A 93,718-nucleotide genomic window follows, 5' to 3' on the forward strand; every position below is an offset into this window, starting at 1 on the left:
TGTTCGGACCCGAGGACCTCGAACACGTCGCCCAGGAACTCAACGGAACTCAACGGCCGTCCACGCAAAACGCTCGACTGGGATACCCCAGCCGAGCGTCTGCGTGATCTACTTACCGCCTAAAACCAGGCAGTGTTGCGACGACCCCTTGAAACCGCCAAGCCATCGCTCGGGTACCGGGGGCCTTCCGTCATCGCACCGTCAGTGGCCCTCCACGACGGCGGCAGCACTTTCCGGTCCCTCTGGCGACGGCGCCTGCGTGCGGTGGCCCAGGTCGACGAGCACGACGCCGACGATGATCAGCGCGATCCCCGCGATTGCCGTGAGGGACAGCGATTCCCGGAACACGAGAACGCCGAGCAGGGCGACGACCGTCGTTCCGACGGCCGACCAGATCGCGTAGCCGACACCGACGTCCAGGCCGCGCTGGAGGGCGAACCCCAGGAGCGCGAACGCCATCGCATAGCCGATCACGACGATCACGGACGGTGCGAGCCGGCTGAAGCCGTCGGCGGCCTTGAGCGAGAGCGTCGCGACGACCTCGCATGCGATCGCGCCGGCGAGCAGTCCGTAAGCGCTCACGACTGCACCTGTTCGGGGACGGAACGCCGATCCTGCACGTTGCGTCGGTACAGCCACAGCGCGACCGCCACTGCCAGCACGCCGAACGCCACCGACAGCTCCTTGAAGCCGCCGTACCCCGTGACCTCGAATCCCGTGGCTCCTACGACGAGAATGACAGCAAGGAGTGCCGAGAGCACCAGCGACAGCGGAACGAAGACTGCTGGCAGGCGAATCGGACGGGTCAGGTCGGGGCGGTCCTTGCGCAGCAGGAAGAAACCCGACAGCGCGAAGATGTGAGTCAGGATGTAGCCCAGGTTGCCCGTGACGATGATCGCGAGCGGCGTCTTGAGCACGGTCAGGACCAGCACGTTGACCACCAGCGCCACGGTGAGCGCCCGGACGGGAACACCGCGCTTGTTCAGCACGCCGAGCTGCCGGAGGCTCGTTCCCTCCTTGCCCATGTTGTAGAGAACGCGCGAGCCGTCGGCGAGACCGGTCACCATGATCAGCAGCAGCGAGCAGATCAGGAACAGAACCATGATGTCAGCCGCGCCGCCGACCAGGTTCTGGAAGGCCTCGACGTAGAACGTGGTGGGCGCGTCCGCAATCGCGCCCTCGCCGACGTACCCGGTCAGGATAAGCGGCAGCAGCACGAAGACGCCGAGCGAGAACAGGACTCCCGCCTTGAGGGCCTTGGCCGTGTCGGAGACGGTGTTCCGGTACTCCGGCGCGAACGTCGCGCAGACCTCGACGCCGAACGACGTCCATGCCATGACGTAGAGCCAGACGAGAGCCGTGCGCAGGCCTTCGACGCCGTGCAGGTTCCAGGTCAGACCGGAGACGTCGAAGCCGTTGGCCAGCAGTGGTCCGACGATGAACACCGCGAGCGGGATGAGCAGGATGCCGCCCGTGATGTACACGAACGTCATGGTGATGCGAACGCCGACGACGTTGAGCAGGTAGAGGATTCCGATCACACTCAGGCCGACCACGATCGGGAAGTTCAGCTCGATCGGCCCCAGCTCCCACGACCAGTCCTGATCCGGGAACCACTGTGATTGGACGAGGGCGCCGATGATGCCGGCGTAGACGGATAACGATGTGGTCCACGGGAACCAGTACCCGATGGCGGCGAGCGGTCCGACGATCGGCGCACGCTTCTTCCACGCCTCGGCGGCGTACGCCGCGATACCTCCCGACGACTCCGGGAACATCGCGGCGAGTTCGGTGTAGATCCAGTTCGCCCCGGTTGCGAGGAGCATCGAGACGCTCCACAGGAGCACTGCACCCCATCCGCCGAGGCCGACGATCGAGGCGCCGAGCGAGGCGATCAACGCGGCAGGCATCGTCAGCGACATCGCGAAGCCGTCGTACCAGCGCATCGTCTTGTGCAGTTCGGTGGAGGTCTGTTCGGTGGACGTTGTTTCGGCCATGGCATTCCTAAGTCCCGTTGGGGGGCGCCACAGGGGCACCCGGATATGACGGTGACTCGGACGGAACAGTGCGGAATCGACCCCCGCGGCAAGGGGATCGAACCCATCGACCCGGAGACCCGGAACCCGACGACGTCGATGCGGCGGACGAAGTATGGATCACGCCGCGAGCGATGACAAGCCCCGACAGCCTCACTCACGCCCGTAGGCGTTGGACAGAACCGCCTCGCAATCCTTGCCGATGCCGGAAGAATTCCGACATCGAACTTGCTCAATTGACAGTACGAACCCGCTGCTTTTGCTCATCGAAGTGACAGGCGCCTCCCGAGTCGCTATCGTGACCGCACTCGACGGAACGAGTGACTCAGCACACATTCATGGCGTCGGCAGCGCCACATCACACAGCACGCCGTCACAGGAGAACCCAGGTGAAACCAGTCAACGGTCCAGATATCCAACTGACGCGACGCCGACTGCTCGGATACGGCGGCGCCGTAGGCCTCTCCGCGGTCCTGTTCGCCCGCACCCCGCAGGCCCGAGCGCAGACCGGATCGCTCGGATCGCTCGCCTCGAACGACGCGGACGTCATCGTGCTCGGCGCCGGCGTATCCGGTCTGGGCGCGGCGCGAACGGTCGTGGACGCGGGCAGATCGGCAATCGTCCTCGAGGCCCGCGACCGCATCGGCGGGCGCCTGTGGACGGATCGAACGACCATGGGCATCCCTGTGGAACGGGGCGCCGAGCTCATCCACGGCGCCGACGTCTCCACGTGGGACATCGTCGGACCGGCGAACATCTCGACACATCGCTGGGGAACCGAGATGTCCCGATTCGATCCGAGCTCGCCGTGGGTGGACCAGAACACGTGGGAGTTCTACAACTTCCCGCAGGGAAAGCCGGATCTGCCATCACCGCCTCCTGCCCCGAATCCCGGCGAGACCGCCGAGAAGTACCTCGCACGGCTGGGGATCACCCGGTCGAACTACCCGCTCGCCTTCCTGGTCATCGAGGTGGACAGCGAGCAGTTCGACAAGCTCCCCGCCAGATACGTCGTCGAGGACCTCGAGACCGCGCTCACGGCACCGGACGGCGGCGAGATTCCCAGTGACGGCTACGGGGATTTCCGAGTCGTCGGCGGCTACGACCAGATCGTCCGGATTCTCGCCGAGGGAATCGACGTACGAATGAATCACGAGGTCACCCGGGTGGCCTACACCTCCCACGGCGTGGAGGTGCTCGCCGGAGGCACCCGGTTCACCGCCCGCAAGCTCGTGATCGCGCTGCCCGCGGGCGTGCTGCAGCGAGAGGCGATCGCATTCGACCCACCGTTGCCGTCGACCCAGCGTTCGGGGATCTCCGAGGTGGTCTATCTGCCGGTCTACAAGGGCCTGCTGGAGTTCTCCGCACCGGTCCTGCCGGACGGCTGGGACCTCGCGGAGGACTACCTGGTGAACCCGCCGACCCTGTGGAACGGGTCCGCCGCGGCACCCGGCTACTCGGGACAGGTCGTCGTCGCCTGGGCTACCGGAGACGAGGCCCGGGAACTGCTCGCCCTGCCGGAAGCCGAGCGCCTGGCCCAGTCGGTGGACGCGGTCAGGTCGATGGCCGGTGATGCCGGTCTGCAGACCGTGGCCGCGTCGACCTACGACTGGTCGCTCGACGAATACGCCCGGGGCGCCTACCCGGGGCCCACCTCGCGCCGCGACGGGCTGTACGAACCGATCGACCGGACCGTGTTCTGGGCCGGCATGGTCACCAGCACCGTCAGCTCGTCCCTCGACTCGGGTCGCGCTGCGGGGACCGCGGCGCTGGGCGCCCTGTAACTCGGCTCGACCACCGACGCCCCTGGCACCCGAAAGGACTTCGCGCCATGAAGAATCAGCGCCATCCGCAGGCAGAACGCCGTGCCGGTCGGTCCGAGGGCGGCCTGTCCTCGAACGATCTCGCGCGTGTGATCGAGGCACTGACCGGCGAACGACTGTCCCCTGGCGCATCGGACAGCTCATTCGACAGCACCGCACATTGAGCTGAAGATCAGCTTCAAATTTGCTCTTTGAACAACTTTTAGACGCATTATTTGCCCATCGGGGGTGACATCGACCCCGATTGCAGTTATCGTGACCACACTCGCACGGAACGAGTGATCCCCAGCACAGACTCCGAGGGCATCGGCAGCCCTACCCCACACCAAGAGGGTTTCTCATGACGACATCCATCCCGACCGCCCCGCGCCAGCAGCTCTACGTGGACGGCGCGTACACCGACGGCAGCACCGGCGAGTCCGTCGAGGTGATCAGCCCGGTCACCGGCGGCCACATCGGAACCATCCCGGTCCCCTCCACCTCGGATCTCGACAAGGCCGTGGACGCCGCCCATCGCGCCCAGGCCGAGTGGCGGAAGGTGGGCGTCTGGCAGCGCGCCGAGATCTGCCACCGCATCGGCGACGAGCTCGAGAAGCGTATCGACGTCCTGGCACGCCTGCAGACCCTCGAGCAGGGCAAGCCGCTCGCCGAGTCCATCGCAGACGTGACCGAGGCGGCACAGCTGTTCCACCTGCACGCCGAGGACGCCGTCCGCCTGCACGGCGAGACACTGCCGTCGAACGATCCGCAGAAGCGGATGTGGACCTTCTACCGGCCGGTCGGCGTCTGGGGCATCATCACGCCCTGGAACTTCCCGCTGCTGATGCTCACCGAGTTCGTCGCACCGGGCCTGGCCACCGGCAACGCTCACGTAGTCAAGCCGCCGACCCACACCTCGCTGACCGTGTTGGCTGCGATGGAGGCGTTCGAGGCCGCCGGTCTGCCGGCCGGTCTCGTGAACGTCCTTCCCGGAGAAGGCGACTYCGGCTCCGCCCTCGTCTCGCATCCGGGCATCGACGCCATCGGCTTCATCGGTTCGTCGCAGACCGGCGCGAAGATCCAGGCGACCGCCGGCCTGAAGCGGTCCATCATGGAGTGCTCCGGCAACGGCCCCCTCATCGTGCTCGCCGACGCCAACGTCGAGGCTGCCGCCAAGGCCGCCGCCGACGCCGCGTACTACTGCGCGGGCCAGGTCTGCTGCGCCACCGAGCGTGCCCTCGTGCATGCCGACGTGCACGACGCATTCGTCGAGGCGCTCGTCGCCTACTCCGACACGGTCCGCCTCGGCGACCCGTTCGACTCCGCGGTCAACCTCGGCCCACTCAACAACGAGGGCGTCGCCGCGAAGATGGATCGCCACCTGGCCGACGCCCGCGAGCGCGGGTTCGACATCCTCGTCGGCGGCGGTCGACGCGAAGGTTTCCCGACCGACCTGTACTACGACTTCACCGTCGTAGACGGCGTCACGCCGGACGGCCTCCTCAGCAAGGAGGAGTCGTTCGGCCCGGTCGTGCCGGTCATCACCGGCCGCGACGACGACGAACTGCTCCGCCTGGCCAACAGCGACGCGCTCGGCCTCCAGGCAGCGGTGTTCACCGAAAGCCTTTCCAAGGCTTACCGATTCGTCGAGGAGGTCGAGACCGGACAGGTGATCGTCAACGACAGCACCGGATTCTGGGACATCAACATGCCGTTCGGCGGCGCCGGCGGCAAGGGCACCGGCTGGGGCCGAATCGGCGGCAAGCACACGCTGATCGACATGTCCGACCTGCGCACCGGTGTCATGCACCTGAACCGTTGATTCGCGACGAACACGCTCTCCAATGAAAGGTCTCCGTATGCCCACCACCAGCCCGTCGACGATCGACGGGGTGCGCCGCTCCCCGTACTGGTTCGACGTGACGCCCGCCCCGACGCCTCTCCCGGCGCTCGCGACGACGCTGTCCGCCGATCTGCTGGTGGTGGGCGGAGGCTATACCGGCCTGTGGACCGCACTCATGGCCAAGGAATCGGACCCCGACCAGCGCGTGGTACTCCTCGAGGGCCACACCGTCGGGCACGCCGCGAGCGGGCGCAACGGCGGCTTCTGCTCCCCCAGCATCACGCACGGCCTCATGAACGGCGTGAACCGCTGGCCGTCCGAGGCCGCGTCCATGCACCGGATGGGGCTCGACAACCTCGCGGGGATCGAGCAGACCCTCGAGCGCTACGGCATCGACGCCGACTACCGGCGGCCGGGCAAGGTCAGCTTCGCCCGCACCACTTGGGAACTCGAAGGTCTGCGCGCCTACTCCGAGATGAGCGGCGGCTACGGCGAGCCGTCGCAGTTCATCCCGCCGTCCGAGGTGGGCGACTGGACCGCGTCGCCCGCGTACGTCGGCGGCCTGTACCTGCCCGACTACTCGCTGGTCGATCCGTACAAGCTCGTGCTCGGGCTCCGGCGGGCATGCCTCGACCTCGGTGTCGAGATCCACGAGAACACACCCGTCACGTCGATCGACAAGACGCCCGACGGGCGCATCGCCGCGACCACGCGGGGAGGACGGGTCGAAGCCCAGCGAGTTGCGCTGGCCACCAACGTATTCAAGCCCCTTCTGCGCCGGCTCACGAACACGACCATCCCGGTCTACGACTACTCGCTCGTCACCGAACCGCTGAGCGACGCCGATTTCGAGTCGATCAAGTGGACCGGGGACCTCGGTCTCACCGACGCCTCCAACCAGTTCCACTACTACCGCAAGACAGCGGACAATCGGATCCTGTGGGGTGGCTACGACGCGATCTACCACTACGGCTCCCGTCGCGACGAGGATCTCCTCGACCGACCGGAGACGTATGCGCGGCTCGCAACGAACTTCGCCACGACGTATCCCCAACTGGCCCACGTGCAGTTCACCCACGCGTGGGGCGGCATCATCGACTCGTCGACACGGTTCTGCCTCACCGCCGGAACGGCGTACGGCGGACGGGTCGCCTACGCGACGGGCTTCACCGGCCTGGGCGTCACCGCGACCCGCTTCGGTGCGCAGGTGATGCTCGACCGTCTGGCCGGACGCAAGACGGAACGGACGGAACTGGCGATGATCCGGCGCCCCGCCGTTCCGTTTCCCCCGGAACCGGTGCGTTACTTTGGTGTCCAGGCGACCAGATGGTCGCTGGCCAGGGAGGACGACCACGGTCGCCGCAACCTGTGGTTGCGACTCCTCGACAGCATAGGACTGGGATTCGATTCCTAGTCGTACCGAACCGGTTCGGAGGTCATCTTGAACACACCGAGCATCGACACGATCGACGCAAAGATCATCGAGCTCCTGCAGAAGGACGGTCGCCTCCCGTACCGGCAGATCGCGGAGGCGCTCGACATCCCCGCCTCGTCGGCGCGATACCGCGTGCAGCGACTCGAGGAGGCCGGGATCCTGCAGATCGTCGGGATCGCCAACCCGATGCGAATCGGCTTCGACCGTATGGCGATGGTCGGCATCCACACCCGCGCCGGCACCGCACGCTCGGTGTGCCAGGCGGTGGCGGCACTGCCCCAGACGAGCTACGTGATCGTCACGTCGGGGCGGTACGACGTCATCGTCGAGGTGATCTGCAAGGACACCGAGGACTTCACCCGCCTGATGCACGACCAGTTGCACGCCATCGACGGGGTGCTCTCCACCGAGTCGTTCTTCGTGCTCGAGGTGGGCAAGCTGGCGTACGGCTGGGGAGTCGGCAACCCGCCGATGCTCCACGACGTCGTCTCGGCGGACACCGCACCGGTCGGGCTCGACGAGTGACCGCGGCATGGGCGCACCCGTTCGGGGGCGCCCGTGCCAGGCCTCGCTCGGGTCCGACCCTCACTACTCGAAACACGACTCGACAGGCCCACCAATGACTTCCACGCATCCACAGCCCGCCCCGCACCAGGACAGCGTCGTCGTTCCCGACGTCACTCTGGACCACAAGGCCCTCCCGGACGAACTCGTCGTCGACGGATCGCCGACCACCGCCCACCAGGCCCTGTCGTCGCTGTCGGGGTTGACGATCGGGGTATGGGAGCACACCCAGGGAACCTCGCGCGACGTGGAGGCGGACGAGGTGTTCTTCGTCGTCGACGGCCAGGGCACCCTCGAGTTCGAGGACGATTCTCCCGCAGTCGATCTCCGCCCCGGCACCCTCGTCCGCCTGCACGCCGGACAGCGCACCGTGTGGACCGTGCGCGAGACGCTCCGCAAGATCTACATCTCCTGACCACCCGGCTCTAAGACTCCGACGACGAAAGCATGGACACGATGCACCAGTACATCGACGGGATCCGGTGCGAAGGGGCCTCCGGTTGCACCCAGGACGTGATCGACCCCTCGACCGGCGAGACGATCGTCACCGTCACCCTCGCGAGCAGCGACGACGTCGACCGCGCGGTCGCAACCGCGCGCCGCGCCTTCGGATCGTGGTCGCGGACCACCCCGGCCGAACGCTCGGCGCTCCTGCTCCGCGTCGCCGACATCCTGCGCGGCCGCTCGGACGAACTCGCGGCGCTCGAGAGCCGGCAGTGCGGTAAGCCGATCCGGCTGGCACGGGAGTTCGACGTCCCCGGCTCGATCGACAACATCGAATTCTTCGCGGGCGCCGCGCGCATCCTCGAGGGAAAGGCGACGGGCGAGTACTCGCCGACGCACACCTCGAGCATCCGCCGCGAGCCGCTCGGCGTCGTGGGGGCGATCGCGCCGTGGAACTACCCGCTGCAGATGGCGGTGTGGAAGATCTTCCCCGCGATCGCCGCCGGGAACACCGTCGTCCTCAAGCCCGCCGAGATCACACCCCTGACCGCGCTGCTGCTGGCCGAGGCGATCACCGAGGCCGGCGTCCCCGACGGCGTCGTCAACATCGTCGTCGGCAGCGGCCAGGAGTCCGGCGCGGCGCTGGCACGCCACGTCGGCGTCGACATGATCTCGTTCACCGGATCGACCGCGGTGGGGCGCTCGATCCTCGAGGCCGCCGCCACCAATGCCAAGCGCGTCCACCTCGAATTGGGCGGCAAGGCACCGTTCGTCGTGTTCGACGACGCCGATCTGGAAGCCGCCGTCCACGGGGCCGTGGYCGCGAGCCTGATCAACGGCGGACAGGACTGCACGGCCGCAACCCGCGCGATCGTGCACGAGTCGGTGATCGACGCGTTCGTCGCGGGCGTGGCCGAGCTGTACGAGTCGGTCACGCTGGGTCCGACCGGCGACGAGGCGACGGACATGGGCCCCCTGAGCTCGTACGCACACCGCGACCGCGTCGCTGCAATGGTCTCGCGCGCACGCGATTACGCAACGATCGTCACCGGCGGCAGCGCCGGTGACGGACCCCTCGCCACGGGCGCGTACTACCGTCCGACGCTGATCACCGGAGCCTCGGTCGACAGCGAGATCTACCGCGACGAGGTGTTCGGCCCGGTGCTGACGGTGACACCGTTCCGCGACGACGACGAGGCCATCGCCCTCGCCAACGACACCCCGTACGGGCTCGCCGCATCGGCGTGGACCACCGACCTGCACCGCGCGCTGCGCGCAACGCGCGAGATCGTCGCCGGCTGCGTCTGGGTCAACGACCACATCCCGATCATCAGCGAGATGCCGCACGGCGGGGTCAAGCAGTCCGGATTCGGCAAGGACATGTCGACCTACTCGTTCGAGGAATACACCACCGTCAAGCACGTGATGTTCGACCTCTCGCGCGACGCCCGGAAGGCGTGGCACAGGACCGTCTTCCGCACGGACTGAGTGGCTCGTGGCGTTCGCACTCCTAGGCGCCCAGCGCGAACGCCACGAGGAACCCGAGTGCGGTGGAGATCCCCACCCACCAACCGCCCTCGCGGTAGGCCTCCGGCATCAACGAATCCGCAAGCACCGCAATGGTTGCCCCGCCGGCGAAGGCCTGGATGACGGCAATTCGGCTGTCCGGGATGGTGTCGGAGACGGCGTTGGCCGCGACGACGACCAGCACCAGGACCGCGGCGGTGGCGGCCCACACCCCGAACGCCCGCCGCGAGTTGAAGCCGGGCTGCTCGCGCATCGACGCGGCGCCGGCGACGGCCTCGGGCACGTTGCCGACCGCGACCGCGACCAACAGCACCACTCCCCCGCCCTCCATGAGCGAGACGCCCAGGGCGGTGTTCTCGGGGATGCCGTCGAGCAGGGCCCCGAGCATCAGCGCCCACCCCAGCGCCGCGGGACCGAGCTTGTTCTCGATGAGGTGATCGGCCACCACGTACACGACGGCGCCGGCCAGCAGCGCCGTCCCGGCGACCCACACGCCCTCGATCGCGAACGCCGGCGCGAAGAGCTCGGACGACACCGCCGCCACCATCGTGCCGGCGCCGAAGGCCATGAGCGCGGCCAGCAGTGGCCGCGGCAGGCTGTAGCGCAGGCCCACCCACGCACCGAAGAGCAACGGTAGAGCCGTCCCGAGACCGTACAGCGCAGCTGTCAGCATCGATCGATCGTAGTAAGCACTGCGACCTCCTGCCGGGATCGAGGACAATCGACCCATGGCATGGCTCGAAGTCCTGCGCGCCGGCGCACGCACCACCGTCCAGGATCGGGGACGGCCCGGGTATGCGCGTCTCGGCGTCGGCGTCTCGGGGGCCGCCGACATCGTCGCGCACGACTGCGCGAACCGCCTCGTCGGCAACGATCCCCGCGCCGCGACGCTCGAGGTGACCCTCGGTGGTCTGCGGGTGCGGGCGGTCGGGCCGGCCACCCTCGCCGTCACCGGCGCGCGGGCACCGCTCACGGTGAACGGGGAACCCCGCCCGCACTACTCCACCCTGCACGTGCGCGACGGCGACGAGGTGGTGCTGGGGCTGGCCACGGCGGGACTACGCACCTACCTTGCGGTGCGCGGCGGCATCGACGTCACGCCGATCCTGGGCAGCCGCGCCACCGACACCCTCTCCGGCATCGGCCCCGAACCGATCCGGGACGGCGACCGCCTGCCGGTGGGAAGCCTCCACGGCGAGCTGCCGATCGAGGAACTGATCCCGCCACCCGCGCCGCCCGGAGATCCCGTCGAACTACGCGTTCGCACCGGTCCGCGCGACGACTGGTTCACCCCTGCCTCCCTGGCCGCCCTGGTGCACCGGACGTGGACGGTCAGCACCGACACCGACCGCGTGGGCGCACGCCTCGACGGGCCGGGACCGCTGCACCGCTCCCGTCACGGCGAACTGCCGAGCGAGGGCATGGTGACCGGCGCGCTACAGGTGCCGCCGAACGGCATGCCGGTGCTGTTCCTCGCCGACCATCCGGTCACGGGGGGCTATCCCGTGATCGCCGTGGTCGTGGAAGACGACATCCCGGCCGCAGCTCAGCTGCGACCGGGATGTCGGATCAAGTTCCGTCAGCTACGACGCTGACGCGCGATCTCGGACAGCACGACGCCCGCGGCGACGGACGCGTTGAGCGACTCCACCGGTCCGGCCATCGGGATGCTCAGGACGGCGTCGCACGTCTCGCGCACGAGCCGCGACAGTCCCTTGCCCTCCGAACCGACCACGATGACGACCGGGCCGGTGCCCTCGTAGGTGTCGAGGGTGGTGTCGCCGCCGGCGTCCAGGCCGACGACCTGGACACCCTTGGACTGCCAATCCTTCAGTGTGCGAGTGAGATTCGTGGCCCGCGCGACGGGGAGACGGGCCGCGGCACCGGCGCTGGTGCGCCAGGCGACAGCGGAGACGCTGGCGCTGCGACGCTGCGGGATCACCACACCGTGACCGCCGAACGCGGCAACCGAACGCACGACAGCGCCGAGGTTGCGCGGGTCGGTGATGTTGTCCAGGGCCACCAGCAGCGCGGGCTCCTGGTTGGTGCGGGCCGACGCCAGCAGATCGTCCGGGTGCGCGTACTTGTACGGCGGCACCTGCAGGCCGATGCCCTGGTGCAGTCCGTTGGCACTCATACGGTCCAGGTCGGTGCGCGGCACCTCGAGGATCGAGATCCCCATGTCGGCCGCACGCTGCACGGATTCCTTGAGGCGATCGTCACTCTCGGCGCCCACCGCGACGTACAGCGCCGTCGCGGGGACACCCGCGCGCAGGCACTCGACGACCGGGTTGCGGCCCAGCACCATCTCCGGACCGTCCTCGGCCTTGCGGCCGGCCGGCAGACGACCCGCGCCGGGGCGGCCACCGCCGGTGGGACGCTGCTGCGCCGCCTTCGCCGCGGCCCGGGCCCGCTTCGCGGCGGGATGCTTGGTGCGGGCCTCCGCCGGAGGCGTCGCGCCGCGGCCCTCGAGACCCCGGCGATGCTTGCCGCCGGACCCGCTGACCTGCCCCTTCTTGGTGCCGTCCTTGCGGATCGCGCCGCGCCTGCTCGAATTTCCAGCCATCACTGTCCCGATTCGTTAGAAGCTTGCTTGAGGGACCATTCGGCCCCGTTCGCGGTGTCCGTGACCTCGATACCGGCCTCGGCCAGCCGGTCCCGGACCTCGTCGGCCACTGCCCAGTTCTTGTCGGCCCGGGCCTGCTGACGCCGGTCGAGCTCGGCCCGAACCAGGACGTCGAGGGCATCGAGCGCCGTCGAGTTGTCCGTCGCGGACGCCCACTGCGGATCCAGCGGATCGACACCGAGGATGCCGAGCATCGCCCGCACCTGCGACGCCAGCGCGCGAGCACCGTCGAGATCACCGGACTCGAGCGCGATGTTGCCTTCGCGGACCCGGCCGTGGATCTCGGCCAGCGCCGACGGCACACCCAGGTCGTCGTCGAGTGCGGCGGCGAACTCCGCCGTCCACTTGCCCACCGGGACCTCACCGGCCCGCTCTACGACGCGCGTCACGAACGACTCGCAGCGACGGTAGGCGGCCGCACCCTCGTGCAGCGCGGTCTCGGAGTACTCGAGCATCGACCGGTAGTGGGCGCTGCCGAGGTAGTACCGCAGTTCCTGCGGGCGAACCTGCTTGAGCACGTTCGGCACCGACAGCACGTTCCCTAGCGACTTCGACATCTTCTCGCCACCCATGGTGACCCAGCCGTTGTGCAACCAGTACTGGGCGAAGTCGTCGCCCGCGCACTTCGCCTGCGCGATCTCGTTCTCGTGGTGCGGGAACACCAGATCCATTCCACCGCAATGGATGTCGAACGCCTTACCGAGGTAGAACTCGGCCATCGCCGAGCACTCGAGGTGCCAGCCCGGTCGTCCCGGGCCCCACGGCGTCGGCCACGACGGCTCGCCCGGCTTCGCGGCCTTCCACAGCGTGAAGTCCCGCGGATCGCGCTTGCCCTCGGCCACGCTCTCGCCCTGGTGGACGTCGTCGAGCTTGTGACCGGACAGCTTGCCGTAGTCGGGGTAGCTGACCACGTCGAAGTAGACGTCGCCGGCGGACGCGTACGCGTGGCCGTTGTCGATGAGGCGCTGCATCATCTCGACCATCTGCGTCATGTGCCCGGTCGCCCGCGGCTCCACAGACGGCGGCAGCACACCGAGCTGCTGGTACGCCCAGTCGAACGACCGCTCGTACGTCGCGGCCCACTCCCACCAGGGGCGGCCCGCCTCGGCGGCCTTGTTCAGGATCTTGTCGTCGATGTCAGTGACATTCCGCACGAACGCGACGTCGTAGTCGTGCGCGAGCAGCCAGCGGCGCAGCACGTCGAATGCGACGCCACTGCGAACGTGCCCGATGTGGGGGTCGCCCTGAACGGTGGCGCCACACAGGTACACCGAGGCATGTCCGGGGGTCAGCGGAACGAAGTCACGCGGAGCCCGTGTCACGGTGTCGTATAGGCGCAAGGTCACGACGTGCGATTCTACCGGTCGCGATCAGCGGGGATGATCAGCGCGGTCGCGACGGCAGCGATGCCCTCTCCGCGACCCGTGAGACCCAGTCCGTCGGTCGTCGTCGCCGACACCGACACCGGTGCGCCGAGCACGTCCCCGAGGACGCGCTGCGCCTCCTCCCGACGCGGACCGATCTTGGGCCGGTTGCCGATGACCTGCACCGACGCATTTCCGACGACGTATCCGGCGTCGGACAGCAGGCTCCGGACCTCGGTGAGCATCCGCACACCGCTCACGCCGTCCCACTCCGGACGACCGGTGCCGAACACCGAACCGAGATCGCCCAGGCCCGCGGCCGACAACAACGCGTCACACAGCGCGTGCGACGCGACGTCGCCGTCGGAATGCCCGGAGCATCCGTCGGCGTCCTCGAACAGCAACCCTGCCATCCAGCACGGACGGCCGGGCTCGATCGGATGGACGTCGGTGCCGATTCCGACTCGCAYGCGTAGGGCTCCCTGTGCTCGAAAAAGAAACTCAGACTTACTCAGACTTACTCGGACTCCGCCGGTCCCGCCTGCCCCAGCAGAATCCGGGCCAGAGCGAGATCCCACGGTGTGGTGATCTTGAATGCTTCGGGCTCACCGACGATGGTGCGCACCCGCTCGCCAAGTCGCTCGACGAGGCCGGCGTCATCCGTCGCGTCGCCGTCGACGTCCAGGTAGGCGCGGCGCAGTAGCGACGCCTCGAAGCCCTGCGGCGTCTGGACGGCGCGCAACTCCGAGCGTGGTGGTGTTCCGGTGACGGCACCGAGCACGTCGACCGTCTTGATGGTGTCGCTGACGGGCAGCACCGGAATGACCGCTTTGCGTCCCGCCTGAAGTTCCGCGACCACTCGAGCGATCAGCGACGGCGGCGTCAGAGCGCGCGCCGCGTCGTGCACCAGCACCAATTCGGCGCCCGTGGCTGCCGCGAGTCCGGCGCGGACCGAGTCGGTCCGCTCCTCGCCCCCGACAACCACGACGACGCCGCCAGGCAGATCCGCCCGCGCCTCGTCCACGAGCGCCTCGGGCACGATCACGACGACCATGTCCACGACGCCCGACTCGAGGAGTCCGTCGACGGCTCGGCGCAGCATGCTGCGCCCGCCCAACTCGACGAACGCCTTCGGGACGGACTCGCCCAGCCGGACTCCACGTCCGGCTGCAGGGACCAGCGCTACGACCGGTCCTCGGTTCTCACCCACTGTCAGGACGCGGCGGCGAGGACCTCGTCGAGAATGATCTCGGCCTTGGCGTCGTCGGTGCCTTCCGCCAGAGCGAGCTCACCCACGAGGATCTGCCGCGCCTTGGCCAGCATCCGCTTCTCACCCGCGGACAGGCCGCGGTCCTGCTCACGCCGCCACAAGTCACGAACGACCTCTGCGACCTTGTTCACATCACCCGAGGCCAGCTTCTCGAGGTTCGCCTTGTACCGGCGAGACCAGTTCGTCGGCTCCTCGGTGTGCGGCGCACGAAGCACCTGGAACACCTTGTCGAGACCCTCCTGGCCGACCACGTCACGCACGCCGACGTACTCGGCGTTCTCCGCGGGAACGCGGACGGTGAGATCGCCCTGCGCGACCTTCAGAACGAGGTATTCCTTCTGTTCACCCTTGATGGTGCGGGTTTCGATTGCCTCGATCAGCGCCGCTCCGTGATGGGGGTATACGACGGTGTCTCCGACCTTAAAAATCATCTGTCCCGTGCCCCTTTCGATCTTTCGAGTTTAACACGTGACCAATCGATCGTCCCATCAACGGCGCAGGTCAGGGGCGTCCTTACCTGATCTTAGGGCTTGACAGGCCGCACCAACCGTGCATTTCGGGCCGCGCGAACCGCCTGCGGAGCGACCCGTGGGGCGCCACCGAACCTGCACGCGGACAACCGTTGTGCGCCCGACACGACCTCGTAACGAGTACCCAGCGCACAGCCGCTCCGAGCCGACTACTACTCTGCCTAGTGGATTGTGAACCTGACCCATGGAGGACAACCCGTGACTGCTCTCAATGCGTCGCCGACTCGCCGAGTCATGGCCGCTGTCGCTCTCGCTGCCGGCGCGACGCTCGTGCTGTCCGCGTGCGGCGCAGGTCAGGTCTCGCAGACCGCCACCCAGGTTGCTGCGGTGAACGGCAACAAGGCGACCAGCGGCGACATCGCACTGCGCAACGTGCACGTCGTGTACCCGAACTCCGAGGAGTTCAGCATCGAACCGGGCGGCAACGCGCAGCTCGCGTTCACCGCGATCAACCTCAGCGAGCACGAGTCCGACCGCCTGAAGGGCATCAAGACCGACTTCGCCGGCGCCGTCACCATCGACGACAAGGAGGGCGGCCGCGACATCAAGCCGCAGGCCGCTCTCGGTGCGGGCAACCCCGACGTCTCGGTGCCCGAGCAGGCCCCCGAGCACGTCAGCCTGATCGACGTCACGCTCGAGGACATCCGCGAGGGCGTCCGGCCCGGCCTGACGTTCCCGGTCACCTTCTCCTTCGAGAACGCCGGCGACGTCGTCGTGCAGGTGCCGGTCGACGCCGGCCCGAAGACCGAGCGCCACGAGTCGGAGAAGTCCCCCGACGTGGCCGAGGGTCATCACTGATCCGTCGGATCGGACGTACTTCCGGAGGAGCCCGGGCGACACCGTCGCCCGGGCTCCTCTGTCGGTCGGGACCACTAGGCTGCGCGCGTGGCAAAAGCTAAATCGAGCTTCCGGTGTTCGTCGTGTCAGCACACTGTGGCCAAGTGGGTCGGCCGCTGCCCGGAGTGCGGCACGTGGGGCTCGATGGACGAGGCTCCGGTCCTCGCTGCGGTCGCGTCCCGCCCGGGCGCGTCACTGGCACGCGCCGGTGCCGCCGCGCTGCTGCCGACCACGCCGGCGTCCCCCATCACCCAGATCGACGGCACCGCCACTCGCGCCAAGCCGACGGGCGTCGACGAACTCGATCGGGTCCTCGGCGGTGGCGTCGTTCCCGGCTCGGTGGTGCTGCTGGCCGGCGAGCCCGGCGTCGGCAAGTCGACGCTGCTGCTCGAGGTCGTGCACCGGTGGGCGTGCCGCGGACCCGACGACCGCGCGCTGTACGTCACAGGCGAGGAATCCGCGGGTCAGGTCCGGCTGCGCGCAGATCGCACCGGGTCGGTGCACGAACGGGTGTATCTGGCCGCCGAGTCGGATCTCGCGACGGTACTGGGACACGTCGAGCAGGTCCGCCCGACGCTGCTGATCGTCGACTCCGTGCAGACGATGCTCGCCGCCGACGTCGACGGCGTCGTCGGCGGCGTCACGCAGGTGCGGGCCATCACCAGTGCGCTCACGTCGCTCGCGAAGGCCAGCGGGGTTCCGGTGCTGCTGATCGGCCACGTCACCAAGGACGGCGCGGTGGCCGGTCCCCGATCGCTCGAACACCTGGTGGACGTGGTCCTGCACTTCGAGGGCGACAAGCACTCGACGCTGCGGATGATCCGCGGCATCAAGAACCGGTTCGGCGCGGCCGACGAGGTGGGCTGCTTCGAACTGCGCGAGGACGGCATCGTCGGGGTGAGCGACCCGTCCGGGCTGTTCCTGCACCACCGGGCCGAGGAGGTGCCGGGCACCGCCGTCACGGTCACGATGGACGGCAAGCGTCCCCTGCTCGGCGAGGTCCAGGCACTGGTCGCGCCCACCAACAACCCGTCGCCGCGTCGCGCCGTGAGCGGACTCGACTCGGCGCGGGTGTCGATGGTGCTGGCCGTCCTGGAACGCCGCCACGGCATCAAACTGTCCGACCGCGAGGTCTACGCCGCGACGGTCGGCGGCATGCGGATGACCGACCCGTCGTGCGATCTGGCGCTCGCGGTCGCGGTCGCATCGGCCGGCAAGGACCGGTCGATCCCCGCCGGCACCGTGGTGCTCGGCGAGGTCGGCCTGGCTGGTGAGGTCCGACGCGTGGCGGGTGTGGGCCGCCGCGTCGCGGAAGCCGCCCGGCTGGGATTCACCCGCGCCGTCGTTCCGCTCGCCTCCGGCGAACTCCCGAAGGGCATCCGTCCCGTCGAAGTGGGAAACGTCGGAGATGCCCTGCGGGCCTTGAATCTTCGGTGAGGGTCAGACCGCCGACGTGCCGAACGGCGACATCGGTTCGCCGTCGACGAAGGCCGCCGTCGGAGCGAAGTGCTCGGGGTTGACGGTCAGGAACAGGCCGCGCGAGGTCGCGACGGGCGTCTCCGGGTCGACGCCGGGCCCCTCCACGATGAACGCCTCCGAGGTCGTGTACGCCTTGCGGCGGACCGTGCCCTCGATGCGGGCACGGAACTCGAGCACCGAACCCAGCGGGATCGGACGCGCGAAGTCGATCTCGAGGTGCGCAGTGACGACGGGGCCGCCGAGAACCATGCACGCCATGCCCTGCACCTCGTCGAACGCGGTGGAGAGGATGCCGCCGTGGATCACGCCGGGGCCACCCTGGTAACGCTTGGCAACCTCGAGGCGCCCGGTGACGGACAGGTTCTCTCCCGCGAGAAAGGTCATCGCCATACCGGCGGGCTGGTCGTCACCGCAGCCGAAGCACTTGGACCAGTGCTGGGGAAGCGGCTCTCCCGGCGCCGGGAAGAAATCCGGCAGCTCGGGAAGGACAAGGTCATCGGGCAAGGTCCAAGTACTGCTCACAACTAGGTAATGTAGAGGCGGCCCGACCGCGGCCGGAATGCGGCTCGGCCAGATGTGACGTCTAACGCACTCGGGATTCCGTCCGATCGGACCCGAGGCGCCGACCGGAAAGCGCCGACCGCACGAGGGGGGATTTCGCGATGAACGATGCCACGCCGTCCGCGGTGCTCCGCGAAACGATCGCGCGCCTGGCCCCCGGAACCGCGCTGCGCGACGGACTCGAGCGCATCCTGCGCGGGCGCACCGGCGCCCTGATCGTGCTCGGCTACGACGACCAGGTCGAGGAGCTGTGCGACGGCGGATTCGAGCTCGACGTCGAGTTCGCGCCCACCCGCCTGCGCGAGCTGTCGAAGATGGACGGTGCCGTCGTCCTCTCCACCGACGGCACCCGCATCGTCCGCGCCAACGTACAACTGGTGCCGAACCACAAGATCCCCACCGTGGAGTCCGGAACGCGCCACCGCGCGGCCGAGCGCACCGCGATCGAGACCGGCTACCCCGTCGTGTCGGTGAGCCAGTCGATGAGCATCGTGAGCGTGTACGTCGGCGGAATCCGACACGTCATCAACGGGTCGGCGACCATCCTGTCCCGCGCGAACCAGGCCGTCGCGACCCTCGAGCGGTACAAGGCCCGGCTCGACGGGGTCACCCGTCAGCTGTCGGTCGTCGAGATCGAGGACTTCGTCACGCTGCGCGACGCGCTGACCGTGGTGCAGCGCCTCGAGATGGTGCGCCGGGTGTCCGTCGAGATCGAACAGGACGTGCTCGAGCTGGGCACCGACGGCCGGCAGCTCGCGCTGCAGCTCGAGGAACTGGTCGGCGACAACGACACGGTCCGCCAGCTCATGGTGCGCGATTACCTGGCCGGATCCGAGCCCGCCTCGACGACGGCGGTGGAGAGCACGCTGTCCGCGCTCGACAAGCTCACCGACGTGGATCTGCTCGACCTCACCACCCTGGCCCGCGCCTTCGGTTACCCGGGCACCATCGAGGCGCTCGACGCACCGATGAGCCCGCGCGGTTACCGGGTGCTCACCCGGGTGCCCCGGCTGCAGTTCCTGCAGATCCACCGGCTGGTGAGCTCGTTCGGGACCCTGCAGGGGCTGCTCGCGGCCACGGCCGCGGACCTGCAGTCCGTCGACGGCATCGGTGGCCTGTGGGCCCGGCACATCCGCGAGGGCCTCTCACGGCTCGCGGAGGCCTCGATCAGCGGACCGTACGACTAGTTCGCCGCGTCAGGAGAAATTGAACGGCTCCGGGGAGCTACGCAGCTCGCCGAGTTGCGCGACCACCGTGTAGGCGCCCGGCGCGACCTGAACGCGCGGGGCCTTGCATCCCGGCTCCGAGGTGGTGCCCGACCACTTGACGGTGAATCGTGCCTGCCCACCCGGCTCGAGGACCTGCATCGCCGGATCCGCATCGGGGTAGCAGTCGACGTTGGACCACAGCCGGTTGCTGCCGTTCAGCGAGTACACGAGCGCCTGCTGCAGTCCCGAGCCCAGGTCCCGCTCGCACTTGCTGGTGCCGATGTTCGTGATCGCGATCGAGAAGCTCGGCTCGTCACCCGCTTTGTACTGGGGACGGTCGGGCGACACCTTCAACGCCAACGACTGGTCGGCACACGGGGCCACCTCGGGGCCGGCACTCGTGGAGGCCGCAGTCGTTCCGGACACGCTGGTGCCCGAGGCGTCGGCCGTCGAGGACCCCGACCCGTCCGAGGGCCCGGCCCCAGCGGTGGTACTCGGCTCGGTGAGCTCGGAGGTGGCCGCCGCGGCCGCCGACTCCGGGTCGTCTCCGCCACCACGGACCGACGCGATGATCCACACCAGCAGCGCGACGACCACGACGACACCACCGATGGCGAGCGCCCGTCGACGCCAGTAGATCTCAGGGGGCAACGGTCCGTTCGGTTCAAGCACGACTCAACCGTAATTCCATACGACCTGCCCTCGCTTCTTCGGTCCCGGCGTGTCGCGTCTGCGAAGACGGCCGGGGTGGCCGAGTGGACACGTTCGGCTCGGCCTCAGTCCACCGACTCGCCGATGTCACCCACCACACCCTGCAGCTTGATGTCGCCGTCGGAGAGCTTGTAGGTGACGCCGACGATTGCGCACGTGCCCTTCTCCACCCGGTCGGCGATGATGCGCGAACGCTGCATCAGCAGCGAACCGGTCTCGACCACGTGCCGGCCCTCGAGCTCGTCGACGGTTGTGAGGCCCTCCTGCCGACCCATCAGGATCGACGGAGCCACGCGTTCGACGACGTCGCGGATGAAGCCGTTGGGGATCCGGCCCTTGTCGAGGGCGTCGAGCGTGGCCTTGACCGCGCCGCAGCCGTCGTGGCCGAACACGACGATGAGCGGCACGTTGAGGATCTCGACGGCGTACTCGATGGACCCGAGCACCGAACTGTCGATGACGTGACCGGCCGTGCGGACGACGAACATGTCGCCGAGACCGACGTCGAAGATGATCTCGGCGGCGACGCGGGAGTCGCCGCAACCGAAGAGCACTGCCGTCGGGTGCTGGGCGTCGACCAGTTTCGCGCGGTCGGCAATACCCTGACTCGGATGCAGCGGGGTGCCACTGACGAAGCGCTCGTTACCCTGCTTGAGGGCTTTCCAAGCGGAGATCGGGTTGGAATTGGGCATGCGGCAATTGTGCACCTTCGCGTGGCCGCCGTCTCGGTTGGACCGATGGCGACGGCGCGACGAGCGCCCGGCAGTGTGCGGAGAAGGGTGAGAGTTTCGATGTCGGTGGACGGTTCAGCACTGCTGCGCTGGTACGACGAGCAGGCCCGGGACCTGCCGTGGCGTCGCGACGGCGTGACGGCCTGGCACATTCTGATGAGCGAGATCATGCTGCAGCAGACCCCCGTCGTCCGCGTCGCGCCGATCTGGGAGGAATGGGTGCGGCGCTGGCCGGTGCCGTCGCTGATGGCCGCGTCGAGCCAGGCGGACGTGCTGCGCGCGTGGGGAAAGCTCGGCTACCCGCGCCGGGCACTGCGCCTGCACGAGTGCGCGGGCGTGCTGGCCGACCGGCACGGCGACCAGGTGCCCACCGACGTCGACGTCCTGCTGGGCCTGCCGGGGATCGGCGACTACACCGCCCGTGCCGTGGCATGTTTCGCATACGGGCAGCGAGTTCCCGTAGTGGACACCAATGTTCGACGCGTCGTCGCGCGTGCCGTTCACGGCCGGGCGGATCAGGGCAATCCGTCCGCGAAGCGCGACATGGCGGACGTCGATGCGCTCCTGCCGCGCACCCGGGCCCGCGCCGCACGGTTCTCCGCCGCACTGATGGAGCTCGGCGCCACGGTGTGCACCGCCCGGACCCCCGACTGTGCGAGCTGCCCACTGGCGACCTGCGCATGGGTGGAGGCCGGGCGGCCCGCGCACGTCGGCGAGCCCCGCAAGGTGCAGAAGTTCGCGGGAACGGATCGCCAGGTCCGCGGGAAGCTGATGGACGTGCTGCGCGACAGCTCCCACCCGGTGGAGCGCGCGCGACTCGACCTCGTGTGGCTCAGCGACCCCGGGCAGCGCGACCGCGCACTCGATTCGCTCCTCGTCGACGGGTTGATCGAGCAGACCGAGGACGGACTGTTCGCCCTCGCCGGCGAGGGCAGTTGAGGATCAGTCCAACGTCTTCAGGAACTCTTCGACGGCGTCACGGTACCGCTGGGGCTGATCGTCGTGGACGAGGTGCCCGGCTTGAGCGACCCACACGTAGCGGGCGTCGTCGTGGCCGTCGAGCATGCGGCGCATCTGTCCCTCCGGGGTGATCGTGAACTCGCCCTCGATCAGCAGCGCGGGGGCCGTCACGGACTCCCACTGCGCCCAGAAGTCGCGGGTGCCCCACTCCTCGGAGATGTCGCGGAACGTCTCGACGTCACCGTGCAGGTACCAACCGTCGGCGCGGCGCTCGAACGAGTCGAGGAAGTAGCGGCCGGCCACCTCTCCGAAGTAGTCCAGGACGGACTCCTCGGTGGGGAACGGCTGCGGCCACGCGGAAACCATTGCCGCCCAATCGTTTGCCGTCCGACCACGGAAGTCCGGCGCCATGTCCTCGAGCACCAGCGCGCGAACCCGCCCGGGATGGGCGGCCGCGAAGCACCACGCGTGCAGCGCGCCCATGGAATGGCCGATGACGGTGATCGGCTCGTCGACGGCGGCGAGCGCGTCCGCGAGGTCGGCCACGAAGAGTTCGGTCGTGGGAGCCGACGCGATGGGGCGTCCGTGCCCGGCGGCGTCGAATGTGTAGACACGGCCGTGGTCCCGCAGCCAGGGCACGTGCCGCACCCACGTCCGCGAGCTGCCCATCAGCCCGTGGAGCAGCAGTATCGGCCGGCCCGTCCCACCCTCGTCGTGCAACACAAGACCGACGGTAACCCACCGACGTCCGGAGTACCCTCACGTCATGGCAGTCGTGAAGATCAACGCAATCGAGATCCCCGAGGGCGCCGGCCCCGAGCTGGAGAAGCGGTTCGCCGCTCGCGCCCACGCCGTCGAGAACTCCCCCGGGTTCCTCGGATTCCAGCTCCTGCGTCCGGTGAAGGGCGAGAACCGCTACTTCGTCGTCACGCAGTGGGAGTCCGACGAGGCGTTCCAGGCGTGGGCCAGCGGCCCGGCCCGCGAAGCCCATGCCGGCGAGCGCGCGAAGCCGGTCGCCAGCGGTGCGTCGCTGCTCGAGTTCGACGTGGTGCTCGACGTCGCAGCGGCGTCCGGTTCCTGACGAATCCCCCTCCACATCGGACAAATCGTCCGGTTCGGTCACGGTGCCCATCGCTCGATTGACACCGTGACCCCCTGGGTGCAAAAGTGCGCTCGACAGAGCGATGGATCGACGGAACCGGCAGCGATCGGAGCCATCACCGTCGCAGTAGTTCTCCACGCAATGCTGGCCCTCTACCTGGTCGGATTCGACCAGGGGGCAATCTCCCGCAGCGGCATGTACATGCACAAGCTCATGCATGACGGTCGGCACCTGCTGGGCCTGCCGTGCCACTGACCACGCTCACGGACAGTTTCAAGACCCTCCTCCGCGGGCTGCTGGCCGGCCTGATCGCGGGCTTGCTCGCCGGTGCCGTCGCGTTCACGCTCGGCGAGCCGCACGTGCAGGCCGCGATCAACATCGAGGAGTCGGCAGCAGCCGCCGAGGCGCCTGGAGCGGACCATCACGCGGGCGAGGCCACCACGGATCCCGGCGCCGCGGAAGAGTCCGCGGGACACTCCCACGGTGACGAAGAACCCCTCGTCAGCCGCACCGGCCAGCGCGCAGGCCTGTTCCTCGCAACCGCGTTGGCCGGGCTGGCGCTCGGTGCGATCTTCGCGGTCGTCGTGCACTACGCACGCCGTTTCACCGCCGTGAACGGGCCGCTACTGGCAATCGCCGTCGCCGGATGCGGTTGGCTCGCAATCGAAGCCGTGCCGTTCTTCAAGTACCCGGCGAATCCGCCGGCCGTCGGYGACCCGGACACCATCAACGAGCGCACCCTGCTGTGGCTCGCGTCGGTGATCCTGGGACTGGCCGCCGTGGCCGTGGCCGTGTACGTGGGGCGCGCACTGCGCAACCAGCAACTGGTGACGCTGCGCGTCATCGGCCAGGTGGCCGCGTTCCTCGTCGTGGCTGCAATCGGGTACATCGCGCTTCCCGGCATCAACGAGGTCGGCGAGGACTTCCCGGCCACGCTGCTGTGGGAGTTCCGGGTCTCTTCGCTCGCAACGCAGGCCATGCTGTGGCTCGCGCTGGGGCTGGCGTTCGCGTTCCTCACGGAACGCGCCCACCGCCGCGTGACCCGCTAGATCAGATCGCGCACGTATCGTCAGTGCAGCCCTCGGCATCACCGCCGGGGGCTGCACTGGTTTCGCCTGCCGTCTGGTCGTACGCCTGACGGAGCAGCTCCGCGAACACGTCCGCCGGCTGCGCGCCCGACACCGCGAGACGCCGATTCGCCACGAAGAACGGCACCCCCGACACCTGCAGCTGGCGGGCCGTCTCGATGTCGGCCCGCACCAGGTCGGCGCCGGCGTCGCCGTCGAGCGCCGCCGTGACCTCGTCGGCGTCCAGGCCGGCGCTCGCGGCGAGCTCGACGAGCACGGTCCGGTCGTCGATCACCTTGCCGTCCGTGAAGTATCCCCGGAACAACGCCTCGAGCAGCTCGTCCTGCCGATCGCCGGCCAGATGCAGCAGGCGATGGGCGTCGAACGTGTTGGACGCGGTCAGGGTGTCGAGATCCATCACCAAACCGTCGACTGCAGCCGTACGGGCGACGTGCTCGTACAACTCCCGCGCCTGCTCGACCGGCACGCCCCGACGCTCCGCGACGACCTCGAGCTGACTGCGCCGGGCACCCACCGGGGTGTCGGGAGCGAGCTGGTACGACCGCCACACCACCTCGACACGGTCGCGGTGCGGGAAGTCGGCGAGGGCCGCCGCGAAGCGGCGCTTACCGATGTAGCACCACGGGCAGGCGATGTCCGACCACACCTCGACCAAAACGGTCGGCTGATCGGATTCGGATACGGCATTGTTCTCGATGGTCACGAGCCATTCGAACACATGCCGCCCGCATCCTGTTCCGCGCCCACCGGGGGCGGTCAGCCGCGACTCAACTGCTCCCGTAACTCCCGCTTGAGGATCTTGCCGGACCGGTTGCGCGGCAGGGCTTTGGAGACGACCAGGCGCTGCGGCGCCTCGTCGGCGCCGACACCCCGGCTCTCGAGGTGCTCGACCAACTCGTCGAGATCGAGGATCGATCCGGGCCGACATCCCACGACCGCGACGACGCGTTCGCCCGTCCCGCCGTCGGGGCATCCGACGACCGCCACCTCCGCGACAGAGGGATGCTCCGCGATCAGCATCTCCAACTCGGCCGATCCGATCGGGACGCCGTCGCGCACGATGAGGTCGGCAGCCCGGTCGACGAACCTGAGGTACCCGTCGCCCGGACCGTCGATCACGAACAGGTCGCCGGTCCGGAGGAAGCCGTCCTCGTCGAACGGATCCCGGTCCCGCGCCGGGTTGAGGTACCCCGCGAACACCGTCGGCCCCTTGACCCGGAGTTCCCCGGGAACGCCCGGGACGACGATCTCGTCTCCGGTGCGGCCGTCCACCAGATCGACCTCGGCTCCCGTGGCGTCGCCTGCCCGCGGATACAGCAGAGTCCGCTGTCCCCGCGCCACGCCCGTCGGCGCCGAGCGCAGGCTCACGCCCTCGACGCTGCCGAAGAAGTTGATCAACTCGACCCCGTAACTCTCCTTCCACTTCCGCACCGTGTCGGGCGACATCGGTCCGGCGCCTACGCCGATCCGGGTGAGGGTCGACAGGTCGACCGTGGGCCCCTCACGCCGTTCGATCTCAGCGAGTACCGCCGGCCGCCCCGCGGTGTAGGTGACCTTCTCCTCCGCGATCTGACGCAGAAAGACATCGAGGTCGGGCGGCTGATGCTGCACCAGCACACATCCGACGGAGAGCCACGGCAGCAGCGTTCCGACGATCCCCGCGGCCGTCATCATCGGGAACGGGTTGAGGATCACGTCGTCGACGGTCAGCGACGCGTATCGGACGAGGGCCCGAGCCTGGGCGAGCGACTCGTAGTGGGCGTGCGGCACCCCCTTGGGTTCGCCCTCCGTTCCTGCCGTCCAGCAGATGGCGATGCAGTCGTTGGGGTCGACGACGTGCGTTGTCGCGTACTCGGCAACCCTTTCGATGTCGGCTGCCGTCGGCACCGTGTGCCCGATCCGCACGACGCCGTCGGGCACACCCACCCCGTAGCTGAGGACGACCCGAAGCGTGGGGATCTGCGACCGCACGGACATCACCCGACCGGCGACGGGACTCGATCCGATCCGACCCGCGGTGACGAAGGCACTGGCACACGACTCGTTGCACGTCTCGACGATCTCCGCATCGGTCGAATGCACCGGCAGCGGCGACACGACCGCACCGATCCGCCAGGATGCGAGGAAGACGACGACCTGTTCGACGGTGTTCGGCAACTGGACGGCGATCACCTCGCCGGCCCTGATCCCGGCCTCGAGCAGCACCGCCGCCAACCGGTCGACCTCGACATCGAGTTCGGCCCACGTGACCCGACGCGGCAGCGCGTCGACCTGCTCGGCCTTGTTCACGGGATCGACCACCGCAAGCTGGGATCCACGGTCCCGCACCCGATCGGCGAAGAGTTGTCGGACTGTCTCCGGAGTCCACGCGCCGGAAGCGGTGTACTCGGTGATCCGGATCTGAGGGTGAATCTTCAGGCTCCCCATATGCCTTCCCTTCCGTCGATCCGACGCCCCGACCGTCGTCACTTCAGTTAGAGGTGTGATCTAGGTCACTAGATTTACCACGGACTGTTATCCACGCGCGACCTGGGCGCCCGGACCGAGACTCGCAGTCACGTCGTCCAGCCCGGCCGGCTCCCGGCACCGCGCGCAAACCATCACCGGGGTGAACTCGGCCCCGCAGTCGACGTGCCGCACCCGCAACAGACCGGCCGGACCGTCCGGCGCCCACTCACGCTCCCACGACCACATCGCCGCCAGGATCGGCCACACCGCGCGGCCGCGATCGGTGAGCAGATACTCGGGCCGCGCCGAAGCGATCGGGAACACGACCTTGTCGAGCAGGCCCGCGTCGGTCAGCCAGGCGAGCCGTCCGGTCAGGACCGAGTTCGAGATCTTCCCCCTACCCGCCCAGTCGCTGTACCGTCGCGCCCCGCGCAGGGCATGGTCGAGGATCCACAGATTCCACTCGTCGCCGAGCAGACCGAATGCGATCGCGAGCACGTTGTCGCYACCCGGATCCACTACGTAGCCGCCCCCACGCATGACCAGCTCCCCGTCGTCAGTGGGCGGAGTATTGCACAGACCACGTCGGCGAATCGGCCGAAAGTCCGGTTTCCGGGGTCGTACCCGTTTGCCCGACATCCCGTCTCGTTCCGTCGCGTCCGACGATGCATTCGCAGTTGTGTGAAGTCCACAAGTCCGCGAGATCCACCGCATCGGCCGCGTAGCGTCAGTGACGCCTTCCGCCCGGCCGTCGGCCGCTCCCACAGTCGGCGGTCGCCCACGGCTTCGGCCGCCCAGCCGAATCGAGTTCTCCGGCCGCTTCGATCGCAGCGCATGACAAGCCAGCGGTGTTCGGACGCACCCCAGGAGGAACCATGACTCTCGCCCACAGCCCGAATCGGGCGATCGAATCACTCGGCATCGCGCTCGTCGCGGTGGGTGTGATTCTCCTCGCCCTGCTCACGCTCTATCTCGTCGGCTTCGACCAGGGCGCGATCTCCCGCACCGGGATGTACATGCACGAACTGATGCACGACGGCCGCCACCTCCTGGGGCTCCCGTGCCACTAGCAGGATCGTTGAAGAGCCTGCTGCTGCGAGGCCTTCTCGCCGGGCTGATCGCCGGACTCCTCACCGGCGCAGTCGCCTTCGCGCTCGGTGAACCGCACGTCACGACTGCCGTCACGATCGAGGAATCCGCGCCCGCAGTCGGCGATCCGGACACCATCAACGAGCGGACGCTGCTGTGGCTGGCCGCGCTCGTACTCGGGCTCGCGGCCGTGGGGGCCGCCGTCTACGTCGCCAAGGCGCTTGCGTCGCAACACTACTGGACGGTACGGACCGCCTCCGCGATCGTCACCTTCCTCGCGATCGTCACCGTCGGCTATCTCCTGCTGCCGACCGTGAACGAGGTGGGAGAGGACTTCCCCGCAACTCTGCTGTGGCAGTTCCGGGTGTCGTCGCTGGCGACGCAGGCCACGCTGTGGCTGAGCCTGGGACTGGTCTACGCCTACCTCACCGAACGGGCACAGCGCGGCCCGGCCTCCCCCACCACGGCCCCCGCATCCACGCCGGGGCAGGCGCCGACCGGCACCTCACGACCGTAGGAGGGGACCTGACGAGGATTCGGAGCACCACGAACCACCGGACCCACTTGGAAGGGAGACCTCCGTGAGCACCACCCAGGCACAATTCCAGACCCTCACCGACGGTCTGGCACAGATCACCCCCGCAGTCCACGACGTGCAGGACTCGCCGAACTCGATCACCAACGCGCAGTACGACATCCTGCGGCACGTCCTGCACGACGTCGGCGGGCAGCCGGCACTCCCGGTCGAGTACAAGGAGAAGCCGGAAGAGGACTGGGAGATGAACACGTACCTCACGTGCGAATGCCTCGCGTGGCGCGGTTCGTGGAACTCCGAGATGCGCCGTCGGGCCGAGGTCGACCTCGGTGAGACCCAGTACTTCGGGCTCCCGTACTACGCACGATGGATCACCGTCGCCGCGAAGGTGATGGTCGACAAGGGGCTGATTCCCCTCGACGAACTCTCCGACAAGATCGACGAGGTGCGGGCACGGCTGCAGGAGGCGAGGAAGTGATGCCGAAGTTCAAAGTCGGCGACCGCGTGGTCGTCAAGGACCAGACCAGCCTCTTCCACACGCGCACACAGGCTTACGTGCGCAACCAGACCGGCACCGTCGTCGCGCACCGACCCGAATGGGTGATTCCGGAGGACGAGGCCTTCGACAAGCTCGAGACCGGCCGCAAGGAACCGTTCTACGTCGTCTCGTTCAAGCAGACCGATCTGTGGCCCCGCTACACCGGGTACGACATCGACACGCTCGAGACCGAATGCGCGGAGGGCTGGCTCCGGGCTCCCGAGAAGGACCAGTAGGAGGAGAAGTGAGCGACTCACACAGCCATTCCGGCAAGGATGCACACGCGCCCATCCAGGCCTCCGAGGAGGTCAGCGAGTTCGAGGTCCTGGAACTCGCGCTGCGCGAACTCGCGATCGAGAAGGGTCTGTTCTCCGCCGAGGATCACCGCCGCTTCTCCGAGTGGGCCGAGTCGATCGGACCCTCCGGCGGGTCGAAACTCGTGGTCAAGGCTTGGACCGATCCCGAGTTCAAAAAGCGCCTGCTCGAGGACGGGACCGAGACCTGTAAGGAGGTGGGCATCGACTGGACCGACCCCACCGGCTCCGGAACACCGAGTGACTACACCTACTTCTACGTCCTCGAGAACACCCCGACGGTGCACAACGTGATCGTGTGCACGCTGTGCTCGTGCTACCCGCGCCCCGTGCTGGGAATGTCGCCGGACTGGTACCGGACGCCGAACTACCGTCGACGCATGGTGCGGCGCCCCCGCGAGGTTCTCGCCGAGTTCGGACTACACTTCCCGTCCGATGTGGAAGTGCGCGTGCATGATTCGAACCAGAAGTCGCGGTTCATGGTCATGCCGATGCGCCCCGGGGGCACCGAGGGCTGGACCGAGGAACAGCTCGAGAAGATCGTCACCCGCGACACGATGATCGGTGTGGCACTGCCGTCCGCCGACTGGGACGCATCCGAGGCGCCGTCCGCGCCGTCTTCGGGAGGTGGCAAGTGACCACGGCACAGGGATACGAGGTCATCCTCGGCACACTGAAAGAAGGCTCCGAGCGCGGCGGAGCCCTCCCCGACACCGACCGCAAGCCGGACCCGTGGGAGTCGGCAATGCAGGCCACGGTCGAATGCCTGTCGTGGCGCGGCGCGTGGGACAACCTCGAGCGCCGGCACACCGAGGACGAACTGGGCGAAACCATCTACAGCGAGTTCCCGGTCCACTCCCGGTCCGCGATCACCACCGCGCACACGCTGCTCGACCGCGGCATCGTCACGCAGGACGAACTGAAGGCGAAGATGGACCGGATCCGGGCGAGGCTCGAACGAGCCTGACCGCAAGGTCACCGGAAGCGATTCCGCCACAGTAACGTTCGAGCACCCGCCATACGGACTACTCGAGCGCGGCATCCAGCGTGACCGTGACGCCGGTGAGGGCCTTGCTCACAGGGCAGGACTCCTTGGCCGCCTGGGCCACACGGGCGAACCCCGCAGCGTCCAGGCCGTCCACCTCACCGCGGACAGTGAGCGTGATCCCGGTGAGCTTGAAGCCCGGATCGTCGGGGCCGAGCGATACGTCGGCGCGGATGTCGAGACTCTGCGGGACCCCACCCGCCTCGCCGATCAGGGCGGACAACTGCATCGCGTAGCAGGACGAGTGCGCGGCCGCGATCAGTTCCTCCGGACTGGTGGTGCCCCCGGCGTCCTCGGCGGCCCGCTTCGGGAACGACACCTCGAAGGTGCCCGCCCCCGAACTGGTGAGTTCGACCTGGCCCGAACCCTTTTCGAGCGTCCCTTTCCAGGCGGTGCGTGCGGTACGTGTGGGCATGGGAGTCCTTCCGTCGGAGTGTGCGGGTGACATCCACCAGTGTTCACCGACACCTCGTCCGGTACTCGCGATTTGCTCAGGATCACCGGTCGGCGCGCTCGGTCGCCTCGTCGGTCTCGTGATACTGCGCGAACAGTTCCCGTTCCCGATCGCGGTGCGGGTAGGCGAAGAAGACGAGCGCCGCACCGACCAGGACGATCACGATCGCCGCGCTGTACGCGCGGGTGTCACCGTCGAGGAAGGCCGCACGGGCGGCGGCGGTGATCGCGTCCGCGTACTGCGGGTACCGCTCCGCGACGTTCTCGGCACCGGCGAACGACTTCTCCAACGCGGCCTCGGTCTGATCACTGACGGCGCCGGAGTCCGGACTGGCGGCGATCGAGGCAGCGAACGAGGCCGCGTATCCGGCGGTGAGCAGCGCGCCGAGCACCGACTGCACGATGGCGCCACCCAGGTCGCGCTGCAGGTCCGCGGTGCCCGACGCCATTCCCGCCCGCCACACCGGCACCGACCCGGTCAGCGAATGCGAGGCGGGCGTGCCGGCGAGTCCGACGCCCGCGCCGAGGAACATGTAGCCGAGCGCGATCTTCCAGTACTGCGCGTCCTCCTTCCACAGCAGCAGGGCCACCAACAGTCCCAGCACGATCGCCGTGTATCCCAGCAAGAGGGTGAACCGCGCGCCGTGCGACTCGACCAGCTTGGCCGACTGCGGCGCCACCACCACCATGACGGCCGCCGCGGGCAGACCCGCGGAGCCCGCGGCCAGCGTGGAGTAGCCGAGCACGTTCTGCATGAACTGCTGACCGATGTACAACGTCCCCATCAGCGTGCCGAACACGACGATGCCCGCGACCGCCGCCACCCAGAAGATCCGCCTGCGGGCCACCCGCAGGTCGAACAGCGGGTACTTCGCCCGCAACTGCCGTATTCCGAACGCAATGCCCGCGGCGGCCGCGACCAGCAGCATCGACAACGCGGTCATGCGCATACCGTCGACGGGAGCGAAGTTGATCCCCAACACCAGTGCAGCCACCAGGACCACGGAAACGATCCCGCCCAGATGGTCCACCGGATCGGTCGACTCGTTGACGTGGCTCGGCACGAAGAACACGGCGAACCCCAGTGCGACCAGCGCGAGCGGCACCGTCACCAGGAACACCGAACCCCAGTCGAACGACTGCAACAGGGCACCGGACACGAGCGGGCCGAGCGAGGAGATGCCGCCCCCGATCGCGGACCACAGAGCGATCGCCTTGGTCCGGCCGGCCCCCGACCAGAGCGCGGTGATCAGCGCGAGGGTGGTCGGGAAGGCCATCCCGGCCGCGACACCCCCGAGCAGGCGCGCGAGGATCAGCACCTCGACGGTCGGTGCGAACGCGGCGATGATGCACGCGGGCAGCGACAGCACCATGCCGAGCACCAGCATCATCTTGCGGCCGAACCGGTCACCGAGGGCACCGAGGTAGAGCACCGAACCCGCGAGCCCGACGGAGTACCCGACGGCGATCAGGTTCAGCTGCGTCTGGCTCGCGTCGAAGGCCCGACCGATGTCGGGCAGCGCGACATTGGCCACCGCCAGGTTCAGGTTCGCCACGGCGGCGACGAGGATCAGGGCCGTCAGGACCAACGAGGCCCGGGCGGGGCGTGTCCCGACCGCAGCGGACGTCATGCGGCCAGTTCACACCATCGAGGTCCGTCCCGCTCACCGACAGGCCGACACGACCGGGACGAACCCCGCGGTGATCTGGTGGCAGGCCCCCGGCAGCCCCCCGGAGCCCACTCGACCGCCTCGGCGAATACCGACCGGGGCGACGATCGGCATAGCGTGCTGATCGTGACCACCGACGACGATCAGACCGGCCGGGCGCAGGCCGAGGGGGCAGCTCGGACCGCGGCTCTGGCCCGTGCCGCCCACCGACGGCGGCGTCGAGGACGCCGGCCGATCCTGGTAGGCATCGACGGTCCCGCGGGCGGCGGAAAATCGACCCTCGCCGATCGGGTCGCCGCGGCGCTGGGCGACGCGCCGATCGTCCGGATGGACGACCTCTACCCCGGCTGGGACGGTCTTGCGGCGTCCGTGCCGCTACTCGTCCGGTGGGTCCTCTCTCCCGCCGAGCACGGCCGGATCCCGCGCTACCGGCGCTACGACTGGTATCGCGGCGGATACGCGGAGTGGCGCGCGGTCCGCCGCCACCGCTACCTGATCGTCGAGGGTGCCGGATCGACCTGTGGCATCGCGCGCGGGTACTTCGCGGTCCGGGTGTTCGTCGACGCCTCCCCGGACGAGCGGATGCGTCGCGCCCTGCGGCGCGACGGCGACATATTCCGGCCGCACTGGGACCGCTGGGCCCGGCAGGAAGTGGCGTTGTTCGGGCCGGACCGGACGCGCCGCGCCGCGCACGTCGTGGTGATGACGGGGTCGACGGGCCCCTGCACCTGAGTGGGTCAGCCCGGTTCCGGCACCGGACGGGCGGCCCGGTGCCGATCGGCCATGCCCGACGCCCGGAGCCTGATCCCCTCGCGCAGACTCTCGGGCCCGAGAAGTTCCGCATCCTCGCCGAGCATCCACAACACTCCCCCGGCGTGAGCGGCGTCGCCGAACTCGACCTCGGCCGTGATCCAGCCGTCCGCGCGAGTCTCCGAGGCGGCGGAGAGCACCGAGCCGAGAAGGTCCTCCCGCCGCTCGGCCCGCACCCGAACGATGGCCGCCACGGACTCGTGCAGCGCACGGAACTCGGACCGCCGCCGGTCCCAGATCCCGGCCAGGTCGACGACGGGGTCGCGCCGCGCCGGCTCGTCGAGCTCCACGGCGTCCTGGATGCGGGACAGCCGGTACGTGCGCTCCGAACCGCGATGCGTTGCCACCAGGTACCACCTGCCGCCGGCATTGACCAGGCCGATCGGATCAACTGTGCGCCAGCGTGATTCGCTGCCGCGGGCGGCGTACCGGAGCCGAAGCCGGCGCCCCGCGAACACCACCTGCTGGATCAGGCCGAGATACGCCTCGTGGGACGGGTCGGTGAGCCAACCGCCCTGCCGCACGAGCACCCGTTCCGCAACTCGTGTGGCGGCCGAGCGATGCGTGTCGGGCATGGCGGCCGACACCTTCCGCATCGCGGACGCGAAGGCGGGCGCCATCCCCAGCGCCGCAGGGGTGGCCGCGGCGCCGGCCGCGAGCAGCGCCTTCGCCTCCTCCACCGTCAGCCCGGTGAGGTCGGTGGTGAACCCCGGCAGCAGGGCGAACCCGCCGTCCCGGCCGCGTTCCGCGTAGACGGGGATCCCTGCCGTCGACAGGGCCTCGACGTCACGCAGCACCGTGCGAGTGGACACCTCGAGCTCCCGGGCGAGGGCCGTGGCGGACATCCGTCCCCTGTTCCGCAGCAGCAATACCAGCGAGAGGAGGCGGTCGGCGCGCATTGCCCCATCCTCTCAGCAATACATGACAGGAGATGTCGTGATTAGAGACGAGAGTGGGCGCGGTCCGCACACGTGCACTCGATCGAAAGGCCCCACCATGACCGACATCACCGATCCCCGCCCCCTATACCGCGAGGCCCTGGCCTGGGTGACCGCCTTGATGGCCGAGGTGCGGCCGGACCAGCTGACGGATCCGACGCCGTGCGACGAGTTCGACGTCGCGACCCTGATGGGCCACCTGGTCGCCACCGTCGACCGGGCGCGTGTCATCGGGGAGGGCGGCGACCCGACCACCGTGCCGTTGGTCGCGATCGCCGTCGACGGCGATCGGTGCGCCGCGTACCGGATCGCCGGCGAGAGGATGTGGGCCGTCTGGAGCGACGACGCGCTGCTCGACGTCACCGTCACCGCGCCGTGGGGCCGCGTACCCGGCCGCGCCGCGATCTGGGGATACCTCAACGAGACGCTGGTCCACGGCTGGGATCTGGCCGCCGCGACCGGGCAACCCACCGAGACCGACTCCGCACTCGCCGAATCGGCACTCGCGGTGGCCCGCCGCGCGATCCCCGCCAGCCCCCGCGGTGGGCACGTGCCGTTCGGCGCGGTGGTCGAGCCGGCCGAGGGAGCGGGACCGACGGAACGCCTCGCCAACTGGTCCGGCCGGACCGGCATCGGCCGGCCCACGATCTCCGCCTGACACACGACGACGCCCCGCACGCTGCTGCGTGCGGGGCGTCGTCGTGCCTGTGAACCTACTCGGCGGAGCCACCCTCGGACGGGGCGTCGCCGGCACCGGCCAGCGCCTCGGCGGGCGAGTCCGGCACCTTGACCGGCTTCGGGTTGGGCGTGAACGTGAACTTCGCGTCCTCGCCCGCGCTCTCGCCGTCCCAACCCTCGACGTCGACGAGCACGATCTGACCGGGGCCGACCTCGTTGAAGAGGATCTTCTCCGACAGCTGGTCCTCGATCTCGCGCTGGATGGTGCGACGCAGCGGCCGCGCGCCGAGCACCGGATCGAACCCGCGCTTGGCGAGCAGCGACTTGGCCTGCTCGGTCAGCTCGATGTCCATGTCCTTGTTCTTCAGCTGCTTCTCGACGCGGCCGATCATCAGGTCCACCATCTGGATGATCTGATCCTTGGTCAGCTGGTGGAAGACGATGATGTCGTCGATGCGGTTGAGGAACTCGGGGCGGAAGTGCTTCTTGAGCTCGTCGTTGACCTTGAGCTTCATCCGCTCGTAGTTCGACTCGCTGCCCGTTCCGGCGGAGAAGCCCAGACCCACGGCCTTCGAGATGTCGGAGGTGCCCAGGTTCGAGGTGAAGATCAGCACGGTGTTCTTGAAGTCGACCGTACGACCCTGACCGTCGGTGAGACGGCCGTCCTCGAGCACCTGCAGGAGGGTGTTGTAGATCTCCTGGTGAGCCTTCTCGATCTCGTCGAACAGGACCACCGAGAACGGCTTGCGGCGCACCTTCTCGGTGAGCTGGCCGCCCTCTTCGTAGCCGACGTAGCCGGGAGGGGCACCGAACAGACGCGACGCGGTGAACCGGTCGTGGAACTCGCCCATGTCGATCTGGATGAGCGCGTCGTCGTCGCCGAACAGGAAGTTCGCGAGCGCCTTGGACAGCTCGGTCTTACCGACACCGGACGGGCCGGCGAAGATGAACGAACCGGACGGACGCTTCGGATCCTTCAGGCCGGCGCGGGTGCGGCGGATCGCCTTGGAGACGGCCTTGACGGCGTCCTCCTGGCCGATGATCCGCTTGTGCAGCTCCTCCTCCATGCGGAGCAGACGCGTGGTCTCCTCCTCGGTGAGCTTGAAGACCGGGATACCGGTCCAGTTGCCCAGCACCTCGGCGATCTGCTCGTCGTCGACCTCGGCGATGACGTCAAGGTCACCCGAACGCCACTGCTTCTCGCGCTCGGCACGCTGTGCGACGAGGGTCTTCTCCTTGTCGCGCAGGTTCGCGGCCTTCTCGAAGTCCTGCGCGTCGATCGCGGACTCCTTCTCGCGACGGGCGTCGGCGATCTTGTCGTCGAACTCGCGCAGGTCCGGCGGTGCGGTCATCCGACGGATGCGCATCCGGGCGCCCGCCTCGTCGATGAGGTCGATGGCCTTGTCCGGCAGGAAGCGGTCGTTGATGTAGCGGTCGGCCAGGGTGGCCGCCGCGACCAGCGCGCTGTCGGTGATCGAGACACGGTGGTGCGCCTCGTAGCGATCACGCAGACCCTTGAGGATCTCGATGGTGTGCTCGACCGTCGGCTCGCCGACCTGGACCGGCTGGAACCGGCGCTCGAGGGCGGCGTCCTTCTCGATGTACTTGCGGTACTCGTCGAGCGTGGTGGCACCGATGGTCTGCAGCTCGCCGCGGGCCAGCTTCGGCTTGAGGATCGAGGCCGCATCGATGGCGCCCTCGGCCGCGCCGGCACCGACGAGGGTGTGCAGCTCGTCGATGAACAGGATGATGTCGCCGCGGGTGTTGATCTCCTTGAGCACCTTCTTGAGGCGTTCCTCGAAGTCACCGCGATAACGGCTGCCGGCCACCAGGGAGCCCAGGTCCAGCGTGTAGAGCTGCTTGTCCTTGAGGGTCTCCGGGACCTCGCCGTTGACGATGGCCTGTGCGAGGCCCTCGACCACGGCGGTCTTACCGACGCCCGGCTCACCGATGAGGACAGGGTTGTTCTTGGTGCGGCGGCTCAGCACCTGCATGACGCGCTCGATTTCCTTCGAGCGGCCGATGACCGGGTCGAGTTTGCCTTCGAGGGCGGCCTGGGTGAGGTTGCGGCCGAACTGGTCGAGGACCAGCGACGTCGACGGGGTGCCCGCCTCGCCACGGCTGCCGCCGGCCTCGGCCGGCTCCTTGCCCTGGTAGCCCGAGAGCAGCTGGATGACCTGCTGACGGACACGGTTGAGGTCGGCGCCCAGCTTGACGAGCACCTGGGCCGCGACACCCTCGCCCTCGCGGATCAGGCCGAGCAGGATGTGCTCGGTGCCGATGTAGTTGTGGCCGAGCTGCAGCGCCTCGCGCAGGCTGAGCTCGAGGACCTTCTTGGCACGGGGGGTGAACGGAATGTGGCCGGACGGGGCCTGCTGGCCCTGGCCGATGATCTCCTCGACCTGGCTACGGACACCTTCGAGGGAGATACCCAACGACTCCAGCGACTTCGCCGCCACGCCCTCACCCTCGTGGATGAGACCGAGCAGGATGTGTTCCGTGCCGATGTAGTTGTGGTTGAGCATCCTGGCTTCTTCTTGCGCCAGGACAACAACGCGCCGCGCGCGATCGGTGAACCTCTCGAACATCGCTCTCCCTCACACTCTCCGGCGGTCCAGGTCCGAGGCCCCGCTTGTCACAGTGTCTCGTACCCGCCCGCCGCGTTTCGCTCCGGCACAACAGGCTGACGGCCTCCGGAACCGACGAAGGTTCCACGACCCCACCTCATACTCTAGTGGGCTGCCATTCGACCCGCCGCTCCTCCACCCGTCAAACGTGCGGAGTCAACCTGCTCGAAGTCTTCAACGCCGCAGGTGGCGGAATCGTTTCCCGCCGGCTGTACGCCTGAAGCGAACACTTCCGCAATGACCGCCGACACAGGGAATCGGCGAGGTTCGTAACGGTGATCCCGCTGGACGGCGCGTCGCGGCACCGTCAATCGACTCGACTGGGAGTAGCCCGGGTCGCCGCCGCGTCGACGTCGGGCACCGCCGAGTCCACGACGGATGCGCGCCGGGTGACGGTCATCGCCCGCCGCTCCGCCCGCGGGCCGGTGGGCAGCACGCGTTCCAGCGTCCGGTGCAACACCCACGCGATGGGGACGGAGAAGGCGACGGTGACGATGAAGACGCCCACGGTCGAGCCCTGGAAGGTGCGGTAGCCGAGCATCTCCATCACGAACTCCATCACCACGAGGTGCACCAGGAACAGTTCGTACGAGATCTCGCCCAGCCACACCATCGGTCCGGACGCGCACAGCTTGCCGAGGGGACCGGGCCAGTCGCCGATCACCAGTGGTGCCATCAGCGACATCGCGAACAGCAGGTAGAGCGTCGATTTGGTGACGGCCTCGGTGACGTCCATCGGGATGATCGTCGCCTCGCCCGCCAGCGGCGTGCATGCCAGCAGCAGGAAGTACAGCGCCAGCAGACCCATCGCGTACGGATTGCACCGCTTCACCGTCAGCGACGCCACCGCGAGCAGCATGCCGCCCGCGAACCACGCGATGAATCCCGGCAGCCACAGCCGTGCGGTGTACGTGAGGTCGGTGTTGTGCGTGATCAGCGTCCACAACGGCGTGATCGCGACGACCACGAGCAGCGCGATCGCGAGCCGGACCGGATGCCACGAGCGGCGGCAGACGACCACGACGAGGAACCACCCGAGCACTGGCAGCAGCAGATAGAACGTGGCCTCCACCGCCAGGCTCCACATCTGGGTGAGCCCGGTGTGCAGGTGCCCGGTCCCGTAGATCTGGGTGAGCGTCATGTTCCGCGCGAACCCCGACCAGCCCAGACCCGTCTCCCCCGGCTCCCGGAACAGATAGATCACGTAGGTCGCGACGACGGTGATCCAGTACGCCGGCAGGATCCGTCGGACCCGATGCCACAGGTACGTGCGCGCCGACGGCAACTCCTGCTGCCCGRCCGCCGCCCGTAGCCACGGACGGAAGAGCAGAAAGCCCGACAGCGCGAAGAACACCGCGACGCCGATCTCGAGGCGGGAGAACGCGCCGCCCGCCAGGTCGTTCGTGTACCGGCCGGTCCAGAACGCGGCGTGCGCGCCGACCACGAGCAGCGCGGCGACCGCGCGCAGGCCGGTGAGCGACGCCAGATACCCGGCGTCCCCGTCCGTTCTCACGAGCCGGACCCCGCAGCCGGGACGACGGCACCGACCGGACCGGCTCCGACGCACAGCGCCAGTCCAGGAGTCACCGGTTGCACGCGCACCGCGGTGCCGGGGCCGAAAAGCCGCACGAACACCTGGTTCAGCCCGGCCTGGACGGGGACAGTCACAGCGTCGGCAGCCGGGCCGCTGCCGCTGAGCCCGACCTCAATCGTCCCGTCGGCGCTCGCGAAGTAGTTGAGCTGGGCGGTCCACTCCCAGTCGATCAGCGGGCCGTCGAGCGGGATGTCGGTGGCGCCGTCCTCGACGCGGTAGCCACAGCCCGGCACCGGCCCCTGACCGATGTTGCGGATCGACGTCACGGCGGCGGGGATCAGCCGGCCGGAGTCGTCGAGGAGTTGCAGGTAGTTGGTGGACCGGCCGAACTCGGGGCGCTCGTCCAACGGGGCGAAGATGTGGCTGGTCGTGTTGTGCGGGTACGCGACGGGCAGCAGCACCCAGATGGACACCGGCTGATCCAGCAGCGGCGAGCCCTGATTCGCGGCCAGCGAGGCGCGGGCGTTCGCGAGGTAGTCGACAGTGGGGTTGTCGCGCCACCGCTGGACGAACGTGAACGTCGACCACACACTGCTCACGACGAACAGGACGGTCAGGGCCAGCGCGACGACCGCTCGTCTCTCCGGCTTCTGGAGCGCAGCCGGGGTGCGCAGCCGAKGATTCTCGCGACGCGGTGCGCGGACGATCAACGCCCAGCCGATCGCGATGACGACGGCACTGTCGGCGACGTAACGGAGCGTCTGCGCCAGCTCGTAGGCGGTACCGGGACCGGACCGGGTCAGCACCATCGCCGCCTCCGACGCCGCGACGTAGGCCACCAGCGCCAGCCACACCGCACCCGTGCGCTTCCGGCACAGCAGCGACCACGCCAGCGCCGCCAGCAGCACCGCCCAGGCGAGCACGACCAGGACGGTCGGCGGCGTCGCCCAAGGCGGGCTCGGCGGCCACCGATCCCACGCCCACGGTCCGCCGAGCAGTGTCGGCACCAGGCCCAGCGACGTGCCGTGGTGGGCGAGGCCGACGGTCTGCGCCGGACTCGGGACGACGAACCTCGACTCGGTGAAGTACAGGTACGCCGCCGCCCACAGCGCGGTGACGGCGACCAGCGGAATCCACAGCACCCGACCCCGCCGCCACGCCGAACGCAGCGGCCGCTCGATTCCGTCCAGCCGGAACAGCAGCACCACGGTCGCGAACGCGACGATCGGCACCAGCACCGATTTCTCGAAGAACGCCAGCGACAGCGCGGTCACCACGGAACCGGACACCGCGAACCGGACGCGTCCGGTCCGACAGAGCCGGATCGCGTCGCCCGCCACCCAGGCGAGGGCGATCTGCATCGGCAGCGAGTTCAGTCCCGCGGCCCACCACGCGAACGACGGCAGGGTCAGCGGAGAGAACAGGTAGAACGCGAGCGGCAGCAGCACGATCGGGCGCATCCCGAGCAGCAACCGCAGGACGCGAAGGACCGCGAGCGACGCCAGCAGTTGCAGTAACAGCAACATCAACGCAGGGACCGCCCAGGTCAGCGGTGCCACCGTGGTCGCGAACCAGGCCGCCAGGAACGCGGCAGGCATGAAGTGACCGTCGTGGTCGTAGAACAGGAACTCACCCGACAACGCCGGGTACTGCCCCGAGCGGCTGATGAGGATCAGGTCGTCCCAGTAGAAGTCGCCCGAGAAGGCGACGATGCCCCGCACCACCATCTGCAGGGCGACCATTGCGGCGGCCACCGCAAGGACTCGTCGGGAATCGAGCAGCCACCAGGGATTCCGCGTCGGTGTGGGCAAGTCGATCTCGTCGCCGAGGCCCGCCTCCGGAACTGCTCGCACCCGCACACGCTCCTTCCCGTCGGCCCGATCGCCGGAGCGGAACCTTACTGACGCAAATTAATGCGAGTCTGAGGAGCCGCCGGAGTGCTGTGCGAGGTGCTTCAGCCTCCTGTGATCGGTGCGACGAACTGGCACGGAATCGGACGCGGGCGGCCGCGGTCCAGCGCATTGAGCATGCGCGCCGCCATCGACTCCGCGGCGATCGCCGCATGCCCACCGTAATCGGTGCCCCGCCGGCGTGTCCTCTGCTCGATCGGCTTCATTCCGTCGAACGCCGGAATCGACCAGGAGCGATCGGCGAATGGAACGGGAGGAAGCGAGAAGACGCAATATTCCTCGGTCGCCGGGGGCGGGGCATACGTGGCCCCATTGTCCGGGCCGGTTCCCCCCGGTGCCGTGTACCGGCACAACCGGATTCGGATAACTGTCGAGCGGATTACGCGACGAGTGGTTCGATCTCGGCCCGGACCCACCCGGATTGTCCAATATCGAAGGCACTGCGTCGGTAAACAATCGCCTCAGCCGCACATCGCGGACACTAGCAGCGCGCCTTTACACGCGGGGCCGAATCGGCGGAGGCGACGTCCGGCCGTAATCAGTGCGCCTTGTTGTACGCCTCGGTGATTTCCGCCGAGATTCGACCGCGAGAGGACACCGGATAACCGTTCCGGCGTGCCCATTCGCGAATCGCCGCACTCTGCTCGCGGTCTACCGAAACACGCGACGAGGTCGCACTGCTACTGGAAGTACCCTTGCCGCCACGACGACGAGCCGTCGCCTTGCGGGCATGCGAAACCCAAACATCCAACTGTTCACGAAGCTTCGCAGCATTCTCCGAAGACAGATCGATCTCGTACAGAACCCCATCCAGGCCGAACTCGACCGTTTCATCGGCAGTGGCGTCCTGATCGACGTCGTCGATGAGCGTTACAGTGACCTTCTTTGCCATGGGGTCAATTCCTTCCGAATGACGCGACGTTGCTCAGACGCGATGCGCCCCAGCCGGTAACACGAATGCAATCGTACCCCTGAATCACCAAAAGTGATGACTCGGCAATAGGAGCGAATTGAAACTCCCGGTCAGCGCGCGCTCGGTCGGACAATTGGGAACAAGATGGTTTCCCTGATTCCCAATCCGGTGAGTGCCATCAGCAGACGGTCGATTCCCATGCCGGTTCCGGTCGTCGGCGGCATACCCTGCTCCATCGCCGCCAGGAACTCCTCGTCGAGAGCCATCGCCTCGTCGTCGCCGGCCGAGGCGAGACGCGCCTGATCGACGAAACGCTCACGCTGAATGATCGGATCGACCAACTCCGAATATCCGGTGGCGAGTTCGAATCCGCGGATGTACAGATCCCACTTCTCCGTGACACCCGGCAGGGTGCGGTGCTGGCGGGTCAGCGGCGACGTCTCGACCGGGAAGTTCCGCACGAACGTCGGCGCGTACAACTGGTCACCGCACTGGTGCTCCCACAGTTCCTCGACGAGCTTGCCGTGGCCGTATCCCTTGTCCTTCGGGACCTCGAGACCCACCTTGGCGGCCAGCGCCAGCAGCTCCTCGACCGTGGTGTCCGGGGTGACCTGCACGCCGATGGCCTCGGACAGCGACGGATACATGTCCATCGTCTTCCACTCGCCACTGAGGTCGTACTCGGTGCCGTCCGCGAGCGTGACCACCTGCGTACCGAACGCCGCCTGCGCGACCTCCTGGACCAGCTCGCGGATCATCTTCGCGGAATCGTCGTAGGTGCCGTAGGCCTCGTACGTCTCGAGCATCGCGAACTCCGGCGAATGCGTCGAGTCGACGCCCTCGTTGCGGAAGTTGCGATTGATCTCGAAGACCTTCTCGATGCCGCCGACCACGCAGCGCTTGAGGAACAGTTCGGGCGCGATACGCAGGTACAGGTCGATGTCGAGCGCGTTGGAATGCGTCACGAACGGGCGGGCCGCGGCGCCGCCGTGCAGCGTCTGCAGCATCGGCGTCTCGACCTCGAGGAACCCGCGCCGCTCGAGGGCATTGCGCAGCTCACGAACGACGGCAACACGCTTGCGGGCGTTCTCCCGGGCCTCGGGGCGGACGATGAGGTCCGCGTAGCGCTGACGCACGCGGGACTCCTCACTCATCTCCTTGTGCGCGACGGGCAGCGGACGCAGCGACTTGGCCGCCATCTGCCACGAGTCGGCCATGACGCTGAGCTCACCGCGACGGGAGCTGATGACCTCACCCTGCACGAACACGAAGTCGCCGAGGTCGACGTCGGACTTCCACGCGGCCAGGGCCTCTTCGCCGACGTTGGCCAGGCTCAGCATCGCCTGCAGCTGGGTGCCGTCGCCCTCCTGCAGCGTCGCGAAGCAGAGCTTGCCCGTGTTGCGCACGAAGATGACACGGCCCACGACGCCGGCCTGCTCACCGGTAGCGGTGTCGGGCTCCAGATCGGGGTACTTCGCGCGCACCTCCGCGAGGCTGTGAGTGCGGGGAACGGACACCGGGTACGGCTCCTGCCCCTGGGCAAGCAGACGCTCCCGCTTCTCGCGGCGGATCCGGAGCTGCTCGGGGGTGTCGTCTACTGGCTGGGCGGGTGCTTCACTCACGGGATACAAGACTATAGGGCGGCATCTGCCGAGCGTGTGGCCGGTAGCGCGGCAGCGATCGCGAGCACCACGCCGGATGCGAAGTAGAGGCCGACCCGGACGTGATTCCAGAGCGTCCATCCGGTTCGGTAGCTCTGCCAGGCGTTCGCGTCGGCCAGGTCCGCCGACGCGAACGCGTCGTTGCGCGGAACGTGGTAAATCGCGGTGACGGCGAAGGCCGCGATCGTCCCGACGACACCCACCAGCACCAGGACCCATCCGGTGGGGCGGACGACGACCGCCCACACGCCGCAGACCGCGGCGGTGAGCGCGGATCCCATCAGCGGAATCATCAGCGCACTGCGCGGCGCCGCGACGTTGATCGCCTGCATCGACTCGATCGCCGAGTGTGCGGGAATCGAACTCAGTGCGGGCATCACGAACGCGGAGAACGCGAACAGGGCCCCGCCGGCGATCACGGCGCCCAGCGCGGTCACTCCGACGAGGATCTCGAAGGCGACTGCTCCCGACGACGACGTGCCGTCCGCTGTTGTGGTCATGAATCGATACCACCGCAACAATGCGAGACGATCCATGGCGCAGCGTCGCAGAAACATACTCGAGCGTCTACCGTCGCGGGCATGGACGCACTGTCGATGGTGCTCTCCGACTCTCGGGCGGAGGGGGCATTCCTACTGCGCTCGGTGCTCGCTCCGCCGTGGTCGCTGCGCATCGAGGACCACGCGCCGGTGACGGTAGTGGCACTGCTCCGGGGATCCGCGGTCGTCGTCTCGGATACCGGCGCCGGCGCGACTCTCACACCGGGCGACATCGCACTCGTGCGCGGACCCGACGCCTACACGGTCGCCGACCGCCCGGACACGCCGCCGCACGTGATCATCGACGAGAACCAGGCCTGCCACACTGCCGCCGGAGCACCGGCCATGAGGATGACCGACCTCGGCGTCCGAACCTGGGGCAACGCGCTCGACGGCCGGACCGTGATGCTGACCGGCACGTACCGGTTCGACAGCTACCTCAGCCGGCAACTGCTCGACTGCCTCACCCCGATCGCGGTGGTACCGCGCAGCACCGACACCGAACCGATGACCGCCCTGCTGGCGCAACAGATCACCTTGGACAGTCCCGGCCAGAGCGTTCTGCCCGATCGGCTACTGGACCTCGTCCTGATCGCATCGCTGCGGGAATGGTTGGCCCACAACTCATCACGGTCACCGAACTGGATCGCGGCCTACGACGACCCGATCATCGGGAACGCGCTGCGGCTGATCCACAACCAGCCGGAGCAGCCGTGGACCGTCGAGGGCCTGGCCCGCGAATGCAACTGTTCCCGAGCCGCTTTCGCACGACGGTTCTCGGCGCGCATGGGCGTCGGGCCGGTCGGCTACCTGACCGGATGGCGCCTGTCCGTCGCCGCGGACCTGCTGTCGGATCCCGGGCGGACGGTGTCGTCGATAGCCGCCGCGGTGGGTTACTCCAGTCCGTTCGCGCTCACCGCAGCGTTCACCAGACACCACGGTGTGAGCCCACGCGAGTTCCGCCGCCGGCCGAATGTCACACGCGTTCAGTCCAACTGAACGTATGTGACATTCGGCCGAGCGGCCGGTGACCTCAGTGGGCGGAGACCGTCGCCAGCTCGCGGGTGCAGTGACGCTCCCCCATCAGCGCGCCGAGCAGACCGGCCGACTTGATCGCCTTGTAGCCGCCGACGAGGTCGGTGGCCTTGTTCAGCCCGAGCTGCCGCAGCGACGCCGCAGCCAGGCTGGAGGTGTACCCCTCGGAGCACACGATCACCCATTCGACGTCGTGGTCGACGGCGAGCGCCAGGTGCGCGCTGCTGGTGGGGTCGAGTCGCCATTCGAGGACGTTGCGTTCGATCGCCAACGCGCCGGGCAGCGTGCCCTCGAGCGCGCGCTGCGCCTGCGGGCGGATGTCCACGAAGATGGCGCCGCGCCGGTAGGCCTCGGTGAGTTCGAAGACGTACATGCGGTCGATCTGCGAACGAGCGTCGTCGAGCATCTGGTCGATGGTCACTTGGAGCCCCCTTCGGGCAGATCGGTCAGCTCGGTGCGGGTGCGGCGCAACGCCCCGCGATCGGTGACCTCGTAATAGGACATGACGGTGAGCGGCGGCGAGTACGCGTGCACGCTCAGCGTGGGTTCGGTGGTGACGGTGACCGGGCCCGGAGCCCGCATCACGTCGTGCACCCATCCCAGCGGGAACGACGCCTGGTCGCCGGCCTCGAGGGTGCGGCGACGCAGCTCGCCACCGGTCCAGCGGCACTCCGCGAGGTTGCCGCTGAGCACCGTCAGAGCCCCGAAAGAGCCTGCGTGGTCATGTAATTCGGTGGACCTGTCGGGTACCCAGCCGATCAACCAGACGTCGACGTCGTCGTCGGCGTAGAGGCGGGTCGACCACCGCTCCCGCGTCGGGAACGCGCCCGGCAGCAGGTGGTCGTGACGGCCTTCGAGGACATCGGAGGCACCCTGGTCGGTGATACGCAGCAGGTCGGCGGGGCGCAGACGCGAGGGCAGCGCGGCATCGAAGCGGCGAGCACCGCGGTCGGAAGCAGACGTGAAGACGTCAAAAGAATATGCAGAAAGCATGAGTAGAGCTCCAGGAAGCGAAATTGGTCAAGGCAGCGTTCAGCCTCGACAACACTCCTGGGCACTCATGCAACGGGACACGTCGAACAGTGTGACACAACATCAGCGACGACGGAAGCCCACGGAACCCCGGACGCGCAGTGACGCCGGTTACTCCGGCGCTCAGACCTCGGTGCGCCGTGCCCGTCGGGCGAGGTTGCGCTCGTACACCAGCCGCAGACCCTCGAGCGTCAGATCCGGCTCATGATGCTCCACGGTGGCGCACTCCGGCATGATGAGCGGCGCGCTGTCCCCGGTCGCGATCACGGCCACGTTCGAGCCCGCGAAAGCGGTGAGCTCCGAGCGCACCCGGCTGACCAGACCGTCGACCAGGCCGGCGAACCCGAAGATCGCCCCCGACTGCATGCACTCGACCGTGTTCTTGCCGACCACCGAGCGCGGCCGCACCAGTTCCACCTTGCGGAGGGCCGCCGACTGGGAAGCCAGTGCGTCCGTGGAGATCTCGATCCCCGGCGCGATCGACCCGCCGAGGAACTCCCCCTTCGCGGAGACGACGTCGACACACGTCGAGGTGCCGAAGTCGACGACGATGCACGCACTGTCGTAGAGGTGGTGCGCGGCCAGACTGTTGACGATACGGTCGGCGCCCACTTCCTTCGGATTGTCGACCAGCAGCGGGACACCGGTCCGGACACCGGGTTCCACCACGACATGCGGCACGTGATCCCAGTACCGGCCGAGCATCACCCGGATCTCGCGCAACACCGACGGCACCGTCGACAGCGCGGAGACTCCGGTGACCTGTTCTGCGTTCACGCCGAGCAGTCCCCGGATCTTGAGCGCCAACTCGTCGGCGGTCAACCGGGGATCGGTACGCATCCGCCAGTCCTGCACCAGCTTCGAGTGCGAACCGCTGCCGGTGAACAGCCCGAGAACGATGTTGGTGTTCCGGACGTCGACGGTGAGGAGCACCGTCTACACCAGACTGGAGAGCATCCGCGGGGTGATCAGTCCGGAGCCCTCGGGCGCGTGCGCCGGATCCGAACCGAGTTCCACCGGCTTGTTGTCGGCATCGACGAACACCACGCGCGGCGCGTACTCGCGAATCTCCTGCTCGTCCATCACGCCGTACGCGATGAGGATCACCAGGTCGCCCGGGTTCACCAGATGCGCTGCGGCACCGTTGATCCCGATGACACCCGAACCGCGCTCGCCGGTGATTACGTACGTCTCGAGGCGGGCGCCGTTGTCGATGTCGACGATCGTGACCTGCTCACCCTCGAGCAGGTCGGCCGCCTCCATCAGATCCTGATCGACGGTCACCGAACCCACGTAGTGCAGGTCCGCGTGCGTGACCGTGGCACGGTGGATCTTCGACTTCATCATGGTGCGCAGCATCTTCGGCCCTTCGGTTTCAGTGGGAGAGGAGGTCGTCAGTGGCCGGATCGCCGGGCTGGGGGTCGCGCTCGAGGAATCCGGTTCCCACCGCGACGCCGACGTTGTCGATCAGTCGAGTGGTACCGATGCGGGCGGCGACGAGCAATCTGCCGTCACCGCGCTCGGGAGCCGGGCCGAGGTCCACGCCGCGCACCTCGAGGTAGTCGACCTCGACGCCGGGAACGGACGCGAGCACGTCGCGGGCGACGGCCAGGATCCCCTCCGCACCGCCGGCGGCCGCGTGGGCCCCCGCGACGAGCGCAGCCGACAGGACGGTCGCCAATTCGCGCTGCTCCGCGTCCAGGTAGCGATTGCGGGAGGACAGCGCCAGGCCGTCCTGCTCGCGGACGGTCGGCACGCCGACGATCCGGACGTCGAAGTTGAGGTCGCGCACCATCTGCCGGATCAGCGTCAGCTGCTGGTAGTCCTTCTCACCGAAGTACGCGGCATTGGGCGCCGCGATCTGCAGCAGCTTCGCGACGACGGTGAGCATGCCGGCGAAGTGCGTCGGGCGGCTCGCACCCTCGAGCTCGGCGCCGAGCGGACCCGGCAGCACCGTGGTGCACGGGCCCTCCGGGTACATCGCCTTCGCGCTGGGCGCGAATACCAGCTCGACGCCCTCCGCGCGCAGCAACTCCAGGTCCGCGTCGAGGGTGCGCGGGTAGGCGTCGAGATCCTCGTTCGCACCGAACTGCAGCGGATTGACGAAGATCGACACGATCACGACCGCACCGGTCAGCTTCGCCTGGCGGACCAGCTCGATGTGCCCCGAATGCAGAGCACCCATCGTCGGGACGAGCGCGACCTGACGGCCCACGCCCCGCAGCGCCTTCGACACCCGCGTCACGATCGCGGGGTCGTGGTGCACGGTCAGTTCGCCGCGCTTGTATCCGCCCTGCAGTGCAGAAGCTTCGGTCACAGTGCCCATTCCCTGCTCATTCCCGATCATCGAGTACTTCCATCAGTTCCGGCTTGGCCCCCGTGCGCTGCGCCGTCCGCAGCGACAGGGCCCGATATCCGGCGGCCAGTTGCGGGTCGACGTCCTCGAGCACCTCGAGGTGCTTCGCGACGGCCGCCGCGTCCCCACGCGCCACGGGCCCGGTCAGTGCCGACTGCCCGCGCCGCAGCGCGTTGTCCAGCGCCGCCGACAGCAGCGGCTGCAGCACCCGCTCGGGCAACCCGTTGGGCTCGTCGCCGACGAGTTCCTGACCCATCAGTTCCTGCCCCTCGAGGGCCACCCGCAGCGCCGCGACCGCGTCGACGACGAGCGTCACGAGGTGATTGCTGCCGTGCGCGAGGGCCGCGTGATAGAGCGGGCGGACGTCCTCGCGGACCCGCACCGGCTCGCCGCCGATCTCCAACACGAGGGACTGCCCGATCGCGTAGCCGATGTCGTCGGCCGCAGTGATGCCGAAGCAGGCGTCGGACAGACGCGCGGTGTCCTCGGCGTGACCGGTGAAGGTCATCGCGGGATGAATCGCGAGCGGGACGACGCCCTGCGCGGTGAGCGGTTCGAGAATCCCGATGCCGTTGGCACCGGAGGTGTGCACGACGATCGTGCCGGGGCGCACCGCTCCGGTGGCGGCCAGGCCGTTGATCAGGCCCGCGAGCTCATCGTCGGGGACGGCAAGAATCAGTAGTTCGGCGCGGGCCGCGACGTCGGGCACCGGCAGGATCTCGGTGTCGGGAAGCCGGGTCTCGGCACGGAGGACGGACGCGTCGGACACCGCGGAACAGGCGACGACGATATGACCGACCCGCTCGAGCGCGGCGCCTACGGCAGTTCCGACCCGGCCCGCCGAGACGATTCCTACCGTCAATCGTGCAGGCGCAGGCCCGTTGGTGATCCCGAAAGAGGTCACACTTGTCCTCTCGTTCGTTCCAGTCCCGCTCGGCGGGTACCAGACGTTCTGCGGAGAGAATAGCCCCGCGCGAAGACACGCCGCCACGGGCCAGTGACGTGATCTACAGCTCACTTCACGACCGACAGCCGCGGGACCTCGACGATCACTCGGCGCGGCGACGGCGACGCGGCTCGGCGTCACCCGAATCCGCCGACTTCATGTTCGCCATGATCTCGGCGACCGACAGCCCATTCGAGTGCGCGCCCCCGGCGTCCCCGGCGTCCTCGGCCCGGCGACGCGACCGCCGCGACGCGGGCACTTCGCCGGCCGCGTCCGCATCGGCGTCGGCCCCGGTGTCGGGATCCGGAACGGGAGTGGGAACGGGTGCGGGCTTCTTCTCCTGAACGCGCTCCTGGACGGCGGGGGCCGGCTTGCGCTCTTCTCGCGTGACTCGCTCGACGGGCGTGGCCCGCTCGACCGGCTTGACCCGCTCGACCGGCTTGACCCGCTCGACCGGCTTGACCTGCTCGACCGGCTTGACCTGCTCGACCTTCTCGGCCCGCACGACCGGCTGCGGCACCACCGGCTCGGCAACCTCGTCGACCTCGACGTCGATCGGCTCGGGTGGAACGACCGACGTTTCGGCGGTCACCGGATCGTCGTACGGCGACGCGAACGACGGCCTGTTCGGTGCCGGCCGCGGGGCGTTGTTCCGCGCCGGTGCCTGAGCGCCCGGCCGGAACAGGCCCGGCGCCGCCGGCTGAGGGCCACCTGCCAGCTCCTGGACCCGCATCGACTCCGCGCGCAACGCCACCCGCTCCTCGGGCAGGCGTCCGTCGAACAGGACCTCGAGGTTCTTGCGCAGCGCCGCAAGCTCTTCGCGCAACGCGGCGATGTTCTCGGCCTCGGCGCCCAGTTCTCCACGAACCCGGGCCTCGACGCCCAACTCGTACTCGCGGCGAGCGCCGATCTCGCGCTCCAACTGCAGCTCGTACACCTTCTGCAGGTCGCGAACCTTCGCCTTGTCGAGGGCGGATTCGCGCCGGTACTTCGTCATCGCGATTGCACCGAGCGTCGCGGCCCACAGCGCGATCACCAAACCGACCCGCAGCAGCTGGACGCTTTCGCTGAAGATCATGAACAAAGAGGCGGCGACGGCGAGCACAACGAGACCTGCAATGATCATCTGGCTCGCACTGCGCCGGTTGCGGCGTACTGACTTGGCGCGACCCGGAACCGTCATGCAGATCAGGGTAGCCGCACTCAGAGGGAACCTCCGCCCGGACACATCCGGGCGCCAATCCCGTTTGTCCGGTTGCGCAGATCAGTGCGCGGGTTCGTCCGGCGGCTCGTCCGGAGTCCGGCAACAGTGCTCGAGCCACATCGCGGCCACCACCAGCAAGACCGCGGCAACCAGCCCGACGATCGCGCCGGGACTGTCCGACACCGCCGCCCGCAACTCCGAACGCTGCGGCCACAGGAACACCAGGAAACCCGCCCACACGCCGGCACTCGCCGCACCGACCAGTGCCGACGCCTTCGCCAGCGCCGCCGCTCGGGCCGCGGTGATCGGGTGCAGCTGACGCGGCCCCGGGCCGATCGCGTGCCCGCGAACCCGGGCTCGGATCACGAACGCCAACACCACCTCGATGAGCGCCACCGGGTACAGCGATGCCCCGGCGTAGATGGGAATCGGGGGCAGCGAGCCATACGAGACACGCACCAGCAACCATGTCGCGACTGCGGCCAGCAGTGCCAGCGACAGCAGGTCCCAGATCCGGGTCGGCTTCATCACGGCTACCGTAGTTCCAGTTGCAGCGCCGTCCGGCGAACTCCGGCTCTTTCGGCCGCGTCGAGGCCCGTGACCAGCTCATCGACGCGGACGGTGATCCCGCCCACATCGAGCGTCGCATCCGGGTCCACATCCAGCCAGGGCACCAATACGAAGGCGCGTTCGTGCGCGCGGGGATGCGGAAGAGTCAGCTCCGGATCGTCGCTGCGCACCCCGTCACACGTGACGACGTCGACGTCCAACGTGCGCGGTCCCCACCGCTGCTCACGAATCCGATCGGCCGCAGCCTCGAGTTGCTGTCCGCGTCGAAGCCAGCCCCGGCAGTCGGTGCCGGGATCATCGACGATCACCGTCGCGTTCAGAAAGTCCTGCTGCTCGACACCGCCCCACGGAGCGGTCGCGTAGACCGGCGACACCGCCACGATCCACTCGCGGAGCCCGTCGACGACACCCTGCAGATGCGCGAGGCTGTCCCCGATGTTGGAGCCGATCGACAGGACCGCCCGACTCACCGGGAGCCCTCGGCGGCCACGCGCGATCGACTCGCGACCACCGCGACATCGGCGAATGTCAACGGGATCGGCGCGGACGGCTTGTGCAGCACCACCTCGACGCGCCGGACGCGGGCGTCGCGCATCACGTCGTCCGCGATCTCCGCGGCCACCGTCTCGATCAGGTCCCGCGCAGGTCCCCCGACGATCGTCGCCGCACGCTGAGCGAGGTCGCCGTAGTCGAAGGTGTCCTTCAGATCGTCCGACGCGGCAGCCGGCGCCAGATCCATCCACAGCGTCACGTCGACGAAGAAGTCCTGACCGTCCCGCTTCTCGTGATCGAACACACCGTGGTTGCCACGGACCTTCAGTCCCCGCAACTCGATGCGATCGCCCGAGACATCACTGCCATCACTCACCGCCGCCTCCTGGCACATCACCGCTGGGACTCGGGCTCTGGGAACCCCGCGCCCACGCCCCCGCGACCGCGATCGCGTCGAGCGAGGCCTGCGCGTCGTGCACCCGCACGCCCCACGCACCGTGGGTCACCGCGAGCGCGGACACGACCGCCGTCGCGACCTCGCGGCCGGCCGGTGGGCGCACGGTGCCGTCGGCGTCCGCGAGCAGCGAGCCGAGGAAACGCTTGCGGGACGCGCCGATCAGGACCGGGAAACCCAGATCGACCAGTTCCAGGAGCCGATTGAGCAGCTGCCAGTTGTGGTGCGGATCCTTGACGAAACCGAGGCCCGGATCGAGGGCGATCGCCTTCGGGTCCACCCCGGCCGCGACGGCCGCGTCCACCTGGACCATCAGCTCGTCCCGGACGTCGCGGACCACGTCGTCGTAGTGGGTCGACCCGCCGGCGTGGACGAACCCGCCGGTGGGCCGCCAGTGCATGAGGATCCAGGGCACACCGGCGTCGGCGACGACCCTGGCCATGTCCGCGTCAGCGCGTCCACCCGACACGTCGTTGACGATGGTGACACCGGCCTCGATCGCGGCCTGCGCCACCGATGCCCTCATCGTGTCGACGCTGACTGTGACACCCTCCGCGACGAGCGCGGCGATCACCGGCGCCACCCGGGCCGCCTCGACCTCCGGGTCGACGCGGGCGGCCCCGGGCCGGGTGGACTCACCCCCGACGTCGACGATGTCGACGCCGAGATCGTGCAGGTGCACTCCGTGTGCGACGGCGGCGTCCCGGTCGAGGAATCGGCCCCCGTCGGAAAACGAATCGGCGGTCACGTTGAGGACGCCCATCACGACGGGGCGGCCCGGGTTCGGTAAGGCGATCACTTGCGGAGGATCAGATCCAGAGCCTCGGCACGGGAGGCGGAGTTCGACTGGAACAGCCCCCGCACCGCCGACGTCGTAGTGCTGGCACCGGGCTTGCGGATGCCGCGCATCGCCATGCACAGGTGCTCGGCCTCGACCACGACGATCACGCCGCGGGGATCGAGCTTGCGCATCATCGCGTCGGCGATCTGGCTCGTGAGCCGCTCCTGCACCTGCGGGCGCTTCGCGTAGAGATCGACCAGACGTGCCAGCTTCGACAGGCCCGTCACCCGACCGGTCGGACCGGGGATGTAGCCGACGTGCGCGACGCCGTGGAACGAGACCAGGTGGTGCTCGCAGGTCGAGTACATGGGGATGTCGCGGACCAGCACCAGTTCCTGGTGGCCCTCGTCGAACGTCGTGTTCAGTACGTCGTCCGGGTCGGTGTAGAGACCCGCGAACACCTCACGGTATGCGCGCGCAACGCGCGCCGGAGTATCGAGCAGACCCGGGCGGTCGGGATCCTCACCGACCGCAATCAGGAGTTCACGAACCGCGGCCTCGGCCCGTGCCTGATCGAAAGGCCTTCCCGTCATGAGCGCGACCGGCTCACTCCCCAGCTGATTCACCGACAACCGACCGCACCTCCAGTATCGGGGCTGAATGCCCTGACCCACACCGAAACGGGGTGAGCCAGGGCTAAGCCTAGTTCCGAGCCGACTACTGCGGGCCGCTCGGCCCCTCCCATGCCTGCGTCCGCGCATCGTCATCAGACCGTCCGGTCCCCTGATCGCCAGGTCGGTGGACCGGACGTCCCTCGGGATCGGTGGGCCGCTGCTGCTGCGGCGGCTCCCACTGCGGATACGGCTGCCAGCCGCTCGGGTTCTGCGGGCGACCCCGGCCGTCCGGTTCCTGCGGAGGCCAGCCCGGGGCCGACCAGCCCGCGGGGGCGCCGTAGTCCGGTCTCGTGCCCTGCACCGGCGCGGCCGGCTGCTGCGGGTGCGCCTGCTGCTGGTGCCGTGACGGATCGGGTGCCGCGTGCCCGTTGGCGGGCGGGGTCGGCACCGTATCGCGCTTGACGAAGGTCGGCTGCGGCACCTCCGGCGTCGGCTCGGGCTCGACGGTCGGCGGCCACGTCTCGCCGCGCTCCACCGCGAGTTCGCGCGGCGTCTTGATCGGCGGCTTGTCCGACGGCGTGCGCTCACCGAAGACGTTGAACGCGGTGATCCGCGGACGCTTCTCGACGCTCGTGAAGATCTGCTCGAGATCCTTCCGGGTGAGCGTCTCCCGCTCGAGCAGCTCGCGCGCCAGGATGTCGAGGACGTCGCGGTACTCGTTGAGGATGGACCACGCCTCGGTGTGCGCGGCCTCGATCAGGTTGCGCACCTCCTCGTCGATCTCGCGGGCGACCTCGTGCGAGTAGTCGGAGTTCATGCCCATCGACCGACCCAGGAACGGATCGCCCTGTTCCTGGCCGTAGCGGACCGCACCGAGCTTGGCGCTCATGCCGTATTCGGTGACCATCGCGCGCGCAATCTTGGTGGCCTGGTCGATGTCGGAGGACGCGCCCGTCGTGGGCTCGTGGAACACGAGCTCCTCGGCGGCACGACCGCCCATCGCCATCACCAGTCGAGCGATCATCTCGGACCGCGTCATCAGGCCCTTGTCGTCCTCGGGCACGGTCATCGCGTGACCGCCCGTGCGGCCGCGGGCCAGGATCGTGACCTTGTAGATCGGCTCGATGTCCGGCATCGCCCACGCCGCGAGCGTGTGACCGCCCTCGTGGTACGCGGTGATCTTCTTCTCGTGCTCGGAGATGATCCGGCTCTTGCGGCGCGGACCACCGATCACGCGGTCGACGGACTCCTCGAGCGCCGCCTCGGTGATCACGGTGCCGTTCTCGCGCGCGGTGAGCAGCGCGGCCTCGTTGATGACGTTCGCCAGGTCCGCACCGGACATGCCGACGGTGCGCTTGGCCAGACCCTCGAGGTCGGCGTCCTGCGCGATCGGCTTGCCCTGCGAGTGGACCTTGAGGATCGCGCGGCGGCCGGCCAGGTCGGGCGCGCCGACCGGGATCTGCCGGTCGAAACGTCCGGGACGCAGCAGTGCGGGATCGAGGATGTCGGGGCGGTTGGTCGCGGCGATCAGGATGATGCCGGTGCGGTCGCCGAAGCCGTCCATCTCGACCAGCAGCTGGTTGAGCGTCTGCTCGCGCTCGTCGTGGCCACCGCCGAGGCCGGCGCCACGCTGGCGGCCGACCGCGTCGATCTCGTCGACGAAGATGATGCACGGGCTGTTCTGCTTGGCCTGCTCGAACAGGTCGCGGACACGCGAGGCGCCGACACCGACGAACATCTCGACGAAATCCGAACCGGAGATCGTGAAGAACGGCACGCCGGCCTCACCGGCGACGGCGCGCGCCAGCAGCGTCTTGCCGGTACCGGGAGGACCGTAGAGCAGCACGCCCTTCGGGATCTTCGCGCCCAACGCCTGGTAGCGAGCCGGATTCTGGAGGAAGTCCTTGATCTCGTAGAGCTCCTCGACCGCCTCGTCGGCGCCTGCGACGTCCGCGAAGGTGGTCTTGGGCATGTCCTTCGACAGCTGCTTGGCCTTGGACTTGCCGAAGCCCATCATTCCGCCGCGGCCGCCGCCCTGCATGCGGTTCATGACGAAGAAGAAGATGCCCAGCAGGATGATCATCGGCAGCACGAACAGCAGGAGCGACGTCAGCCAACTCTCCTGCGTGACGCTGGTGTTGAACTCCTGCGCCCCGGATCCGGAGACCTTGTCGAAGATCTGCTCGGACGCCGCGTTCGGGTACTTGGCGATGATCTGCTTCGAATCCTGGGTCGCCTCGTTGCCGTTCTTGAGCCACAGGCGCACCTGCTGCTCGCGGTCGTCGATCTGCGCCTTCTCGACGTTCTTGGAGTCGAGCTGCGAGRTCGCCACCGAGGTGTCGACCGACTTGAACCCGCGCGTGTCGTTACCGAAGTAACTGAAGGCGTAGATCACCAACAGGATTCCAGCGACTATCGCCAGGTTGCGGAACACAGTCTTGCGGTTCATACAGGTTCGGCCACGGCGGCCGGTCCTTTCGATAGTGCGGGCTACGCTCGTGCAGGTACGGGGTCGACCGTCCGGATCCCCGGACAGTCGGCGTTCGGGCTGCTCGGACACCTCAGATTACCGCGAACGATGATGCTCGACGCCTGGTAGCAGCCATCCACTCCGAGAAGTGGAGTCAATCCGTTCAACGCACGCCGGCCCCCCGCCGGTTCCCGCTGGCCGCCGAAATCACTCGACACAGGACGATACGTGCCGCAAGTCACACGGGTGCGTGGCGAGGCCAGGCCTGTCGCCGCTCGAGTTCGGCCGCGACCGCGAGCACCGTCGATTCCCCGCCCGGCGGTGCGACGATCTGGACCGCGATCGGCGTACCCGACGTGGGGTGCATACCGACCGGCACGCTGGCAGCCGGCCAGCCGAGCACGTTCCACATCGCGCTGAACGGGGCATATCGTACATTTGCGACAAGGTTGGCCGCCCACGACTTCTCGCTCCACGGGAGCGCCTCGATCGGCGGTTGGGCCAGCGACGGCGTCAACACCACGTCGTACGCGGTGAAGAAGGACCGCATGCGCGCATCGAGACGGTCCACCTGCGACGACCGCACCAGCCCCGCCCGGTTGACGGCCCGCCCGATCGCGGCGTGCCACCGGGTCCGCGGCTGCAGCAGCGCGGGATCGAGGTCGGCGGCGTCGTCGGCGGTGCCGGCGAACCAGCGCAGGAACGCCGCCGACATGTTCGGCGGGTACGGCACCCTCGTCTCGCTGGTCCGGTGTCCGGCCTCCGCGAGGACAAGCCTGGTCTGCTCGACACCGCGCGCCCAGTCCGCGTCGACGCGCAGGATCGGCGACGCCGTGTTGACCGCGACACCGACGCGCAGGGGTCGCGACACTGGGATCTCCGCCAGCGACGGATCATCGGCCAGCACCGACAGCATCAGCGCCGCATCCTCCACGGTGGTCGCGATCGGCCCGTTCTCCGACATCCCGAACCACGAGTGCGCGCCCAGCTCGGCCGGCACCAGACCACGGCCCGGCTTGATGCCGAACACTCCGCACGCGGCCGACGGGATCCGGATCGAGCCCATGCCGTCGGCCGCCAGCGCGATCGGCACCATGCCGTCGGCGACGGCGGCGGCGGAACCACCGGACGAGCCGCCGGGGACCCGGTCCGGATTCCAGGGATTGCGCGTGATCACGCCGGGTGAGTCGACGGCACCCCAGACGCACAGCTCGGGCACCGCCGTCAGCCCCACCGGGATCGCCCCGGCCGCGCGCAGCCTGGCCACCGTGGGGTGGTCGTGGGTGGACGGGCCCGGATCGGTCGCCGCCGACCCGTCACGCATCGGCTCGCCTTCGACCTCGACGTTGTCCTTGATCGCGACCGGCACCCCGGCCAGCGGCAGGCTCGACAGGTCGGCGCGCGACGCCAGGGCCTGGGCCTCGGCGCGAGCCCGCTCCCCCAGCACTCGCACGAACGCGTTGATCCGCGGGTTGCGTTGCTCGATGCGGCGGAGCGCGTCCGCGACGACATCTACCGGCGACAGCGCACCGGAACGCACGCGGGCAGCGATGGAAACTGCGGTGAACTCCTCGATCAGGTGATCCTGCACCTGCCGAGTATGCCGCCGACGGCGATATCATTTCGAGTACCCCGAGGGGTGAGTCCACCCCACCCTTCCGGCCGCTGCCCTCTCCCGAACGGTGACGAGTGATGGATGGCCCAGGTTCGGCAAGCGCTGGTTCGGCGGACCTCGCTGCGACGACGGCTCCCACGGCCGCAGCCGGAGCGCCGCCGGATCTCGGCGCGCAGACCGTCTCGTTCCTGGCGGACGTGGTGGCCCGGTTCGCGGCCGAGTGGGAGACCACCGGCGAGCCGCCCGACATCGAGACGTTCCTGCCCGGCGGGCTGGCCGTGGGCGACGCGTTGCGCCGTGCCGCGCTGGTGGAGTTGATCAAGGTCGATCTCGACTACCGGCTGTTGCGGACCGACCGGCCGAAGCCGCTGACGGACTATCACTCCGAGTTCCCGGACCTGCACGCGAAGCCGCTGCCCCTCGACCTGATCTACGAGGACTTCCACCTGCGCCGACGCTGCGGCCGGGTCGCCGACGCGGAGGCGTACGCGCGCGAGTTCCCCGCACTCGCCGAGCAGCTGGCCCGGGTCGGCAACGGCGCGGGCGACTACCGCAGCACGCTGATCGCACAGCCCGGCGCGCAGCACGCCCTCGACCAGGTGGACGTCGGCGACTGCATCGACGACTTCGATCTGCTGACCGGGCTCGGCCGCGGGTCGTTCGCACGCGTGTTCCTGGCGCGGCAGCGGTCGATGCAACGACTGGTCGCGGTGAAGATCTCGCACGACCACGGCACCGAGCCGCAGACCCTCGCCCAGCTGGACCACGACTACATCGTGCGGGTGTTCGACCAGCGGCTCCTCACGGACCGCGAGCTGAAGCTGCTGTACATGCAGTACGTGCCGGGCGGCACGCTGCTCGGTGTGCTGCGCCGCGTGCGCGAGGAGCCGGACGATCCCGAGCACCCGCGCACCGGCCGGCTGCTGCTCGACGCGATCGACGAGACCCTCGAACGCAAGGGCGAGATCCGTCCCAGCGACTCGAGCGTGCGGGACGAGATCGCCGGGCTGACGTGGCCCGAGACGGTGGCATGGCTGGGCCGACGGCTCGCCGACGCCCTCGACTACGCCGACAGCCGCGGCGTCCTGCACCGGGACATCAAGCCCGCGAACGTGCTCCTGACGTCGGAGGGCGTCCCGAAGCTCGCGGACTTCAACATCAGCTTCAGCGACTGCGTCGCCGGCACCAGCCCGGTCGCGTACTTCGGCGGCTCGCTGGCCTACATGTCGCCGGAGCAGTTGGAGGCCTGCCATCCCGACATGGCCGGATCGGCGGCCGACCTCGACGTCCGCAGCGATGTCTACGCGCTCGGTGTGATGCTGTGGGAGCTGCTCACAGGTCGCCGGCCCTTCGCGGACGAGCAGGGCGCCGGCGAGTCGGCGACATCCCTCGAGCGGATGCTCGCGCTGCGCCGACGCGACATCGACCCGCAGTTCCAGTCCGATCTGCCCGACGACTGTCCCGCCGCGCTGCGACGCGTACTGCTGACGTGCCTGGCCCCCGATCCCGAGGGGCGCTGGGCGACCGGCGCCGAACTGGCGCAGCAGTTCGACCTGTGCCTGGACGCGCGCGCCCGCGACCTCGTCGATCCGCCGCCGAACAGCTGGCGGGCCCGGCTGCGGCCGTGGATGATCCCCATCGTCGCGGTCGGGGTGGGCGTGCCGAACGCGCTGGCCGCGATGTACAACTACCACCACAACCAGACGCTGATCATCGAGGAACTCTCCCCGGAGGCGCAGCAGCGGTTCGTCGAGATCTCGCAGGTGATCAACAGCACCCTGTTCCCTCTCGGGTTCCTGCTGATCGTGTACTTCTGCCGGCACGTCATCTCGGTGCCCCGTGGCCTGCGCAAGGGCAAGTCCTACGACACCGCCACCCTCGCGCGGGCCCGCGCCGACACGCTGCTGATGGGCGACCGGATCGTGGCCGTGGTGTTCACGCTGTGGCTGGTCGCGGGGATCGTCTTCCCCGTCTCGCTGCAGTTCGCGGCGGGCAGCATCCCGCATGGCGCGTACGTGCACTTCCTGGGATCGCAGATCGTGTGCGGCGCGGTCGCCGTCGCGTACCCGTTCTTCGTCGTCAGCTTCTACGCCGTCCGCTGCCTGTATCCGTCGCTGCTGCCGCACGGCATCACCAGCAGCAGCGACGAGCGCCGGCTACGCGGACTGGACCGCCGCAGCACCCTGTATCTGGCGGTGGCCGCATCAGTGCCGTTGGTCGGAGTCGCCGGGGTGACGTTCCTGTCCCCCGACGAAATCTCCGTCGTCATCTACGCGGTGCGGGTGCTGTGCGTCGGTGGTGTGGTCGCCTTCGTGCTGGTGTACTGGCTGTTCCGCCTGCTCGAAGAGGACCTACGCGCCCTCGAGCGCGTGGTGTCGCAGGGGAACTATCCGCCGTACACCTTGGGTTCGAGGGTGCCGATGTAGGGCAGGTCGCGGTAGCGCTCGGCGTAGTCCAGGCCGTAGCCGACGACGAACTCGTTGGGGATGTCGAAGCCGACGTGCGCGACCTCGATGTCGACCTTGCACGCCTCGGGCTTGCGCAGCAGCGTCACGACCTCGAGCGACGCCGGGTTGCGGGTCTTGAGGTTGCGCATCAGCCACGACAGCGTCAGACCGGAGTCGATGATGTCCTCGACGATCAGCACGTGGCGACCGGCGATGTCCTTGTCGAGGTCCTTGAGGATCCGCACGACACCGGACGACGACGTCGACGAGCCGTACGAGCTGACGGCCATGAACTCCATCTGGGTGGGGATCGACAGTGCCCGCGCGAAGTCGGTCATGAAGAAGATGGCGCCCTTGAGGACACCCACCAGCAGCAGGTCACCTTCCGGCGCGCCCACCGGATAGCGCTCGGCGATGGCCTCGGCCAGTTCGGCCGTGCGCTCCTTGATCTGCTCCTCGGAGATGAGTACCGATGCGATGTCGCCCTCGTACACGGAGCATTCCCTTCAGTCGTTCACGAACCCCGCCGACAGCCTGCCACGCCGCCGGGATGCAACCAACCTGACTCCCGGTCTTCCGCCCCCGACTGCGACACCACCCTGCCCCCGCCACCGCCCGACCAGTTCGTCCACGGCACGTAACTGCCGGTCGGTCAACGCCTTCGCACCGCGGTCGTGGAGCCACAACCGCAGGACACGGCGCCGCACCGCGACCGGGACATCGATCAGCCGCTCGACTACGAGGTCGTCGCCGTCGCGGGCCGCCGCCAGCGCCTGTCGGGAAAGTGTGTCGAGCACCTCGCCGTCCTCGCGGAGCTGCTCGGCGGTGCGGGCCAGGGCCGGGGCGACACCGCCCCCGAGGACGTCCTCGAGCAGCGGCAGCACCTCGGTGCGCAGCCGCACCCGGGTGAACCCGGGATCGGAGTTGTGTGGGTCCTCGTGCGGTTCGAGCCCCAGTTCGGCGCACGCGGTCCGTGTCGTCGCGCGGCGCACCCCGAGCAACGGACGCCCCCACGGCACGTCGTACTCGGCCATGCCACGGATCGAGCGTCCCCCGGAACCCCGGGCCAGACCGAGCAGCACCGTCTCGGCCTGGTCGTCGAGGGTGTGCCCGAGCAGGACGGGCCGACCGCTCCGGCCCGCATCGAGAGCGGCGTACCGGGCGGCGCGGGCGGCGGCCTCGAGTCCTCCCGGGCCCGTCACGTCCACCGCCACGACGTCGGCGCCGGCGCAGCCCAATGCGCGTGCCCGGGAGGCCGCGACGGCGGCGACGTCACCGGACCCGTCCTGCAGGCGGTGGTCGACGACCAGTGCCCGCACCGCGGGTGCCTCGGCGACGGCGGCCGCGGTCAGCGCGAGCGAGTCCGCCCCGCCCGAGAGCGCGACGACGACACCACCGGCCGGTTCGTGCCGCGCCAGCCACGCACGCACCGCGTGCCGGATCTCGAGGATCGCGGGGGCCTCGGGCAGGACGGCGGGCACCGTCACCCCAGCACCCGGGTGATCCAGGCGTCGGGGTTGTCGATCTCGTCGACGGTCGGCATGGCCTCGGCCCCGGACCAGACGGCGTTGAACTGCTCCATACCCACGCGCGCGACGACGGCGTCGACGAAGCTCTTGCCGCGCACGTACTGCGCCATCTTGGCGTCCATGCCGAGCAGTGCCCGCACCAGTCGCTGCACCGGGTTGCTCTTGCGGCGGCGGCGCGCGTCGAACGCATTGCGGATCCGCACCACCGACGGCACGACCTCGGGCCCGACGGCGTCCATCACGTGGTCGGCGTGCCCTTCGAGGATGGTGCCGAGCATCAGCATCCGGTCCAGCGCTCGGCGCTGCGGTTCGGCCTGGGTGGCCCGCAGGAGCCCGATGACTCCGCGCTGGTCGGCGGGCAGGTCCTCGCCGCGGCGGCGGTCGCGCAGTGCCCCGGACAGCCGGGCGACGAACTCGCCCATCGGCTCGTCGGTCGACTCGCCGAGGGTGGCGACGGACTGGCGCATGTACTCGCCCATCCACGGCGCCGACGAGAACTGCACCCGGTGGGTCACCTCGTGCAGGCACACCCACAGCCGGAAGTCGCTGGGCGGCACCTTCAGGGTGCGCTCGACCTGCAGCACGTTGGGCGCCACCAGCAGCAGGGTGCCGTGTTCGCCGGTGAACGGGTCGTACTGGCCGAGAATCGCGGACGACAGGTAGGCCAGCATCGCTCCGGCCTGCACACCACCGGGCTTGCCGGCGATCAGCGTGCGTTGCGCGGCATCGATGTCGGTCCCGGTCAGCTGCGCCATCGAGTGCGCGGCGGCACGGATCCAGCCGGCCCGGTCCACGACCTGCGCGGTCGGGATCGGCAGCCCGTCCGCGAGACCGGTGACCTCCCGGACCGGGCCCTCCGCCCGGATCGACGCGGACTCGAGTTCCGCCACCACCGACTGCGCGGTGTACCGGGACGTCGACGGCCCGGCCGGAGCCAGCCGCGCACCCGTCCGGGCGGCCAGACTCCAGTCCACCGCATTCCCGAATCCGCTCTCCGGCTCCGTCACCTCACCGCTCACTTCCCCTCAACTCACCGGCATCCGCACAGCCGCAGCGCCCCGGCGACCGCGTCCAGCGCGGGACGGCTCGCCTCCGGTGGACTGTTGTTGGACATCAGCGCGAAGGTGAGGACCCGGCCGTCGACGTCGACGACATATCCGGTCAACACGCTGGCGACCGAGAGAGTTCCCGTCTTGGCCCGCACCCAACCCGCGCCGGTCCGGTCCCCCGAGGCGTACCGGTCCGAGAGCGTGCCGGTGGCGCCGGCGACGGGCAGGTCGTCGAGCATGGGCCGCAACTGCGGCTTGGTGTCGCCGGCCGCGGCCGTGAGCGTCTCGTTGAGGAGCCGGGCGGGAATGCGGTTGTCGACGGACAGGCCGCTGCCGTCGTGCAGGGTGAGCCCGTCCATCCCGAAACCGGCGTCGTACAGCGTCTGCGAGATGGACGCGGTGGCACCCGCGAACGATCGTTCGGCGTTCTTCGCGCCCGCGACCTCGCGGGCGATGGCCTCGGCGAGCACGTTGTCCGACTTGCGCATCATCTGACCGAGCCGGTCGCGCAGCGGCGCCGACAGCACGCTCGCGACGGGGGCGGCACCGGATTCGGCCTTGCCGAGGGTGACACGGGCGGGGTCGATGCCGAGGGCCTGCGCCAGGACGCGGCCGGCGTCGAGCGCGGGGGTGGCGCTGCGCGGCGACTCGTCGGCGAGCGGCGAGATCCGGCCACCGTCGATCATGAGCGGTTCGGTGGGCGCGATGTAGCCGGCGGCGACGTCGTCGGGCATCCAGCCCTGTGCCATCGTCGGGCCGGTGTACGCGCTGGTGTCGACGACGATGCTGTCCACCGGCGCGCCCGCGCGCTGGATCTGCTCGACGAGGTCCGCGATGCGCGGTGCCCCCGGGTAGTAGCCCGGCTGCCCTGCCGGCTGCGCGGTGAGCGTCGGGTCGCCGTCGCCGACGAGGACGATCTCACCGGGCCGCGAGCCCTGCACCACCTGCGTCGCGACCCGGTGGTCGGCGGGCAGCGCGAGCATCGCGGCGGCCGCGGTGAGGATCTTGGTGGTCGATGCCGGCGTCATCGGGGTGTCCGGGTTCTGGCTCCACAGCACGTTGCCGGTGAGGGCGTCGGCGACGGAACCGGTGAACGCGCCGAGCGCGGGGTTGGCCACGACCGGCGCGAGGGCCGCCGCCAGTGCCTGCGGCGTCGGCATCGGGGCGTCGTCGGACAGCGGCGCCACCTGCGGTGTCGCGCTGATGGGCGACGGCTCCGGGGGCGCGGCGACCACGTCCTCGGCGGCGGTGGCGGTCCCGCGCTGCATCACCACGATCGTGGTGCCGGCGGCGGCGAGGACGAGCACAGCCGCCAACGCCATCAGGATCCGGATATTTCGGCGTCGACGCCCCGCCAGGGTGCCGATCTTCTTCTTTCCCTCGCCCGCCAACATCCCTCCGGGTTCTCGCTCCACCGACTTCTCGGACTACTCAGACCGTTTCGCGCGAGGGGCCGACCAAGTGCCCGGCACCTGCACAACACAGTATCGCCGACCCGCTACCCTTTTCCCGAACCGTCTACCGAGGCGGCAGCCGCAGACAGGACAGTGAGGACAAGACGTGGAGTTCGACGTCACCATCGAAATCCCCAAGGGCCAGCGCAACAAGTACGAGGTCGATCACGAGACCGGCCGCGTGAAGCTGGACCGCTACCTCTACACCTCCTTCGGCTACCCCGCCGACTACGGCTACATCGAGAACACCCTCGGCGAGGACGGCGATCCGCTGGACGCGATGGTGCTGCTGCCCGAGTCCGTGTTCCCCGGCGTCATCGTCGAGGCTCGCCCGGTCGGCATGTTCAAGATGGTCGACGAGGCCGGCGGCGACGACAAGGTGCTGTGTGTCCCCGCGGGTGACCCGCGCTGGGATCACATCCAGGACCTGGCCGACGTCGCGCAGTTCGAACTGGACGCGATCAAGCACTTCTTCGTGCACTACAAGGATCTCGAGCCGAACAAGCACGTCACGGGCGCCGACTGGGTCGGTCGCGCCGAGGCGGAGAAGGTCATCGCGGAGGCCGTCGAGCGTCTGAAGGCGAACGGCGGACACTGAAGTAACCACCGGTGAAGGTGTGGGATCACGTTCGTGGTCCCACACCTTCGCTGTTTCCGGGGGTGTCCCCGGCCCCCACTACCATTCGCCGGGTGACCGGTTACGACGATCTCGACATGTTCGGTGGCCTCGACGCCTCCACCCTGCCGCCCCGCCGGCAACGGATCCTGCTGACGATCCGGGACTGGGTCGACGCGTACGGGTGCCCGCCGAGTACCCGTGAGATCGCGGACGCGGTGGGACTGCGTTCGACGTCGACGGTGTCCAAGCATCTGCGGATCCTCGAGGACAGCGGTTTCCTGCGCCGCGGCGGGGCGATGACCCGCCAGCTGGACGTGCGCCCCTTCCTCGCCGGTTCCGCGCCGGGACGGGCGACGGAGAACACGGTGGCGGTTCCCGTCGTCGGTGACATCGCGGCCGGCGCACCGATTCTCGCGGAGGAGCACGCCGACGAGGTACTGGCCCTGCCGCGTGAGCTCGTCGGCTCCGGCACCGTGTTCGCGCTGCGGGTGCGCGGCGAGTCCATGGTCGACGCCGCGATCTGCGACGGCGACACCGTCGTGGTGCGCCGCCAGGACGAGGCCCATTCCGGCGAGATCGTCGCCGCGATGATCGACGGCGAGGCCACAGTGAAAGTGCTGCGCCGACGGAACGGCCACGTGTACCTCGAGCCCCGCAACCCCGCCTACGAGGTCATCGACGGCGACGAGGCCGTCATCCTCGGCAAGGTGGTGTCGGTGATGCGGCGGATCTGATCCCGCTACGCACGCGAACGAACGTCCCTCGGCTCGACTTCGCGCGCTGCGCTCGCAAATCTCGACCGCGAGTTGCGGCCGACGTCCCGGATGCGCCCTCGGTATTTGGCCACTTTCGGCTATCTCTCCTGATTGCCACTTATGCCCTCCGATTTGCCCTGTTATGGTGCGAATTTGCAGTGGGCGACTATCCGGTTTTGCCTGCTTCCGAGTGGTGCCGCCGCTACGTCCGCCTGCTGGTGGTCACCGTTCACCACTCTCATACGAAGGAACCGATCTCGATGCTGCTCGCCGCCCCGGCCTCACCACACGGTGGGGACGCTCCGCCCCGACACTCGACCGGCCGCCGCGCGCCCCGATTCCGGCGTACGGTCCTGACGGCTCTCGCCGCGACCGGTATCGCCGTGGCGCTGGCCGCTCCCGCGGCCGCGGCCCCGGTCGGGGTCCCGGTCCCGCCCGGCGGCCAGGTGATCGCCTGGGGATACAACTACGACGGGCAGACCGCCGTGCCGACGCCGCCTACCGGGCAGACCTACACCGCGATCGCCGCCGGCCTCTACCATTCCCTCGCGTTGACCTCCGCCGGGCAGGTGGCCGCCTGGGGAAACAACGACAACGGGCAGGTGGCCCCCGAGGGCGACAACGGTCAGAACGCCGTGCCGGCCCCGCCGGCCGGGCAGACCTACACCGCCGTCGCCGCCGGCGGCTCCCATTCCCTCGCGTTGACCTCCGCCGGTCAGGTGATCGCCTGGGGAGACTACAAGGGTCAGACCGCCGTGCCGGCCCCGCCGGCCGGGCAGACCTACACCGCGATCGCCGCCGGCGGCTTCCATTCCCTCGCACTGACCTCCGCCGGACAGGTGATCGCCTGGGGATACACCAACGAGGGTCAGACCGCCGTGYCGGCGCCGCCGGCCGGGCAGACCTACACCGCGATCGCCGCCGGCTACTCCCATTCGCTGGCACTGACCTCCGCCGGGCAGGTGATCGCCTGGGGATACAACTACGAGGGTCAGACCGCCGTGCCGGCGCCGCCGGCCGGGCAGACCTACACCGCGATCGCCGCCGGCCGCTCCCATTCCCTCGCGTTGACCTCCGCCGGACAGGTGATCGCCTGGGGAAGCAACGAATTCAAGCAGACCGCCGTGCCGGCCCCGCCGGCCGGGCAGACCTACACCGCGATCGCCGCTGGCCGCGCCCATTCCGTCGCGTTGACCTCCGCCGGACAGGTGATCGGCTGGGGAAACAACGCCTACGAGGTGTCCGTCGTGCCGGCGCCGCCTATCGGGCAGACCTACACCGCCGTCGCCGCCGGCGGCTTCCATTCCCTCGCGCTCGCGTCGGTCACCTCCGAATCCTCGGCAACCGGCTCCCTCGGCCCGATCTTCGGATCCTGACCGGCTCCCACCACACCACCAACTCTGTGGCCGCCCACCCTGCGGGGTGGGCGGCCACGAGTGTCACAAACAGCGAGTGACCTCGAAGACATTCACCGACAAGCAACTTCCCATCGGCCGATCAGCGAAACCGCCTGCCCGGTAGCGTTCGCATTGGTTTCCAGTTTCTCCAGACCAATCCACGGAGACGGTGTTGAAGGGACGGTGAGCGTGCAGTCGCCACGGAAGCAGGGGCTGACAACTCTCGTGGTCGTTGCGGCAGTCGTGGTCCTCACCGCCGTGACGATCGGAGCGTGGAAGTACCAGTCCAAGGACACGTCCACCGCCACCAACAAACAGATCAACCACCCCGCGGCGCAGATCAATCACCCCGCGGCGAGCGCTGAACCACGCAGGGCATGTGCCCCCGGCGCCTCCGAAGGCGATGGACCCGCAGCCGCCGGCACAGCGCAGCGATTGACGGACGTCATGCAGCGCGCAGGAGAGTTGCTGCGCGTCCGCGGCGCCGCGTGGGGACGGCAGGTCGCTACCGGTACACAATTGTCCGCCAGCGAGGCGTTCGAGCTCGCGGCATCGGTTCCAGGTGATGCAACGGCCGTGGAGATGGAATGGCTTCGTCAAGCACAGCGGGACGGTGTGTACGACGACCCGAACAGATCGCTTGAGACGATCGTTCGACACATCGAGTCGACGACCATCACGGACGGTGATCTCCTCGACCATCTGGGGCAGAACTGGCCGGCGATCGTCAACACGGTCGGGGATGTCGCGGCTATCGGGTTCGACGACTACGTCGACCAGGTTCGCGCCTCCCCGCCGATGAGGTCCGCCGCTGCCCTCGACCTCCGTTCGCAGTTGCGGGTCAAGGCCGTCGCGTCCGGTCTGAAGGAGCAATGGGACCGGTCCCAGGAACTGGTCGGGGTCTACTTCCAGGAGTGCAGCAGCGATGCCGCGATGCGGCGGGACGATTCGCTGACCCGCTCGGTGCAACCGAACGAGAACCTCCACCCGGACGATGCCGCACTACTCGAACTGGAAGAACCTTCCCTCGACGATGAGTGATCTGACTTCGCCATCCCACAGTATCGACTCGATAACAAAGGGCTCCGCGAAATCAGCAGCGAATCCCTGGCCAACACCCCGTTGTGGACATCGTCCATGACCCAAGAGCGCAGCTCAACGGACCAGTGCCGCCGCAGGCTAAAGATATCGTTCGTTCTTCGACCTCGGTCAGCGAGCGTCGAACACGACAGTCTGTGCAGGAGAACTCGGAGAGTAGAAAGGAAAGGTGGGAAGACAGGCAACCGTCGTGCTCTACGTGCTCGCGCTGGTAGCCGTAGTGGTTGTTAGTGGACGTCCTGTTCTTCAGGCACCATTTCTGGGGGCGGTTGATGGTGAATGTCGGGATCGTCCTGGTGTTCACGGCGTTCTATCTGAGATTCCTGCAGCGTTCATGAACGAAGGAGTGCTGGCAGGTTTCCGTGATCTCGCCGGCTCTCACTGGAACGCATCAGTTCTGGGACGCACCGCACACAACTTCCACGACGACGGTGAGGTCATCCATCCAGCCCAGCTTGCGGTCGGCATGTCGAGCGCAGAACCCTTTGTCGGCGAGTCGAATTCGTTGTTACGCCCGATATCGGTCCAACCGTATCGAACTCGATTACGCACAAGTCCCTGTCGGTCGCCGGGCCTGCTGTCCAGCGATCTGGTGGATGGAGATGCCGCGGACGTCATGGGCACACGTCAGCCGATGTCGGATCGTGCCTCGTCGATGCCCGACTTCTGACGCAGCGGCACCTCGCGCCAGATCAGGATCAGCACCAGCGACGCGACGGCGAGGACGACGATCGGCGGGTAGACCGTCTCGAACGCGGTCGCGAAGCCGTCCTTGAACGGTGCGGCGAGCGTCGGATTCAGTTGCTCGATGAACGACGTGTCGTTCATCGCGGCTTGTGCGGCGGTCGGGTCTCCGCTCATGAGGCCGCGCGCGATCCCGGCTTCGACGGGGTTGGCACTGTTCACCCCGGCCGCGACGGCCTGCTGGAACTCGGGCGACTGGGCAGCGTCGTGCAGTTGGGTGGTGATCGCCGGCGTCAGTTGGGCGAACAGGATCGACAGGAACAGCGCGACGCCCAGTGTGCCGCCGATCTGTCGGAAGAACGTGGCGGCTGCGGTCGAGACGCCCATGTCCTTGGGCGGCAACGCATTCTGGATCGCGAGGGTCAGCGGCTGCAGCAGATTACCGAGGCCCAGGCCGAGCACGAAGATGAACACCATGAACACCGGCAGGCTGGTCTGCGCGGTCACGGTGTGCAGCAGCAGGGCTGCGACGGCGATCAGCACGGCGCCGACGATCGTGAAGATCCGGTAGCGGCCGGTTCTGGCGATCAGCTGACCGGACAGGATCGATCCGAGCGCTATGCCCAGCACGGCGGGCAGCATCTGGAAGCCGGCCATCGTCGGACTCGACCCCTTCACCACCTGCAGGAACTGCGGGATCACGGTGATGGCACCGAACATCACGGCACCGACCAGGAAGCTGATGAGCACGCCGAGGGCGAAGGTCTGGCCGCGGAAGAAGTGCAGCGGGAACAGCGCAGCGTCGCGCATGGCGTATTCGACGGCGACGAATCCGAGTACGCCGACGACGCCGATTCCGTAACAGATCAGGGCCTTCTCGCTGCTCCAGCCCCAGGTGCGCCCCTGCTCGGCGACCACCAGCAGCGGCACCAGCCCGATCGCGAGGACCAGCGCACCCCACCAGTCGATCCGCATCATGCGGTGCACGGGTGGCAGGTGCAGGACCCGCCACACCACCGCGAGCGCGACCAGTCCGATCGGCACGTTGACCAGGAACACCCACCGCCAGCCCGCGATCCCGAGGATCTCGTCCTGCCCCGCGAGCACGCCGCCGATCACCGGCCCGAGCACGCTCGACGTGCCGAACACCGCCAGGAAGTAGCCCTGGTATTTCGCGCGTTCGCGCGGTGGGACGATGTCGCCGACGATGGCCAGCGCCAGCGAGAACAGGCCGCCGGCACCGAGTCCCTGAATTGCCCGGAACACCGCCAGCATGTACATCGACTGCGCGAACGTGCACAGGATCGACCCGATCACGAACAGAACGATCGCGGCCATGAAGTACGGCTTGCGCCCGTGGATGTCGGAGAGCTTCCCGTACAGCGGGGTGACCAGGGTCGCGGTGATGAGATAGGCGGTGGTCACCCACGCCTGCAGCGCATACCCGTCGAGGTCGTCGGCGATGGTGCGCATCGCGGTGGCGACCACGGTCTGGTCGAGCGCCGCGAGGAACATTCCGAGCAGCAGGCCACTGAGGATCGCCAGGATCTGGCGGTGCGTGAACGTGACCTGCTGCCCGGAACCCTCCGGCGCGACGGCGGACTCGACGTCCCGATCAGAATCCTGAGGTTCCTCGGCCATGTCGGTCCCTCGCCGTCGCTCTCACAACTGCAGTGGCAAACGCCTTTCGAGCCTAGCGACCCTTGAACTCGGGCGGACGCTTCTGGAACACCGCCGTGATGGCCTCGGTCAGGTCTTCCGACGGCAGGAAGGCCGCATTCCACGCGGCCACGTAACGCAGGCTGTCGTTCACCGCCGCGGAACGGCCGTGGTCGAGCACGTCCTTGACGCCGTGCACCACGAGCGGCGGGTTCGCCGCGATGTCGGCGGCGGTCGCGTGAGCCGCGGCCAGGACCGCGTCGGCGTCCTCGAACACGTCGTTGACCAGACCGATCTTCTCCGCGCGGGCGGCGTCGATGTCCTTGCCGGTCAGCGCGAGCTCACGCAGGTGCCCGTCACCGATGATCGCGGGCAGGCGGGCGAAACTGCCCATGTCGGCGACGATGGCCACCTTGACCTCGCGGATGCTGAACTTGGCGTCGGCGCTCGCGTATCGGATGTCGGCGGCCGAGATCAGGTCGACGCCGCCGCCGATGCACCAGCCCTGGATCGCGGCGACGACGGGCTTGCGGCAGTCCGCGACGGCGTTGATGCCGGACTGCATCCGCTTGATGAGGTTGTGGAAATCGGTACGAGGTCCGGCCTGGGCCTTGTCGGCGAGGACGGCGCCGAAGCCGCCGCTCATCGCGGGCAGGTCCAGGCCGAAGGAGAAGTGCTTACCAGATCCGGCGAGCACGACGGCACGGACCTCGGGGTCGGCGTCGAGTTCGGCAAAGATGTCGGGCAGTTCCTCCCAGAAGTCCGGGCCCATCGCATTGCCCTTGCCGGGGCCGATGAGCGTCACCTGGGCGACGTGGTCCTTGCGCTCGACTGTGAACGCCTTCCAGCTCTGCTTTTCCGTCATTACTCGAGAGTAACCTTTGCGGCTCGGGCAGGCGAAGACCCGGTCGTCAGGGGGCAACCGGGTAGTGGCTGGTGATCGCGACCCTGTTCCACGCATTCATCACGACGGCGAGCCAGCTGACCGCCGACGCCTGCTCGGCGGTCAGGGATCCGTCGTCCCACGTACGTGTGTCCGGGACCGAGAGCCGGGTGACCTGTTCCGCCAGGGCCAGGGCGGCGCGCTCCCGCGCACTGAAGTACTGCGACTCCCACCACGCCGCCACGACCGCCAGACGATCGCTGGTCTCCCCCTTCGAGATGGCGTCGCGGGTGTGCATGCGCAGACAGAACGCGCAGCCGTTGATCTGCGAGACGCGGATCTTGACCAGTTCGGCCAGCAGCTGGTCCAGCCCCGACTCCTGCACGGCCGTTTCGGCCCGCGCGTTCAAGGCGCCCAACTGCTTGTACGCGTCCGGGTGCTGCTTGCTGAGGTTCACGGAGCTCATGCGGATTCCTTTCGACGCAGGCACGTCCGACGGGGTCGTTACCGATGTGGCCCTTCCCGATGTCTCACGATATTCAGAATGTTGCCGTCCGGTGCTCGGACGAAGAATCTGCGAACTCCCCACGGCTCGGTGGTCAGCGGGTACACGATCTCGTAACCGTGCTCCTGCGCTTCCGCGTATGCCGCGTCCACGTCGTCGATGTGAACCGATACGACCGAATCCTCAGGAGCGGAAGCATCTTTCGTGACGAGCTGGACGCTCGCCCCGGTGCCCGGCGCGGTGCAACGAGCGACCCAGCCCATGTCGAATTCCTCGGTGCTCGACCCGAGGTAGTCCGTGTAGAAGCGTTTGGCAGCATCGACGTCGGGCACACGAAGATTGGCGGTGATACGGGTGACGCGCATGAAGTCCTCCTGCCCCAGGCGTGGACGGACGCATTCGATTCTCCCCGTTCGAGGGAACCGGTGCGCCCGACTCGTGATTCCTCTGTCGGTGCCCGCCTGAAGAACTACCGGGGCAAGGCGCACGAAGGAGGCAGATCGGTCTTGGGCAAGCTTGTGAGAGGTCGAATCCCGGAGATCATCCGTTCGAACGGAGAGACGCCGGTGGTGCGGCAACTGACCGCAGCTCGGAATCGCCGCGTTCCACGGTTTCGACCTCGATGACATCCTGCGCATCGCAGCAAGCAAGCGCACCGCGCGATTTGGTTTCGCCGAGTGGACCCGGCTGGACCAGACCGGCGGTTCGATCGTCACCGAATCCGCACAATCCGGTGCGACTCGTTAATTGTGTGCAAACATCAGCGCCGACCGGCCGGTTCCCGCCCGCGAACGGCGGATGATCGAACTGCCCGCACGGGCACGTCCGCGACGCCGAGCGGAGGATGCGCATGCTGATGCACCAGGGAATCGGCCTGGACCGGTTCAACGACCTGCCGCGCCGACGCGCGGTGCACGCACTGTTCGAGTGCTGTTCCAGCCTGCCGTGGTCGGCCCGCCTGGCCGACGGCCGCGCGTATGCCACGCACACCGATCTGCTGAGCCGAGCGGAGAAGGAACTGCGAATCCTGCCCGAGCAGGAGATCCAGCAGGTCCTGCAGGGCCACCCCCGGATCGGGTCCCGGGCCCGGAGCCTGCAGTCGTATCGGGAGCAGTGCGCGGTGTGGGTCGAGGACGCGGCCTCGATGGGCATGCTCGACGAGGCCGGTTCCGCGTACGAGGAGCGGTTCGGGTTCCGGTACGTCTGGTGCGCCGACGGCCGGGACGGGCGCGCACTGCTGGCGAATCTCACGGCCCGGATGAGCCACGATCTCGAGACCGAGCGTGATGTCCGCACCGCGGAGCTCGCGACGATCACCCGCACGCGGCTCGAACGGATGCTCGGACCGGAGGGCGGGTTCCCGGACTACTGACGACGGGTGGCCCGGGCGACGGCGCCGGCGAACAGCGCGGTCACGGCGGCGCCCATCGCGCGCTGGTCCACTTCCTCGGGATCGACGGAGTGCTCGAGGACCAGGCCGGAGATGAGCGCCATCAACGAGATCGCGGTGGTCCGCACGTCGAGGTCGACGCCCCACTCGCGGGCGCGGTCGCCGATCAGTTCGACGAGTTTGCCGCGCAGATAACGGCGTTCGCGTAGATAGGCCTGTTTGATGTTCGGGTCGCGGCCCGCTTGGACCCCGAACTCGAGGACCAGCAGCGACCATCCCGGATCCGCGATGAGGGCCGACGCCACCTCCGCGCCGCCCTTGCCCACCGCGTCGGCGGGGTCGAGTCCGGAGATCTCGGCGAGGACCCGGCCGGCGAGTTCGAGGGACCGCTGTGCGAACAGCTCCGCGAACAGGTCCTGCTTGGACTCGAAGTTCGAGTACACCGCGCCCTTCGTGAACCCTGCCCGACGCGCGATCTCGGCGAGGCGGGCGGCGGCGAAGCCGCGTTCGGCGAACTCGTCGGCGGCCGCGTCCAGAATGCGTCCGCGCACCACATCCCGGGCCGGACGCGCCGTTGCGGCCACCTCGTCTTGACGACTACCAGTCACGATACCTACGGTATTCAATACCCGCGGTATCGACAAGACCGCCGGGGCCCACCCAGACTTCGAGGACGCCCGTGACCACATCGACCGAGACACCGACCATCCCCGCGGCAACCGCCACGCCCCCGCCCGCGCACCGCAGCCCGCTCGAGCGGTTCGGCAGCGGCAAGGTCATGGCCGCGCTGGTCATCGGCGTCCTGGCGCTGCAGCTCGGCTTCATCCTCAGTTACGTCGCCGCGTTCCATCAGCCGACGCCACGGGACATCACGGTCGCCGTCGTCACGGCCCGCGGCATCCCGGAGGGCGTCGGACAGCAGTCGGTGGACAAGCTGAACGCGCTCGACGGACATCCGCTGGACGCACGCGTCGCGTCCGACACCTCGGAGGTCCGACGCCTGCTGCGGGACCGCGAGATCCAGGGCGCATACGTCATCGACCCGAGCGGAACGGACACCCTGATCACCGCGAGCGCCGGTGGCAGCTCGATCGCATCCGCGCTCGAGGCGGTCTTCGACCGGGTCGCGGCGGATCAGGACCGGCAGCTGGTGGTGCGCGACGAGATCCCCGTCGGCGCCCACGACAACCGCGGGCTCTCGGGCTTCTACCTGTCGATCGGCTGGGTCGTCGGCGGCTACCTGCTGGCCGCGGCGATCGGCCTCATCATCGGAGCGCCGTCGACGATGCGTCAGGCGTGGACGCACATCGCGGTCCTGTTCGGCTATTCGGTGGTGTCGGGCGCCCTGGGCGCGCTGATCACGACGCACCTGCTGGGAACGTTTGCCGGACACTGGTTCCCGCTGTGGCTGCTGGGCACGGGCGTGGTGTTCGCGACGGCGCTGTTCACGCTCGGACTGCGGGCCGCGGTGGGCATTCTCGCGGTCCCGCTCGCGATCGCGGTGTTCGTGGTGTTGGGCAATCCGAGCGCGGGTGGCGCATTCGGCGCGAACGTGATTCCCAGCTTCTACGCCGCGATCGGGCAGTGGATCACCCCCGGCGCGGGCACCGAGGGTGTGCGCAGCATCGTGTACTTCGACAACGTCGGTCTCGGCCAGCCGGCGCTCGCCCTCGCGCTGTACGCCGCGGTCGGTGCGGCGATGCTGCTCGGCTTCACCGCGCGGCGAACACGCCGGACCCGGACTTCGCTCACGCATACGCCTACCCATGCCGCGAGTTAGTCCTACCCTGAGAACATGCCCAGGCTGCTGCATCCCAATGCGGCGCACGTCGCCGACACGCTGATCGCGCGCGGACACCACGGGGTCATCGTCACCCAGCCCGCGCCGACGCACAGTGCCGCGGAGGCGGCGGAGGCGCTGGGCGTGCAACTCGGTGCCATCGTCAAGTCGCTGGTGTTCCTGCTCGACGACGAACCGGTGCTGCTGCTGGTGTCGGGGGCGCACGAGGTGGACGTGGCCGCCACGGGCGTCCGTCTGCAGGGCACGCTGTCGCGGGCCCCGCTCGACGTGGTCCGGGAGGTCACCGGCCAACCGATCGGCGGGGTCGCGCCGCTGGGGCATCCCACCAATCTGCCCACCTACCTCGACAGCGCCCTGGCCGGCCATCCGGATCTGTGGGCGGCGGCCGGGCACCCGGACACGGTCTTCCGGACCACCTTCCCGGAGTTGCTGCGGGTGACGGCGGGTCTGGCCGTCGACATGGGCCGACCGGCCGAGGACGCCGCGATGGGACACGAAAACCAGTTGCCCGCTGAGTGAGCGTAAGCATGCCTGGTCTGTGAGCCCGGCCCTATAGTGACGGCAGTCAATCAGGTCCGAATCGGAGAATGCCTTGTCACAGCACGTCGAGAATGCGCCCGACCTCACCGTCGTCCCGAGCGAGGAGGGCATCGGCAACGACGAGTACAAGGCGGCCATGCGCCGCCACCCGGCCGGCGTCACGATCGTCACCCTCGACTCGGAGTCCGGTCCGGTCGGCTTCACCGCGACGTCGTTCGCGTCGCTGTCGATGAATCCGCCGCTGATCTCGTTCAACATCGCGCTGAACTCGTCGAGCATCAACGCGCTGCAGGCCGCCGATTCGATCGTCGTGCACCTGCTGGGCGAGCACCAGCAGCACCTGTCGCAGCGCTTCTCACGCAGCGCCGACCAGCGTTTCAGCGACGAGTCACTGTGGTCCCGCCTCGAGACGGGCGAGCCGGTGCTGCACGGCACCCCGATCTGGATGCGCACCACGGTCCACCAGCTCATCCCCGCGGGCGATCACACCCTCGTGATCGGCCTGATCACCCGCATCCACAACGAGAACGACGACGAGGCCGCGGCCGCTCCGCTGCTGTACCACGAGGGCCGCTACCACCGCGCCGCACCGCTCGACTAGACGCTTCGACAGAGTTCCGGCCAGGCTCGTCCACGACGAGCCTGGCCGGAGCCGTTCACGGGCCGGAGCGTCACGCCGTTTCGGCGGCCGACCCCAGTCGGGGAAAGGGTTCGGTGGAGAACACGACCTCCACCGCCACGTCGAAGTAGGCGGCGATCCGCAACGCCAGATGCAGGCTGGGACTGTATTCGCCGCGCTCGAGGTAGCCGACGGTCTGATAGTGCACGCCGAGCGCCTCGGCCAGTTCCCGCCGCGATATCCCCCGCTCGGCGCGCAGCATCGCGATCCGGTTGTAGATGACTTCAGAAGGCACGCTGCATCGCCTTGTCCCGCCGCTCGGCCATGCTCGATCCTGATTCGTGACGCGCCATGCGTCGCAACACTACCGGCGCGATCAGCAGCCCCGCGACCGCCCAAACGCCCAGCACCGCGGCCGTCTCGAGGTGCCGCCAGGACTGGCCGATCTCGATCGCGGCCGCGTCGTCGGGCAGCAGCGCCGAACGCATGCCCAGGCCGACCCAGTAGATCGGGAACGCCTGACCCACGCCCTGGAGCCAGCCGGGCAGTGCGGTGATCGGATAGAAGATGCCCGAGATGGCGACGAGCGCCATCATCGGCATCGTCAGCAGGAAGGTGGCGCGCGGACCTTCGAGGACGCCGCCGAGGATCGCCCCGGCCGGCAGCGTGGCGAGCAGGCCGAGCAGCACCACCCAGACGAAGGTCGTCCACGCGCCCACCCCGTCCAGCGAAGACCCGCCGATGATCACCATCCCCGCCGCCATCACGATGGCCACCTGCACCAGAACCGATCCGGACGCGGAAAGGATCTTGCCGATGAAATAGCCGATCATGCCGTTGGGTGCCGCCTTGGCCCGCAGCAGTGTGCCGTCCTCCCGGTCGAGCACCAGCACGTTGGTTATCGCGAACACGCCATTGAACGCGATGATGCTGCCGATGAGGCCGGGCAGTGCCAGCTCGGCGATCGAGAGATCGCTGCCCGCGTACTCCCGGTTCCGCAGCAGGTAGAGCGCGGCGAGCGCGATCACCGGCATCGCGAACTGGCCGATGAGGTCGGGGGCGTTGGTGTACAGCTGACGGAACTCGATCCATCCACGGGTGAAACCGGCGCGGACAGCGGTACCTGTCGGTCTCATCGTGCGACCTCCGAGAGTGTGTGGACGGCGGCCTCGGCCTCGCCTGATTCCTGGCGACGGACCAGCGTCATGTAGGTGTCTTCCAACGAGGCGCGGCGCACCTCCAGGTCCTCGATTCGCTCGCCGTGCTGCTTGAACAGTTCGTGGACGAACTTCGTGGACTCGGTGGTGGTGTGGACGAAACGCTGGTCGTCGACGGTCCACCGCACCTCGGCTTCGCCGGCGATCGTGCGTGACAGTTCGTCGGCGGAACCGTCGGCGATGATGCGGCCGCCCGCCAGGATCAGGATCCGGTCGGCGATCTTCTCCGCCTCGTCGAGGTCGTGGGTGGTGAGCAGCACCGTCGTGTTCTCGAGATCGGACAGGCGGTGCACCAGGTCGTGGAAGTCCCGGCGGGCCGCGGGGTCGAAGCCCGCGGTCGGCTCGTCCATGAACAGCAGTTCCGGACGGCCCACGATGCCGATCGCCACGTCCAGCCTGCGGCGCTGACCACCGGACAGTGCGGCGACCTTCGCGTCCGCCTGCGCGGTGAGCCCGACCAGGGCGATGAGTTCGTCTGTGTCCCAGGGCTCGCGAGATCGCTCCGCGAGATAGGGGCGGTAGAACGCGCCGAGATGGTCGAGCAGTTCGTGTACCCGCCACTTGGCGTGGTCGCGCCAGGACTGGAGGACGACACCGATCCGGGATCGCCACTGTTCGTCGCCGTGTTCGGGATCGGCGCCCAGGACGGCGACGCGGCCCGCCGAGCGTCTGCGGAAGCCTTCCAGGATCTCGATCGTGGTCGTCTTGCCCGCGCCGTTGGGGCCGAGCATGACCAGCACCTCGCCGCGCCGCGCCTGGAATGCCACGTCGCGCAGAACATCGACGTCGGCGTAGCGCATTCGCAACGCGCCGACGTCGAGAACAACGTCGTTACTCAAAGCCATGAACCCTCCCCAGTCACGATCCTTCGATGATTTGTAGCATACCTACTACATTCTGCAGCGATAGTGCTTCGTCGAATCCTCTCGAAACGGGCACGAGGACGTCGAGACCCGGGACCGCACACAACATGGAGATGGGGATGGCGTGGCAGCTCTATGCCCGGGATCCGTGCCGATCCGCGATCCCGCGCAGAGACCGGCAGTAGCATTGAGCCGACCACATCCGATCCACGGGATCGAGAAGTCATGGACCTGCACCTGGCCGGCAAGACCGCCGTCGTCACGGGCGCGAGCAAGGGCATCGGGCTTGCGGTGACCACAGCCCTGGCATCCGAGGGCACTCACGTCGTCGCCGGATCACGCACTCGCACTGCGGAAATCGAGTCGCTGGAGAACGACGGCAACGTCACGTTCGTTCCGTGTGACCTGTCCACGGCCGAGGGCCCGGCGACCCTGATCGAGGCGGCCACCGAGCGCGGCGGCGTGGACATCCTCGTCAACAACGCCGGCGCCGTGACGCCGCGGACCGGCGGATTCGCGAGCATCTCCGATGAGGACTGGCTGGCATCGCTGACCCTGACGTTCCTGTCCGCGGTGCGGACCACCCGCGCCGCGCTCCCCCAACTCGTCCGGCGCGGCGGCGGGGCCGTCGTGACCGTCAGCTCGGTCAACGCGTTCCTGCCCGATCCCGGGGTGGTCGACTACTCCGCCGCGAAGGCCGCACTCACCAACTTCTGCAAATCGCTTTCCAAAGAGGTTGCCGGTCAGAAGATTCGGGTCAACACGGTCAGCCCCGGACCGGTCACCACTGCGCTGTGGCTCGCCGACGACGGGGTCGCGTCCACCGTGGCCCGGGTCAGCGGCAGCACGGCGGAGGCGGTCGTCGAGGCCGCCGCCGCAGGGTCCGAGACCGGACGCTTCACCCGCCCCGACGAGGTGGCGGATCTGGTGCTGTACCTCGCGAGCGAGAGGGCCGGCAACATCACCGGGGCCGACGTCGTCATCGACGGCGGGCTGATCAAAACGCTGTGAGCACTGGGACAATCACGGACATGGAGCGCACCTTCGACAGTCTGGTTGYCGAAGCCGAGGCCGCATCGGTCGACGGCTGGGAATTCTCCTGGCTCGACGGCCGCGCCACCGAACAGCACCCGTCGTGGGGCTATCAGCGCCTGCTGGGCGAGCGCCTCGCACGAGCGACGGCCGCACTCGATATCGAGACCGGCGGAGGGGAGGTTCTCGCGGGCGCCGGCGCGATTCCTCCGACGATGGCCGCGACGGAGTCCTGGCCGCCCAACCTCGCGAAGGCCACCGCGGTGCTGCACCCGTTGGGTGTGGTGGTGGTCGCGGCCTCGGACGAGCCACCACTACCGTTCGCGGACAACGCCTTCGATCTGGTCAGCAGCCGACATCCCAATACCGTGTCGTGGCCGGACATCGCGCGGGTGCTCGTCCCCGGCGGAACCTATCTGGCCCAGCACGTGGGCCACGAGAGCGTCTTCGAACTCGCCGAGTTCTTCCTCGGTCCGCAACCCGAGGCGCGGCGATCGAGGCATCCGGACACCGCCGCGTCCGAGGCGTGCGCCGCCGGGCTCGAGATCATGGATCTGCGTTTCGAGCGACTGCGCATGGAGTTCTTCGACATCGGAACGGTGGTCTACTTCCTACGGAAGGTGATCTGGATAGTTCCGGGCTTCACGGTCGATGCCTACCGTGACCGGTTGCGGGACCTCGACCGACACATCCGCGCGGAGGGATCGTTCGTCGCCCATTCCACCCGATTTCTCATCGAGGCCCGCAAGCCGGACTGACGGAGCGGTCTCAGGACGCGCGTGCGGGACGATGCAGCCCGAACTTGGCCAGCGCCTCGTCGGCGGTCTCGGACGCGGTGACGAGCCCGCGGCGTTCGAGCCACGGCAGCGTGCCGTCGACCACACGCTCGAGCACCCTCGGGAGTGCGAGCGGCACCAGCGTCACCCCGTCCGCGACGTCGGCGGCGTGGATGTCGGCGATCAGGCTCGCGAGGCCGTCGGCGGTCCCGATGTAGGACAACGACGTCGGCAGGTGGGGCACTCCGAGGGTCTCGTCGAGCAACGCGAGTTCGGAACGCGCGCTTCGGGAATCGACGGCAAGGAGCGTCTCGACATCGACCAGCACGGTGATGCCGTCGGGGTCGTGCCCCTCGGCGGCCACCTCGGCTCGGATCCGGGCCCGGGTCTGCTGTGCCTCACGCAGATCGGATGCCTGGACCCGGTAGACGACGGGCGGCTGCGCGGCCAGGTCGAGGTCATCGGGGCCGACGGTCAGGTCGACCCAGTAGTCGGGGCCGGTGAGCGGGACGTTGCCGGCGATACGGGCTGCGGCCGGGTGGTGTCCCGCACCGGTCAGTTCGACAGCGACGCGGAGTGGGCGACGGTGCGCGGCCGAGGAGACGGAGGCAAAGAAGTTCTCGGACATGGCAATTCCTCGCAGGAAGGCAGGTACAGGGCGCGGAGCGATCAGCGCGTACACATGCCGGACGAGGTGCGGCACAGGTCGACGTGCCGGCGGGACCATTGACCGCCCGTGTTCGTCGACTCCATGTGCGTCACGCTAGCCGTCCCTTCGCGTCCCCACCACAGTTCGAATCACGGCGATTTCGGACGTGCCGTCTACACGCACTCGGCGGCGCCGGAGGTCCGCTCGGAGAACCCGCGGGTCTCGGGGACCGGGTTCCACAGTCCGTCGGTCTTGCCGTAGTTCCAGGTCTCCTCGCCGGCGGCGAGCTGGCGGACGGCCGCGATCAGGCGCTCGACGTCGGCCGAGCTGGTGCCCAGCCCGAGGCTGGCACGCACGGCACCGCCGGCGTGGCCGATGCGGCTGAGCAGCGGGTGAGCGCAGAAACGGCCGTCGCGCACGCCGATTCCGTGTTCGGCGGACAGGAACGCGGCGATCCGGCCCGGCTCGAAGCCGTCGATCGTGAAGGTGACGATGCCGACGCTGTCCGGCGCATCCGACCACAGGCGCAGCAGGTGCACACCGTCGATCTCCGCGAGGCCGTCCACGAGGCGGGTCGACAGCACACGCTCATGCTCGACGACACGGTCGAAGTCCAAGGCGGACAGCGCGTCACACGCGGCCGCGAGCGCGGCGACACCGAGGACGTTGGGGCTGCCGGCCTCGTGGCGGGCGGGGGCGGGCGCCCAGCAGGTCTCGTCGATCGTCACCTCGCGGACGGCGCCGCCACCGGCGAGGTACGGCTGCGCGTCGTCGAGCCAGTCACGGCGGCCGACCAGTACGCCCGCACCGAAGGGTGCGTAGAGCTTGTGGCCGGAGAAGGCCAGGTAGTCGACGCCGCACTCGGCGAGGTTCACGCGGCGGTGCGGGGTCAACTGCGCGCCGTCGACGAGGATCCGGGCGCCGCAGCGGTGCGCGATGTCGGCCAGTTCGGCGATCGGCAGCACCTCACCGGTGACGTTGGAGGCCCCGGTGATCGCGAGCAGCGCGGCGGGCTTGGCGCACAGTTCGGCGACCAGGCGACGGATCGTCTCGGCGACCGTGTCGGCAGCCTCGACGATGCGGGAGTTCTTCCACGGCAACAGGTTTGCATGGTGCTCGATGTCGAGGACGACGACATCGCCGGGCACGCAGTTCGCGAGCAGGTTGAGCGAGTCGGTGGTGTTGCGGGTGAAGACGACGACCTGGTCGGTGTCGGCTCCGACAAAGCGCTCCACCGATCCGCGGGCGTTCTCGTAGGCCTCGGTGCTCACGCGGGAGGCGTAGCCGGCGCCGCGATGCACGCTTGCGTAGAAGGGCAGCAGTTCCTGGACCCGGTCGGTGACCTGCGCCAGGGCCGGCGCGCTGGCCGCGTAGTCGAAGTTCGCATAGGTGCAGGTTCCACCCCCGACAAGCGGAACCTGCAGGTCACAGCCCGACACCCGAGCAATCGGGGCGGTGGCGCAGCAGGTATCGGCAGTCAGTACAGCAGTCATCACGACATCCTTCGAGTTCAGGACTCGTCGGCGATGAGAGTTGACGCCATCGGAGTCCGCGCTTGCCGCGGCCTTGTGGCCGACAGCCTGGTCGTCACCCGGAGCACCCCACCGCGGTTGGAGGGTTGCCGACCAGCTAGCCGGGGCTTGACGCTGGTACTCGTGACCTGGCAACGAGAATGGCAGAGGCGTCCGCGCCATGTCAACCCATCGTCAACCCTTCCGGAACGAGACGGTGGTCACATCTCGCCGAGTTCGGCGAGGCGCCGTTCGAGGAATCGTCGCGACGACGCGGTCCGCGCCGAGGACGCCGCGCGCCGATACTCGGCGACGGCGTCTCGGCGCCGGCCGGAGCGGCGCAGCAGGTCGGCTCGCACCGCGGCCACCGTGTGATCGAACCCGGCCGCACCCACTCCCCCGATCTCGTCCACCGCGACGATTCCGGCCTCGGGCCCATCCCGAAATCTCACTGCGACAGCCCGATTCAGTTGCACGGCGGGGGATTGTCCGAACCCGAGGAGACGGTCGTAGGCGGCGACGATCGCAGACCAGTCGGTATCGGCGAAGGTGGGAGCGACGGCGTGTGCCGCGGCGATGGAGGCCTCGACGGTATAGCGCCCGCCACCGCCCGCGCGGGCAACGATCAAGCGCGCCAATCCTTCCGAGATCCGAGACCGATCCCATCGGCCACGGTCCTGCTCGTCGAGCGGAACGGCTTCGCCGGAACTGTCGACGCGTGCGCGGCGGCGACTGTCCTGCAGGCACATCAGGGACGTGAGCCCCCAGACCTCCGGCGCGTCGGGCATCAGTTCACACAGCAGACGACCGAGCCGCAGCGACTCGTCACACAGCTCGCCGCGCACGCTCGCATCACCTGCGGTGGCCGAATACCCTTCCGTGAAAACGAGATAGACGCATGCGAGCACGGCGGGCAGACGTTCGGGGAGCAGGCCGTCGGACGGCACCCGCAGTGGGATGCCCGCGGTCCGGATCTTCGCCTTCGCCCGACTCAGCCGCTGCCCGACGGTGGGCCCCGGCTGCATGAACGCGCGGGCGTGGTCAGCCCACACACCAGCCGCAGCGTCAGCGCCACCTGTGACGGTGCGGACAACGCCGGATGGCAACACGTGAAGATCAGCCGCAGCCGGTCGATCGCGCGGTTCCGGGCGACCGTCGTGATCCATGCCCCCGGTTTGCGGGGCGTGCCGTCGACGGGCCACGTCCGCAGCGCCTCCGTGAACGCATCCTGCACCGCGTCCTCGGCGATCTCGATGTCCCCGACCAGGCGGGCGACGGTGGCCAGCGCCCGCCCGGATTCCTCCCGGAACACGCGCGTCAGTGCCACCGTCGCCGCCTCGGAGGTCATGCCTCGCTCACTCGGCGACGATCTGCCGGAGTTCGACGCACCCCTTGGGCCCGAGCGGGATCTGCGAGGCCAGCGCCACCGCGGTCTCCTGATCGGGCGCGGACAGCACGTAGAGACCGTTCGCGATCTCGTTGGCCTCGGTGAACGGCCCGTCCGTCAGCAGCATTTCCCCGCCGCGCAGTCGTACGGTCGTTGCCGACGCCGGCTGATACAGCGCCCCGGAACCCTTGATCCGGTCGCCCGCGATCTCGCCGAACCACTGATGTTCGGCCACGCGCGCGTCCCACTCGGCCGACCCCGGTTCGTTGGCGGACCCGAGAGGTTCACGCAGCAGCGCAGCCCACCACGTGTCATTCGGTTCGTCCACCGAATTCCAGAACACCATCGGCCACAGCTCCACGTGCCCGGTCGAGACCTCGGGGATCTGCCGCACCAGACTCAGTGCGGCGTCGAGGTCGGCGGCGTCGAACACGTAGTACCCGCCCACGACCTCGGCGGCGTCGGTGAACGGGCCGTCGGCGACGAGGGTGCGTCCGCCGTCGTGCCGAATGGCCGCTCCCTCGCTGGAGGGATACAGCCCGCCACCGGCAACGGCCTCCTGCGCCTTGGTCCAGAACTCCTGGTGCCGCGCCATCGACGCCTTGTGCTCATCGGTGCCCGGGATCGAGGTGCGACCGTCCTCCTCCGCTGCCAGCAATGCCAGGTAGTACATGTCGTCTCCTTCCGACGATGCGGGGCCCTTCACCCCACTTTCGTCAACACGACGTGCGCGACGCGCCGATTTCGACACAACCGGTGGAGAATCGTCACGAAGAACCGACCCCTGGAGGATGTCCACGCCGTCGGAGCGTGTTCATCAGCCGGACACCTGGTCGTGAGACAACCAGGTGCCCGCACAGCCAGGACCAGAGAGGGACGCCCCGGATTGTCTGCCCAGCCATCGACAAACCAGACTGATCCGCACCGGATGCACCGGATACCCGCCGAGATGCTCCGGTCCGCGCTCGCGCCCGCGCCACGCACGCTCATCGACATCCTCACCGCAACTGCCGAGGCGTACCCGGAGGCCACGGCGATCGACGACGGCCACCTGCCTCTGACGTACCGCGAACTGATCGGGCAACTGGAGACGGGCGCCCGCTGGCTCGCCGATGCCGGCGTCGGCGCGGGCGATCGGGTGGGTGTCCGGATGCCGTCGGGCTCCCGCGACCTGTACGTCGCGATCCTGTCGGTGCTCGCGGCCGGCGCGGCGTACGTGCCGGTGGACGCCGACGACCCCGACGAGCGCGCCGAACTGGTGTTCGGGGAGGCGCAGGTGGCGGCGATCCTCACCGCCGACGGCGTGCAACCCGGCACCGCACCTGCGCGTGCGGCAGCCCCGGAGGTCCGTCGTCCGACCCCCGACGACGACGCCTGGATCATCTTCACGTCCGGCTCCACCGGCACCCCGAAGGGGGTCGCGGTCACGCACCGCAACGCCGCGGCGTTCGTCGACGCCGAGGCTCGGATGTTCCTGCAGGACAGCCCGATCGGGCCCGAGGATCGCGTCCTCGCGGGCCTGTCGGTGGCGTTCGACGCGTCGTGCGAGGAGATGTGGCTGGCGTGGCGGCACGGCGCCGCCCTGGTGCCGGCACCGCGCTCGCTGGTGCGCAGCGGCATGGATCTCGGCCCGTGGCTGGTCTCGCGCGATGTCACGGTCGTCTCCACCGTCCCCACGCTCGCGGCGCTGTGGCCGGCCGAGGCGCTCGAGGCGGTGAGGTTGTTGATCTTCGGCGGCGAGGCCTGCCCGCCGGACCTTGCCGAGCGGCTCGCGGTGCCCGGACGCGAGGTGTGGAACACGTACGGACCCACCGAGGCCACCGTCGTCGCGTGCGGCGCGCTCATGGACGGCACCGGCCCGGTCCGGATCGGGCTGCCGCTCGACGGCTGGGACCTCGCCGTGGTCGACGGGGCCGGCGAACCGGTCACCGAGGGCGACGTGGGCGAACTCGTCATCGGGGGTGTCGGGCTCGCCCGGTACCTCGACCCGGCGAAGGACGCCGAGAAGTACGCGCCGATGCCGACCCTGGGCTGGGACCGCGCGTACCGCAGCGGCGACCTGGTCCGCCTCGACACGGCCGGTCTGCTGTTCCAGGGCCGCGCCGACGACCAGGTGAAGCTGGGTGGCCGGCGCATCGAACTGGGCGAGGTCGACAACGCGCTGCAGAACCTGCCCGGCGTCAGCGGCGCCGCGGCCGCGGTCCGCAAGACCGCGGCGGGCACCTCGGTCCTCGTCGGGTACCTCGCGAGCACCGATCCGGACTTCGACGTCAGGGCGGCGCGGGACCAGCTGGCCGAGCAGCTGCCCGCGGCCCTGGTGCCGCGGCTCGCGCTGGTCGACGAGCTGCCCACCCGTACGTCGGGCAAAGTCGATCGGAACGCGCTGCCGTGGCCGCTGCCCGGTGCCCGCGAAGACACGGTCGATCCGGCCCTCAGCCTCGACGGCACCGCCGCCTGGGTCGCCGGGCTGTGGGCGTCGATCCTCGGCGCGGGTGTCACCGGCCCCGACGACGACTTCTTCGAGATGGGCGGCGGCTCACTGTCCGCGGCGCAGCTCGTCACGGCGCTGCGCGAGCGCTTCCCCGAGATCACCGTCGCCCAGCTGTACGACCATCCGCGGCTCGGCTCGCTCGCCGGCTTCCTCGACGAACTCTCCCCCACCGAGACCGTCGAACCACGCCACGTCGCGCCGACGCCGCTGCGCGCGCAGCTCGCGCAGATCGCGGCCACGGTGCCGCTCACGACGCTCACGGGTCTGCAGTGGATCACGTGGCTGGCGATCGCCGGCAACGTGCTGTCGTGGCTGGATGTGCCGTGGGCACCGACACTGTCGTGGTGGTGGGTGGCGCTCGCCTTCTTCCTGTTCATCACCCCGCTGGGACGGATGGGCATCGCGGTACTCGGGGCGCGCACGCTGCTGCGCGGCCTGAATCCGGGCACCTATCGACGCGGCGGCAGCGAACACCTGCGGCTGTGGATCGCGCTGCGCCTGGTCGAGGCCAGCGGTGCCGACAACCTGTCGGGTGCGCCGTGGATGCTGTACTTCGCGCGCGCCCTCGGCGCGCGGGTGGGTAACGGCGTCGACCTGCACACCCTGCCACCGGTCACGGGCATGCTCGTACTCGGCGACGGCTGCTCGGTCGAACCCGAAGTGGACCTGTCCGGGCACTGGATCGACGGCGACGTCGTGCACATCGGTGAGATCCGGATCGGCGACGGCGCCACCGTCGGCGCCCGCTCCACGCTGTTGCCCGGCGCCCGGATCGGCCGCGGCGCCGAGGTCGCGCCCGGCTCGGCGGTGTTCGGGAAGGTCAAGGCCGAGCAGCACTGGGCCGGGTCCCCGGCGGTGAAGGTGGGCAAGGCGACGCACCCGTGGCCCGACCACACACCGCGCCGCGCCCCGCACTGGGTGCCGATCTTCGGCGTCACGTCCGTGGTGCTGGCGGGCATGCCGATCTTCGGCCTCGCCGCCGGCATCCTGCTCGTCGGCTGGTGGATCCGCGACGCCGCCGACCTCGGGGATGCGGCCCTGTGGTCCCTGGCGATCCTGCCGGTCGCGACGGTCCTGTCGCTGTTCGTCTTCGCCGCGCTGACGGTGATCGCGGTGCGGCTGCTGTCGATCGGACTCACCGAGGGCTACCACCCCGTCCGCAGCCGGATCGGCTGGCAGGTCTGGGCCACCGAGCGGCTCATGGACTCGGCCCGCACCTTCCTGTTCCCGCTGTACGCGAGCCTGCTCACGCCGCTCTGGCTGCGACTGCTCGGCGCCAAGGTCGGCCGCAACACCGAGATCTCGACGGCGCTGGTGCTGCCGAAGTTCACCACCGTCGCCGACGGCGCATTCCTCGCCGACGACACCATGGTCGCGAGTTACGAACTCGGCGGCGGGTGGATGCGGGTCGAGCCCGCGAAGGTCGGCAAGCGCGCGTTCCTCGGCAACTCCGGCATGGCCGGCCCGGGCCGACGCGTGCCCAAGAACGGCCTCGTCGCGGTGCTGTCCGCAGCGCCCAGCAAGGCGAAGTCGGGATCGTCGTGGCTGGGCAGCCCGCCGGTGCGGCTGCGCCGGGCGGCCACCGAGTCCGACGCGTCCCGCACGTTCGCCCCGCCGCTGCGGCTCAAGATCGCCCGCGCGGTGGTCGAGACGTGCCGGCTGATCCCGGTGATGGTGACGTTCGGGATCGGTCTCGGCGTCCTGTTCGCCCTCGCGTGGCTGGTGTCGGTCGGCGGGTTCGCTCTCGCGGCGCTCGGCGGCGGCGTGGTCCTGATGATCGCGGGCGCCGTCGCCGGCGCGGTATCGGTGGCGGCCAAGTGGCTGGTCGTCGGCCGGATCGGCGCGGTCGAACATCCGCTGTGGAGTTCGTTCGTGTGGCGCAACGAGGTGTCCGACGCGTTCGTCGAAACCGTTGCCGCACCGTGGTTCGCGCGGGCCGCCAACGGCACCGCGGTGATGAACGTATGGCTGCGCGGACTCGGCGCGACGATCGGCCGCGGCGTGTGGTGCGAGACGTACTGGCTGCCCGAGGCCGACCTGGTGACCCTCGGCGACGGCGCCACCGTCGAGCGAGGGTGCGTCGTGCAGACGCACCTGTTCCATGATCGGATCATGTCCATGGACACCGTCACGCTGGGCGCCGGCGCCACCCTCGGGCCGCACTGTGTCGCACTGCCCGCCGCGGGACTGGGCGACGGCGCCACCGTCGGCCCGGCCTCGCTCGTGATGCGCGGCGACACCGTCCCGCCGTCCACCCGCTGGCAGGGCAATCCGATTGCACCGTGGCCGGATTCGACGACGAACGGGGGTACTCGATGAAGCCCGGCAAGTTCTACGAGGAACCGATCGATCCGTACCTGCCGCAGAACGGCAACCGCGGCTACCGGGTCTCCCGATACGAACTCGACCTCACGTACAAGGTCCCCAGCAACCGGTTGTCCGGCAAGGCGTCGATCACGGCCACCACCACCGACGTCCGAGGCAAGTTCTCGCTCGATCTCGCGCAGACGATGCAGGTGTCGAAGGTGTCGGTCAACGGTGGCCGCGGGGCCAAGTACACGCACCGCGGCGGCAAGCTCACGATCACTCCGGCGCAGAAGATCCCCGCCGGCGGCCTGCTCGCGATCACCGTCCAGTACGGGGGCAACGCCGAACCGATCGTCAGCATGTGGGGCGACGTCGGCTGGGAGGAGCTGGACGAGGGGTCCCTCGTCGCGAGCCAGCCCAACGGCGCCGCGTCGTGGTTCCCGTGCGACGACCATCCGAGTTCCAAAGCCAGCTACAACATCTCGATCACCACCGACTCGCCGTACTACGCCGTCGCGAACGGGACGCTGGTCAGGAAGCAGACCCGCGCGAGCCACACCACGTGGGTGTACGAGCAGGCCGAGCCGATGTCGAGCTACCTGGCGACCATCCAGATCGGACCGTACGAGCGCCGACGCGTCGGCCACGGCAGGGTGCCGATCCACGCACTGCACCCCAAGGAACTGCGGGTGCCGTTCGACCACGACTTCGCCCGGCAGCCCGAGATGATGGACGTCTTCGAGAGGCTCTTCGGCCCCTACCCGTTCGAGGACTACTCCGTGGTCGTGACCGGCGACGAACTGGAGATCCCGATCGAGGCGCAGGGCCTGTCGATCTTCGGCGCCAACCATTGCGACGGCGTACGCGGCTCCGAACGTCTTGTCGCGCACGAGCTTGCGCACCAGTGGTTCGGCAACAGCCTCACCCTCGGCATGTGGAAGGACATCTGGCTGCACGAGGGTTTCGCCTGCTACGCCGAGTGGCTCTGGTCGGAGAACTCCGGTGGCCCCGACGCCCACACCCACGCGCAGCAGGCGCACCGCGGGCTCGCCGGCAAACCGCAGGACATCCTGCTCGGCGATCCCGGACCGCGGCTGATGTTCGACGACCGCATCTACAAGCGCGGCGCCCTCACCCTGCATGCGTTGCGGCGGCAGATCGGCGACGACGCCTTCTTCGCGCTGCTGCAGAAGTGGACCGCGAAGTACCGGCACTCGACGGTCTCCACCGAGCAGTTCACCGACCTGGCAGCGCATTTCACCGACAAGCCGCTGCGCCCGCTGTGGGACGCGTGGCTCGCGGCGAAGCCGCTACCGGCGCTCTGACGCCTCCGCGGCAACCGCCGCCGGCAGGTCCGCACGCCACTTCACAACGACCAGGACGAGGCTCGCGGCGGCCACGATCGCGCCGATCACGAACATCATCGGGTACGTCAGCGCCGGGTTGGTCTCGGCGATCACCGCCATCACCGCGGGCACGGCGAACCCGAGGTAGCTCAGCGAGTAGAAGACCGCGGTGAGACCGGCGAGATCGTCCGGGCCGGCGATCCGCTGGATCTCCTGCAGCCCCGACACCAGCGCCATGCCGTAGCCACAGCCGAGGACCGCGGCCGCAATCATCGCGAGCGGCACCGTCAACGCACTGGATGCGACGGCTGCGAGCGACATGCCCGCGACCAGGACCGCGAGCGCCACCGCGACGGCCCGCGCGTTCAGCGGGGTGTCGATCCGACGGCCGACGGCCTGGATCGCGAACCCGGATCCGAGTCCGATCACGCACAGCAACGCCGAGAACGCGATCGGGGCCCCACCACTGTGCGACGTCATCAGTGCGGGCAGCACCGCGTAAGCCGACGCCGCCGCACCGAACACCCACGGCGCCACCGGTGCCGCGACGTACAGGAACCGCCGATGTCCGGCGGACGGGATCCTCAGGTCCGCGGAGAGCTTGCCGCGGTCGGTCTTCGGCACCRCAGTCCGGGTCTCCGGGGCGCGCAGCATCGCGATTCCCGCGGCCAACGCGATCGCGATGTGCACCGCGTACGGGAACGCACTGGGCCACGGCCCCCACTGCGCGAGCACACCGGCGATGCCGGCGCCGACACCGAATCCGGCGGTCAGGCTCATCGCGGCCCGTCGCGCACCCGACCCCGGCCCGGCCTTCGGGTCGTATTCCGGACTCGAGAGTTCCTTGACCCAACTGCCGCCGACGGCCATGCCGAGGCCGAGCGCCACACCGGACAGGATGCGACCCACGATCAGCATCGGTGCCGAATCGGGCGCGGACGCCAGCACCAGCGACCCGGCCACCGCGATGAACGGCGCGGGCAGCATCAGCGCCCGCCGACCGAGTCGATCCGACAGCGGTCCGCCGATCAGCAGCGCCGGAACGATGCCGAACACGTACGCGAACAGAAAGGTGTCGACGACGACCTGCGTGAAACCGTGATCGAGCTTGTACATCACCAGCAACGGGGTGAACTCGTTGCCGCCCCACGCGACGGCGAACATGCCCGCGGCCACCAGCGCCCAGGACCGCGTCCGGGTCGGCTTCGCCGACGCGGTGGTGGTGGTGGACTCGTCGACCGCGGTCATCGGATCCCTCCGTTCCCCAGTGAGTGCACCTCACGCATGTGTCGTCCGACAGCCGACGCGAAGCCCTCGGCATCACCGGCCTCGATCAGGTCCGCCAGGCGGGTGTGATCGTCGACGATCTTGGTGATCTGGTCGGGATCCCGAGCCAGGGAATGCGCGGTCATCCGGCGTTGCCGCTCGCGCAGACCGTCGTAGAAACTCTCGAGCAGCGGGTTGCCGCCGGCGCGCACCAGCGCGCGGTGGAAGTCGGCATCCAGCGTGCTGAACCGCGCGGCATCCCCCTGCGCGGCCGTGTCGCGCTGCTCCTCCAGATTGGCCCGCAGCGCCGCGACCAGCGCCTCTCGGGTACGCGGGCTCGCGGCGACGACCTGCGCGGCATGGACCTCGATGAGCAGACGCGCATCGACGACGTGCTCAGCCTCCCCCTCCGCGACGGGCACGATCAGCGCACCGCGCTTCGGGTACAGCCGCATCCAGCCCTCGGCCTCGAGCCGCAGGAACGCCTCACGTACCGGCGTCCGACTCGAGCCCATCCGCGTGGCGATCTCGCCCTCGCTGATCAGCTCACCGCCCGGGAGCTCCCCGGACAGGATGAGTTCCTTCACCTCGCGGTACGCGAGCTCGGCAGCCGAATACAACTTAGACACAAGATGTATTTATACGCCTTGCGAAGGATCTCCCGGGACCCGGGGGTCAGGCTGTCGAGCCCACCTTCGGAGCACGAGCCTGCGCGGAATACCGCCCACCGTTGCGAAGAATGTCGATCGGATGGTCGAAGCACTCGCTGATGCGCTCGGTGGTGATCACCGACGCTGCGGACCCCTGCGCGATGATGACGCCGTCACGTATCAGGATCGCGTGCGTGGTGGTCGTCGGGATCTCCTCGATGTGGTGGGTCACCAGGATGCTGGCCATCGACGGATGCTGCGCACGCATCTCGTCGAGCGCGGTCAGCAACTGCTCCCGAGCCGCGAGGTCCAGCCCGGTGGCGGGCTCGTCGAGCAGCAGGACCGGCGGGTCCGGCATCAACGCCCGCGCGATCAATGCCCGGCCCCGCTCCCCCTGCGACAGGACCGGCCAGCGCGCTTCGAGCCGCTCCGACATGCCCATCATCGCGATCAATTCCTCCGCCCGCTCCCGGTCCGCCTCGGTGGGCTGCCACCGCTGCGCGAACTCGGGGGTGTTCGTCAGCCCGGTGAGGACGATGTCGCGCACGGTCAGCGGACGTTCGACGACGTGCCGCGGGTTGACGTGCCCGATGTGCGAGCGCAGTTCACGCATGTCGACGCGGCCCAGTCGGTGGCCGAGCACGTGCACGGTGCCTCGGGTGGGATGGGCGACCGCACCGAGCAGGCTCAGCAGCGTGCTCTTGCCGGCACCGTTGGCGCCCAGCAACACCCAGTGCTGCCCCTGCTCGATCTGGACGTCGATCCCGTTCAGCAGCGGACGTCCGTCGCGCACGAGGTCGACGTTCTCGGCGCTCAGCACGACCTCTCGGTGGATCCGGGTACTCACGGGCGTGGTCCTTCCTCACGGAGCGTGGCCATCACGGGATCGAGGTTCGCCTCCGTCGCGGCGACCGCGGCCGTCGGGTCGCCCTCCTCGAGGGCGTGCACCAGCGCGTCGTGCGCACAGGCGGTGTCCGGTATCGGTTCGTTCCGGACCATCTCGACGAGCACCTCGTGCAGCACCGGCCGTACGGAGGCGAAGAGCGCGGACAGCACCGAGTTGCCGGCGAGTTCGACGACCGCCTGGTGGAAGTCGAGATCGGCTTCGACGAACGCCTCGGCGTCGAGCGGTTGCCGGGCATGACGCTCGGCCAGCTGACGCCGGACCTTTGCGAGACCCTCCGGGTGAGCACGCTCGGCGGCGAGCCGGGCCGCCTCCGCCTCGAGTGCGCGGCGCACCTCCAGGACCTCGAGGATGCGCGAGCGGCGCAACAACTGCTCCAGACCTGGATCGCCGGTCTGGGGCTCCACGACGAACGTCCCGATTCCACGCCGTACGTCCAGCAGTCCGTCGCGGACGAGCAACCGGACAGCCTCCCGGACGGAGGATCGGCCGACACCGATCTCGGTTGCCAGTTCCGTCTCACTCGGTATCCGCTCGCCGACCGCCCATTCACCGGTACGGATCCGCTGCGCCAGCAACGCTTCCAGCTGCGGAACCAACGGCCCACTGTGCAATGCGTGCTCGGTCACGACGACCACCTCCGATCGCCAGCGTATAGACATCAGAYGTCTGATGTCTATGCCGCGAGGGGCCTGAACCTACTATTCGACGAATGGAACCAGTGCATCTCGCGATCGCCCCCGTCGACCGACGAGAGGGATCACGGGTCGGCGGGAATCCGCCGCGGTGTTTCGCCGGCGACACACTGGTCGAGACCCACGACTACCTGCTCACCCTGGCGGCAAGTGCGGCCGAGTGGCTCCTGGGACGGGAACTGTCGGTGTTCGTCCGGCGAGGGTTCACGATCGGCGACGACGACCTGGAGTACCCCGATATCGGGGTGCACGCGGTCCTGCACGAGCCGTCCGGTCGCGGCGACGGGATCGTTGGCCGGCACCCGGGACTGGGCAGCGCTGCGCTGATCTCCGCACCGGTCGACGCGGAGGAAGCGCCGTTCGTGCGGATCGCCGGGGATCCCGTCCTGATCCAGAACGAACCGTCCTATGCGCACGCCGTGGAGGCCGACGGGTATCGATTCTTGTTCCAGGTGAACGAGGAGGGGTGGCCGGTCTCCGACGCACCGGACCCGGAATTCGTCGAGGAATACCTGTTCGGTTACGGCTCGGTGTACTTCTACGGGCGACTCGACAGCAAGGGGGCGGCCCAGATTGTCGTCCCGGGATTTCTCGATTTCTGATGCCGCCGAATGGCGTCGAAATCTCGTGCATTGCGAACCGAGAATGGCCGAGAAGGGTCGTGGTACGGAAATGCCGAAGGCCCCCACCCTGATGGGTGGGGGCCTTCGGTGAAAGGGTGTTCGGCGGTGTCCTACTCTCCCACACCCTGTCGGGTGCAGTACCATCGGCGCTGGAGGGCTTAGCTTCCGGGTTCGGAATGGGAC

At 68.8% G+C, this 93,718-nt stretch carries 96 protein-coding genes, 1 rRNA gene, 1 pseudogene and 1 riboswitch; of the genes and pseudogenes, 38 read left to right on the top strand and 60 right to left on the bottom strand.

Translation table 11 applies throughout. The features are described from left to right. Positions 1-201 precede the first annotated feature (201 nt). Positions 202-582, bottom strand: coding sequence for a DMT family transporter (locus AB4Z09_RS11255; protein ID WP_174908012.1), 381 nt, complete (start codon positions 580-582; stop codon positions 202-204). Next, on the bottom strand, positions 579-1,997 hold the full coding sequence (locus tag AB4Z09_RS11260; protein WP_174908009.1) for an APC family permease: 1,419 nt from the start codon (positions 1,995-1,997) through the stop codon (positions 579-581). Before AB4Z09_RS11260 ends, AB4Z09_RS11255 begins: the two co-directional genes overlap by 4 nt. Before the next feature lie 428 nt (positions 1,998-2,425). Between AB4Z09_RS11260 and AB4Z09_RS11265 the strand changes: the two genes are divergently transcribed. The 6 genes from AB4Z09_RS11265 (at position 2,426) to AB4Z09_RS11290 (ending at position 9,612) form a co-directional block, all read left to right on the top strand. Beyond that, the gene (locus tag AB4Z09_RS11265; RefSeq protein WP_174908007.1) at positions 2,426-3,820 is read left to right on the top strand and encodes a flavin monoamine oxidase family protein; all 1,395 of its coding nucleotides are present in this window, start codon (positions 2,426-2,428) and stop codon (positions 3,818-3,820) included. Positions 3,821-4,199: 379 nt separating this feature from the next. Continuing rightward, entirely contained in the window at positions 4,200-5,660 is a 1,461-nt protein-coding gene (locus tag AB4Z09_RS11270; RefSeq protein ID WP_442239741.1) for an aldehyde dehydrogenase family protein, read from the top strand. Positions 5,661-5,697: 37 nt separating this feature from the next. Further along, complete coding sequence (locus AB4Z09_RS11275) at positions 5,698-7,095, top strand: NAD(P)/FAD-dependent oxidoreductase (RefSeq protein ID WP_114723394.1); 1,398 nt, start codon at positions 5,698-5,700, stop codon at positions 7,093-7,095. Between the two features lie 27 nt (positions 7,096-7,122). Further along, positions 7,123-7,641, top strand: a complete 519-nt coding sequence (locus AB4Z09_RS11280) for an Lrp/AsnC family transcriptional regulator (protein ID WP_217487182.1) — start codon at positions 7,123-7,125, stop codon at positions 7,639-7,641. Between the two features lie 94 nt (positions 7,642-7,735). Continuing rightward, a complete protein-coding gene (locus tag AB4Z09_RS11285; protein WP_114723396.1) occupies positions 7,736-8,095 on the top strand; it encodes a cupin domain-containing protein in 360 nt (119 codons plus the stop codon). A 41-nt stretch (positions 8,096-8,136) separates the two neighbouring features. Beyond that, on the top strand, positions 8,137-9,612 hold the full coding sequence (locus tag AB4Z09_RS11290; RefSeq protein WP_442239772.1) for a gamma-aminobutyraldehyde dehydrogenase: 1,476 nt from the start codon (positions 8,137-8,139) through the stop codon (positions 9,610-9,612). Between the two features lie 22 nt (positions 9,613-9,634). Here AB4Z09_RS11290 and AB4Z09_RS11295 read toward each other — a convergent pair whose 3' ends face one another. Further along, the gene (locus tag AB4Z09_RS11295) at positions 9,635-10,324 is read right to left on the bottom strand and encodes a ZIP family metal transporter (protein WP_174908001.1); all 690 of its coding nucleotides are present in this window, start codon (positions 10,322-10,324) and stop codon (positions 9,635-9,637) included. A gap of 55 nt (positions 10,325-10,379) precedes the next feature. Between AB4Z09_RS11295 and AB4Z09_RS11300 the strand changes: the two genes are divergently transcribed. After that, complete coding sequence (locus AB4Z09_RS11300) at positions 10,380-11,246, top strand: biotin-dependent carboxyltransferase family protein (protein WP_442239742.1); 867 nt, start codon at positions 10,380-10,382, stop codon at positions 11,244-11,246. Here the strand turns inward: AB4Z09_RS11300 and rlmB are convergent. From rlmB to carD, 5 genes are read right to left on the bottom strand one after another with little or no spacing between them, the layout of a single operon-like run. Continuing rightward, positions 11,231-12,217 (bottom strand): 23S rRNA (guanosine(2251)-2'-O)-methyltransferase RlmB, encoded by a 987-nt coding sequence (gene rlmB / locus AB4Z09_RS11305; RefSeq protein WP_174907997.1) that lies wholly within the window; start codon positions 12,215-12,217, stop codon positions 11,231-11,233. The two genes, AB4Z09_RS11300 and rlmB, sit on opposite strands and share 16 nt — an antisense overlap. Further along, positions 12,217-13,623, bottom strand: coding sequence for a cysteine--tRNA ligase (gene cysS / locus AB4Z09_RS11310; RefSeq protein WP_114723400.1), 1,407 nt, complete (start codon positions 13,621-13,623; stop codon positions 12,217-12,219). The genes rlmB and cysS overlap by 1 nt, the downstream gene beginning before the upstream one ends. A gap of 11 nt (positions 13,624-13,634) precedes the next feature. Further along, positions 13,635-14,111, bottom strand: a complete 477-nt coding sequence (gene ispF, locus AB4Z09_RS11315) for a 2-C-methyl-D-erythritol 2,4-cyclodiphosphate synthase (protein WP_114723401.1) — start codon at positions 14,109-14,111, stop codon at positions 13,635-13,637. Between the two features lie 47 nt (positions 14,112-14,158). Beyond that, positions 14,159-14,851, bottom strand: a complete 693-nt coding sequence (ispD, locus tag AB4Z09_RS11320) for a 2-C-methyl-D-erythritol 4-phosphate cytidylyltransferase (RefSeq protein ID WP_442239743.1) — start codon at positions 14,849-14,851, stop codon at positions 14,159-14,161. A 2-nt stretch (positions 14,852-14,853) separates the two neighbouring features. Further along, complete coding sequence (gene carD, locus AB4Z09_RS11325) at positions 14,854-15,342, bottom strand: RNA polymerase-binding transcription factor CarD (RefSeq protein WP_005515676.1); 489 nt, start codon at positions 15,340-15,342, stop codon at positions 14,854-14,856. A gap of 297 nt (positions 15,343-15,639) precedes the next feature. On the opposite strand from carD, the gene AB4Z09_RS11330 reads away from it, so the two are divergent. Then, on the top strand, positions 15,640-16,239 hold the full coding sequence (locus AB4Z09_RS11330) for a hypothetical protein (RefSeq protein ID WP_429518324.1): 600 nt from the start codon (positions 15,640-15,642) through the stop codon (positions 16,237-16,239). Positions 16,240-16,326: 87 nt separating this feature from the next. Beyond that, positions 16,327-17,715, top strand: coding sequence for a DNA repair protein RadA (radA, locus tag AB4Z09_RS11335; RefSeq protein WP_442239744.1), 1,389 nt, complete (start codon positions 16,327-16,329; stop codon positions 17,713-17,715). A gap of 3 nt (positions 17,716-17,718) precedes the next feature. Here the strand turns inward: radA and AB4Z09_RS11340 are convergent, their stop codons facing one another. Continuing rightward, positions 17,719-18,279: a PaaI family thioesterase gene (locus tag AB4Z09_RS11340; protein ID WP_114723405.1), complete on the bottom strand. Its 561-nt coding sequence runs from the start codon at positions 18,277-18,279 to the stop codon at positions 17,719-17,721. 140 nt (positions 18,280-18,419) lie between these two features. Here AB4Z09_RS11340 and disA point away from each other — a divergent pair, with 140 nt between their 5' ends. After that, positions 18,420-19,505, top strand: coding sequence for a DNA integrity scanning diadenylate cyclase DisA (gene disA / locus AB4Z09_RS11345; protein WP_114723406.1), 1,086 nt, complete (start codon positions 18,420-18,422; stop codon positions 19,503-19,505). Positions 19,506-19,514: 9 nt separating this feature from the next. Here disA and AB4Z09_RS11350 read toward each other — a convergent pair whose 3' ends face one another. Together AB4Z09_RS11350 and AB4Z09_RS11355 are read right to left on the bottom strand one after the other, a co-directional pair. Continuing rightward, entirely contained in the window at positions 19,515-20,198 is a 684-nt protein-coding gene (locus tag AB4Z09_RS11350) for a hypothetical protein (protein ID WP_174907987.1), read from the bottom strand. 104 nt (positions 20,199-20,302) lie between these two features. Next, positions 20,303-20,929, bottom strand: a complete 627-nt coding sequence (locus tag AB4Z09_RS11355; RefSeq protein WP_114723408.1) for a carbonic anhydrase — start codon at positions 20,927-20,929, stop codon at positions 20,303-20,305. A 99-nt stretch (positions 20,930-21,028) separates the two neighbouring features. Here AB4Z09_RS11355 and AB4Z09_RS11360 point away from each other — a divergent pair, with 99 nt between their 5' ends. Further along, on the top strand, positions 21,029-21,907 hold the full coding sequence (locus AB4Z09_RS11360; protein ID WP_174914412.1) for an A/G-specific adenine glycosylase: 879 nt from the start codon (positions 21,029-21,031) through the stop codon (positions 21,905-21,907). Positions 21,908-21,910: 3 nt separating this feature from the next. Here the strand turns inward: AB4Z09_RS11360 and AB4Z09_RS11365 are convergent, their stop codons facing one another. Further along, on the bottom strand, positions 21,911-22,651 hold the full coding sequence (locus tag AB4Z09_RS11365; RefSeq protein ID WP_174907986.1) for an alpha/beta fold hydrolase: 741 nt from the start codon (positions 22,649-22,651) through the stop codon (positions 21,911-21,913). Positions 22,652-22,694: 43 nt separating this feature from the next. Between AB4Z09_RS11365 and mhuD the strand changes: the two genes are divergently transcribed. From mhuD to AB4Z09_RS11380, 3 genes are all read left to right on the top strand, one after another. Continuing rightward, entirely contained in the window at positions 22,695-23,009 is a 315-nt protein-coding gene (gene mhuD, locus AB4Z09_RS11370) for a mycobilin-forming heme oxygenase MhuD (RefSeq protein WP_114723411.1), read from the top strand. A 126-nt stretch (positions 23,010-23,135) separates the two neighbouring features. Beyond that, positions 23,136-23,285, top strand: a complete 150-nt coding sequence (locus AB4Z09_RS11375; protein ID WP_254622941.1) for a CbtB domain-containing protein — start codon at positions 23,136-23,138, stop codon at positions 23,283-23,285. Continuing rightward, positions 23,276-24,079, top strand: a complete 804-nt coding sequence (locus AB4Z09_RS11380; RefSeq protein ID WP_174907984.1) for a CbtA family protein — start codon at positions 23,276-23,278, stop codon at positions 24,077-24,079. Before AB4Z09_RS11375 ends, AB4Z09_RS11380 begins: the two co-directional genes overlap by 10 nt. 1 nt (position 24,080) lies before the next feature. On the opposite strand, the gene AB4Z09_RS11385 is transcribed toward AB4Z09_RS11380, so the two are convergent. From AB4Z09_RS11385 to AB4Z09_RS11395, 3 genes are all read right to left on the bottom strand, one after another. Continuing rightward, positions 24,081-24,815, bottom strand: coding sequence for a DsbA family oxidoreductase (locus AB4Z09_RS11385; protein WP_442239773.1), 735 nt, complete (start codon positions 24,813-24,815; stop codon positions 24,081-24,083). Positions 24,816-24,874: 59 nt separating this feature from the next. Beyond that, positions 24,875-26,545, bottom strand: a complete 1,671-nt coding sequence (locus tag AB4Z09_RS11390) for a class I adenylate-forming enzyme family protein (protein WP_442239745.1) — start codon at positions 26,543-26,545, stop codon at positions 24,875-24,877. A gap of 87 nt (positions 26,546-26,632) precedes the next feature. Continuing rightward, positions 26,633-27,106 (bottom strand): winged helix-turn-helix transcriptional regulator, encoded by a 474-nt coding sequence (locus AB4Z09_RS11395; RefSeq protein WP_442239746.1) that lies wholly within the window; start codon positions 27,104-27,106, stop codon positions 26,633-26,635. A gap of 335 nt (positions 27,107-27,441) precedes the next feature. On the opposite strand from AB4Z09_RS11395, the gene AB4Z09_RS11400 reads away from it, so the two are divergent. The 6 genes from AB4Z09_RS11400 (at position 27,442) to AB4Z09_RS11425 (ending at position 30,009) form a co-directional block, all read left to right on the top strand. Continuing rightward, positions 27,442-27,636 carry a CbtB domain-containing protein gene (locus AB4Z09_RS11400; protein ID WP_442239747.1) on the top strand — a complete coding sequence of 65 codons (195 nt, stop codon included), beginning with the start codon at positions 27,442-27,444 and terminating at the stop codon, positions 27,634-27,636. After that, a complete protein-coding gene (locus tag AB4Z09_RS11405) occupies positions 27,627-28,172 on the top strand; it encodes a CbtA family protein (RefSeq protein WP_174907980.1) in 546 nt (181 codons plus the stop codon). The genes AB4Z09_RS11400 and AB4Z09_RS11405 overlap by 10 nt, the downstream gene beginning before the upstream one ends. 115 nt (positions 28,173-28,287) lie before the next feature. After that, positions 28,288-28,668, top strand: a complete 381-nt coding sequence (locus tag AB4Z09_RS11410; protein WP_442239774.1) for a hypothetical protein — start codon at positions 28,288-28,290, stop codon at positions 28,666-28,668. Continuing rightward, positions 28,668-28,964 carry an SH3-like domain-containing protein gene (locus tag AB4Z09_RS11415; protein ID WP_368077029.1) on the top strand — a complete coding sequence of 99 codons (297 nt, stop codon included), beginning with the start codon at positions 28,668-28,670 and terminating at the stop codon, positions 28,962-28,964. Before AB4Z09_RS11410 ends, AB4Z09_RS11415 begins: the two co-directional genes overlap by 1 nt. 8 nt (positions 28,965-28,972) lie before the next feature. Next, positions 28,973-29,680: a thiocyanate hydrolase subunit gamma gene (scnC, locus tag AB4Z09_RS11420; RefSeq protein WP_442239748.1), complete on the top strand. Its 708-nt coding sequence runs from the start codon at positions 28,973-28,975 to the stop codon at positions 29,678-29,680. Then, positions 29,677-30,009: an SH3-like domain-containing protein gene (locus AB4Z09_RS11425; protein ID WP_174907975.1), complete on the top strand. Its 333-nt coding sequence runs from the start codon at positions 29,677-29,679 to the stop codon at positions 30,007-30,009. Before scnC ends, AB4Z09_RS11425 begins: the two co-directional genes overlap by 4 nt. A gap of 58 nt (positions 30,010-30,067) precedes the next feature. On the opposite strand, the gene AB4Z09_RS11430 is transcribed toward AB4Z09_RS11425, so the two are convergent. Both AB4Z09_RS11430 and AB4Z09_RS11435 read right to left on the bottom strand, forming a co-directional pair. Beyond that, complete coding sequence (locus AB4Z09_RS11430; RefSeq protein WP_174907973.1) at positions 30,068-30,502, bottom strand: OsmC family protein; 435 nt, start codon at positions 30,500-30,502, stop codon at positions 30,068-30,070. Positions 30,503-30,584: 82 nt separating this feature from the next. Continuing rightward, on the bottom strand, positions 30,585-32,171 hold the full coding sequence (locus AB4Z09_RS11435; protein ID WP_114723422.1) for an MFS transporter: 1,587 nt from the start codon (positions 32,169-32,171) through the stop codon (positions 30,585-30,587). 165 nt (positions 32,172-32,336) lie between these two features. On the opposite strand from AB4Z09_RS11435, the gene AB4Z09_RS11440 reads away from it, so the two are divergent. After that, the gene (locus AB4Z09_RS11440; RefSeq protein WP_429518345.1) at positions 32,337-32,942 is read left to right on the top strand and encodes a hypothetical protein; all 606 of its coding nucleotides are present in this window, start codon (positions 32,337-32,339) and stop codon (positions 32,940-32,942) included. Between the two features lie 5 nt (positions 32,943-32,947). Here AB4Z09_RS11440 and AB4Z09_RS11445 read toward each other — a convergent pair whose 3' ends face one another. Continuing rightward, positions 32,948-33,919 (bottom strand): helix-turn-helix transcriptional regulator, encoded by a 972-nt coding sequence (locus AB4Z09_RS11445; protein ID WP_442239749.1) that lies wholly within the window; start codon positions 33,917-33,919, stop codon positions 32,948-32,950. A gap of 97 nt (positions 33,920-34,016) precedes the next feature. Here AB4Z09_RS11445 and AB4Z09_RS11450 point away from each other — a divergent pair, with 97 nt between their 5' ends. Next, entirely contained in the window at positions 34,017-34,616 is a 600-nt protein-coding gene (locus tag AB4Z09_RS11450) for a TIGR03086 family metal-binding protein (protein WP_442239750.1), read from the top strand. Between the two features lie 55 nt (positions 34,617-34,671). Here AB4Z09_RS11450 and AB4Z09_RS11455 read toward each other — a convergent pair whose 3' ends face one another. The 6 genes from AB4Z09_RS11455 to AB4Z09_RS11480 form a co-directional block, all read right to left on the bottom strand. Further along, entirely contained in the window at positions 34,672-37,224 is a 2,553-nt protein-coding gene (locus tag AB4Z09_RS11455) for an ATP-dependent Clp protease ATP-binding subunit (protein ID WP_114723425.1), read from the bottom strand. A 346-nt stretch (positions 37,225-37,570) separates the two neighbouring features. Next, positions 37,571-38,776 carry an acyltransferase family protein gene (locus AB4Z09_RS11460; protein WP_442239751.1) on the bottom strand — a complete coding sequence of 402 codons (1,206 nt, stop codon included), beginning with the start codon at positions 38,774-38,776 and terminating at the stop codon, positions 37,571-37,573. Continuing rightward, positions 38,773-40,650, bottom strand: a complete 1,878-nt coding sequence (locus AB4Z09_RS11465; protein WP_442239752.1) for a hypothetical protein — start codon at positions 40,648-40,650, stop codon at positions 38,773-38,775. Before AB4Z09_RS11465 ends, AB4Z09_RS11460 begins: the two co-directional genes overlap by 4 nt. A gap of 595 nt (positions 40,651-41,245) precedes the next feature. Beyond that, positions 41,246-41,599: a histone-like nucleoid-structuring protein Lsr2 gene (locus tag AB4Z09_RS11470; RefSeq protein ID WP_114723429.1), complete on the bottom strand. Its 354-nt coding sequence runs from the start codon at positions 41,597-41,599 to the stop codon at positions 41,246-41,248. Between the two features lie 131 nt (positions 41,600-41,730). Beyond that, the gene (gene lysS, locus AB4Z09_RS11475) at positions 41,731-43,242 is read right to left on the bottom strand and encodes a lysine--tRNA ligase (protein ID WP_114723477.1); all 1,512 of its coding nucleotides are present in this window, start codon (positions 43,240-43,242) and stop codon (positions 41,731-41,733) included. Positions 43,243-43,253: 11 nt separating this feature from the next. Further along, positions 43,254-43,781, bottom strand: a complete 528-nt coding sequence (locus tag AB4Z09_RS11480) for an anthrone oxygenase family protein (protein ID WP_174907964.1) — start codon at positions 43,779-43,781, stop codon at positions 43,254-43,256. Positions 43,782-43,862: 81 nt separating this feature from the next. Here AB4Z09_RS11480 and AB4Z09_RS11485 point away from each other — a divergent pair, with 81 nt between their 5' ends. Continuing rightward, entirely contained in the window at positions 43,863-44,819 is a 957-nt protein-coding gene (locus AB4Z09_RS11485; RefSeq protein ID WP_442239753.1) for an AraC family transcriptional regulator, read from the top strand. 34 nt (positions 44,820-44,853) lie between these two features. Here AB4Z09_RS11485 and AB4Z09_RS11490 read toward each other — a convergent pair whose 3' ends face one another. The 14 genes from AB4Z09_RS11490 to AB4Z09_RS11555 form a co-directional block, all read right to left on the bottom strand. Next, positions 44,854-45,276 carry a rhodanese-like domain-containing protein gene (locus AB4Z09_RS11490; RefSeq protein ID WP_442239754.1) on the bottom strand — a complete coding sequence of 141 codons (423 nt, stop codon included), beginning with the start codon at positions 45,274-45,276 and terminating at the stop codon, positions 44,854-44,856. Continuing rightward, positions 45,273-45,776: a cysteine dioxygenase gene (locus AB4Z09_RS11495; RefSeq protein ID WP_442239775.1), complete on the bottom strand. Its 504-nt coding sequence runs from the start codon at positions 45,774-45,776 to the stop codon at positions 45,273-45,275. The genes AB4Z09_RS11490 and AB4Z09_RS11495 overlap by 4 nt, the downstream gene beginning before the upstream one ends. A gap of 234 nt (positions 45,777-46,010) precedes the next feature. After that, positions 46,011-46,820, bottom strand: coding sequence for a type III pantothenate kinase (locus AB4Z09_RS11500; protein WP_442239755.1), 810 nt, complete (start codon positions 46,818-46,820; stop codon positions 46,011-46,013). 3 nt (positions 46,821-46,823) lie between these two features. Beyond that, entirely contained in the window at positions 46,824-47,246 is a 423-nt protein-coding gene (gene panD, locus AB4Z09_RS11505) for an aspartate 1-decarboxylase (RefSeq protein WP_114723435.1), read from the bottom strand. A 16-nt stretch (positions 47,247-47,262) separates the two neighbouring features. Then, positions 47,263-48,213 carry a pantoate--beta-alanine ligase gene (gene panC / locus AB4Z09_RS11510; RefSeq protein WP_442239756.1) on the bottom strand — a complete coding sequence of 317 codons (951 nt, stop codon included), beginning with the start codon at positions 48,211-48,213 and terminating at the stop codon, positions 47,263-47,265. Positions 48,214-48,220: 7 nt separating this feature from the next. Beyond that, positions 48,221-49,147, bottom strand: a complete 927-nt coding sequence (locus AB4Z09_RS11515; protein WP_174907954.1) for a Rossmann-like and DUF2520 domain-containing protein — start codon at positions 49,145-49,147, stop codon at positions 48,221-48,223. Positions 49,148-49,292: 145 nt separating this feature from the next. Next, positions 49,293-50,372, bottom strand: a complete 1,080-nt coding sequence (locus AB4Z09_RS11520) for a DUF6779 domain-containing protein (RefSeq protein WP_442239757.1) — start codon at positions 50,370-50,372, stop codon at positions 49,293-49,295. 81 nt (positions 50,373-50,453) lie between these two features. Beyond that, positions 50,454-50,921, bottom strand: coding sequence for a DUF3180 domain-containing protein (locus AB4Z09_RS11525; RefSeq protein WP_114723478.1), 468 nt, complete (start codon positions 50,919-50,921; stop codon positions 50,454-50,456). Between the two features lie 5 nt (positions 50,922-50,926). Then, the gene (folK, locus tag AB4Z09_RS11530; protein WP_174907952.1) at positions 50,927-51,433 is read right to left on the bottom strand and encodes a 2-amino-4-hydroxy-6-hydroxymethyldihydropteridine diphosphokinase; all 507 of its coding nucleotides are present in this window, start codon (positions 51,431-51,433) and stop codon (positions 50,927-50,929) included. Next, on the bottom strand, positions 51,430-51,831 hold the full coding sequence (folB, locus tag AB4Z09_RS11535; RefSeq protein WP_254622779.1) for a dihydroneopterin aldolase: 402 nt from the start codon (positions 51,829-51,831) through the stop codon (positions 51,430-51,432). The genes folK and folB overlap by 4 nt, the downstream gene beginning before the upstream one ends. After that, positions 51,824-52,672, bottom strand: a complete 849-nt coding sequence (gene folP / locus AB4Z09_RS11540; RefSeq protein ID WP_442239776.1) for a dihydropteroate synthase — start codon at positions 52,670-52,672, stop codon at positions 51,824-51,826. The genes folB and folP overlap by 8 nt, the downstream gene beginning before the upstream one ends. A gap of 32 nt (positions 52,673-52,704) precedes the next feature. Next, positions 52,705-53,322, bottom strand: a complete 618-nt coding sequence (gene folE / locus AB4Z09_RS11545) for a GTP cyclohydrolase I FolE (protein ID WP_114723442.1) — start codon at positions 53,320-53,322, stop codon at positions 52,705-52,707. Between the two features lie 85 nt (positions 53,323-53,407). After that, the gene (gene ftsH / locus AB4Z09_RS11550; protein ID WP_442239758.1) at positions 53,408-55,753 is read right to left on the bottom strand and encodes an ATP-dependent zinc metalloprotease FtsH; all 2,346 of its coding nucleotides are present in this window, start codon (positions 55,751-55,753) and stop codon (positions 53,408-53,410) included. Positions 55,754-56,012: 259 nt separating this feature from the next. After that, positions 56,013-57,365, bottom strand: a complete 1,353-nt coding sequence (locus AB4Z09_RS11555; RefSeq protein WP_174907949.1) for an amidase — start codon at positions 57,363-57,365, stop codon at positions 56,013-56,015. 101 nt (positions 57,366-57,466) lie between these two features. On the opposite strand from AB4Z09_RS11555, the gene AB4Z09_RS11560 reads away from it, so the two are divergent. Further along, the gene (locus AB4Z09_RS11560) at positions 57,467-59,815 is read left to right on the top strand and encodes a serine/threonine-protein kinase (RefSeq protein WP_174907947.1); all 2,349 of its coding nucleotides are present in this window, start codon (positions 57,467-57,469) and stop codon (positions 59,813-59,815) included. On the opposite strand, the gene hpt is transcribed toward AB4Z09_RS11560, so the two are convergent. Genes hpt through dacB form a run of 4 tightly spaced genes read right to left on the bottom strand, consistent with a single transcriptional unit; the run spans position 59,776 to position 63,808 of the window. Then, positions 59,776-60,330, bottom strand: coding sequence for a hypoxanthine phosphoribosyltransferase (gene hpt, locus AB4Z09_RS11565; protein WP_174907945.1), 555 nt, complete (start codon positions 60,328-60,330; stop codon positions 59,776-59,778). The genes AB4Z09_RS11560 and hpt overlap by 40 nt on opposite strands. A gap of 12 nt (positions 60,331-60,342) precedes the next feature. Continuing rightward, a complete protein-coding gene (gene tilS / locus AB4Z09_RS11570; RefSeq protein ID WP_174914399.1) occupies positions 60,343-61,317 on the bottom strand; it encodes a tRNA lysidine(34) synthetase TilS in 975 nt (324 codons plus the stop codon). A gap of 2 nt (positions 61,318-61,319) precedes the next feature. Next, positions 61,320-62,372, bottom strand: coding sequence for a zinc-dependent metalloprotease (locus tag AB4Z09_RS11575; RefSeq protein WP_174907943.1), 1,053 nt, complete (start codon positions 62,370-62,372; stop codon positions 61,320-61,322). 23 nt (positions 62,373-62,395) lie between these two features. Further along, the gene (dacB, locus tag AB4Z09_RS11580) at positions 62,396-63,808 is read right to left on the bottom strand and encodes a D-alanyl-D-alanine carboxypeptidase/D-alanyl-D-alanine endopeptidase (protein ID WP_114723447.1); all 1,413 of its coding nucleotides are present in this window, start codon (positions 63,806-63,808) and stop codon (positions 62,396-62,398) included. 166 nt (positions 63,809-63,974) lie between these two features. On the opposite strand from dacB, the gene AB4Z09_RS11585 reads away from it, so the two are divergent. The 5 genes from AB4Z09_RS11585 (at position 63,975) to AB4Z09_RS11605 (ending at position 68,407) form a co-directional block, all read left to right on the top strand. Continuing rightward, positions 63,975-64,466 (top strand): inorganic diphosphatase, encoded by a 492-nt coding sequence (locus tag AB4Z09_RS11585; RefSeq protein WP_114723448.1) that lies wholly within the window; start codon positions 63,975-63,977, stop codon positions 64,464-64,466. A 92-nt stretch (positions 64,467-64,558) separates the two neighbouring features. Continuing rightward, positions 64,559-65,221, top strand: a complete 663-nt coding sequence (gene lexA, locus AB4Z09_RS11590; protein WP_114723449.1) for a transcriptional repressor LexA — start codon at positions 64,559-64,561, stop codon at positions 65,219-65,221. A 197-nt stretch (positions 65,222-65,418) separates the two neighbouring features. Continuing rightward, entirely contained in the window at positions 65,419-66,618 is a 1,200-nt protein-coding gene (locus tag AB4Z09_RS11595) for an RCC1 domain-containing protein (protein ID WP_442239759.1), read from the top strand. Between the two features lie 210 nt (positions 66,619-66,828). Beyond that, positions 66,829-67,680: a hypothetical protein gene (locus tag AB4Z09_RS11600; RefSeq protein ID WP_442239760.1), complete on the top strand. Its 852-nt coding sequence runs from the start codon at positions 66,829-66,831 to the stop codon at positions 67,678-67,680. 226 nt (positions 67,681-67,906) lie between these two features. Further along, a complete protein-coding gene (locus tag AB4Z09_RS11605; protein WP_442239761.1) occupies positions 67,907-68,407 on the top strand; it encodes a hypothetical protein in 501 nt (166 codons plus the stop codon). Here the strand turns inward: AB4Z09_RS11605 and AB4Z09_RS11610 are convergent. The 4 genes from AB4Z09_RS11610 to AB4Z09_RS11625 are packed head-to-tail and all read right to left on the bottom strand — an operon-like array spanning position 68,365 to position 71,833. Then, entirely contained in the window at positions 68,365-70,062 is a 1,698-nt protein-coding gene (locus AB4Z09_RS11610; RefSeq protein WP_174907939.1) for an MDR family MFS transporter, read from the bottom strand. The genes AB4Z09_RS11605 and AB4Z09_RS11610 overlap by 43 nt on opposite strands. Positions 70,063-70,114: 52 nt before the next feature. After that, complete coding sequence (locus AB4Z09_RS11615) at positions 70,115-70,945, bottom strand: crotonase/enoyl-CoA hydratase family protein (protein ID WP_114723453.1); 831 nt, start codon at positions 70,943-70,945, stop codon at positions 70,115-70,117. A 46-nt stretch (positions 70,946-70,991) separates the two neighbouring features. Next, a complete protein-coding gene (locus AB4Z09_RS11620) occupies positions 70,992-71,429 on the bottom strand; it encodes a carboxymuconolactone decarboxylase family protein (RefSeq protein ID WP_174907937.1) in 438 nt (145 codons plus the stop codon). 38 nt (positions 71,430-71,467) lie between these two features. After that, positions 71,468-71,833: a glyoxalase superfamily protein gene (locus tag AB4Z09_RS11625; protein ID WP_442239762.1), complete on the bottom strand. Its 366-nt coding sequence runs from the start codon at positions 71,831-71,833 to the stop codon at positions 71,468-71,470. A 485-nt stretch (positions 71,834-72,318) separates the two neighbouring features. On the opposite strand from AB4Z09_RS11625, the gene AB4Z09_RS11630 reads away from it, so the two are divergent. Further along, on the top strand, positions 72,319-72,840 hold the full coding sequence (locus AB4Z09_RS11630) for a 2-oxo-4-hydroxy-4-carboxy-5-ureidoimidazoline decarboxylase (RefSeq protein ID WP_442239763.1): 522 nt from the start codon (positions 72,319-72,321) through the stop codon (positions 72,838-72,840). Here the strand turns inward: AB4Z09_RS11630 and AB4Z09_RS11635 are convergent. Next, positions 72,834-73,409 carry a TetR/AcrR family transcriptional regulator gene (locus tag AB4Z09_RS11635; protein WP_174914395.1) on the bottom strand — a complete coding sequence of 192 codons (576 nt, stop codon included), beginning with the start codon at positions 73,407-73,409 and terminating at the stop codon, positions 72,834-72,836. The two genes, AB4Z09_RS11630 and AB4Z09_RS11635, sit on opposite strands and share 7 nt — an antisense overlap. A gap of 128 nt (positions 73,410-73,537) precedes the next feature. On the opposite strand from AB4Z09_RS11635, the gene AB4Z09_RS11640 reads away from it, so the two are divergent. The 3 genes from AB4Z09_RS11640 to AB4Z09_RS11650 all read left to right on the top strand — a co-directional run bounded on the left by AB4Z09_RS11640 (position 73,538) and on the right by AB4Z09_RS11650 (position 75,800). Then, positions 73,538-74,638: a hypothetical protein gene (locus AB4Z09_RS11640; protein WP_441346797.1), complete on the top strand. Its 1,101-nt coding sequence runs from the start codon at positions 73,538-73,540 to the stop codon at positions 74,636-74,638. A 15-nt stretch (positions 74,639-74,653) separates the two neighbouring features. Beyond that, positions 74,654-75,178, top strand: a complete 525-nt coding sequence (locus tag AB4Z09_RS11645; protein ID WP_174907931.1) for a YbaK/EbsC family protein — start codon at positions 74,654-74,656, stop codon at positions 75,176-75,178. 73 nt (positions 75,179-75,251) lie between these two features. Beyond that, entirely contained in the window at positions 75,252-75,800 is a 549-nt protein-coding gene (locus tag AB4Z09_RS11650; RefSeq protein ID WP_174907929.1) for a flavin reductase family protein, read from the top strand. 70 nt (positions 75,801-75,870) lie between these two features. Here AB4Z09_RS11650 and AB4Z09_RS11655 read toward each other — a convergent pair whose 3' ends face one another. The 3 genes from AB4Z09_RS11655 to AB4Z09_RS11665 are packed head-to-tail and all read right to left on the bottom strand — an operon-like array spanning position 75,871 to position 77,880. Next, positions 75,871-76,113 carry a helix-turn-helix transcriptional regulator gene (locus AB4Z09_RS11655; protein ID WP_174907927.1) on the bottom strand — a complete coding sequence of 81 codons (243 nt, stop codon included), beginning with the start codon at positions 76,111-76,113 and terminating at the stop codon, positions 75,871-75,873. After that, entirely contained in the window at positions 76,103-76,954 is an 852-nt protein-coding gene (locus AB4Z09_RS11660) for an ABC transporter permease (RefSeq protein WP_442239764.1), read from the bottom strand. Before AB4Z09_RS11660 ends, AB4Z09_RS11655 begins: the two co-directional genes overlap by 11 nt. Next, positions 76,951-77,880: an ABC transporter ATP-binding protein gene (locus AB4Z09_RS11665; protein WP_174907924.1), complete on the bottom strand. Its 930-nt coding sequence runs from the start codon at positions 77,878-77,880 to the stop codon at positions 76,951-76,953. The genes AB4Z09_RS11660 and AB4Z09_RS11665 overlap by 4 nt, the downstream gene beginning before the upstream one ends. 243 nt (positions 77,881-78,123) lie before the next feature. Here AB4Z09_RS11665 and AB4Z09_RS11670 point away from each other — a divergent pair, with 243 nt between their 5' ends. Then, positions 78,124-78,909: an oxidoreductase gene (locus tag AB4Z09_RS11670; RefSeq protein WP_174907922.1), complete on the top strand. Its 786-nt coding sequence runs from the start codon at positions 78,124-78,126 to the stop codon at positions 78,907-78,909. 20 nt (positions 78,910-78,929) lie between these two features. Further along, entirely contained in the window at positions 78,930-79,688 is a 759-nt protein-coding gene (locus tag AB4Z09_RS11675) for a methyltransferase domain-containing protein (RefSeq protein WP_442239765.1), read from the top strand. Positions 79,689-79,698: 10 nt separating this feature from the next. Here the strand turns inward: AB4Z09_RS11675 and AB4Z09_RS11680 are convergent, their stop codons facing one another. From AB4Z09_RS11680 to AB4Z09_RS11700, 5 genes and pseudogenes are all read right to left on the bottom strand, one after another. Next, the gene (locus tag AB4Z09_RS11680) at positions 79,699-80,334 is read right to left on the bottom strand and encodes a hypothetical protein (protein ID WP_442239766.1); all 636 of its coding nucleotides are present in this window, start codon (positions 80,332-80,334) and stop codon (positions 79,699-79,701) included. Between the two features lie 41 nt (positions 80,335-80,375). Continuing rightward, on the bottom strand, positions 80,376-80,459 hold the full coding sequence (locus tag AB4Z09_RS11685; protein ID WP_368077044.1) for a putative leader peptide: 84 nt from the start codon (positions 80,457-80,459) through the stop codon (positions 80,376-80,378). 69 nt (positions 80,460-80,528) lie between these two features. Then, the gene (locus AB4Z09_RS11690; RefSeq protein ID WP_442239767.1) at positions 80,529-81,848 is read right to left on the bottom strand and encodes an aminotransferase class V-fold PLP-dependent enzyme; all 1,320 of its coding nucleotides are present in this window, start codon (positions 81,846-81,848) and stop codon (positions 80,529-80,531) included. 53 nt (positions 81,849-81,901) lie between these two features. After that, positions 81,902-82,016: riboswitch (SAM riboswitch) on the bottom strand. Between the two features lie 71 nt (positions 82,017-82,087). Continuing rightward, positions 82,088-83,214, bottom strand: a pseudogene (locus AB4Z09_RS11695) (RNA polymerase sigma factor). 7 nt (positions 83,215-83,221) lie between these two features. Further along, positions 83,222-83,926, bottom strand: a complete 705-nt coding sequence (locus tag AB4Z09_RS11700; RefSeq protein WP_442239768.1) for a YciI family protein — start codon at positions 83,924-83,926, stop codon at positions 83,222-83,224. 255 nt (positions 83,927-84,181) lie between these two features. Between AB4Z09_RS11700 and AB4Z09_RS11705 the strand changes: the two genes are divergently transcribed. Both AB4Z09_RS11705 and AB4Z09_RS11710 read left to right on the top strand, forming a co-directional pair. Continuing rightward, complete coding sequence (locus AB4Z09_RS11705) at positions 84,182-88,063, top strand: Pls/PosA family non-ribosomal peptide synthetase (RefSeq protein WP_442239769.1); 3,882 nt, start codon at positions 84,182-84,184, stop codon at positions 88,061-88,063. After that, positions 88,060-89,376, top strand: a complete 1,317-nt coding sequence (locus AB4Z09_RS11710) for a M1 family metallopeptidase (RefSeq protein WP_442239777.1) — start codon at positions 88,060-88,062, stop codon at positions 89,374-89,376. Before AB4Z09_RS11705 ends, AB4Z09_RS11710 begins: the two co-directional genes overlap by 4 nt. Here AB4Z09_RS11710 and AB4Z09_RS11715 read toward each other — a convergent pair. Genes AB4Z09_RS11715 through AB4Z09_RS11730 form a run of 4 tightly spaced genes read right to left on the bottom strand, consistent with a single transcriptional unit; the run spans position 89,362 to position 92,846 of the window. Next, the gene (locus AB4Z09_RS11715; RefSeq protein WP_442239770.1) at positions 89,362-90,645 is read right to left on the bottom strand and encodes an MFS transporter; all 1,284 of its coding nucleotides are present in this window, start codon (positions 90,643-90,645) and stop codon (positions 89,362-89,364) included. The genes AB4Z09_RS11710 and AB4Z09_RS11715 overlap by 15 nt on opposite strands. Next, positions 90,642-91,292 carry a GntR family transcriptional regulator gene (locus AB4Z09_RS11720; protein ID WP_442239771.1) on the bottom strand — a complete coding sequence of 217 codons (651 nt, stop codon included), beginning with the start codon at positions 91,290-91,292 and terminating at the stop codon, positions 90,642-90,644. Before AB4Z09_RS11720 ends, AB4Z09_RS11715 begins: the two co-directional genes overlap by 4 nt. A 46-nt stretch (positions 91,293-91,338) precedes the next feature. Next, on the bottom strand, positions 91,339-92,160 hold the full coding sequence (locus AB4Z09_RS11725) for an ABC transporter ATP-binding protein (protein ID WP_254622777.1): 822 nt from the start codon (positions 92,158-92,160) through the stop codon (positions 91,339-91,341). Continuing rightward, on the bottom strand, positions 92,157-92,846 hold the full coding sequence (locus tag AB4Z09_RS11730; protein ID WP_441346796.1) for a FadR/GntR family transcriptional regulator: 690 nt from the start codon (positions 92,844-92,846) through the stop codon (positions 92,157-92,159). The genes AB4Z09_RS11725 and AB4Z09_RS11730 overlap by 4 nt, the downstream gene beginning before the upstream one ends. 83 nt (positions 92,847-92,929) lie before the next feature. On the opposite strand from AB4Z09_RS11730, the gene AB4Z09_RS11735 reads away from it, so the two are divergent. Then, on the top strand, positions 92,930-93,514 hold the full coding sequence (locus AB4Z09_RS11735; RefSeq protein ID WP_174907905.1) for a hypothetical protein: 585 nt from the start codon (positions 92,930-92,932) through the stop codon (positions 93,512-93,514). Between the two features lie 118 nt (positions 93,515-93,632). Here AB4Z09_RS11735 and rrf read toward each other — a convergent pair. Continuing rightward, positions 93,633-93,718, bottom strand: a 5S ribosomal RNA gene (gene rrf / locus AB4Z09_RS11740); the annotation flags it as partial.

This window comes from Rhodococcus sp. TAF43 (assembly GCF_052113525.1).
GTDB lineage: Bacteria > Actinomycetota > Actinomycetes > Mycobacteriales > Mycobacteriaceae > Prescottella.

Coding starts and splice junctions, on each gene's coding strand:
- AB4Z09_RS11260 (WP_174908009.1), bottom strand. CDS start 1,997: ATGGCCGAAACAACGTCCACCGAACAGACCTCCACCGAACTGCACAAG.
- AB4Z09_RS11275 (WP_114723394.1), top strand. CDS start 5,698: ATGCCCACCACCAGCCCGTCGACGATCGACGGGGTGCGCCGCTCCCCG.
- AB4Z09_RS11285 (WP_114723396.1), top strand. CDS start 7,736: ATGACTTCCACGCATCCACAGCCCGCCCCGCACCAGGACAGCGTCGTC.
- AB4Z09_RS11295 (WP_174908001.1), bottom strand. CDS start 10,324: ATGCTGACAGCTGCGCTGTACGGTCTCGGGACGGCTCTACCGTTGCTC.
- AB4Z09_RS11300 (WP_442239742.1), top strand. CDS start 10,380: ATGGCATGGCTCGAAGTCCTGCGCGCCGGCGCACGCACCACCGTCCAG.
- rlmB (WP_174907997.1), bottom strand. CDS start 12,217: ATGGCTGGAAATTCGAGCAGGCGCGGCGCGATCCGCAAGGACGGCACC.
- carD (WP_005515676.1), bottom strand. CDS start 15,342: ATGATTTTTAAGGTCGGAGACACCGTCGTATACCCCCATCACGGAGCG.
- disA (WP_114723406.1), top strand. CDS start 18,420: ATGAACGATGCCACGCCGTCCGCGGTGCTCCGCGAAACGATCGCGCGC.
- AB4Z09_RS11355 (WP_114723408.1), bottom strand. CDS start 20,929: ATGCCCAATTCCAACCCGATCTCCGCTTGGAAAGCCCTCAAGCAGGGT.
- AB4Z09_RS11360 (WP_174914412.1), top strand. CDS start 21,029: ATGTCGGTGGACGGTTCAGCACTGCTGCGCTGGTACGACGAGCAGGCC.
- mhuD (WP_114723411.1), top strand. CDS start 22,695: ATGGCAGTCGTGAAGATCAACGCAATCGAGATCCCCGAGGGCGCCGGC.
- AB4Z09_RS11390 (WP_442239745.1), bottom strand. CDS start 26,545: ATGGGGAGCCTGAAGATTCACCCTCAGATCCGGATCACCGAGTACACC.
- AB4Z09_RS11400 (WP_442239747.1), top strand. CDS start 27,442: ATGACTCTCGCCCACAGCCCGAATCGGGCGATCGAATCACTCGGCATC.
- AB4Z09_RS11415 (WP_368077029.1), top strand. CDS start 28,668: ATGCCGAAGTTCAAAGTCGGCGACCGCGTGGTCGTCAAGGACCAGACC.
- AB4Z09_RS11430 (WP_174907973.1), bottom strand. CDS start 30,502: ATGCCCACACGTACCGCACGCACCGCCTGGAAAGGGACGCTCGAAAAG.
- AB4Z09_RS11435 (WP_114723422.1), bottom strand. CDS start 32,171: ATGACGTCCGCTGCGGTCGGGACACGCCCCGCCCGGGCCTCGTTGGTC.
- AB4Z09_RS11445 (WP_442239749.1), bottom strand. CDS start 33,919: ATGCGCGCCGACCGCCTCCTCTCGCTGGTATTGCTGCTGCGGAACAGG.
- AB4Z09_RS11450 (WP_442239750.1), top strand. CDS start 34,017: ATGACCGACATCACCGATCCCCGCCCCCTATACCGCGAGGCCCTGGCC.
- AB4Z09_RS11455 (WP_114723425.1), bottom strand. CDS start 37,224: ATGTTCGAGAGGTTCACCGATCGCGCGCGGCGCGTTGTTGTCCTGGCG.
- AB4Z09_RS11470 (WP_114723429.1), bottom strand. CDS start 41,599: ATGGCAAAGAAGGTCACTGTAACGCTCATCGACGACGTCGATCAGGAC.
- AB4Z09_RS11480 (WP_174907964.1), bottom strand. CDS start 43,781: ATGACCACAACAGCGGACGGCACGTCGTCGTCGGGAGCAGTCGCCTTC.
- AB4Z09_RS11485 (WP_442239753.1), top strand. CDS start 43,863: ATGGACGCACTGTCGATGGTGCTCTCCGACTCTCGGGCGGAGGGGGCA.
- panD (WP_114723435.1), bottom strand. CDS start 47,246: ATGCTGCGCACCATGATGAAGTCGAAGATCCACCGTGCCACGGTCACG.
- panC (WP_442239756.1), bottom strand. CDS start 48,213: ATGGGCACTGTGACCGAAGCTTCTGCACTGCAGGGCGGATACAAGCGC.
- AB4Z09_RS11520 (WP_442239757.1), bottom strand. CDS start 50,372: ATGACGGTTCCGGGTCGCGCCAAGTCAGTACGCCGCAACCGGCGCAGT.
- AB4Z09_RS11525 (WP_114723478.1), bottom strand. CDS start 50,921: ATGAAGCCGACCCGGATCTGGGACCTGCTGTCGCTGGCACTGCTGGCC.
- folP (WP_442239776.1), bottom strand. CDS start 52,672: ATGGGCGTCCTCAACGTGACCGCCGATTCGTTTTCCGACGGGGGCCGA.
- AB4Z09_RS11560 (WP_174907947.1), top strand. CDS start 57,467: ATGGATGGCCCAGGTTCGGCAAGCGCTGGTTCGGCGGACCTCGCTGCG.
- dacB (WP_114723447.1), bottom strand. CDS start 63,808: ATGTTGGCGGGCGAGGGAAAGAAGAAGATCGGCACCCTGGCGGGGCGT.
- AB4Z09_RS11610 (WP_174907939.1), bottom strand. CDS start 70,062: ATGGCCGAGGAACCTCAGGATTCTGATCGGGACGTCGAGTCCGCCGTC.
- AB4Z09_RS11615 (WP_114723453.1), bottom strand. CDS start 70,945: ATGACGGAAAAGCAGAGCTGGAAGGCGTTCACAGTCGAGCGCAAGGAC.
- AB4Z09_RS11620 (WP_174907937.1), bottom strand. CDS start 71,429: ATGAGCTCCGTGAACCTCAGCAAGCAGCACCCGGACGCGTACAAGCAG.
- AB4Z09_RS11625 (WP_442239762.1), bottom strand. CDS start 71,833: ATGCGCGTCACCCGTATCACCGCCAATCTTCGTGTGCCCGACGTCGAT.
- AB4Z09_RS11630 (WP_442239763.1), top strand. CDS start 72,319: ATGCTGATGCACCAGGGAATCGGCCTGGACCGGTTCAACGACCTGCCG.
- AB4Z09_RS11645 (WP_174907931.1), top strand. CDS start 74,654: ATGCCCAGGCTGCTGCATCCCAATGCGGCGCACGTCGCCGACACGCTG.
- AB4Z09_RS11660 (WP_442239764.1), bottom strand. CDS start 76,954: ATGAGACCGACAGGTACCGCTGTCCGCGCCGGTTTCACCCGTGGATGG.
- AB4Z09_RS11665 (WP_174907924.1), bottom strand. CDS start 77,880: ATGGCTTTGAGTAACGACGTTGTTCTCGACGTCGGCGCGTTGCGAATG.
- AB4Z09_RS11670 (WP_174907922.1), top strand. CDS start 78,124: ATGGACCTGCACCTGGCCGGCAAGACCGCCGTCGTCACGGGCGCGAGC.
- AB4Z09_RS11680 (WP_442239766.1), bottom strand. CDS start 80,334: ATGTCCGAGAACTTCTTTGCCTCCGTCTCCTCGGCCGCGCACCGTCGC.
- AB4Z09_RS11685 (WP_368077044.1), bottom strand. CDS start 80,459: ATGGAGTCGACGAACACGGGCGGTCAATGGTCCCGCCGGCACGTCGAC.
- AB4Z09_RS11690 (WP_442239767.1), bottom strand. CDS start 81,848: ATGACTGCTGTACTGACTGCCGATACCTGCTGCGCCACCGCCCCGATT.
- AB4Z09_RS11700 (WP_442239768.1), bottom strand. CDS start 83,926: ATGTACTACCTGGCATTGCTGGCAGCGGAGGAGGACGGTCGCACCTCG.
- AB4Z09_RS11705 (WP_442239769.1), top strand. CDS start 84,182: ATGCACCGGATACCCGCCGAGATGCTCCGGTCCGCGCTCGCGCCCGCG.
- AB4Z09_RS11710 (WP_442239777.1), top strand. CDS start 88,060: ATGAAGCCCGGCAAGTTCTACGAGGAACCGATCGATCCGTACCTGCCG.
- AB4Z09_RS11735 (WP_174907905.1), top strand. CDS start 92,930: ATGGAACCAGTGCATCTCGCGATCGCCCCCGTCGACCGACGAGAGGGA.